This is a genomic window from Pseudomonas sp. E6002 (assembly GCF_013385565.1).
Taxonomy (GTDB): domain Bacteria; phylum Pseudomonadota; class Gammaproteobacteria; order Pseudomonadales; family Pseudomonadaceae; genus Aquipseudomonas.
Genome location: NZ_JACAPT010000027.1, coordinates 1 through 113,618 on the forward strand (window position 1 = coordinate 1; position 113,618 = coordinate 113,618).

A 113,618-nucleotide genomic window follows, 5' to 3' on the forward strand; every position below is an offset into this window, starting at 1 on the left:
TGTAAGAGCGAAACCATAGGCCGCCGTTACCTAAATAACGGATATGTACTCTCAACTCACGCCGGAAACCGCAACGGCAAAGCAGCCTGAAGCAACGCCGCCGGATCCCGATAACGCGCCCCAAAGTGGTCCCCCGGCAACCGCGCCCGCCCAGCCCCAAACAACCGCTCCCGCAACGTCTCCCCCTCGTTGTACCGCTCACGAAACCGCCCCCGACGACGCAACTCCGGCACCACCAATTCAATAAAGTCCCGCGCCGTCTCAAACGACAAATACTGCCTCAGGTTAATCCCGTCGATCCCATCCTCATCCAGCCATTTCTCAATCGCGTCCGCCACCACCGTCGGCGTACCCGCGACAAAAAACCGCTCGCGATTAAACCCACCCAGTTGCGCCAATACCGCCCCAACAGTGGAGTCCGCCTTGTACCGACTCAAACTCTCCCACCCCTTGACCTGCCGACTCACCAGATCACTGATCAACGTATCCCGCGGATACGCCGTCAAATCAATCGCCGACTGCCCGTGAGCCAGCGACGCCTCGACACTCACCAACTTGCGATAACTGTCGAGCTTGGCACTCACCTCCTCATCGGTCCGCCCAACGATCACCCCCGCCATCACAATAAACTTCAACCCCGCCGGATCGCGATCATGCTCAACTGCCTTCTGCCGCATCGCCTGGATATTCGCCCGCACCGCCGGCGCATCATTACCACCGGTAAACACCACTTCGGCATGCCGCCCGGCAAACTCGATCCCGGCCGGTGACCCCGTAGCCTGAAACAACACCGGCGTACGCTGCCGCGAAGGCTGGCACAAGTGTGGGCCGGCAACCTTGAAGTGTTCCCCCACGTGGTTGATATAGCGCACCTTGTCCGGATCGGTGTAGATCCGACGCTCACGGTCGACAATCACCGCGTCATCGTCCCAGGAGCCTTCCCAAAGCTTGTACAGCACGTCGAGGTATTCATCGGCGATCTCGTAGCGGTGATCGTGAACCACCTCAGTGTCATGCCCGAAGTTGCGCGCCGCATTCGGCAGGTACGAGGTGACAATGTTCCAGCCCACCCGCCCCTTGGTCAGGTGATCGAGGGTACTCATGCGCCGCGCAAAGGCGAACGGCGGTTCGTAGGTAGTGGAAAAGGTCGCGCCGAAACCCAGGTTCTTGGTCACCCCGGCCATCGCCGGAATCACCAGCAGCGGGTCGTTGCTGGGAATCTGCATGCCCTCACGCAGCGAGGTCTCGGGGCCGTCGCGAAAGCGGTCATAGGTGCCAATCACATCGGCCAGGAACACGCCATCAAAGGTGCCGTATTCCAGCAGCTGCGCCAGCTCGGTCCAATAGTCCAGGTCGTTGAAACGGTGCCGGTTGTTGTCCGGGTGCACCCACAAACCATGGACGATGTGGCTGACGCAGTTCATTTCAAACAAATTCACGTGCAGTTGCTTGGGCACCAGGAGCACTCCTTTCGTAGATACGTTTTCCAATACGTCAGATCGCTACATTCAGGTAGAACGGGATCGGCGTGTAGTCGGTTTCAAGGGTCGGGATCGCATCGATCAGCGCGCGGGTATAGGCATGGGCCGGACGGTCGAACACCGCGCGTACCGAGCCGGACTCCACCACTTCACCGGCCTTCATCACCAGCACACGCTCGCTGACGTGGTTGATCACGCCGAGGTCATGGGAAATGAACAGGCAGGCCAGGCCGAGGCGGCGCTTGAGGTCGTCGAGCAATTCGAGAGTCTGTGCCTGTACCGACACGTCGAGCGCCGACACCGGTTCATCGCAGATCAGGATCTGCGGCTCGGACGCCAACGCTCGGGCAATCGCGATGCGCTGGCGCTGGCCACCGGAAAGTTCGATCGGCCGGCGCGACAAGGCGCTGGCATCAAGGCGTACCAGTTCCAGCAGTTCCAGGGCACGGTCGCGCCGGGCATGACGCGGTACGCCAGCCACCACCAGCGCTTCGAACAGCACACGCTGCACGGTGTAGCGTGGGTCGAAGGAGCTGAGCGGGTCCTGGAACACCACTTGCACCGCACGCCGGGCTTCGCGTTTTTGCCTGGCGTCGAGGTCGGACCAGCGCTGGCCATTGATCCACACCTCGCCGGCATCGGCGGTTTCCAGGCCGAGTATCAGCCGGGTCAAGGTGGTCTTGCCGCAACCCGATTCGCCCACCACCCCCAGCGTCTCGCCGCGACGCAGCTGTAGCGACACCTGGTTCAGCACCGTGCGGGTTTTGCCGTCGGGGCCGACAAAGGTTTTGGACAGATCGCGTGCTTCAAGCAGTATTTCGCCCTGGGGCGCCGGCTCGGGCTCCACCGCCGTGAGCAGTCGGCGTGTGGGCTGGAAGTGCACGGCCTTGGCGGCCCGCAGCAGCAGTTGGGTATACGGATGACGCGGGTCTTGCAGGACCTGTTCGGTGCTGCCCTCCTCCACGATCACCCCGTGGCGCATCACGGCCACGCGATCGGCCAGGCGCGAGACCACCGACAGGTCGTGGCTGACCATCAGCAGTGCATTGTCTTCACCGCGCAGGCTCTCCAGCAGGGCGATGACCTGGGCCTGCACCGTGGCATCCAGTGCCGTGGTGGGTTCATCGGCAATGATCAGCCGCGGATTGCAGGCAATAGCCGAGGCGATCAGCGCCCGCTGGCGCAAGCCGCCGGAAAGTTGCCAGGGGTATTGGCTGGCGCGCAGTTCCGGTTCCGGCACACCGACATCCCGCAGCAGTTCCAGCACCCGCAGGCGGCGCGCTTCCAGGCCCAATGCGGTGTGCAGGTGCAACGGTTCTTCGATCTCGGCACCGACGCGGCGCAGCGGGTCCAGCGCGCCCAACGCGTCCTGCATCACAAAGCCGATGCTCGCGCCGCGCAGTTGCTGCCAGGCCCGCTCGTTGAGCTGGCGCAGGTCGACGCCCTGGAAGGCCAGCTTGGCAGCCTGGACATGGGCGTCCTTGCCGGTGAGGCCAGCCAGGGTGCGGGCGGTGACGCTTTTTCCGGACCCCGACTCCCCCACCAGCGCGAGGCATTCACCCCGGCTCAACTGCAGACTGACACCGTGCAACACTGGCTCGGCCTGGCCGAAACGTACTGTCAGGTCGCGGATATCGACCAGCGGACCGAGGGTATGGATGTTCATCGTCATAGAGGCTTTCCTTCGCTGCGGCGCAAGAGTTCGCGGCCGATGGCACTGATGGAGACAACGGTCAGGGTGATGATCAGGGCGGGCCAGGCCACCAGCCACGGCGCGTTGGCCAGGAAGCTGCGCCCGATGGACATCATCCCGCCCCACTCCGGCGCAGGCGGCGGTGCGCCGAAGCCGAGGAAACTCAAGGCGGCACCGGCAGTGATCGCGCCGCCGATGCCGATGGTGGCGAGGATCAACACGGGCTTGAACGCATTGGGCAGGATGTGCCGCAGCACCACCGCCAGCTGCGATTGGCCGAGGGTGACGGCGGATTCGACATAGCCGGCATTACGTACGCTGAGGGTTTGCGCCCGCACCAGGCGCGCATAACGCGGCACACCGGCAATGCCTATCGCGAGAATCAGATTGGCCGTGCCCTGGCCGAAAAACGTGATGATCACCAGCGCCAGCAACAGGTCGGGAAACGACAGCAACACGTCGATCCCGCGCATCAAGGCGCCGTCCAGCCAACGCGGACCGAGCCCGGCGATCAACCCGAGCAAGGTGCCCCAGGCCAGGCCCAGCGCCGTAGCTGCGAGGCCCATGAACAGCGACGAACGCACGCCATAAATCAAGCGGCTGAGCACATCGCGCCCGTTCTCATCAGTGCCCAGCCAATGCACATTGCTCGGCGCCTGGAACGCCATGCGCGCCGACGCCTCCAGCGGGTCATACGGGGCCAGCCATTGCGGAACAACGGCGGCCAACAGCAACAGCCCGACAAATACCCCGGCGAGCAACAGACCCGGCCGCAGTTGGGTAAACTCGACAAGACGCAACGGGCGATTGCCGATCAACGTTTCAATGGTTTGCGTCATGCCAGGCTCCTGGTGCTAGGGCGCGGGGTTGGGAATGCGCTGGTGGATAGCCTGGACCTGCGCCTTGATCTCGTCGCCGAGCGTCACGTCCAGCGCGCCGAGGTTGTCGCGCAATTGCGCCAGGCTGGTTTGCCCGGTCAGTGCGCTGGTGACGAAGGGTTTGTCGATGATGAAGGCCAGGGCCAGTTGGGCCGGGGTGAGGCCATGTTGCCGGGCAATCTCCACGTAGCCGGTGATGGCCTCCTGGGCCGAGGCACTGTCGTAGCGATTGAAAGTGCGGTACACCGCCGACAGCCGCGAGCCCTCGGGCCGTGCGCCGCCGAGGTACTTGCCGGTGAGCGCACCGAAGGCCAGCGGCGAGTACGCCAGCAGCCCGACGCCTTCGCGATGGGTGAACTCCGAGAGGCCGCCTTCGTACAGGCGGTTAAGCAGGCTGTAGGGGTTTTGCACGCTGGCAATGCGCGGCAGGCCGAGGCGTTCGCTTTGCTTGAGAAACTCGGCGACGCCCCACGGGGTTTCATTGGAAACCCCGATGTGGCGCACCTTGCCAGCCTTGACCTGATCGGCGAGCACCGCCAGGGTTTCCTCGATGGCGACGCTCTGGGTGTCTGCCTGATACGGGTATTCGCGCTGGCCGAAGATGTTGGTGGTGCGGTCGGGCCAGTGCAGTTGGTACAGGTCGAGGTAGTCGGTGTTCAGGCGTTTGAGGCTGCCGTCGAGGGCTTCGACGATGTTGCGCCGGTCGTGGCGGCTGAGGCCGTCGCGGATGTGCTGCTGGCTGCTGGGGTCACGGGCCGGGCCGGCGATTTTGCTGGCCAGGATCACCTCGTCACGTCGACCACTGGCCGCCAGCCAGCTGCCGATGTAACGCTCGGTGGTGCGCCAGGTTTCAGCCTTGGTGGGCGTGGGGTACATCTCGGCGGTGTCGATGAAATTGATACCTTCGGCCAGTGCCAGGTCGATCTGTTGATGGGCATCGTTTTCGGTGTTCTGGTGGCCCCAAGTCATGGTGCCGAGGCCCAGCACGCTGACTTGGATGTCGCTGTTGCCCAGTTGGCGGTAACGCATGGGTGATCCTTTTTTCTTCAAGGGTTGATGGCTCATACCGCACTCGCTTCGTCGCGGGCGGCCTGCTGCTCGGCGTCGGCGGCTTGCAGGCTGCGCCAGGCGGCGTTCGGGGTGACGTCATTGAGGTAGTAGTTGCCCAGTGCCCGTTCGCGAAAGATCGCCGGGTTGTGGGAGGCCAGGGTTCGTGCGTTGCGCCAATGCCGGTCGAAGCGGCGCGACTCGCTGGTGGCGGAGGCGCCGCCGACTTCGAACAGCAGCGTGGTGGCTTCCAGTACCTGTTCCAGCACGATCTGTTGCGCCTGAAAAGCGCGAATCTCGGCCTCGTTGTAATGCTGTTCGGTTGCGTGCCCGCCCTGCTCCGCTTCGTGCACGTCCTGCAGCACCTCGGCGACGGCCAGCACCTGGGTGCGTGCGGCATAGGCCAGGCTCGACAAGCGGCCAATCACGCGCTGCACCAGCGGGTCATCCTTGGGGCTCGATTGCCCCGGCACACCAAACGCGCGGGTGCGGCCCTTGACGAACTCGGTGGCGTCACGCAGCACGGCGTTGGCGATGCCGGCCAGGGTCGCCAGGTGGAACAGCTGGTAGAAAGCGCTCAGGTAGGACTCGGCGCGCAGTTCGTCTTTCTTGAAGCGCCGCACAATATGCTGCTCCGGTACGTTCACCGCCTTGAAGCGGGTAGTGCCGCTGCCGGTGAGTCGCTGGCCAAAGCCGTCCCAGTCATCTTCGACGGTGACACCCGGCGCGTCGGTGCGTACCGCCAGGCTGACAAAATCTTCGCCATCCAGGGCCACGGCCGCGATCCAGTTGGCGTACAGCGTGCCGGTGCAGTAGTACTTCTCGCCGTCCAGCTGCCAGCCGGAGTCGACTGCGCTGAGGGTCACCGAGTTGCGGGTGGTGTCGGTGCGCTCGGCCATGGCGGCGCCCCACAACTCGCCGTCGACGACTTTGGCGAACCAGTAATCCTGGGAAGCGCTGTCGCGGCTGGAAAGCCGGCCTTCGACGAAACCGAAATGCGCGCGCACGATCTGCGGCAAGTTTGAATCGGCCTCTCCCAGTTCAATCAACAGGCGAAACAGCTGCGGCAGGCTTGCACCCAGGCCGCCCAAGGCCTGCGGCACACGCAGTGCGCCAAAGCCGGCCTCGCGCAGCCAAGCCACCGCGTCATGGGCCAGCTCGCGTTGCTGCTCGCGGGCGACGGCGGTGTCGGCTATCCGGGCAAATACGTCAGCGAAACGCTGGTGCAAGTCGGCATAACTCACTTCAGCGGGGATCGAAGCACTCATGGTTTTTCCTTCTTCAAAGGCACTCACGCTTGGTTGGCCCGAGGGTCAATCCAGCGGTTGATCAAATCGACGGCCAGGTTCACCAGCACATAGACGGTGGCGGCCAGCAAGGTCACGCCCAGCACCACCGGCACGTCTTTGTTGCTGGTGGCATCGAGCATCAAGCGCCCGATGCCCTGGCGTGCAAACAGCAATTCCACCACCACCGCGCCGCCCAGCAAGCTGGCGAACACGAACCCGGCCAGGGTCACCAACGGCACCAGCGCATGGCGCAAGGCATGACGCAGGCGCACAGCGGTTTCGGACAAGCCACGGGCACGGGCCATGGCAATAAAGGGTTGTTCGAGGGTGTCTTCCAGGGACTGGCGCAGCAGCTGGGTCAGCACTGCCGCTACCGGCAACGCCAGCGCGATCGAGGGCAGGATCAATGAGCGCCAGCCAACGGAACCGGAGGGCGGCAACCAGTGCCAATGAAACGAAAACACCAGCAACAACAGCATCCCGATCACAAACGAAGGTGCTGAAGACAGCACCAGCTCGCTGCCTGAAACGGCTGAACGCACCCAACGCGAACGGTTGGCGGTGAGGATCGCGCACACCAGGGCCAATACCACCGCCAGCAACGCCGCGCTCAGGGACAGTTGAATGGTTGCACCGATCTGCTCGGCAATCGCCTGCTGCACCGGGATGCGCAAGCGATAGGACTCGCCCAGGTCGCCATGGGCCAGGCGCACCAGGTAATTGCCGTATTGCACTATCAGGGGTTGGTCCAGGCCGTACTCGGCACGTACCCGGGCCAGCAGCTCCGGGGTGGGCATCGAATCCGGCCCGCCGAGGATTGCCAGCGCCGTGTCACCGCCGCTGAAATTGACCGCGAGGAACGTCAGCGTCGCCGCGCCCCACAGCACGCCAATGCCCGCCAGCAGGCGCCAGGCGATGGATTTGAACAGGCTCATGGTTGCCCCCGGTCCAGCCAGATGCTGGTGAAGAACGGTACGTTGTGGGAGGTATCGAAAATCACCCCCTGGACCTGCCGGCCATACGCGGTGAGCACCTGGCTTTCCACCGAAGGCACCGCCGGGACGGTTTCGGTCAGGCGCTTTTGCGCCTCGCCATAGAGCGCCTGCAATTGCACCGGGTCGCGGGATTGGCGGGCGGCGCTGAGCACGCGGTCCAGTTCGGCATCACGGAAGCGCCCGACGTTCTGGCCGATGATCTTGTCGGTGCTGATGGCCTGGCTGTGATAGAGCACGAACAGGCCATCGGGTGTGTTGGTGTGCCAGTAACCGCCCGCCAGCGCCTGGAACTTCCCGGCGTAGCGTTTCTCGGTCACGCGGGTCAGCGGCAGCATTTCGATGGGCATCTCGAAGCCGACTTTTTTCAGGTCGGCCTGGATGGCCACCGAAACGCTGGCGGGAAACGCCGGGTTGTCATAGGACAGCATCGTTGCATTCAGGCGCTGCCCGTCCTTGGTTCGATAGCCCTGGGCATCGCGCCCGGTCCAGCCGGCCTCGTCCAGCAGCGCATTGGCGGCTTTAACGTCGTAGGCCAGGGCGTCGTTGTTGGGTTGATAAAACCGGGTGTTGGCCGCCAGGAAATCCGCCTTGGCGATGTATTCGCCGAAGCCGGAAATCCACGCCAACCCTTCGCGGTCAATGGCCTTGGCCACTGCGCGACGCACCCGTACATCGTCGAACGGTGGCTGCTCGACGTTGAAGGTCATGCTGCGGCTCGGGTTTCCCTTGCGAATCCGGCTGCGCATCACCAGGTCGGGGTTGGCGCGGATGGCGGCGGCATTCTGGGCCGGTGCATCAAGCGCGAAATCCGACTGGCCGGACTCTAGCGCCGTGAAGCGGATCATGGCTTCGGGGACGTAGCTCAGTTCGATACGGTCCAGGTAGGCCTCGCCCGCGTGGCGCGTCACCGGTGGCGCCCAGTTATAGCCGGGGCGCTTGATGAACACCGCGCCCTGGTCACGGGTGTAGCTCTGCAACGTAAACGGCCCGCTGCCGATGGGGTGCTCGGCGATGGTCTTCGGCGCCTCGCGAATCTGCCTGGGGGAGATCATGCTCAGCCAGGACTGCGCCAGCACATCCAGGAAAGGCGTATAGGGTTCGCGCAAATGGGCTTCGAAGGTGTAGTCGTCGATGACCTTGCCATCCAGGTACGGCGCGATATAGGCCGCGGCCAGTGGGGACTTGGTCGCCGGGTCGCGCATGTGGTCCAGGTTGGTTTGCAGCGCCTGGGCATTGAATTTCTCGCCGTCGCTGAAGGTCACGTCGTCGCGCAGGTGAAAGGTGTAGGTCTTGCCGTCGTCGGAGATGTCCCAGGAGCGAGCCAGCCACGGGCTGATATTGCCCTGCTCGTCCTGGTACACCAGGCAATCGAAGAGAATCCGGCCCATCCACTGGATGTTGCCGTTAGACAGTGCGTGAACATCGAAACTGCCGGCGTCGGAGGCGGCTGAGACGCGCAAAGTTCCGCCACTGCGCCCCGGTGACGACTCATGGAAGTCCGTCGCCGAATAAGTCACTACACCGTTGGTGACCGTGCCATCAGCCGCAGACGTTTCATGTTTCGGTGCCGCAGCCGGTGAGCAGGCATTGACTGCCAGGCACAGTGAAATAACCGCCGAAAGTTTCAGGATGGTTGTCAATGACACTTCCTTAGAGGAACTCGATGAACACTGAAAGTTTGCAATTACGGGATGTAATGCAGTGAGCATGCCAGTCTTCAAGAAACGCCATATTGACCATGAAACCGGCGCAAAACCCTTGTAAAACGGGGCAAACACTGCCAAACACTTATATGGTTATACCCGTTATACACCCCGAGATTGTTGGTAGCCTTACACACTGCTTATCAACTGTTGCGTTCGCGACAGCTGCGGTAATCCCAGGCATTAAAGTTGACTGTTGAGAATCAAACACCGATTCAAAACAAAGTATCCCGCAGAACACTTAACCTTAACTAAGCGCCCGTATTCCTTGGCCAATAGTCTTGGCATAGAAACTGCTCAGAGCGAAACAGGCATGACTATTCGAATAGAAAGCTGGGGCTCTTTTATCTATTCACAAGGAACACGCTTAATGGATCCAATCTTTCGGGGAGAGTTGCAAAAGTTGACACTTGCCGTGCGGCAAGCAACTTGGCTGGCGATGGTGGGGCTGGGCTCAGCCCTGGTTTTTTCCGCCAGTGTGCAGGCAGATGATGAGGTCACACCGACGACCGGAACACGGCTAAAGACGGTGACAGTAGAGGCACAAAAAATCACGCCCGTTGAGGCAGCCAAAAGTCAGCTGTCCGAAGTGCCAGGCGGCACCAGCGTGGTCGACAGCGAACAGGTGGCCAAGGGACGCACCGCCACCTTGCAGGACACCCTCGCCTATCAGCCGGGCGTGTTCGTGCAGTCCACCGGCGGCAACGACGCGGCCAAGATCTCCATTCGTGGCTCGGGCGCCAACACCTCGCCGGGGTATTTCCGTGAGGGCATCAAGTTCCTGTTCGACGGCCTGCCGATCACCGGCCCGGGCGGCACACCCTACGAATTCCTCAACGGCTCGGGGGTGAACTACACCGAAATCCTGCGGGGGGCCAACGCCTTCCAGTACGGCGCACTGAGTCTTGGCGGCGCCATCAACTTCGTCAACCAGACCGGCTACACCGCACCCGGCCTGCGGGTGCGGGCGGAAACCGGGAGCTACGGCTACAACAAGCAAAGCCTGAGCGTCGGCGGCGTCGAGGGTGCGTTCGATTACTACCTGAATGCCGACAACTACCGCAGCGACGGCTACCGCGACTACAGCCTGTCGAAGAGCCAGGGCGTGGTGGCCAACTTTGGCTACCGCTTCAGCCCGCAACTCGAAACCCGGGTGATGCTGCGTTACCGCGACGAGTTCCACAACGACCCGAGCGCCACCACCCTGGATGCGGTCAAGCACCATTCCGACCGTGCCAGTGCCACCGCCGAAAGCAGCGGCGCCGGCAGCCGTCGCCCCGGCAGCGTATGGCTGGGCAGCAAGACCACCTACACCTTTGAGGACGACGCCACCCTGTCGGTGGGTTTCGTCTACTACCAGTACGCCCACAACAACAGCCCGAACAGCCCGAGCAACCCCAGCTACTGGGACTGGCATGACCTGAGCGCGGTGATCAACTACGACCGCCGCGACACCCTGTTCGGCCACGAAAGCCGCTCCAGCCTGGCCTTCACCTCCACCGAGCACCTCAAGGGCCAGGTCGACTCCACCTTCGCCAACAAACAGACGCGCAAGTTCGTCGACTACAGCTCCTCGTTCGATCACGTGTTCTCCGTGGGCAACGACCTGGAACTGGTGGACGGCCTGTGGCTGACCAGTGGCGTCTCGGCGATCAACGTGCGCCGCCATGCCGACGTCAAGGAAGCCCTGGTGGCCAACACCACCACCTACCCGAGCGATGTGACCTACGACAACTGGAGCCTGGCACCGCGAGTGGGCGTGCGTTACGAGTTCAACCCACAACTGCAAGTGTTTGCCAACGTCAGCCGCTCCGTCGATCCACCGGCGTCCTGGGAATACTCCGGCTCCGGGCCGACCACGCCGTACGTACGGCCGCTGGTGGAACAGAAAGCCAATACCGTGGAAGTCGGGATCAAGGGTTCATCGGGCATCTTCGACGGCAGCCTGGCGCTCTACCGCTCGTGGGTGAAAAATGAATTGCTAAACGTGCAGATCATCCCGGCCACCTCCACGGCTGCTGCGGTCACCGGTGCATTCAACGCCACGCCGACGATCCACCAAGGGATCGAGGCCGGCTTGAATACACGCCTGTGGGAAAACACCTCGGGTGAAAAAATCACCCTGCGCCAAGTGTATACCTATAACGACTTCTACTACCGCCACGACCCGACCTTCGGCGACAACCAACTGCCGGGGATTCCGAAGCATATCTATCAGGGCGAAGTGCAGTATCAGCACCCAGCGGGCTTCTATACCGGGGTGAATGTGCAATCGGCTTCGCGTACGGCGGTGGACTATGCGAACAGCTTCTATGCGCCCTCCTACACAATCTTCGGGGCGAACGTGGGGTATGAAACGCCGAGCAAGGACTGGAAGGTGTCGCTGGATTTGAAGAACCTGACCAATCAGAAATACGTGACGGCGGTGCAGCCGTTGTATGACGCGAAGGGGCAGGATACGGCGTCGTTGTATCCAGGGGATGGGATTGGGGCTTATGTGGCGGTGGAAATGCGCTATTGAGTCAGCGCATAACCTTAGCTGTCGATGTTCTTATTCCTCACGCCCGGCGATGGGTAAATTGTTAGCCACGTATCTCATTGAGGAAGTGGCTAATGTCTGAGTCTCGATCCGAGCCTGTGGTGTGGATTGCCGGTGTGGGTGCCGTGGCCGGCCTGGGAGCGGCGCTGGCGCGACGCTTCGCGCGGGAGGGTTTGCAGGTGGCAGTCAGCGGCAGGAGCCCGGACAAGTTGCAGGCTGTGGTCGAGGGCATCCGTGCGCTCGGCGGGGAGGCGGTGGCTATCGTGGCGGACTCGGGAATCGAGTCCGAGGTGATCGCCGCCAGCCAGCAGATCAGCCAGTTGGGCCCCCTCAAGGCCGCGATCTTCAATGTCGGCAACTCCGTCGCAGCGCCGACCCTGGAGTTGAGCGCGCAGCTGTTCGAGCAGACCTGGCGGGCATCGACCCTGGGTGGCTTCCTGTTTGCCCGCGAGGCCACCCGCTTGCTGCTCGCCAGTGGTGGCGGCAGCCTGTTGTTCACCGGGGCTACCGCTTCATTGCGAGGCAAGCCACCGTTCGCCGCCTTTGCTGCCGCGAAGGCGGGCTTGCGCTCACTGAGCCAGTCATTTGCCCGCGAGTTCGGCCCACAAAACGTGCACGTCGCCCATGTGGTCATCGATGGCGCCATCGACGGTGAGCGCGTGCAAAGCCGGGCCCCGGATTACCTGGCGCGACTGGGGGAAGACGGTGCGCTGAAACTCGAAGACATCGCCGACGCCTATTGGTACCTGCACACCCAACCGCGCAGCGCCTGGACCCAGGAACTGGACCTGCGGCCCTTCAAGGAACCCTTCTGAAAACCGCCTCACGGCTGGAGGATTGTTCATGGGAACTCATCAGACTCATCTCGCCCCGCCATCGGTCATCGGCGAACTCAACTACCTGCTGGACACCGGCGAGCGGCCGGTGAACTACACCTTCCCGCAGCCAGACGGCACACCCAAGCGCAGCGGCGTGCTGGACCCGACTCAGGTGAGTATTCATAACGCACGGTTGCTCGACGAACCGGCTTATCTGGATCGCAACGGTTTCGAAAGGATCGACCACACCAGCTCGGTGCCTGACCTGGAAAACGATGATCAGGTCCGTGAACACTACTATCCGGAAACCGAAGCCTTGCTCAAGCAACAGACCGGTGCGGTGAAAGTGGTGATCTTCGACCACACCATCCGGGTAGACGAGCACGGACGCGAGGACCGCGGGCTGCGTGAGCCGGTGCGGTACGTGCATAACGACCAGACCGAGCGCTCGGCGATTCGCAGGGTACGTGATCATTTGCCTGCGGATGAGGCTGAACAGCGGCTGCTGGAACGGTTTGCGATTATTAACGTCTGGCGGCCGATTGGTGCGCCGGTCCTGAGCACCCCACTCGCCCTGTGCGATGCGCAAAGCATGGCCGAGAGCGACTTGCTGCCCAGCGACCTGGTGTATCGGGACAAGGTTGGCGAGACTTTTTCGGTCAAGGCCAATCCCGCACATCGCTGGTATTACTACCCGCAGTTGCGGCCGGATGAAGTGCTGCTGTTGAAGATCCATGACTCGCGTAGCGATGTTGCAAGGCGCAGCGCACATACGGCGTTTGATGACCCGACTACGCCGGTGGATGCACCGCCAAGGAGGAGTATCGAGGTGCGGGCGTTGGTGTTTTTTGGGAATGCAGGGAAATAAAAAAGGCCGCGAGATAAATCTCGCGGCCTTTTTAAATTATATGGTCGGGACGGAGTGATTCGAACACTCGACCCCTAGCACCCCATGCTAGTGCGCTACCGGACTGCGCTACGCCCCGACTAGGCGTGTTACTGGGTTCGCTTCGCAACGAAGCGATCAGGAATATACCGCAAGCTTTTGAAATGTGGAAGTATTTTAAAAGCCGGAATTACTTCTTCAAAACCACCAGCACATCTTCGAGTTCGGAGATCATCTGGCGGATCATTTGCTTGTATTGGGTGGTGTCGTCTTTGGCTTCATCACCGGACATACGCTGGCGCGCGCCGCTGATGGTGAACCCCTGGTCGTACAGCAACGCACGGATCTGTCGGATCATCAGCACATCCTGGCGCTGATAATACCGACGGTTCCCGGTGCGTTTGACGGGGTTGAGTTGAGGAAACTCCTGCTCCCAATAGCGCAGCACGTGCGGCTTTACCGCACAGAGCTCGCTGACTTCACCAATGGTGAAGTAGCGTTTGCCTGGGATGACGGGCAGTTCGTCGTTATGACTTGGTTCCAGCATAAGCCTCAACTCGGGCCTTCAACTTCTGCCCTGGACGAAAGGTGACCACACGGCGAGCCGTGATCGGGATTTCTTCTCCCGTTTTTGGATTGCGGCCAGGCCGCTGGCGTTTGTCCCGCAGGTCAAAATTGCCGAAACCGGACAATTTGACCTGTTCGTTGTCTTCAAGTGCGTGCCTGATTTCTTCAAAGAACAGCTCGACCAATTCCTTGGCCTCGCGCTTGTTCAGGCCCAGCTCTTCATACAGACGTTCCGCCATCTCAGCTTTCGTCAAAGCCCCCATACGTCACTTCCTTAACGTGGCGTTCAACCTTTGTTCGAGCGAGGTGAGGATATTTTGCGTCGTCGTATTCACCTCATCGTCATTAAGAGTGCGCGATGGATGCTGCCAGGTCAAGCCAACTGCAAGGCTTTTTCTATGCGGATCAATGCCTTTACCCTGATAGACGTCAAATAGCCTGAGGTCTGTCAGCCATTCCCCTGCATTTTCACGGATTACGTCCAGAACAGCACTGGCCGCAACACCTTGATCGGCAATCAGCGCCAGATCACGTCGTACTTCAGGGAAACGCGACAACTCGCTGAATTTAGGCATTTTGCCCGAGGCCACTTCAGCCAAGACTAGCTCAAAAACGAAGACTGGACGGTCCAGCCCCAAGGTTTTCGACAGTTCGGGGTGAATCGCGCCAACGAAGCCCACCAGGCGACCTTCACGTTCGATACGGGCGGTCTGGCCCGGGTGCAACGCCGGGTGTTTGCCAGGGGTGAAAGTGAAGGCATCCAGCGCACCGGCAAAGCCCAGCACCGCTTCCACATCGGCCTTGACGTCGAAGAAGTCGACAGTGTCGCGACCTTGTGCCCAGCCTTCCGGCAGACGGCTGCCGCAAACCACGCCAGCCAGCATCGGCTCTTGCTTCAGGCCATCCAGCTGACCGACGAAACGCAGGCCGCTTTCAAACATGCGCACGCGGTCTTGCTGACGGTTCAGGTTGTGGGACAGCGCCTTCACCAGACCCGGCCACAGCGACGAGCGCATGGCGGCCATGTCGTTGGAGATCGGGTTAGCCAGCAACAGCGGCTCGACACCCGGGTTGAACAGTTCGAATTGCTTTGGATCGATGAAGCTGTAGGTCACCGCTTCCTGATAACCACGGGCAACCAGCAGGCGACGCAGTTCCGGCAGGTGTGCACGGGCTTCGGCTTTCGGCTGCGGCGCCAGGCGCGCTTGCGGGTAACGAACCGGCAGGCGGTTGTAGCCGTACAGGCGGGCCAGTTCTTCGATCAGGTCGACTTCCAGGCTGATATCGAAGCGATGGCTTGGCACTTCTACGTGCCACTGCCCTGCTTCACCGGCCGAGATGCCGAGGCCGAGTGCCGACAGCAGGCGCTCGATTTCAACCGGCTCGATCACCAGGCCGAGCATTTGCTCAACGGCCTTGGCGCGCAGGATGATCGGTGCAACCGACGGCAGGTGCTGTTCGCTGACGGTTTCGATGATCGGGCCGGCTTCGCCGCCAGTGATTTCCAGCAGCAGGCCAGTGGCGCGCTCCATGGCTTCACGGGCCAGCTGCCAGTCCACGCCACGCTCGTAGCGGTGCGAGGCGTCGGTGTGCAGGCCATAGGAACGGGCCTTGCCAGCGATGGCGATCTGATCGAAGAAAGCGCTTTCGAGAAAGATGTCGCGAGTGGTTGCGGACACGCCACTGTGCTCACCCCCCATCACGCCGGCAATCGCCAGGGCGCGGGAATGGTCAGCGATCACCAGGGTGTCGGCACGCAGGCTAACTTCCTGGCCGTCGAGCAGTACCAGCTTCTCGCCTTCTTCGGCCATGCGCACGCGGATGCCGCCGTTGATTTCGGCGAGATCGAAGGCGTGCAGCGGTTGGCCCAGTTCCAGCATCACGTAGTTGGTGATGTCGACGGCAGCGTCGATGCTGCGCACTTCGGAACGGCGCAGGCGCTCAACCATCCACAGCGGGGTTGGCTTGGACAGGTCGACGTTACGGATCACGCGACCCAGGTAACGTGGGCAGGCATTGGGGGCGAGCACTTCGATCGAACGCACTTCGTCGTGCACGGCAGGTACCGCTGCAACCACCGGGCGGGTCACGTTCGCGGCGTACAGTGCGCCGACTTCACGCGCCAGGCCCGCCAGCGACAGGCAGTCGCCACGGTTCGGGGTCAGGTCGACCTCGATGCTGGCGTCTTCCAGTTCCAGATAGACACGGATGTCCTGGCCCACTGGCGCATCGGCAGGCAGTTCCATCAGGCCATCGTTGCCTTCACCGACCTGCAGTTCCGCCTGGGAGCACAGCATGCCGTTGGACTCAACGCCACGCAGCTTGGCCTTCTTGATCTTGAAGTCGCCTGGCAGCTCGGCACCGATCATGGCGAACGGGATTTTCAGGCCCGGGCGCACGTTTGGCGCTCCGCACACGACCTGGAAGGTTTCCGCGCCGTTGCTGACCTGGCACACACGCAACTTGTCAGCGTCCGGGTGTTGCTCGGTGCTCAGCACCTCACCCACAACCACACCACTGAAAACACCGGCGGCCGGCGTAACGCTATCGACCTCAAGGCCGGCCATCGACAGACGAGCAACCAGCTCGTCGCGACTTACCTGCGGGCTTACCCAGCCACGCAGCCATTGTTCACTGAATTTCATCCTGCTCTCCTAAAGATCCGTTACGACTAGCGAAATTGCGCGAGGAACCGCAAGTCGTTGTCGAAGAACAGACGCAAGTCGTTCACGCCGTAACGCAGCATGGCCAGACGCTCAACGCCCATGCCGAAGGCAAAGCCCGAGAATTCTTCCGGGTCGATCCCGGACATGCGCAGTACGTTGGGGTGAACCATGCCGCAACCCATCACTTCCAGCCAGCCGGTCTGTTTGCAGACGCGGCAGCCTTTACCGCTGCACATCACGCATTCCATATCGACTTCAGCGGATGGCTCGGTGAACGGGAAGAATGAAGGACGGAAACGTACCGCCAGCTCCTTCTCGAAGAACACCCGCAGGAATTCTTCGATGGTGCCTTTGAGGTCGGCGAAGTTGATGTCGCGATCAACCAGCAGGCCTTCGACCTGGTGGAACATCGGCGAGTGGGTGATATCGGAGTCGCTGCGATACACACGGCCTGGGCAGACGATGCGGATCGGCGGCTTCTGCGATTCCATGGTGCGGACCTGTACCGGCGAGGTATGGGTGCGCAGCAGCATGTTCGCGTTGAAATAGAAGGTGTCATGCATCGACCGGGCCGGGTGGTGGCCTGGGATGTTGAGCGCCTCGAAGTTGTGATAGTCGTCTTCGACCTCAGGGCCTTCGGCAATGCCGTAGCCGATGTGGGTGAAGAACTGCTCGATACGTTCCAGAGTCCGGGTAATCGGATGCAGGCCGCCCGAGGTCTGGCCACGGCCAGGCAGGGTCACGTCAATGGATTCGGCGGCGAGCTTGGCCGCAAGATCAGCCTCCTCGAGCGACGCCTTGCGCGCATTGAGAACCTCTGTAACACGCTCCTTGGCCACGTTGATCAGCGCACCGACTTGCGGACGCTCTTCAGCCGGCAAATTCCCCAGGGTCTTCATCACCTGAGTCAATTCACCCTTTTTGCCAAGGTAGTGAACCCGGATTTGCTCCAGGGCATTGATATCTTCTGCGCTTTGCACAGCCTCTAGTGCTTGAGAGACCAGCGCATCCAGGTTTTCCATGTACAGACTCCAGATACAAAATAGGGGAAGAGCTTGAAGGCTCTTCCCCTATTTAAGACGTTTAACACCGTGGGCCGCGGAAGCGACCCAGGGTGACTGTCGGGGGTACTTAAGCCAAGGTGGCTTTAGCTTTCTCGACAATCGCAGCAAACGCCGCTTTTTCGTTCACTGCCAGATCAGCCAGAACCTTACGGTCGATCTCGATGGACGCTTTTTTCAGGCCAGCGATGAAACGGCTGTAGGACAGACCGTTAACACGTGCACCAGCGTTGATACGAGCGATCCACAGAGCGCGGAACTGACGTTTTTTCTGACGACGGTCACGGTAGGCGTATTGGCCAGCCTTGATAACCGCTTGCTTGGCAACACGGAATACGCGTGAACGCGCGCCGTAGTAGCCTTTAGCAAGTTTCAGAATTTTCTTGTGGCGCTTACGCGCCATGACGCCACGCTTTACACGAGCCATGAGTTACTTCCTCTATTCTTGACTAAAATTAACGAAGGCGCAGCATGCGCTCGACTTTTGCCACGTCAGACGGATGCAGCAAGCTGCTACCGCGCAGTTGACGCTTACGCTTGGTCGACATTTTAGTCAGGATGTGGCTCTTGAAAGCGTGCTTGTGCTTGATACCGTTAGCAGTTTTCAGAAACCGCTTAGCAGCACCACTTTTAGTTTTCATCTTTGGCATGTTCGGTACTCCGCATTCAGTTGATAAACATAATCAGAAGGCCTGCCGTGCCCTATTGATTACTTCTTCTTTTTCGGGGCGATGACCATAATAAGCTGGCGTCCTTCCATCTTAGGATGCTGTTCGACCGAACCGTACTCGAGCAGGTCAGCTTCAACCCGCTTGAGGAGTTCCATCCCCAGCTCCTGGTGGGCCATCTCACGGCCGCGGAATCGCAAGGATACCTTGGCCCTGTCCCCATCACTCAGGAAACGTACCAGGTTGCGCAGTTTTACCTGGTAATCCCCTTCCTCCGTCCCTGGACGAAACTTGATTTCTTTTACTTGAATCTGCTTCTGGTTCTTCTTCGCCGCGGCAATCTGCTTCTTCTTCTCGAAGATCGACTTGCCGTAGTCCATCACCCGGCAAACGGGTGGGATTGCGTCGGCGGAGATTTCCACCAGGTCCAATTTGGACTCTTCAGCAATACGAAGCGCTTCATCAATCGAGACGATGCCAATCTGCTCGCCGTCAGCGCCAATTAACCGAACCTCGCGTGCCGAGATATTCTCGTTGATCGGGGCTTTCGGTGCAGCTCGTTTATCTTGTCTCATTTCACGCTTAATAATAATTACTCCGAATCTGGGCGACCACGCCGGGAAACCGCTTGCGCGAGGAACTCAGCGAACTGGGCGACGGGCATCGAGCCCAGGTCAGCACCTTCACGAGTACGCACAGCGACAGTCTGCATCTCGACTTCCCGATCTCCGATAACCAAAAGATAGGGAACCTTGAGCAAAGTATGCTCGCGGATTTTAAAGCCGATCTTTTCATTTCTCAAGTCGGACTTGGCACGAAATCCGCTTTCATTGAGAGTTTTTTCAACTTCAGCGGCAAAATCTGCCTGTTTATCAGTGATATTCATGATCACTGCCTGGGTCGGAGCCAGCCACGCAGGGAATGCACCCTCGTAGTGCTCGATCAGGATCCCGACGAACCGTTCGAACGAGCCGAGGATCGCCCGGTGCAGCATAACCGGGTGTTTACGGCTGTTGTCTTCGGAGACGTATTCGGCTCCCAGACGGATCGGCAGGTTAAAATCGAGCTGCAGGGTACCACACTGCCAGACGCGACCAAGGCAATCTTTCAGCGAGAACTCGATCTTCGGACCGTAGAACGCGCCCTCGCCCGGCTGCAAGTCGTACGCAAGCCCCGCACTGTCCAGCGCTGCGGCCAGTGCAGCTTCGGCTCGGTCCCACAGCTCGTCGGAACCGACGCGTTTTTCCGGACGAGTGGACAGCTTCATCTCGACTTCGGTGAAACCGAAATCGCGGTACACGTCCATGGTCAGCTTGATGAACGCAGCGGATTCGGCCTGCATCTGCTCTTCGGTGCAGAAGATGTGGGCGTCATCCTGAGTGAAGCCGCGCACGCGCATGATGCCGTGCAGTGCACCCGATGGCTCGTTACGGTGGCAGGCACCGAACTCGGCCAGGCGCATCGGCAACTCGCGGTAGCTCTTCAGGCCCTGGTTGAACACCTGTACGTGGCACGGGCAGTTCATCGGCTTGATGGCGTAGTCGCGGTTTTCCGACTGGGTGGTGAACATGTTGTCGGCGTAGTTGGCCCAGTGCCCGGATTTCTCCCACAGGCTGCGGTCAACGACTTGCGGCGTCTTGATCTCCAGGTAGCCGTTGTCGCGCTGAACCTTGCGCATGTACTGCTCGAGCACCTGGTACAGGGTCCAGCCGTTCGGGTGCCAGAACACCATGCCCGGCGCTTCTTCCTGGAGGTGGAACAGGTTCAGGCGCTTGCCGATCTTGCGATGGTCGCGTTTTTCGGCTTCTTCGATGCGCTGGATGTAGGCCGCCAGCTGCTTCTTGTCAGCCCAGGCAGTGCCGTAGATCCGCTGCAGTTGTTCGTTCTTCGCGTCACCGCGCCAGTAGGCACCGGACAGCTTGGTCAGCTTGAACGACTTGAGGAAGCGTGTGTTCGGCACATGCGGGCCACGGCACATGTCGACATATTCTTCGTGGTAATACAGGCCCATGGCCTGCTCGTCCGGCATGTCTTCCACCAGGCGCAGCTTGTAGTCTTCGCCGCGGGCAGTGAACACGTCGATCACTTCGGCACGCGGAGTGACTTTCTTGATGACGTCGTAATCTTTTTCGATCAGCGCGTGCATGCGCTGCTCGATAGCCGCCAGGTCGTCCGGGGTGAAAGGACGCTCGTAGGCGATGTCGTAATAGAAGCCTTCGTCGATGACCGGGCCGATGACCATCTTCGCGGTTGGGTACAGCTGCTTGACCGCATGGCCAATCAGGTGCGCGCAAGAGTGGCGAATGATCTCCAGCCCCTCTTGATCCTTGGGCGTGATGATTTGCAGGCTGGCATCGCCGGTGATCAGGTCGCTGGCGTCGACCAGCTTGCCGTCGACCTTGCCGGCCACGGTGGCCTTGGCCAGGCCGGCACCAATGGATGCGGCGACCTCGGCTACGGAAACCGAATGATCGAATGAACGTTGACTGCCGTCGGGAAGAGTAATAGTTGGCATGGCGCCTCCTCTCCTAGTGGTGACCCCTACCAAAGGTCACGTGGGTTGGGATGAGCCAGTACAAGATCCAATACCAGGCCGTTCAGTGATGAACGCCTGCCTTACAGCGGCAGGAGCCTTTCGGCCAACCGATAATCGAACCAGAGTGACTGGAGTTAAACAAAAAAAGACCTTGGCAAGGCGGCATAGGGCGCGCCGGAAAATAGCCAAGCGAAAGATGCTAGCACAGATGAACGGTCATGGCGCCGAAGCCGCTTCAGGAAACGAAAATTCCCGGCTTTTAAGGGCAAAAGTGAACTTGAACTGTACGGCAACCCTCAAACACACCGAGAATCGCCGTTCGTCCACGACTCCAGGAGCATTTGATTATGCGTTTTACCTCGACTTTCGCCCTTGCTGCATCCCTGACCCTCATGTCCCTGGGTGCGCACGCCGCAGCCCCGTCGAACTGGCCTGCCGGTGCGCGGGACAGCTTCATCAAGGATTGCAGCGCAGCCGCCCAGCAAAGTGTTGATGCCAAAACCGCCAAAGACCACTGTGAATGTGGCGCGGACAAAATCAATGCCGAATTGAGCAGTGCCGAAATCAAGGAACTCATGACCAACCAGAACGCAGATCCTGCGCTCAAGACCAAAGCTGTGACGGCTATTTCGTCCTGCAAAGTCGTGAAGAAAAAGTAATTTTTACACCCTGCCAGACCGGCTGAAGGACCAGAAATCGCCATGAAAACTGCCATTTCTCACAAATTACGCAGCTTTTACGGCTTTTTTTAACAGCTGATATTTCGCCTGAAAGCCCCGTAGATCGGGGCTTTCAGCCAACCAAGGCATGAAACACAACGCGATTGATTAGCAAACAATGCCTTGGGGGGGCTCCCAAGCCGAACATTTCGACTATGATAGCTCGGTGTGCCCAGTTGGCCTGAGCAGCACAGCACTACTGAAAATATATGTTTCTTGGAGATACACCATGTCTAATCGCCAAACCGGCACCGTTAAATGGTTCAACGATGAAAAAGGCTTCGGCTTCATCACTCCTCAAGGTGGCGGTGACGACCTGTTCGTACACTTCAAAGCTATCGAAAGCGACGGTTTCAAAAGCCTGAAAGAAGGCCAAACCGTTTCCTTCGTGGCTGAGAAAGGCCAAAAGGGTATGCAAGCTGCACAGGTTCGCCCAGAGTAATTCTGCGCCGAACTAAAAAAACCCCGTCCATGTGACGGGGTTTTTTATGGCCTGGAGAAAAGCGCTGGAGCAATCAGCCGCAATTGACCCGATTGATCACAAGGTTGTCATCGGTATTGAGGTTCAGGCGATCGGAGCGGTATTCCAGCGTAACCATGTCATCTGGCTTGAGAATGCGTGCGTTCTGCGCTCCGGCGCGGCTACGGGCCTGTTCCAGCAATTGTGGCGAAGCTTTCTGGCCGATTGCGAACTCGGCAGCCTTCGCCTCACAGCGGCTATGACCAGCATCGGTCACGGCAGTGTCTTTGGCTGGCTCAGAGGTACCCGGGGTGCTGCAACCCGACAAGGCGAGCGCAGCCAACAAAGTACCGAATGATGCGAGCTTCCAAGGCATGAAGCCTCCTTTGAGAAAAAATGGACAGAGATCGTGCGACCGTAGTTTGGCCGATTGGTTTCAGAATTGTCACAATTGGCTGTGGGCCAGTCTGCCTGAGTCGACACCGGGCGCTGGCGAATCAATCGTCACCAGATATGAACGCACTCAGTAGATGTCGATGTAATCAAACGGCGGGGTTGGCCAGTTCTGCTTGAGCGCGTTGAAAATCTGCATCACCCACACCTCGTCGCTGGCTGCGACGTTGCCGACATATCCCGAACCCGCCGCCCAGGTCTCCAGGCGGAACAGAAGGCCGTCGATATCGACGCCACCCACCACGCCCGAAGAAATGTAGGCAATGCCGGCCTTGGTAACGCGCAATTGGGTGTGAACGTTGTCACTGGCGGACGCAAGCAGCTGCCGCACAGCGTCCAGCGTCAGGTTCTCGGTGTTGTTCAAGTCGATCTGCACGCGGTTTGTCCTGGCAATTAAACAGGCGGACAGTGTCGCACAGCCCTCCCCTCATGCCTAAGTAGCAGTGCCAAACACGGCGCAAAATGGTTAACTCCCTACGCAGAACGCACTAACCGCCTTTCAGCCTCGCGAGACACCCATGACCATCGTCACGATCCACGCCGACATCAAAGCCAAGTGGCCCCACGGGCAAAGCTCCTACAGCCCGGGCAGCCCGGAGGAGTTGGCAATCATCGGTATCGACCTGCTGGTCAAGGAACTGGGCACACAGGCCGCGCAGGCATTCATCGGCCAGGTATTCGAGAAATACCCGGCCGATCACATGGGGGCGCCAGACCCCGAGCGCGAATAAGACCCGGCCGACGAACGTCGACCGGCAGGCTGTTTACTTCAGGCGACCAAGGCGTTCGGTCAGCAGATCGAAGAAGCCCTGGGCATCGCCATTTTCAACCCAGAACGCGTTCTTCGGTTGTTTCAGGCCATCGTACCAGTCGACGATGGTCTGGCCGAAGGTCGGGCCTTCACGGCTGTCCACCACCACGTTGACCTCACGGCCGCTGAACAGCGCAGGCTTGAGCAGGTAGGCAATGACGGTAGCGTCATGCACCGGGCCGCCCGGGATGCCGTAGTGCTCCATGTCGCCCTTGACGTATTCATTGAGAATATCGCCCACCACCTTGCTCGCGTTGTTGTTCAGCGCAGCGATTTGCTTCAGGCGTGCGTCGCTGGTCAGGACCTTGTGGGTCACGTCCAACGGCAGGTAGGTCAGCTTGACGCCGCTCTTGAGCACGATCTCGGCCGCGATCGGGTCGGCGAACAGGTTGAACTCGGCCACCGGCGTGATATTGCCGCCGTTGAAGTGCGCGCCGCCCATCACCACCACTTCCTTGATGCCTTGAGTGATCTCCGGCGCCTGGGTCAATGCCAGCGCCAGGTTGGTCTGCGGACCGAGCATGGCGATGGTGATGCTGTGGGGCTTGGCGGTGCTGAGGGTCTTGATCAGGTAATCAACGGCATTGCCTTCGGCCAGGCCTTTTTTCGGCTCATGCACGGTGACGCCGGAGATACCTTCCTTGCCATGGATGTTTTCAGCGTAGATCGGCGTGCGCAGCATCGGTTTCGGTGCACCGGCATATACCGGGATGTCCTCGCGCCCTGCCCATTCGCGGGCCAGGCGTGCGTTGCGGGAGGTCTTGTCGAGGCGCACGTTACCGGCAACGGTGGTCAGCGCGCGGATCTGCAGTTCATCGGGCGAAGCCATGGCGAACAGCAAGGCAACCACGTCGTCGGCACCGGGATCGGTGTCGATGATCAGGTCGATTTTTTCCGCCGCGTGGGCGCTTGCAGCAGTTAGCACGGACAAAAGCAGCACACTCCGGAACAGGTGTCGCAGGGTTTGGGTACCACGTTGCATGACGCACTCCTTGTCGTTGGGGAATTCTAGAACGTTACGCCGGAAACCAGCGCGATATTGCAGTAGGGCTGGCACTCGCCGGTGCGCACCACCGCCCTCGCCTTGCGGCTGAGCTGCTTGAACTCTTCATGGCTGACCAGGCGGCGCTCGCCGAGGGCGGCCTGTTCGGCCAGGGTATTGAGATCCGCCAGGGCCGGCGGTTGCTTGAGCAGGATTTCTTCCGCGAGCACGTGGCTTTCCACCTGCATCTCGCTGAGGACGATGCGCAAGGTACTGACGAAATCCGGAATGCCTTTGGTCAGCGCCAGGTCGATCAGCTCGACACCCGGCGGCACCGGCAAGCCGGCATCACCGATCACCAGAATGTCGCCATGGCCAAGGGATGCGATCACCCGCGACAGCGCGATATTGAGCAAGGGAGTCTTTTTCATGAGGGCACAAAACCTTGGACGTCATGCAATGTGGGAATAGAGGGTTGCGCACCCGCGCGGGTCACGGACAGCGCGGCGGCTACCTGGCCGAAACGAATGGCCTCGGCCTCGCTCCTGCCGTTGGCCAGCGCGGCTGCGAAACCGCCGACGAAGGTGTCACCGGCAGCCGTGGTATCGACCGCCTTGACCTTGGGCGCGACCAGGTGCTCGAAGCCTTGGCCATCGGCAAACAACGCGCCTTCGGAGCCGAGGGTAATGATCACTTTGCCAGCACCGGCCTTGATCAGGCGTGACGCGGCGGCCTTGGCGCTGTCCAGCGAGTCGACCACCACGCCGCTCAAGGCCGAGGCTTCGCTTTCATTGGGAATCAGGTAGTCGATGGCGGCGTACCAATCCTCGGGCAGCGGACCACTGGCCGGCGCCGGGTTCAGGATCACCGTCTTGCCCAGCTCGCGACCGCGCTTGAGGGCATGGCCGACAGTCTCCATCGGCGTCTCAAGCTGGCAGACGATCACGTCGGCAGCCTGCAGCACGCTGTCAACTGTCTGCAGTCTGGCCGGGGTCAGCTCGCCGTTGCTGCCGGCAACGATGACGATCGCATTCTGGCTGCTGTCATCCACCACGATCAGCGCCACGCCGCTGGAACCGTCGACGGTGCTGACGGCCTGGCAATCAATGCCCTCCACCAGCAACGCGTCGCGCAATTGCGCGCCATAGGCATCGGTACCCACGCAGCCGACCATGGCGACCTCAGCCCCGAGGCGCGCCGAAGCGACCGCCTGGTTCGCGCCCTTGCCGCCGGGAACGGTGGAGAACGATTGGCCGATCAGAGTTTCACCGGCGCGGGGCAGCCGGCTGGCCCGGGTGACCAGGTCCATGTTCAGGCTGCCTATTACCACTACTTTTGCTGGCATACATCAATACTCATCAATTCGGTTCAGCGGTATTGGGCAAACACACCGGCCAACGGCGCCGTCGACTCGCGCAGGACAATACTCGGCGTCACGATGCGCTGATCGATCGGCAATTGGGGTGTCGCAATTCGTCGCAGTAAAAGCTCGGCCGCCATCTCTCCCAACTGCAGGATCGACTGGCCCACGGTGGTCAGCGCCGGGTACACGTACTGGCTCATCTGGATATCATCAAACCCGATCACCGACAGCTCACCGGGCACCCGGATATTACGTTCGGCAGCGGCGCGCAAGACGCCGAAGCCAATCATGTCGTTGCCGGCAAAAATCGCGCTGGGGGGATTTTCCGCCAGCAATTGCGCCGCGGCCGCATAACCACCGGTACTGGTGAAATCACTTTCCAGCACACGGCCGGCCGGCACTTCGAGCCCCGCCTCGGCCAAGGCGCGGTAGTAGCCCGCCATCCGCATTTGCGCCACGCGGGTATGACTCGGGCCACCAATGCAGGCAATGTCGCGATGCCCCAGATCGAGCAAGTGCCGGGTCGCCAGGTAAGCGCCCTGTTCATGGTCGATGCGCACCAGGTCGACATCGATCCCGTCCAGTGCACGGTCGACGATGACCATCGGCGTGCGCACCGCCTTGAGGCCTGTCGCCAGGCCGCTGTCGTCGCCGCCCACCGAGGTCACGATCAAGCCGTCGATGCGTTTTTCCAGCAGCACCCTCAGGTAGCTGCGCTGCTTTTCGGCATTATCGTCGGAGTTGCAGAGGATCACGCAATAGCCGTTACGCTCGCAGTAATCCTCGATGCCCCGGGCCAGTTCCGCAAAATACGGGTTGAGGCTGTTGGGCACCAACAGGCCGATGGTGGCTGTGGTCTTGGCCTTCAGCGAGCGCGCGACCGCACTGGGCACATAGTCGAGCTGCTTGATGGCCGCCTCGACCTTGATCCGTACCGGCTCGCTGACCGGGCGCGTCTTGTTCACCACATGAGACACCGTGGTGTAGGAAATCCCCGCCAGCGCGGCCACATCCTTGATCGTTGCCATGGCTCAGGCTCGCCGACTGGCGCGCTGGCTGCGGTAAGTATCGAGCACCACCGCGATCACGATCACGGCACCGGTGATGATACGTTTGGTCGGCTCGGTGGCGCCAATCTGCGCCAGCCCTGCCGCCAGTACCGAGATGATCAGCACGCCGAAGAAGGTACTGATGACCGAGCCACGCCCGCCCATCAGGCTGGTACCACCGATCACTACCGCAGCGATCACTTGCAGCTCCAGGCCGGAACCGGCGTTGGGATCGGCCGCTTCCAGGCGCGAAATCTGGAACAGCGCCGCCACACCCGCCAGCAGGCCCATCAGGCTGAACACCAGGATCTTGTAGGGCTTGGGATTGATACCCGCCAGGCGCACGGCCTCTTCGTTGGTGCCAATGCCGATCAGGTAGCGACCGAACACGGTACGGGTCAGCACCAGCTGCGCGGCGATGATCACCAGCAACGCGATGATGAACGAAGGTGAAATGCCGAAGGCCACCGGGTTGGACAGCCAGGCAAACGAATCACCGATGTATGCGGTACGCGAGCCGGTCATCTGGTACGCCACGCCGCGCGCCATTTCCAGCACGCCGAGGGACACGATGAACGACGGGATCCGCCAGGCCACTGTGATCGAACCGGTAATGGTCCCGGCCAACGCGGCGCAGCCCATGCCCAGCACGGCTGCCGGCAACACACTCCAGCCCCAGCCGAGAATCGCCACGCTGACGGCCGATGCGGCCAGGGCCAGCACGGAGCCTACCGACAGATCGATGCCGCCGATGATCAGCACGAAGGTCATGCCGACTGCCAACACCATCAGGTCGGGAATCTGGTTGGCCAGGGTGCTGAAGGTGTCGTACGAGAGGAAGTGGTCGCTCAGGAACGAGAACAGCGCAATCATCGCCAGCAAGGCGCCGGCCAGGCCCAGGTAGGTGCCCAGGCCATAGAAGTTGCCGCCACGTTTTGCGGGGGAGGAAGTGGTTTTCATGGGGTATTCCTAGGCGCTGCGTCGTTGAGCAGCGCATCACGTTTCTGATAGCCGGCAAAAGCAGCGGCAAGCAATTCGTCCTGGGTCCAGCTGTCGCGCTCGAAGGTCTCGATCAGGCGCCCGGCGGAAAGTACGCCGATGCGGTCGCAGATCAGCATCAACTCACGCAGGTCGCTGGACACCACCACCAGCGCCTTGCCCTGGCGGGTCAGGTCGCCGAGCAACGCATAGATATCGAATTTGGCGCCGACGTCGATGCCTCGGGTCGGTTCATCGAACAGCATCACCGCGCAATCGCGCTCCAGCCAGCGGCCAATCACCACCTTCTGCTGGTTGCCACCCGACAGCTCGGACACCAGCTGCGCCGGACTGGAACTGCGGATACGCATGGCGTCGACCTGCCGCTTGGCCAAGGCCGTTTCGTCACGACTGTTCACCAGGCCACCGCTGGACACCTTCGGCATGTTGCCCAAGGCGATGTTGGCGCCGATGGATTGGGTCAGCAGCAAGCCTTCGCCCTTGCGGTCTTCGGTGATCAGGGCGATGCCATGGCCAACCGCATCGACGGGCGAGCGAATGCTGACGACTTGCGCCGGTGTGCCCAGGGCCACGGTGCCGCTGTCGGCCAGGTCGGCGCCGAAGATCAGGCGCAGCAACTCCGTACGGCCCGCACCGATCAGGCCGGAGATGCCGTAGATTTCGCCGGCACGCACTTCAAACGACACGTCGCGGACCTTGTCCGAGCGGGTCAGGCCTTTTACCGTCAACAGCGGCGCGCCGATGGTGCGCGGGCCCAGGTCGATTTTCTCGCCCAGTTCGCGGCCCACCATCAGCGTGACCAGTTGCTCACTGTTGTAGTTGGCCATCGGCTCGACACACACCAGCTTGCCGTCGCGCAGCACCGCAATGCGCTGGGCAACCCGGGCCAGTTCTTCGAGCCGGTGGGAAATATAGATAATCGCCACGCCCCGGGCCTGCAGGCGGGTGATTTGTTCGAACAGCATCTCGACTTCACGGGCGGTCAGCATCGCTGTGGGTTCGTCGAGGATCAGTACGTGGCAATCGCCAATCAGGTTGCGGGCGATCTCGACCATCTGTTGGTGGCCGATGCCGAGGCTGCCGACCAGGGTGTCCGGGTCGATAGCGTCCAGGCCGACCTGGGCCATGGCTTCAATGGCGGCCTTGCGCAGTTGCTTGCGGCTGATCCAGCCACCGTGGCTGGGCAGGTTATCGAGGAACAGGTTTTCAGCGACCGTCAGGGTTGGCAGCAGGTTAAGCTCCTGCATGACCATGCGGATGCCCTGCTCTTCAGCCTGGGTCCGGCTACCTGGCGTGTAGGCCTGGCCATTGAACTGCATCTGGCCGTCGGTCGGGGTGACCAGCCCGCCGATGATTTTCGACAGGGTGCTTTTCCCCGCGCCATTCTCACCGGTAAGCGCCAACACTTCCCCACGATTGAGCGTCAGGGTGATGTCGGACAGAACCGGTTGGGCATAGGTCTTGCCGATACCGCTGACCGAGAGGACAGCGTTCGGTGCGGAAGATGACATAGGAACGTCTCCAGGCGTCCGCTCGGGTGAGCGGACGCTGTTTTGTGCTGCCGGGGAATTACTTCTTGAGGATGAGTTCGACCGGGGTTTCGATCATGCCATCCACGGCATCGACTTTTTCACCCTTGACCAGCTTCAGAGCGTTCTGGATACCGAAAACGGCTTGCTGGGCAGCAGCCTGGTCGGCGGTGGCCAGGACACGGCCGTCCTGCAGCATCGGCTTGATGGCCTCGATGTTGTCGTAGCCTACGACCAGCACCTTGCCAGCCTTGCCGGCGCCACGTACGGCGGATACTGCGCCCAGTGCCATGTTGTCGTTACCGGCCAGCAGCGCCTTGATGTTCGGGTTTGCCTGGAGCATGGCAGCGGCAATCGCGTTGCCCTTGTCGATTTCCCACTCACCGGATTGGGTGGAGACGATCTTCATGCCGGCGGCATCCATCGCGTCCTTGAAGCCAGCGGTACGCTGCTGGGCGTTGGTGGTGGTGGACACACCTTCGATGATGCCAACCTGGTCACCCTTGGTGAGATGCTTGGCCAGTTCTTCACCGACCAGGCGCGCGCCCTTGCGGTTGTCTGGACCTACGAACGGGATATCAAGGTTTTTGCTTTTCAGTACATCCACATCAAGACGGTTGTCGATGTTGACGATCTTGATGCCTTTGTCGGAGGCCTTTTTCAGCACGGTGACCAGGGCTTTCGAGTCGGCGGGAGCAATGACGATCGCGTCAACCTTGGACAGGATCATCTGATTGACGATATCGATCTGCGCACTGGTATCGGTTTCGTTCTTGATCCCGTTGGTGATCATGTCGAAGTCGGCGGCGTGGGCTTTCTGGTATTCCTTGGCACCGTCCTGCATGGTGACGAAGAATTCGTTGGCGAGGGATTTCATGACCAGGCCGACCTTGGGTTTGGCGGCGGTCTCGGCAGCAAATGCAGAGGAAAGAGGCAGGGCAGCGGATGCGGCAGCAAGCACAGCGACAGCAAGAAGACGTCCAGCAAATGGCAGCTTCATGGGTTCACTCCGATCTTATGATTATTGTGAGCAACGCTTGCACCGAAGAACGCTTCGGCAGCCAACCCACCCGGGCGGCTGATACGAGCTTTCACGACACTCGAGGAGCACCCCGTGAAACATCTCGCAAACGTTTGCGTTAGGTCAAACTATGAGAAGCTTGTCGAGATTTGTCAACGGGAGAAAACAGCCTTTTGATGAATCCGCTTTACGCCCTGCCCTCGAAGCTATCCGGTACCCCCTTTAAACATCCGCGTTGCTGGATCGTTCTCTGAAACGACAGGTCGCGGCGTGCCTCCTGCGTTTAAAACCAAACTTTTCCGTCATCCTTTTCGGACAACCGAACACCCGCGCACCGCTTTGTTCGGAAAGCCGGACAGAAGACCAAGCCATTTACTTACAAATCAAACAAATATAGATATAAATCAATAGGTTAAATTCTATTGCCAAACAAAATCCCGCTGGTACAAATCCTGCTCTTACTCAGCACCTCGTGGCGTTCAGAACCGCCCGGGTGTTTCTAGATGAACCTGCATCAGCACTCATCAAAACTAGAGAGAAGAATAATGAAATCTGCGTTGAAAACTTTCGTACCGGGCGCGTTAGCCCTCCTGCTGTTGTTCCCCGTTGCCGCTCAGGCAAAAGAAGCTGAAACCCAGCAAAAACTGTCCAACGTGGTGATCCTTGCCACCGGCGGCACCATCGCCGGCGCCGGCGCCAGCGCGGCCAACAGTGCGACCTACCAGGCCGCCAAGGTCGGCATCGAACAATTGATCGCCGGTGTTCCTGAGCTTAGCCAGATCGCCAATGTCCGCGGCGAACAAGTATTGCAAATTGCCTCCGAAAGCATCACCAACGAAAACCTCCTGCAACTGGGTCGTCGTGTCGCTGAACTGGCCGACAGCAAGGACGTCGACGGCATCGTGATCACCCACGGTACCGACACCCTGGAGGAGACTGCCTACTTCCTCAACCTGGTGGAAAAGACCGACAAGCCAATCGTCGTGGTCGGCTCGATGCGCCCAGGCACCGCCATGTCGGCTGATGGCATGCTCAACCTGTACAACGCCGTTGCCGTCGCCGGCAGCAAGGACGCCCGCGGCAAAGGCGTACTGGTGACCATGAACGACGAGATCCAGTCGGGTCGCGACGTCAGCAAGATGATCAACATCAAGACTGAAGCGTTCAAGAGCCCATGGGGCCCGCTGGGCATGGTGGTAGAAGGCAAATCCTACTGGTTCCGCCTGCCAGCCAAGCGTCACACCATGAACTCGGAATTCGACATCAAGACCATCAAAAGCCTGCCGGACGTCGAAATCGCCTATTCCTATGGCAACGTAAGCGACACCGCCTACAAGGCCCTGGCCCAGGCCGGCGCGAAAGCCATCATCCATGCCGGTACCGGCAATGGTTCGGTGTCGTCCAAGGTGGTGCCTGCCCTGCAGGAACTGCGCAAGCAAGGCGTACAGATCATTCGCTCTTCCCACGTGAATGCCGGTGGTTTCGTTCTGCGTAACGCCGAACAACCAGACGACAAATACGACTGGGTAGTTGCCCATGACCTGAACCCGCAGAAAGCCCGCATCCTGGCCATGGTCGCCCTGACCAAGACCCAGGACAGCAAGGAACTGCAACGGATGTTCTGGGAATATTGATCGCTCCCGGGCCCGGCCGGCAACGGTTGGGCCATCCCGCTCGTGGCGTACCGCGAGCGGGCCTGATTTCCCCCGCTTTATCCCCCGCGCAAAAAACCTTTGAAAAACAAAGCGTTCCTACACCAAATCGGCAAAACCACTGTCAGAAGAACTTCTTGAATTTTAAGCAGTTGCGAAATTGCCCACAGTTAAATACTGTATGCACGTACAGCCTAATAAGGAATACTCCGTGGCAAAGCCCTCTTCCGCAGCACCAACACCTCCTGATGCCTACCAACGACTGGCCGTTCGTGTGCAGAAAATCATCAACTCCACCAATGCCCAAAAAAACAAGGCGGCGTTGATCTTCCGTTTGCCGGAGGAACCGGAAGACGAGTGGGCACGACTACTGGAGGAAATCGCAGAAAACGACAACGTCACCCTCGCCTATCGCGATGACGGTGGCGTGCAGATTTTCTGGGTTGTGCCGAAGGAAGATTGAGTCAATGAGTGTCCGTTTTATCAGTGTGTTGTTCGTGTTTTTTGCTGTCACCGCTCACGCCCAAGCCCCCAGGACGTTCAGCGAAGCCAAGAAAATCGCCTGGAAACTGTATGAACCGCAATCCACGGAGTTCTATTGCGGCTGCAAATACAACGGCAACCGGGTAGACCTGAAAGCCTGCGGCTATATCCCGCGCAAAAACGCCAACCGGGCGGCACGTATTGAATGGGAACACATTGTTCCGGCCTGGCAGATCGGCCATCAGCGCCAGTGCTGGCAGGATGGCGGGCGCAAGAACTGCACCCGCAAGGACGCGGTCTACAAGCGGGCCGAAGCCGACCTGCACAACCTGGTGCCGAGCATCGGCGAGGTGAATGGCGACCGAAACAATTTCAGTTTTGGCTGGCTGCCGGTACAAAGCGGCCAATATGGATCATGCCTGACCCAGGTGGACTTCAAGGCCAAGAAGGTCATGCCCCGCCCTTCCATTCGCGGCATGATCGCCCGAACGTATTTCTATATGAGCAAGCAGTATGGCCTGCGCCTGTCGAAACAGGATCGCCAGCTGTATGAAGCCTGGAACAAGACCTACCCGGTACAGCCCTGGGAACGCCAGCGCAATCAAACCGTGGCGTGCGTGATGGGGCGCGGCAATGAATTTGTCGGCCCGGTGAACTTGAAAGCCTGCGGCTGAACGAAAAAAGCGGGAGCGCCATGGCCTCCCGCTTGTCGACTCTTTACTGCGCAACCTTGTGTTCGATGACCTCGGACACCGTGTCATTCTTCTTCGCAGTGGCCAGTTTCTCGGTCAACTGCGCTTGTTTCGCCTCGGCCTCGGCCCTGGTGCTGAATGGGCCCAGCAGCACCTGGTCCTTACCGTCTTCCTTCGCCAGATAGAAACTGAAACCGTGTTCCAGCAACCACGCGGTCAGGTCAGTCATCGCCTGCAGCTTGTGATCCGGCGGCCCCACCCATACATCCCACTCTTGAGAGGCGATCGCGCCGACCGCAGGTTGCGCCTGGGCGGGCGCCTCGGCAACGGCAGGCCTGGCCTTGGGGGCGTCGACACTTTTACCTTCACCGCAACCGGCCAATGCCAACACCGCAATTGCCATCGCTACTTTACGCACTACCCTGCTCCTTAGAGGATCAAAGAGGCGACTTTATCATTCACTGTCTATTCTGGCCGTCATAAACGTTGGCTTAAACAATGCGAATGATGTATCGCAGACCTGTATGATGGCGGCATGGGAATTAATGCCGCCTCTATGCGTCCTAAAAGAGGCAGCCACAGGGAAGCGCTTCGCAGTAAGCTACACACATCCGACATCTGCCCTGTCTGAAACATGTGTCCTTCAAAGCAATCAAGGAGAAGTCCATGCTGATACTCACCCGCAAAGTCGGTGAAAGCATAAACATCGGTGATGACATCACGATCACCATCCTGGGCGTTAGCGGCCAGCAAGTAAGAATCGGCATCAATGCTCCAAAGGACGTTGCCGTGCATCGCGAGGAGATCTACCAACGTATCCAGGCGGGCCTGACGGCTCCGGATAAAAACCAGACACCTTGAAGCGCCTCCAGTAGCCAGCCCTTTCGTTCACTGTAACGGCTGGCGAAAACCTCTTTCAGCCTGCTCGCGGCTTCCCGCGGCCAGCGCGCCCTATTCCCTTGTTCCAGCGTCAGGCCAGCGTCATCCCAGGCCGACACCGCGTGCCATGCCACTCGCTGCAATCATCATCAGCACCAGCAGTAACGCCTGCACATGGCTGATGCGCGCAAAAAGACCTGCCTGGTGCAAATCGAGGCGCGTGCCACGCGCCAACGCGATGCGCCATTTGATAAAGCGAATCATCGGCGCGAGCTCCAGTAACAAAATTAATACAAGCAGCGTCATCTTCACGTGAAACAACGGCTGGTGCAGGTAATAATCACTGCCCTTTTCGTAGCCGCCGAAGGCCCGCAGGCCACCGGTTACCAATAACACCAGGGCACTGATTCCCCAGATGTTGTCCGCGATCAATACGCGGCGCAGGGTGGATGGGTCACTATCAGATACACCGCGCAATGCCTTGCCACGCGCAAGCACGGCCGACAAAGCCATGGCGAATGCCAGTAAATGGACTGCTGCAAGAAACCACTGAACCAACATAAGGCGTACTCCCTTTTGTATGACACATGGCAGGAACACTTCTCAGTAATAGTCGCTGGCTGCGTTCAACGCATGAAACAGCCTGCAAACAAAGGGAACTTGTGGAGTTTTCCAGGGCCGAATCTCGTGACAAATCCCCTACAGTCTGCAGCGCGCCAAGGAGCACGTTGATGAGGCGTACCGTTAAACAGCCTTACTTATCCAAGTCTTGGTTGATTGTCACGCTGATCAGCGTGGCGTTTGTGGCGCTGGAGTATGGCCTCAAGTTCGAAATCGAAGGCTCCTCCGACAAAGCCTACTCATGGCTGGACCTGACGCTGTTCCTGAGCGCGTACTTGTTTTTCTTCTGCCTCAAGCCCATTCAGGTCGCCGTCCATCGCAGACTGTGCCGGCGCGCGCCTCACAGTGATCGCCGCAAAGCCTCATCCTGACGGCTTTGGGTTTCATCTTGAAGCTCGTTGCCCCAGCGCGGTGTATCCCGCAAGCGGGTTGAAACCGTCGCCGCAGTTGCTATCAGATCGCCGGTATTTACAGCTGCGCGACACAACCTATGCTTGGGCATGCACGGTCGGTGAAAGGTTGTAGCGCTGATGGACACACTGAGTAAAAGCGAAATCGAATCAGCACTGGCAGCGCGCCTGCCGAGCTACAAAATCGTCTGCACCCTGCATGCCGATGGCACGCTTTCCGCGATTCTCAGCGGCCCGGAAGCTGATCACTTTGCGGTGACCGGCATCGTCCGCGCACACCATCGAGGGCCGGAGGCGATTGCCAGGCTTGCCAGCGAAATCCTCAAGGAAATGGTCTTGTCCCGCCAGGGGCTCAAGGGCAACCGCCTGCAGACGCTGACTGGAAACAGCTCCAACGTTGAACCGCCCCTTTACGAAGAAGGCCGATCCGGGTAACCGGGTCGGCCTTTTTTTACGCCAGGCTCTGTAGTTGCAACAGCCCGGCTTCGTCCCGCTGAACCTCTAGACGCTCATACCCGTCAATCGAAGGATGCGCGGTGACCATGGGCACAAGGTGGGTCGACGTCACCACCATCACATCGGCCCCCGCCGCCTCGCCGGCGCGAATCCCGACGCTGGCATCCTCAAACACCAGGCAGTCCTGTACCGGTACTCCCAGCCGTTGCGCACCGAGCACATAACAGGCCGGATCCGGCTTGCCGCTGGCGACATCCTCCGCGGTGACCAGCACCGCCGGCGGGTTGATCCCGGCCGCCTGCATACGGCGCAGAGCCAGTGCCTTGGGGGCAGACGTAACCAGCGCCCATTGATCGCCGGGCAATGCGTTGAGGAATTCCACCGCGCCCGCAATCGCCACCACCCCTTCCACATCCTCAAGTTCAGCCTCGGTAATCCACTGCGCCTCAGCCTGCGCGTCCACACCGGGCAACGCCTGGCGGGTGATGGTATCGATGGCCCGGGCACCATGGATGGTCTTCAGAAAGGCCTCGACATCCAGCCCATGGCGTTCAGCCCAGGTGGCCCATACGCGCTCGGCGGCGGCAATGGAGTTCAGGAGTGTGCCATCCATATCGAACAGAAAGGCGCGGTAACGGTGGGCGAATACAGCTGAATCGCGGGTGGACACTGCTCGGCTTCCTCTTGCTTTCGTCACCCGGTCTTGGGCGCTGACGAACCACTTGCCTGGTGCAATCTACGGATCGGCCCAAACGCTGTAAACCTTCCCGTGGTTTGTATCGGACTGTATGGGAACCCCGCCTGGATACGCGAACCCGCATTTCGCCACGCCTGGGCACACATGGCAGATACACCCCGGCGATTAACTACGACCACCAGCCAATCCGGCTGACTCACGCGTAGGAGCCTCATCATGTTCAATCTCTCGAAAACTTCGTCCCTGGTACTCGGCCTGACTGTCATCGCGGGCCTCGGGCTGTCATCCATGGCGTCGGCCGACACCCACGCTGGCGCGGTCAAAGACCAGCCATCCCACCTGCTCGCCGAGGGCGGCGCAGATCGCCTGCACGAACGCGGCCTGGCGGAAGGCGGCGCTGAACGCCTGCAAGCAGCCCGTACTGTCTGATGGGTCACCGTCCAACCAGGGCAGCCTTCCGGCTGCCCATTGCATTACAAACTTGTCATCAAGCTGTCAGTGTTGCCCGCACCCTCACTTCATACAGTGAAGTCGTCAGTCACCCACAGCGGGTGACCCAACTTCCCACTGAAAATGAAGCGAGCCCGCCCATGAAACCTGCAAGCAAACTCTGCCTGATCGCCGCCAGCCTGTTGATGCTGGGGACCGGCGCCGCCGTGGCCGGCCCGATTGCACCGGTGAAAGCCAATAACGTAGTGCTGGTACACGGCTCCTGGGCCGACGGTTCCAGCTGGTCCGAAGTGATTAACCGCCTGCAGGCCGCCGGCTTGCATGTAACCGCCGTGCAAAACCCGCTGACCTCGGTGGCGGATGACGTCGCTGCCACCAATCGCGTACTCGATCAACAGGACGGCCCTACCGTGCTGGTCGGCCATTCCTACGCCGGCACCGTGGTCAGCGACGCCGGGGTCAACCCCAAGGTCAGCTCCCTGGTATACGTCGCCGCCCGCGCTCCGGACGCCAACGAAGACTTCGTCGCCCTGTCCGCCAAGTACCCAAGCACACCCGTGCGGGCCGGTGTGGTGGAGCACGACGGTTACCTGACCCTGAACCAGGACGCCTTCCTCAAGTACTTTGCCGCCGACGTACCCCACGCCAAGGCCATGGAGCTGTACGCCGTGCAACAACCGATCGCCAAGACCCTGTTCAGCGGTCGCACCGTCAACGCCGCGTGGCACACCAAGCCGTCCTGGTATGCGGTGTCCAGCAATGACCAGACCATCAACCCGGACCTGGAACGCTTTCTCGCCAAGCGCATGAACGCCACCACCATCGAGGTGCCATCGAGCCACTTGTCCCTGGTTTCCCACGCCAAGGAAATCACCGACCTGATCCTCGAAGCGTCCGGCCGCCAGCCTTAAGCCCTTCATTACGATCTTGTCATCATCCTGTTGGCTGGCTGTTTGTGTCGCCTGGTTACTGTGAACTCACTGCCGGATACCGGCAGCCAACCCTTAAAGAGAGATACCGCCATGAAACTGTTTATCCTCGGCTTTGCTGCCCTCCTCGCCACCGGCTCGGCCTTTGCCGATACCACCGCCACCACCTCGGTGATCCATGACACCCCCGGCTTCTTCATGCACATGGACGTGGCCAAAGTACTGTCGAGCACCGATACCTACGGCCAGTGCGGCATTGTCCCTGCGCGCCTCGACTACCTCGACAGCCAGGGCCGCGAACACGTGCTGGACTATCAAGTACAGGGCATCGGCTGCCCCAATGACAATTGATCGGGCTACACTTGCGCCACGCAAGAACTGCACATCACCAGGGCGAATCCCATGAATATCCTCGTAGTCGAAGACGAGCCCAAGGCGGGCAACTACCTGCTTAACGGCCTGCAGGAACTGGGTTACTCCGTGAGCCTTGCCCGCGATGGCGTGGACGGTTTGCACCAGGCCCTGGAAACCCCGTTCGACGTGATCGTGCTGGACGTGATGATGCCGAAGATGGACGGCTGGGAAGTGCTGCGTCGCCTGCGCAAGGAAGCCGACACGCCGGTGCTGTTCCTGACCGCCCGGGACGATATTGCCGACCGCATCAAGGGCCTGGAACTGGGCGCCGACGATTACCTGATCAAGCCGTTTTCCTTCGCCGAACTGGTGGCGCGCCTGCGCACCCTGACCCGGCGCGGGCCAAGCCGTGAAGAAGAACACTTGCAGATCGCCGACCTGCAGATCGACGTGCTCAAGCGCCGCGTCAGCCGTGGCGGCGTGCGCATCACCCTGACCAACAAGGAGTTCGCCTTGTTGCACTTGTTCGCCACCCATCAGGACCAGGTACTCTCGCGCTCGTTGATTGCCTCAAGGGTGTGGGACATGAATTTCGACAGCGACACCAATGTGGTCGACGTGGCCGTGCGCCGCCTGCGCCTGAAAATCGACGACCCGTTCCAGCTCAAGCTGATCCATAGCGTGCGCGGCATCGGCTATCGCTTCGATACGCAACCATGAGCAAACCCCGGCATTACTCCCTGACGCTGCGCCTGGCGCTGATCTTCGCCCTGCTGGCGTTCGCCCTGCTGGCAACCCTCGGCGTGGCGCTGTACCGCGACCTTGAGCGCGAACTGATCCACCGCGACGACGCTGCGCTGATCTACCGCGTCGACCAACTGCGCAACCTGCTGAACGACAGCAACACCCTGGACCTGATCAAGACCAAGCCCGAACTGTTCCAGAACATGCTGGGCAACCGCGAATCGGTACTGAGCATCGCCGCACCCGGGCAGAAACCGCTGCTGGAAGTGAACCCCGGCAACATCGACATGCCCGACGTTGCACCGGTGCCCCGGGACCACGCCCTGGAATTCGCCGACGTGCAGCATTTACCCGGCGTCAATGGCGTCCCCTTCTCCACCCTCGCCGCCACCATCGATTCAGGCGACCTGGGCAGCCTGCAAGTCACTACCGGGCGGTTGATGACCGAGCGCACCGCAGTGCTCGCCAGCTACCGGCTGAGTGTCTATATCCTCGCCAGCATCGCGGCATTGGTACTGGCGGTGGTCGGTTACCTGATGGTGCATCGCGGCCTGCTGCCATTGCGGCGCCTGGCCGTGCATGCCCAGGGCATCGGCGTCGGCAACCTCGCCGCGCGCCTCGACAGCCACGGCGCCCCCAAAGAACTGCTGCCGATGATTGATTCGTTCAACACCATGCTCGAACGCCTGGCCAAGGGTTTTGTGCAACTGGGCCAGGTCTCCACCGACATGGCCCACGAACTGCGCACGCCGATCAATAACTTGCTCGGGGAAACCCAGGTGGCGCTGCAGCAACACCGTAGCATCGAGGCCTACCAGCAACTGCTGGCCTCCAACGTCGAAGAACTCGAACGCCTGGCGCGCATGCTCGACAACATGCTGTTCCTGGCCCGCACCGACCCGGCCAGTGCACTGCGCCAGCGCCAGGAACTGGACGCGGCCGATGAAGTGGAACGCATGGCCGACTACTTCGAAGGCCTGGCGGGCGATGTCGACATCAGCATCCTCGCCCAGGGCGCCGGTGTGATCTGGGCCGAGCCGATGCTGCTGCGCCGTGCCCTGGCCAACCTGTGCGCCAACGCCATCAAATATGGTGCGCCCGCCTCTGAACTGCTGATCCAGGCCACACCCTGCGCCGAAGGCATCAACCTGACAGTGACCAACCACGGCGCGACCATCCCGGCGGAGCACTTGCCCAGGTTGTTCGAGCGGTTTTATCGCGTGGATGAATCACGGGAGCGTTCGGCGCATTCCAATGGATTGGGGCTGTCGATTGTCGCGACCATCATGCAGTTGCATAACGGCCGATACAGCGTGAGCAGCGAGAACGGTGTGACATGCTTTGCGTTGTTTTTCCCGGGACGCGAAGCCGAAAACCTCAGCTGACTTGCCCACCCGTTTCAGTGATATCCACCAGGGTATTCCAGGCCGTCAGCAGCGCAATCCGCAAGCCCTCGACCTGCATCGGCAACGCCATCGAGGCCGGCTCGGGTATTCGGCCCACCACCTGCTCGGGCAGCCACGGCACATGGATGAAACCGCTGCGTACCCCTGACCCGGCGAGCGCGTGCTGCAACAGATAGAACACCTGGTTGCACACGAAAGTGCCGGCGGTTTGCGACACGCTGGCCCCAATGCCGGCCTCGCGCACGGCCCTCACCATGGCCTTGCTCGGCAAGGTGCCGAAGTAGGCCGCAGGGCCGCCGGGCAGCACTTCCGTGTCGACAGGTTGCTCACCCAGGTTGTCCGGAATCCGCGCGTCGTTGAGGTTGATCGCGACCCGCTCGATGGAAATATCACTGCGCCCGGGGCCCAGCCCGACAGCAATGACCATCTGCGGGCGGTGTTCGGCCAACAGCTGAGCCAGGCGCTCGCCCGCCGTGGCAAAGGCACAGGGTAACTGCCGCGCGACAATCCGCACATCAGCGCCCAGCTGCACACCCTCCAACAGGCGTACCGCCTCCCAGGACGGGTTGACAAGGTCTTGGTCAAACGGTTCGAAACCCGTCAGCAATACAGTGCGCATTACAGCCTCACATCAGCAGGTAGAGCAGGACAATATTGACCACCAGCATCATCAACGCGGTCGGCATCTGTGCCTTGATGACCGCGTTTTTATCCGGCAGCTCCAGCAACGCTGCCGGGACAATATTGAAGTTGGCCGCCATGGGTGTCATCAGCGTACCGCAGTAACCGGAGAACATGCCGATGGCAGCCATCACCGCCGGGTTGCCGCCGTAGATGCCTACCAGCACCGGTACGCCAACGCCGCCGGTCATCACCGGGAAGGCGGCAAAGCCATTGCCCATGATCACGGTAAACAGTGCCATGCCCAACACATACACCATCACCGCTACCAGCTTGTAATCCAGGTTGATATAGGTGGTGGTGATGTGCGCCACCGCTGTGCCCACGCCCGCTTCGTTGAACAACAGCCCGAGCATCGCCAGCATCTGCGGCAGCACCATCGCCCAGCCCAGCGCTTCGGTGAGGCGCCGGGATTCGCGAAGGGCTTGCACCGGGGTGTCCCGCGTCAGCCAGCAGGCCAGCGCCAGTGCAATCAGGCAGCCGATACCCAGGGAAACAAAGGTGGTGTTCTTCGGGTCCAGCAGCGGCACGCCGCCGATCTCGGTGTGTTTGAGCAATACCGAGCCGATCACCGTGGTCAACGGAATGGCCAATGCCGGGATAAACAATTTATGCCCCAGGCGACCAGCGCTGGCCCGTGCGGCCTTGTCATGCAACTGGGCATGCGCGCCGCGGCCTACGCCTCCCAGGCCCGCGATGAGTGCCATCACCACCACGCCCACGCCGACCACCACCGAGGGCAGGCGCTCCCCCACCAGGAACGGAATGGCAAACAGCAGCCAGAACAACGAACTCGACCAGCGCCTGGGGTGGGTGCGATCCATCAGGATCATCCCGGCGGTGATCACCAGCAGAACGCCGGCCAGCCAGTACAGGTATTGAATGGAAATGATCATTGCGCCGCCTCCGCTGTGTTGGCCGGCAACAGCTCTCGGGTCAGCATTCGGTCAAAGCGGTGCAACCGGATGGCGTGAATGATGAAGGCGCAGATCGCCGTCGGGATGCCCCAGACCGCAATGTGCAGAGGCTCGACATCAATCCCCGAACCCAACAGGAAGGTGTGCATCAACGCAATCGCACCAAAGGCGACGAAGATATCCTCGCCAAAAAACAGCCCTACGTTGTCGGTCGCGGCACACATGGCCAGGACCTTGTGGCGAAGCTTGTCGGGGAGTTTGCCATAGCGTTTTTCCGCCGCGCCTTCCGCCATCGGCGCCAGCAACGGGCGCACCATCTGCGGATGCCCGCCCAGGCTCGTCAGGCCCATGGCCGCTGTGGATTCACGCACAAACAGATAGATGATCAGCAAGCGCCCAACCGTGGCCCGCTCAAAGCGCGCGATCCAGTTTTGTGCATGCAGGCGCAAGCCATGGCGCTCCAGCAAGCCGATGACAGCCAGGGGCAACAACAGGATCAATTGCAAGGCGCGAGTCTGGAGGAAGCCGTCGCCCATGGTGGCGAGGATCTTTTCCAGTGGAAAGTGGGCGGCAAACCCGGTGGCAATCGCTGCCGCCGTGACGACCAGCAGTGGATTGAAGCGCAACACAAAGCCGACCACGATGACGAGTACGCCAATCAGCGGCCATAGGTTCACAACAGTTTGCATGGTGGTGAGATCCTTAAGTGCGCGCTGCGGCGCCAGTAAAGCAGGTAGTGAACAAAGGGTTCACTGCAAGAAAACGGCGTGCAGCCCGGCTCGATTTTTTATTGTTGACCTGGAAGGTCGAGCGTCAGTGGCCGCATCTTTGCTGCTTGGGGAGGGAGGTGTCCAACAAGAAAAATTGTTGCTGCAATCCAATAAAGTTTGTGGGTGTTTGAAGCGTTAGAGGGCATTTGTCGGCCCGTTTGAAGAGAAGGCCCAGGCGCAGAACGTGCTCAGGTACTTGAAGTCCGATAAAGGGCTGGACGGCTTGGTCACGTGGCGGTCGGTGACCCGCTAGCCCTCAGCCCAGGTGCTTCTGGAAAAAGTGGCGCGTGTGTCCTGGCGGGTACTCGGCAATATGCCCGAACTCGCTGAAACCCAGCTTCCGGTAGAACCCGGGCGCCTGGAAGCTGAAGGTGTCCAGCCAGATCCCCGCACACCCTTTCTCCCGTGCCAGCTGCTCAGCCGCGTGCATCAGCCGCGAGCCCATGCCTTGAGTGCGCATTGACTCAGGCACGCTCAACAGCTCAATGAACATCCAGCCATAGGAAATTTTCCCGTACAGGCCGCCCACCACTTCCTGGCTGGCGGGATCACGCAGTAACAGCCCAAACGTTTCGAACGGGTTCTCGCCGCATTGGCTGATGTTGTATGCCCTCAGCGGCTGAAGGATGGCCTGGCGCTCTTGCTCCGTAACTTCAAAAGACAACTCTATCGCTGATGCCATCTCAATCTTCCTGATGTGAATGCCCAATTCTGCGGACACTACAGCGATAGCCACCTGTCGCATACAGGACAGTCTTTGCGCCCTCAGCTACACACAGGTCGCAACCGCCCGCGGGCATGCACTTCACCGCCAGTACTCTTGGAGCACCACCCGGGAGATTTCCAATGACTCTACGCGCTTGCTTGGCCGCTCTATTGGTACTGACCGCCTCCACCGCCTTTGGCGCTCCCCGCTACGATCACCTCTATGCGTTCGGCGATAGCTACTCCGATAACGGTGCGGGTGAACGCTTCACCAAGACCCTGGCCACTCTGAAGGTCAAGGATGCCCAGGAACTACCCGGCTCGTTGTACTGGAAGGGCCGCTGGAGCAATGGCCCGACTGCCGTCGAGAACCTGGCCCACGCCTTGAAAACACCCTTGACCGACTACGCAGTGGGCGGCGCCAAGAGTGGCAATGGCAACTACTACGCCTGGATGGAGCCCGCCCGCGACACCGGCGTTTCAGGCCAGATCGCTGACTACCTGAAGTCCGCCAAGGCACATAAAGCCGACCCGAAGGCGCTGTATTTCATTTTCATCTCGGCCAACGACTTTTTTGAATGGGCCGACTTCTCGCACCCCGAGTCGGTTGCCGTACTCAGCCAGAACAGCGTGGCAAATATTCAGAAAGCCACCGAGACACTGATTACAGCGGGCGCAAAACACGTGATGGTAGTGGGCACCACGGATTTGAGTCATGTGCCAGCCGTGGTGCAGGGCAATCAAGTCGAGAACGCGAAAAACTACCAGCAGGTACTGGAACAAAAACTGCCGGTTGTGCTGAGCACATTGGCTAAGGCGCATCAGGTCAGCATCAGCTACTTCGACCACGTGGCGTTCAGCGACAAGCTGCGCGCAGCTCCCCAGGTGGCGGGGTTGAAAGACCTGGATATGCCCTGCCAACACACCTATCCGGACGTGAAGCCGATGTGTGAAAACCCGGATGCGCATTACTACTGGGATGAATGGCATCCGACGCGCAAGGTGCATGCGCTGGCAGCACAGGCGATGCTTGAAACGTTGAAGGCCGGCCAGTGATTACCCAGGTGACGCCGTCCTACTGAGTCAAGGCGAACACCCACCGATAACCGCTTCTCTTCTGAACGAATCGGGAGAGCCCCCGGTGCTTTTGTCGGTGACATCCACCACGCAGCCACTCACCGGCACGGACTGGACGACTTGATAAGTCGCACCAACGGCAGGGATAAAACTGACCAGGTTTGCGCAACTGCGAAGAGCGTTGGCGCCCTCCTTGTTGGCGCCACCGCTGCTCATGACATTCACGTAGATCCAATTAGACATCACCGCACACTGGTCGCCTGCCGATACTGGCGCGGCGTAAACCCGGTCAACGCCTTGAACTGCCGGGTAAACGCACTGTGGTCGGTATACCCGCACTGCAACGCCACCTCAGTGATCGGCAGCTCGGTATGCAGCAGCCGGTGCGCATGTTCCAGGCGTACCTTCTGGATCATCTGGCGCGGTGTCAGGTGGAACACGCGCTTGCAGTAGCGCTCCAGCTGCGCCACGGAAATCCCGGCGATCCGCGTCAGCTCACCCAACGTGACCCGCCGATTGAAATGCGCCCGGATGTACTCGTCCACCGCCGCCAGCCGTTGATAGGCCGGGTGGGTTTCGCTGGCGGTTTGCAGGTCGACCGAGATGCCCGCCAGGCCGATGATTGCAGCGTCGCGGCTGTACAGCGGCCATTTGTGGGTCAGGCACCAACCCGGCTCGCGGGTACCGTAGAGGTGCAGTTCCAACTGGTCTTCGAGGACAAATCCCTGCTCCAGCACCCGCCGATCCTGCTCGGTATAGCCGGGCCCCAACTGCGCGGGAAATACCTCGGCGCTGGTTTTTCCCAACAGCGGTTGCAAGTCCTTCAAGCCGCACCGCTGCACCAGGGTGCGGTTGGCCAATACGTAGCGCGCCTGCACGTCCTTGATAAAGATCGCGGCATTGGGAATCACGTCCAGCATCGGCAACAGCAACCCCACGCCGGCCAGTAATTCTTCGATGGTCTGTGGACGATTCGACTCGCTCCCTTGGCATAGGGTCGCGAACGCGCTCTGCATCATGACGCTCTCTCCTGCATTTTACGGACAGGCCAGGCGCCCGGCGGGCGGTGCCTGGCGAGCAGATTGCCGCATGGCGGTGGCCCTGTCGAGCACTCGCAATTGTGCTGATTTCGTCATCGCAGCCTGCGCAAAACATCAATCGCGGCGCCGTTGATGGGTTCACTGTATGGCCACTGCATGCCTACCCAATAACCCACAAGAAGGCGCCGCCATGTCAGCCCAAGGCAAGTTCAAGAAACAGCTTTCATTGATCGACCTCACCTTTATCGGACTGGGAGCGATCTTCGGTTCGGGCTGGCTGTTCGCGGCCAGTCACGTCTCCGCCATCGCCGGGCCGGCGGGGATTTTTTCCTGGTTGCTGGGCGGCTTCGCCGTGTTGCTGCTGGGCATTGTGTACTGCGAACTGGGGGCGGCATTGCCCCGCGCCGGCGGCGTGGTGCGCTACCCGGTTTATTCCCACGGCCCGCTGCTGGGCTACCTGATGGGCTTTATCACGCTGATCGCGTTTTCAAGCCTGGTGGCAATTGAAGTGGTCGCCTCACGCCAATACGCCGCGGCGTGGTTTCCCGAGTTGACGCAGGCGGGTTCCAGCAACCCCACCGTCCTCGGCTGGTTCGTGCAGTTTGCGCTGCTCTCGCTGTTTTTCGCCCTCAACTACCGCAGCGTGAAGACCTTCGCCATGGCCAATAACCTGGTCAGCGTGTTCAAGTTCATCGTGCCGCTGCTGGTGATCGGCGTGCTGTTCACCTTTTTCAAGCCGGAGAATTTCCACGCCCAGGGCTTCGCGCCGTTCGGCCTGTCGGGGATTGAAATGGCCGTGTCTGCCGGCGGGGTGATTTTCGCCTACCTGGGTCTGACGCCGATCATCTCGGTGGCCAGCGAAGTGAAGAACCCGCAACGCACCATTCCAATTGCACTGATCCTGTCGGTGCTGCTCTCCACTGCAATCTACGTGCTGTTGCAGACCGCTTTCCTCGGCGGCATTCCCACCGAAATGCTCGCCAACGGCTGGGCCGGCGTCGCCAAGGAACTGGCCCTGCCGTACCGCGACATCGCGCTCGCCCTGGGCGTGGGCTGGCTGGCGTACCTGGTGGTCGCCGATGCCGTGATCTCCCCCAGCGGCTGCGGCAATATCTACATGAACGCCACGCCACGGGTGATCTACGGCTGGGCGCAAACCGGAACCTTCTTCAAGATCTTCACCCGCATCGACGAAAAGTCCGGCATCCCGCGCCCGGCGCTGTGGCTGACCTTTGGCCTGTCGGTGTTCTGGACCCTGCCCTTCCCGTCGTGGGAAGCGCTGATCAACGTGGTGTCCGCCGCGCTGGTGTTGAGCTACGCCGTGGCGCCGGTATCCGTGGCCGCCCTGCGCCGCAATGCACCTGATCTGCCGCGCCCGTTCCGGGTCAAGTGGATGGGCCTGCTCGGCCCGCTGTCGTTCATCATCGCCGCGCTGATCGTCTACTGGTCCGGCTGGAGCACCGTGTCGTGGCTGCTCGGCCTGCAAATCCTGATGTTCGTGGTGTACCTGCTGTGCGGGCGCTTTGTGCCGACCCTGCACCTGAGCCTGGGCCGCCAGGTTCGCTCCTCCGCCTGGCTGATCGGCTTCTACGCCGTGACCATCATCCTGTCGAAGCTCGGCAGCTTCGGTGGCCTGGGCATCCTCGGCCATCCCTTCGACACCGTGGTCGTCGCCGCTTGCGCGCTGGGGATTTATTACTGGGGCGCGGCCACCGGCGTGCCGGCGCACCTGGTTCGCCTGGAAACCGAAGACGACGAAAGCGAAGCCCCTGAGCCCGATATCGGCCGGGCACAGCTGGCTTCCTGAGCCTCAGCCAACCACTGGATGGATTGTTCTATGAAACGAGTGCACATCATTGATTCCCACACCGGCGGCGAGCCCACGCGCCTGGTGATGACGGGGTTTCCCACGCTGGCCGGCGAGACCATGGTCGACAAACTCGACGACCTGCGCACCCGGCATGACCAATGGCGCAGGGCGTGCCTGCTGGAGCCCCGTGGCAACGATGTTCTGGTGGGCGCACTGTATTGCGCGCCGGTCTCGGCCGATGCCACCTGCGGCGTGATTTTCTTCAATAACGCCGGCTACCTCGGCATGTGCGGCCACGGCACCATCGGCCTGGTTGCCTCGTTGCACCACTTGGGGCAGATCGCGCCGGGGGTGCACAAGATCGACACGCCGGTCGGCCCGGTGAGCGCCACGTTGCACGCCGACGGCGCGGTCACGCTGCGCAATGTGCCCGCCTATCGCTATCGCCAGCATGTCTCGGTGCAAGTGCCTGGACATGGCTTGGTCTACGGCGATATCGCCTGGGGCGGCAATTGGTTCTTCCTGGTTTCCGATCATGGCCAAGCGCTGGAAATGGACAACGTCGAAGCCCTGACCGACTACACCTGGACAATGCTCAAGGCCCTCGAAGCCCAGGGCATCCACGGCGAAGACGGTGCCCTGATCGACCATATCGAACTGTTCGCCGACGACCCCCAGGCCGACAGCCGCAACTTTGTCATGTGCCCAGGCAAGGCCTACGACCGCTCGCCCTGCGGCACCGGGACCAGCGCCAAGCTCGCATGCCTGGCGGCCGACGGGAAACTCGCCGCCGGTGAGCCGTGGATACAAGCCAGCATCACCGGCAGCCAATTCGAAGGCAGCTATGAATGGGAGGGCGAACGTGTGCGCCCTTCCATCACCGGCCGCGCCTACATGACCGCCGACAGCACCTTGCTGATCGACGAACAGGACCCCTTCGCGTGGGGCATCTGAACCGCCCCCGCCCCTTCAATCAAACTGGAGCTGAAACAATGAATACCACTATCTTCACCGGTTGCATCCCTGCATTGATGACGCCGTGCACCGCCCAGCGCAAACCGGACTTTGACGCACTGGTCGCCAAGGGCCGCGAACTGATCGATATCGGCATGAGCGCGGTGGTGTACTGCGGCTCCATGGGCGACTGGCCGTTGCTGACCGAGGCCGAGCGCCAGGAAGGCGTGGCGCGCCTGGTGGCCGCCGGTGTGCCGACCATCGTCGGCACCGGCGCGGTCAACAGCCGTGAAGCCGTGGCCCATGCAGCGCACGCGGCGAAGGTCGGCGCCCATGGTTTGATGGTCATCCCGCGGGTGCTGTCCCGTGGCGCATCGGCGACGGCGCAAAAAGATCACTTTGCAGCCATCCTCAAGGCGGCGCCAAACCTGCCGGCGGTGATCTACAACAGCCCTTACTACGGCTTCGCCACCCGCGCCGACCTGTTCTTCGAACTGCGTCGCGAGTACCCGAACCTGATCGGCTTCAAGGAATTCGGCGGTGCTGCAGACCTGCGCTACGCGGCCGAACACATCACCTCCAAGGACGATGACGTGACCTTGATGGTCGGCGTGGATACCCAAGTGGTGCACGGCTTCGTCAACTGCAACGCCACCGGCGCAATCACCGGCATCGGCAATGCACTGCCACGGGAAGTCCTGCAACTGGTGGCCTTGAGCAAGAAAGCCGCCAAGGGCGACGCCACTGCACGTCGCCAGGCGCGGGAGTTGGAGTCGGCGCTGGCGGTGCTGTCGTCCTTCGACGAAGGCTGCGACCTGGTGCTGTTCTACAAACATCTGATGGTGCTCAACGGCGACAAGGAATACACCCTGCACTTCAACGAGACCGATGCCCTCAGCGATGCCCAGCGTCGTTATGCAGAGAACCAGTACGCGCTGTTCCGCCAGTGGTACGCCAACTGGTCGGCCGAGCAGAACGTCGCTTAACACTATTCAAGGCAGCAAAAATCAAATGTGGGAGCTGTCGAGCTCCGGCGAGGCTGCGATGGGATCACTGCGGTGTACCTGCCAGACCGCAGCGCCTGCATCGCGGCCTCGCTGGGGCTCGACAGCTCCCACAGTGGATTCTCTTCGCCAAGCCAATCTTTACTTTCCAGGACTACGCCATGACTCTGACGGGCACCATGCTGATTGGTCAGCACTCCATTCCAGGCAGCCGCGAGGCCATCCGGGCGATCAATCCTGCCACCAACCTTGCGCTGGAACCCGCCTACGCCGGCGGCACCGCCGAACATGTCGAACACGCCTGTGCGTTGGCCTGGAGCGCCTTCGATAGCTATCGCGAAACGCCGTTGGCCGCTCGCGCCGAATTCCTTGAAACCATCGCCAACGAAATCGAAGCCCTGGGCGATGAACTGATTGAACGGGCGATGGCCGAGACCGGCCTGCCCCGCCCACGCATCCAGGGCGAACGCGGGCGCACCTGCCAGCAATTGCGCACCTTTGCCCGCACCGTGCGCGCGGGTGAATGGCTGGATGTGCGGGTGGATACTGCACAACCGGACCGCCAGCCGCTGCCTCGCTCGGACCTGCGTCAACGCCACGTACCGCTGGGGCCGGTGGCCGTGTTCGGCGCGAGCAATTTTCCGCTGGCATTCTCGGTGGCGGGCGGTGATACAGCGTCGGCACTGGCGGCCGGTTGCCCGGTGATCGTGAAGGCACACGGCGCGCATCCTGGCACCAGCGAACTGGTGGGCCGCGCGGTGGCCCGGGCCGTTCAGCAATGTGGCCTGCCTGAGGGTGTGTTTTCGCTGTTGTATGGCTCGGGCCGCGAGGTCGGTATCGCGCTGGTCTGCGATCCGCGCATCAAGGCCGTGGGTTTCACCGGCTCGCGCAGCGGCGGTATTGCCTTGTGCCAGGCGGCCCAGGCGCGCCCCGAGCCGATCCCGGTGTATGCAGAGATGAGCTCGATCAATCCGGTCTACCTGTTTCCCGCTGCGTTGAGCGCACGCGGTGAAGCATTGGCACAAGGTTTTGTCGCGTCCCTGACCCAGGGTGCCGGCCAGTTCTGCACCAACCCCGGGCTGGTGATTGCCGTTGCAGGGCAAGCGCTGGACCACTTCGTCGGCACGGCTGCCAACCTGCTTCAACACAGCACTGCCCAGACCATGCTGACACCGGGGATCTTCAAGGCTTACGAAGACGGCGTCAGCGCCCTGACCCGGCATGCTCAGCTCGCAGGTACCGGTCTGCCGGCAGAAGGGCCGAACCAGGGCCAGGCCCATTTGTTCGTGACCCAGGCCCGGGACTTTCTCGCCAATCACAGCCTGCAAGCCGAGATATTCGGCGCCACGTCATTGATCGTGCAATGTGCCAACGTCGATGAGGTCCGCCAGGTCAGCGAACACCTGGAGGGCCAACTGACCGCAACCCTGCATCTGGATGACGACGACCTGGCAACTGCCCGCGCGCTGCTGCCGACCCTGGAACGCAAGGCCGGCCGCCTGCTGGTCAACGGCTGGCCGACCGGCGTTGAAGTGTGTGATGCGATGGTGCACGGCGGACCATTCCCGGCCACCTCGGACTCACGCATCACCTCGGTGGGCACCGCCGCGATCCTGCGATTCCTGCGGCCGGTGTGCTACCAGGATTTCCCGGATAGCTTGCTGCCGACGGCCCTGCAACACGGCAACCCATTGCTGCTGCGGCGCTTGCTCGACGGTCAGAGGGAAGCCTAGAACATGTCCGATAACGTCATGCCAGACGTCGCCGTAGTGGGCGCCGGCATCATCGGCGTCGCCTGCGCGCTGCAACTGGCGCGCCAGGGCCGGCGGGTGGTCATCATCGATCAGCAGGAACCCGGCCACGGCGCCTCGTTCGGCAATGCCGGCCACCTGGCGACCGAGCAAGTGTTCCCCATCGCGGATGCGTCGATCCTGACGCGTTTGCCCGCCATGCTCATGGACCCGATGGGCCCGCTGCGCCTGGACTGGAAATACCTGCCGCGTGCACTGCCTTGGTTTACCCGGCTGCTGCTGAACCTGCGCCCGGCGCCCTTCCAGCGCACCGTCGCCGGGATCCGCGCGCTCAATGAAGGCAGCCTGGGCGCCTGGCACCGGCTGCTGGGCAGCATCGAGCGCCCGCACCTGATGCGCGAAGACGGCTCGTTGCTGGTCTTCGAGCGCGCCGAGTCGCGACAGGCCATTGATGCATTGCAGGCACGCATGAGTCAGCAGGAAGTGCCGGTGGACCACTGGCACGCCAGCGGGGTGCAGGACGCGGCGCCACAACTCAGCAAAGGGATTCAGGGCGGGTTGTTCTTTCCTCGCACCGGGCATTTTCTCGATCCCTATGGGGTGGTTTGCGAGCTGATGGAAGCGGCCAAAGCCAGCGGGGTGCAATTTCTCAAGCGCCAGGTCGTGGGCGGGAAGCTGGACGAGCACGGTGTTTCATTGCGGACCGACCAAGGCACCGTGGCCGCGCGCCAGGTGTTGATCGCATGCGGTGCGCACTCAGCCAGCCTGACCGGCGCACTGACTGGCAAAAAGGTCCCGCTGGATACAGAGCGCGGCTATCACCTGATGTTGCCCCATGAGCATGGACGGTTGCCGTTTGCGGTCACGTCATTGGAGCGCAAGTTCATCATGACGCCCATGGACGGCGGATTGCGGCTGGCAGGTACCGTGGAGTTCGCCGGCCTTGATCGCCCACCGAACATGGAACGCGCGTGGCAGTTGCATCGACTGAGCCAGGGGCTGTTTCGTCGTGACTTGAGTGCCGAGGACGCGACGCCGTGGATGGGGTTTCGCCCTTCCCTGCCGGACTCGCTGCCGATTATCGACAAGGTGTGCGAGGGCAAGGTGCTGCTTGCCTTTGGGCATCAGCATCTGGGCCTGACGCAGGCTGCGGTGACGGCGGAGTTGATTGCACGGCTGGCATCGCCTGCGGCCGCGTCCAACGGGCTGCCGGCGCTTGAGCCCTACCGGCTGGATCGTTTCTGAGATCATCGGAAACGTCTTGCTACTGTTTCGCACTTTCGGCGATACAAGGCAGGTCATTATCGTGCATGACCTTACGGTTACGCTCCGTTGAGAACCTGCCTTGAACAACCACACCTGTATGCAGCCCCGTCCATCGATGCGCAGAACGCTCCGAAGCGTTGCTTGTGGCATGCTCGCCCTATTGCTCTGCACGACAGCCCTGGCAGAACCGGGCATGCCGCTTGGCCAGAAGTCATTCGAAGCGTATCGCGCCGCTACCTTGCAATGGCTGCGGGACCATCGTGACTTCCAGGGCACCGACAAGGATGCCGAACTCAACTGGAACGCCCCGCAGGAATGGCGCCCGGCTGGTGCCCCCAAGCGCGGGATCATTCTCGTGCATGGCCTGGGTGACTCACCCTGGTCTTTCCACGATATCGGCAGCGCACTGGCCGCCCGCGGCTTTCTGGTCAGGACCGTGCTGCTGCCCGGCCACGGCACGCAACCGGCCGACATGCTGCAGGTACGCATGGAAGACTGGCGCCGGGTGGTGGACGAACAGGCTGCGATCCTTCGCGCAGAGGTAGGAGAAATCTACCTCGGCGGCTTTTCCACCGGCGCCAACCTGGTACTCGACTACGCCTACAAACACGACGACGTCGCGGGGCTGCTGCTGTTCTCTCCCGCGTTCCAGTCCAGCATGACCTACGACTGGCTGACACCCCTGATCAGTTGGGCGCGCCCCTGGCTGCTGGCGCCAGACGCCAGCCGGCCACAACAGAGCCTGGTGCGCTACATGACAGTGCCCACCAACGGTTTTGCCCAGTTCTACCGCAGCAGCCGGCTAGCCCGCCAGGACCTGGAGCGGCGCCCCTATGACAAGCCGGTGTTCATTGCCGTCGCAGCCCACGACTCAGTACTCGATACGCACTACGTGCTGGAGACCTTCCAGCAACGCTTCAGCAACCCCCATAGCCGCCTCGCCTGGTACGGCACATTGCCAGAGAGCGCCTGGGATACCCGCCGTGTAAAAGCGCGTACCGACTACCTGCCGGAGTTGCGGATCAGCCAGTTCTCCCACATGGGGTTGCTGTTCTCACCCGACAACGCTCTGTATGGCGAACAGGGCAGCCTGCGGTTTTGCTGGAACGGCCAGACGGACGACGCAACCCGCGCCTGCGAACAGGGGGCCGACGTGTGGTATTCGGACTGGGGCTACCGTGAGCCGGGCAAGATGCACGCGCGGTTGACGTTCAATCCGTATTTCACCTGGCAGCTTGGGGTGATTGACGAGGTCCTGGGCAAGCAGGACCTGGCGAGTCATTAAACGGCAAATCCGGTAAACCGCGTTTATCCCGCGACGCCCAGGATCGGCAGCGCCAGGTACAACTTGATCACGATCGCATTGGTGATATCGATGAAAAAGGCGCCCACCATCGGCACCACCAGAAATGCAATCTGCGATGGCCCGAAACGCTGGGTCACCGCCTGCATGTTCGCAATGGCAGTTGGCGTGGCACCGAGCCCGAAACCGCAGTGCCCCGCCGCCAGGACCGCCGCGTCATAGTTGCTCCCCATCACCCGGAACGTCACGAAAATCGCAAACAGCGCCATCATCAACGCCTGCGCAGCCAGCAGGATGAAAATCGGCAGGGCCAGCGCGGCGAGGTCCCAGAGCTTGAGCGACATCAATGCAATCGCCAGGAACAACGACAGGCTGACATTCCCTAGCACCGAGACTTCGCGCTCGAATACCTGGTGCCAGCCGAGCGCCGACAGGCCATTACGCAACACCACACCGACAAACAAGACACACACAAACGTCGGCAGCTCAAAGGCCGTGCCCTGGATAAAACCGCTGAGGAACGTGCCCACTTGCAGGCTGATGGCGAGCAGCGCCAGGGTCTCGATAAACGAGAAGGAGGTGATCATGCGCTCTTGATTCGGCTGCTCGAATCCTTTTGGCCCTAGCGGTTGTACCGGCGCCAGGGCGGGCGTCTGGACGCGCTTGATCAGCAGGCGAGCGACCGGGCCGCCAATCAGGCCGCCGAGCACCAGGCCAAAGGTCGCGGAAGCAATGGCCAGTTCGGACGCCGACGCCACGCCATACTTCTCGCTGAACACCGCGCCCCAGGCCGCGCCGGTCCCGTGCCCACCCGACAGCGTAATGGAGCCCGCCAACAACCCCATCAACGGATCGAGCCCCAGCGCCTTGGCCAGCGCAATCCCCATCGCGTTCTGGACCACCAGGAGCGCCGTCACCACCAGCAGGAAAATCCCCAGCACCCGCCCGCCTTTCTTCAGGCTGGCGAAATCCGCATTCAAACCAATGGTGGCAAAGAAAGCCAACATCAGTGGCGTCTGCAGCGACGAATCAAACCGGACCTCAATGCCAGCGAGCATACGCAGGACCAGGAGCAGCACCGCCACCACTAAACCGCCGGCCACCGGCTCCGGAATATTGTAAGTGCGCAGGAAACCGATTCGAGCGACCAGCCCGCGCCCAAGTAAAAGCACCAGGGAGGCGGCGACCAGCGTTGAATAGAAGTCGAGTTGAAGCATGGGGCAGCTCTCTGTAGTTATTTATGACGAATCGGGGCAGGCCTATCGATCCTTCGGAACAACACAGGAAGAGTAGTAGTACGACGCCATCTTTAACCTCGGAAAAGTCCTAACGTTGCCGAACGGAATCCCCAGGACGTTCAGGCGAAAGACTTGCGAAGCGCAATCTGAAGGGGCACGACGAGAAAATCGAGTGCATGACAATGGCTGCAGAACTGCGTCTGGACGGGCGCTTTACAGGTTCCGCGGCATCCTGCCGACTCAGCGCCCATTCGAATCTGCCCTACCTGGCCGTGCTTCTGTGTTGGCCAATGATTACCAAGGGACAATTGCGGCCGCTCTGTTGCTGGGCGTCGCAACGGCGCTGGCCGCGAACCTATACCCTGGGAATAAATATTTCCAATAAAAAAGCCCGCTCAATGCGGGCTTTTTTTCCATGATTATCCGGAAAAAGGTATGGGTTCAACCATATAGCAATCAACGCAGTCTGAAGTGATGACGTTATCCAGGATCAGAGGGGATTCGGTCGCAGGTCGAAGGAACCCCGTACGAATGGATGCGGTATAGACCCCAACGTTTACTGTATTGAGGCGAGCCCTTGCGTTAATCGACACACAATCAATGCTGTAATTCATCCCCATCCCCAAGCCGCAATTTTCACCACCTGAATTAATCACGCGGGTAGAGTCCTGCCCCTCGATGACGACACCCCAGGCGGTCTGTTCAGGATCGACACCTGGCTCTGTAGCCGTGCAATAACTATCAAGAATGGTGTTGTACTCACCACCGTTGTCCAGCAGCAGCATGCAGCGCCCAGTCCAGTCGACCGACGTGATGTTCTCGATCACACAGTGTTGTGCGTAGTGCAGATGCAGCCCTACCGCAGCGTCCCCGGTGAATTCAAGGTTGCGGATGTACACGTTTTTAATCGGGTCACATAAAGCCACGATTGCGCCCTGGGGATGATCACGTTTGATTACGCGATTAACAATCAATGAGTTAGCCAGCACATAAATAACCTGGCGAACCTCCAGCGGGCCGTCGAGTGGCATCGGGTAGGTTGCAAAATCGGTTGAAGCATCCGAGATGACGATCCAGGAACCGTTTGTGTACGGAGTGGTATCAGCCACGGAGATTTCGGTCGTATTGACGTAGGCCGGCGCGGTCAGATAACTGCCCGGGCGAACATTACCCTGGTAGTCGATGGCGGCATAACTCGGATCTGTTGGGTCCAGCGGGTTACGACCGATCCCTGAAACGTCGATAGTGACCTTATCGATCCCTGGTGCTGGCTCGATGATCTGCCCACTGTAGGGCCAATTGTCATCACGGTTTAGCAGGACTGTTGTCCCGATTGGGCAGTCAGTGCCATTGATTTGAATCCAGCGGTATCCGGCCTTCATCACCGACTGGAGTTGAGGACCGTTATCCGCAGAGGGATCCGGCGTAAAAACATAAGGGGTATCGCTGTAAATTGACATATGACTTCTCCTGATTTCCCATGGCCATTTTTTGGCGAAACAACTGTACATGCATACAGCTAAAAATTCTACGAAAGCAGCACCCTCTAGCTATTGCCCACCGACGCCGACATACGCATCACGCGTATCGGGCGCGTGATCTACGTTGTGGCGTTCAGGGAGGCTCATGGGAGACGGGAAAAGAAGACGCCGAAGCACGCTCGAAAGAAGCACAACGGGATAAATCGACAAGCCAGGAAGGGACGCCGAATTGTCATTTTGAGGAGGTAGGTTGCAAAGGCTTCGCAAATCGCAACAAAAAAGGGCGCACCTTTCGGTGAGCCCTTCCAGACCGCCCAGCAAAGCGGATTCTGTTTGGTCGGCGCGATAGGACTCGAGCCAGCGCCCCCCACCATTTGAAGGTGATCCCGAGAAATCTGCAACCGATTGATCCATAGGGGAAAATTCGCCCTTTGAAAGGCTACGAATTTCCCGTTTAACCTTATAAAAATCATTAACTTAGCGTTGTCTATTCCTACAGTAATCAACCATTCACAGTGTCCTGCCGAACCTAGCAACTCGAAATCCTCTCACTACACCGAAACACGTCTACAATTTCAGCAATTCGAACGGATCTTCGATTACCGCGATACAAAGGAACCATCATGCCACTTATCAATTTTCGAACACGTTTCGCGCTTTCGGCAAGCTTGCCATGACAAGTTAACTATTCTGGCGCGCAGATGGGCGGCATGACGCTGCCTCAAAAGGCGCTCAAGACAATAAAGAATGCATGAAGTGTGCTTTTTTAAGTTTTGTTACTACAGGGATAGTCGAACATGCTTTTATTTTTATCATCTGTTTTACTGTGCATTCCACTAAGAATATTCGTGCCTGCTCTTGGCGTTGAAATTGCCCCATCTGACTTGCTATGCCTACTTATCCTCCCTTACATACTAATCATTCACCACAAGATAAATAAGTGGCTTCTGCTCAGCATAATTTTCTCTTTCATCTCACTTATATACATACAATTATTTATCCAGCCGGGAAACATCGCCAGATCTATTTTCTCCATAGCGTTTTTCTTCAAGCCATACCTGGTCTATTTGCTGGGTAGAAACATTGGAGAGTCAAGCATTCACCCTGACAGGTTCAACAAGACATTAATCTATCTACTCACGGCAACCGCGCTTGCAGCAACGGTTGACGCGATTTTCATGAAGGGCCACGTTACTATATTTACTGAATTTGAGCGTATCCCAGGCGAAGTCATTTACGGCGCCGTCTTCGACCCTACATTTTTCGGCATGAAATTTCATGGTAGCAATGGAATAAATGGAATAGCTGTATTTTTTTCGACGGCATTCATGATTTGTCTAGCGCTAGGCGTAATCATGAAACCCAAAAAAAGCATACGGATTATTTCGTACACTGGAATGTTGTGCAGCTTAATACTCGTCCTAGGCAGTGGATCTAGACAAGCTGCATTTGGTTTAATCGTTAGTTGCTTATGTTGCTTCTTCGCGGGAAAAATGACAGTCGGCAGGATATTTAGAGCTGCTCTATACATCACGCTTGCCATCGTTACATCTGCAACCATAATAGCGATTTTTTCAGACTACTTTATTGAATTATTCGCCAAAATACTTTTGATGACAGACAACATCTACTCTGGAAATTGGGATGGGGTTTCATCAGGAAGATTAGGCCTGTACATGATAATTATTGATGACTTAATAAGCAGCCCGATATTTGGTACTGGCTTTGGTGGCTATGGGCTTTTTAACTCTGAGCTTGGCTACTTCGATAACGATGTGAGCACATCAGGTTATACGCCACACAATCAATATTTAGGTGCCATTTGGAAAATGGGAGGTCTTGCTGGATTGTTCTATCTGATATTCCTGTGGAGCATCGTAAAACCTTTCTTCAAAATCCCTCAAAGCGATGAATTTCAAAAGAGATTTTACATTGCAATGATGGCAATGGTTATACCATTCTTTACTGTATTCAATGTATTTCAAGATGGTCTTTCTTCCCCATCTACAGGCCCTATATTTCTGCTGATACTGGGTTTCTACTGGCGACGCGCATTCAACTTAAGCTCAAAAAATAATTCAACAATGCCTGCCCAACCTCACGCTGCACTCCATCCGTTAAATTAAAATAAAAGCATAAGCTGTACTATGCGAACGTATAGTCTTTTTAGAGCGCCTCGCGAGAAGTTATGACTGCCAGTCTTAGGCAGCCTTCGTGTCGGGGGAAATAGAAAGCCATTCAGGGGTTATTTTTTGAGAGAAGAAGGCCAAGACTCGGCCTTCTTCGCACTACCTCTTAAATGACATTAAAACATTGAGAGGCGAACAAACTCATAACACAGCTAGAGCTTATGATAAACCCCGCTTGCTAAAGATAAAGCAATCAACGTTCTCTGGACTCTCGTATGTGTCAAGAATTAGAGGACGTTCCGTTCTCGGCCGGATATAACCACTTCGGATAGAGTGAGTATATACGCCGACATTTACATTATTCCTGCGGGCTCTTGCATCGACAGCTACGCTATCAATACAGTAATTCATTGCACTGCCATTACCGCAAAATTCACCGCCGCTATTCACCATCCGGGATGAATCCTGACCTTCCATGACTACACCCCAGGCATTTTGTGTTGGCCCACCACCAGCCTCTGTCCCGGTACAGTAGCAATCAATGACTGAGTTATTGCTACCGCCGTTATCAATGAGAACAAGCGACCGCCCAGTCCAGTTAACAGAGGTAATATCTTGAATAGTACAATGCTGGCCGTAGTGAATATGAACTCCGACAGCAGAGTTCCCAGTGAACTCCAGGCCTCGAATTATAACGTTACGAATCGGCACGCACGTAGCAACAATGGCTCCATCCGGATGTCCTTTTTTGAGAACATTGTTGATCACCAGCGACCCGCTGAATACTCGAATAACCTGCCGAACTTCCATAGGACCATCAAGTGGAAGCGGCTGCTTATGGAAGTCTGTTGAAGCATCGGAAATTACAATCCAGTCCCCAGCTACATATTTTGTCGGATCATCGACAAAAATTTCATTCTGATTCAGAAAAGCTTCCCGCGTTAAAAAACTTGCAGGCCGGACCTTCCCTTGATAATCAAACGCTGCATAGCTCGGATCGGTAGGTACTTCCGGATTTCGACCAATTCCGCTTGAGTCAATAAGCACCTTCTCGATGCCTGGTGCGGGCTCAATGACCAGACCGTGAACCGGGGTTAGGTCGGCCTTATTCAAGGGCACGGTAGTCTTGATCGGGCATACGTCGCGGTTAATTTGAATCCAGCGATATCCGGCTTGAATAATTGATCTGAGCTGAGGCCCATTGTCGAGCGTGGCGCTTGGCGTGAATACATATGGTGTCGCGTAGTACATAGACATTACTTCTCCTGATTAGTGGCTATCCTTAACCACTCGATATACTGTACATACATACAGCACAAAATCAAAGCAAAGCAGCCATATTTTTGTTTCGAGATTTCTCTGGCGTACGCCTGACAAGCCCGCAGCGCGATCACGACGCTCCCCCATTCGTGGGTGATGGCGATAATTCGTTGAGCATGCGCTGAGTAACGTTTGGCTCTACGGACTGCATGAAATCCTGTTGTCGCTCAGGCAGAAGCGCCGCCCTCAAGATCCCGTTGACCCGCTCTGCCAAAGCATTTTGGTAGCAGTCATAGCCGCCCGTCATGGAACACCGGATGCCGTGTTTCGCGTGCTGTTCCTGGTACATTCCCAAGCGATACTGGCCGGCTCTGTCCGAGTGATGAACCAGTGGCTGCGCGGTTTGAGCCTGATTCACGGCTCGACGTAACCTGCACTACCGACTCGGTGTGCAGACTTTCATGGACCTGGTAACCACGACCTTTCGCGAAAAAGCATCCGTCACAAGTCTCAGATAGGCCACACCTTCCTGAACGGGCAGTTAGGTGATGTCAGCTACCCGGATTTTTTCCGGACCGATTGGAACAACCTGATCAGGACCCGGTTTAAGTAGGTTCGGATGGCGCAGAAAGCGATGATGACTGTCGGTCGTCTTGTGCTACGCCCGCTCGCGGACCACGCCTTCGGTGCAGGATCGAAAACAGCCGATCTCGCCCCACTTGCAGTTCAAGTTGAGGCTGGCAACGCAGCAAGTGGTGCAGCTTTCGGGTACCCAAACGCGGCCGACGCTGACTTTTTTGTTGAACGAAGTCGGCAACTTTCTGATCCAGAACCAGACGAGTTGCATCGGTGCGATTGCGTTTGCAGTAAGCCTGTCGGCTTATCCCCAAGCACTGGCAAGCCCTGCTGATGCTCAGGTTCTGGATTGGTTTATGCGCGAGGAATTGCCGGGACGCTTTTTTACGACAGAGAGACCGTAGGCGTTTTTCAAGACATCCACGACCGCCTCGAAAAACTGCGCTTTCTGATTGGAAAACGCCAGCTGTTCTTCAAGCATCTTTGATGCGTTGCCATGGCGTTAGTGGTCGGTTTCTGTCGGGCACAGACCCCATCCCGGCGAGCCAATCTATGTGCCGGGGCTCCACTCTTGCCGACCACGCTTGCGTAACCACGTCAGAACGGTGGTTTTGCCTTGAATCCGGTAGCGCTCTTGAGCCTCCTTTACAGCCCAGCTCGCCGTTTCGACTTCGTCGACGACCGACAATTTAAAGGTCAGCGTGTAGTCTCGATGACTACGCCTTTTTCCTGCCTCCGTTACGCCCTCCTGGAAATAGATTAGAAGGTGTAGACCTCATTCAGGACGAAACACAGGCAACAAAAAAGGGCCCACCTTTCGGTGAGCCCTTCTAGACCGCCCAGCAGAGCGGATTTTGTTTGGTAGGCGCGATTGGACTCGAACCAACGACCCCCACCATGTCAAGGTGGTGCTCTAACCAACTGAGCTACGTGCCTGCTGTGAGGCGGCATTCTACGGAATTCCCGAGGGGTGTCAACACCTTTTTTGCAGCTAAGCCTATGAATATGCGAATTTTTTATTTGTGGCCAGCACAACGGTATTTTCCGGCGGCTGGCAGCGGATTTTCAACTCAGGTAGGATCGGCGCACTCGTAAAAAATATAAAACAGAGGTTCCAGGATGGCGAACACCCCCTACCCCCAGTCGTATTACGCCGCGTCTGCGAATGCGGTACCTCCTCGCCCAGAGCTGCAAGGTGAAGTCGAAACCGATGTGTGCGTGATTGGCGCCGGTTATACCGGCCTGTCCAGTGCGCTGTTCCTGCTGGAAAACGGCTTTCGCGTGACAGTGCTGGAAGCTGCCAAGGTAGGCTTTGGCGCGTCGGGCCGCAATGGTGGGCAGATCGTCAACAGCTACAGCCGTGATATCGATGTGATCGAGCGCAGTGTCGGCCCCCAGCAGGCGAAATTACTCGGCGATATGGCATTTGAAGGCGGCAGGATCATTCGGGAGCGGGTGGCCAAGTATCAGATCCAGTGCGATCTGAAGGACGGCGGTGTGTTCGCGGCACTGAACAGCAAGCACATGGGCCACCTGGAGTCGCAGAAGCGCCTGTGGGAGCGCTACGGCCACACCCAGCTGGAGTTGCTGGACGAGCGGCGCATTCGCGAGGTGGTAGCCTGTGACAACTATGTGGGCGGCCTGCTCGACATGAGCGGCGGGCACATTCACCCGCTGAACCTGGCGCTGGGCGAGGCGGCAGCCGTGGAGTCCCTGGGCGGCACGATTTATGAGCAGTCGGCGGCGACTCGCATCGAGCGCGGCGCCAATCCGGTAGTGCATACGGCGCACGGCAAGGTCAGGGCCAAGTTCATTATTGTCGCGGGCAACGCCTATCTGGGGAACCTGGTTCCGGAACTGGCGGCCAAGTCGATGCCGTGTGGTACGCAGGTGATTACCACCGCGCCACTGGGCGATGAACTGGCGAAGACGCTGCTGCCGCAGGATTACTGCGTCGAGGACTGCAATTACCTGCTGGACTACTACCGCCTGACGAGCGACAAGCGCCTGATCTTCGGCGGTGGCGTGGTGTACGGCGCGCGTGACCCGGCGAATATCGAGGCGATCATCCGGCCGAAGATGCTCAAGGCCTTCCCGCAACTCAAGGACGTGAAGATCGACTACGCCTGGACCGGCAATTTCCTGCTGACCTTGTCGCGCCTGCCGCAGGTCGGTCGCCTGGGGGATAACATCTACTACTCCCAGGGCTGTAGCGGCCATGGCGTGACGTATACCCACTTGGCGGGCAAGGTACTGGCGGAAGCGCTGAGGGGCCAGGCAGAACGTTTTGATGCGTTTGCCGGCCTGCCGCACTACCCCTTCCCCGGCGGACAACTGTTGCGCACGCCGTTTGCGGCGCTGGGGGCCTGGTATTACGGGTTGCGGGACAAGCTGGGATTCTGACCCCGGACCACGGGGCTGGCTTGCCGGCCCCTGTACTTGCCGCGCCGGCACCCAATCGCAGACACAAAAAACCCCGGTCTTTCGACCAGGGTCTTTGCTATCGATCCAACCAAGCCAGCGGCTTGCTTTGGCGTCTCAGGGCGTTCAGTGGGCCCTGGAACAGATATGGCGCAGCGGACGGGACTCGAACCCGCGACCCCCGGCGTGACAGGCCGGTATTCTAACCGACTGAACTACCGCTGCGTATCGCTCAGACTGCTGAAGTGTCACCTTCAACCGCCTTCAAACATCTGACTGACCAACCTTGGCTGTTCAATCTCAAATCTGAAACATCAGACCTGGAAAATATGGCGCAGCGGACGGGACTCGAACCCGCGACCCCCGGCGTGACAGGCCGGTATTCTAACCGACTGAACTACCGCTGCGCGTCGGTGCAACCTTTAACGTTGCGTCTTGCCCTAGGGCAAAACTCTCAAGAAGTGGTGGGTGATGACGGGATCGAACCGCCGACCCTCTGCTTGTAAGGCAGATGCTCTCCCAGCTGAGCTAATCACCCTTTGCTTCGTTGAGGCCGCGAAATTTACGCAGGTAGCGGACCTAAGTCAATAGCCTGCTTGAAGTTTTTCTGAAAAAGACAAAATGGCTTCAGGACCGCGACCCGCCCTACTCGGTGTAAATCATCTTCTTGCTCATGCCGCCGTCGACGACGAACTCTTGCCCGGTGACAAACCCGGCATTGCGCGACAGCAACCACGCCACCATCGCCGCTACGTCTTCCACAGTGCCTACCCTGCCCGCCGGGTGCTGGGCGTGATCCGCATCCGTCAGCGGCTCGGCACGGCGTGCAGCCGGGTCACGGGCATCGATCCAGCCCGGGCTGACGGCATTGACCCGTACTTCCGGCCCGAGGCTGATAGCCAACGCGTGGGTCAGGGCCAGCAAACCGCCCTTGCTCGCCGCATAGGCTTCGGTGTCCGGTTCCGACTGGCGTGCCCGGGTCGACGCCAGGTTGACGATGGCGCCGCCGTGGGCCCGCAGGTAGGGCGCACAGTGCTTGGCCAGCAACATGGGACCACTGAGGTTCACCGCCAGTACACGATTCCAGTAAGCCAGGTCGAGACTTTCCAGGGTGATGTTGCGCGGGTCGGCCACGGCGGCATTGCACACCAGCGCATCCAGGCGCCCGAACTGGCCAAGTACCTCGGCCACGCCCTGGGCAACCTGCCGCTCATCGGCCACGTCCATGGTAATAAACCAGGCGTTGTCGCCGAGCACCTTGGACACCTTGGAACCGCGCTCACGGTCCAGGTCCGTCAATACCACCTGCCAGCCTTCGCTGATCAACCAGGCGGCAATCCCCAGGCCGATGCCCCGCGCCGCGCCGGTCACCAGCGCGACCCGCCCGTTACTGGCGCTCGCCGCCTCCATGGACCACTCGATCACAGGGCAGCCAACCCACGGGCCAGGTCGGCCTGCAGGTCAGCGACGTCTTCCAGGCCCACGGCAATGCGGATCAGGCTGTCACGAATCCCGGCAGCTTCACGCTCCTGCGGCGCCAGGCGACCGTGAGAGGTGGTGCTTGGGTGAGTAATAGTGGTCTTGCTGTCACCCAGGTTGGCGGTGATGGAGATCAGGCGAGTCGCATCGATAAAGCGCCAGGCGCCCTCTTTGCCGCCCTTGACCTCGAAACTCACCACGGCGCCGAAACCACGTTGCTGGCGCTGGGCCAACTCGTGTTGCGGGTGGCTCTTGAGGCCGGCGTAGTGGACTTTCTCGATGCCGTCCTGCTGCTCCAGCCACTCGGCCAGGGCCTGGGCGTTGGCACAATGGGCCTTCATCCGCAGGCTCAAGGTCTCCAGGCCTTTAAGGAAGATCCAGGCGTTGAACGGGCTCAGGGTCGGGCCGGCGGTGCGCAAGAAGCCCACCACTTCCTTCATCTGCTCGCTGCGGCCGGCAACCACGCCACCCATGCAACGGCCCTGGCCGTCGATGAACTTGGTGGCCGAGTGCACAACGATGTCTGCGCCCAGCTTCAGCGGCTGCTGCAATGCAGGGGTGCAGAAGCAGTTGTCGACGATCAGCATCGCGCCCTTGGCGTGAGCCACTTCGGACAATGCGGCAATGTCCACCAGCTCGGCCAATGGATTGGACGGCGACTCGACGAACAGCAATTTGGTGTTGGCCTTGATGGCCGCGTCCCAGCCGGACAGGTCCGCCAGCGGCACGTAGTCGACTTCAATACCAAAACGCTTGAAGTACTTTTCGAACAGGCTGATGGTCGAACCAAACACGCTGCGCGATACCAGGACGTGGTCGCCGGCACTGCACAGGCTCATGACTACCGCGAGAATCGCGGCCATGCCCGTGGCAGTGGCGACAGCCTGCTCGGCGCCTTCCAGCGCGGCGATACGCTCTTCGAACGCGCGCACGGTCGGGTTGGTGTAACGCGAATAAACGTTGCCCGGCACTTCACCGGCAAAACGCGCAGCGGCGTCGGCCGCAGTGCGGAACACATAGCTGGAGGTAAAGAACATCGGGTCACCGTGCTCACCTTCCGGGGTGCGGTGCTGGCCGGCGCGCACAGCCAGGGTATCGAAAGCTACGCCATCGAGGTCGCTGTCCAAGCGACCGGCATCCCATTCCTGACTCATGCTCTACTCCTCAACTCGAATGCTTTATCAAAGATACAAAACCGGCCCCTCAGGGCCGGTGTCTACTCAGTTGTTGTACAGGTCGATGATCGCGCTGACCGCCTGGGTCTTGATCTTCGAGGAATCGTTACGGGCCTGCTCGATCTTGTTCAGGTAGGCCTCGTCGACATCGCCGGTGACGTACTTGCCGTCGAACACCGCGCAATCGAACTCCTCGATCTTGATCTTGCCACCACCGACGGCTTCGATCAGATCCGGCAGGTCCTGGTAGATCAGCCAGTCGGCGCCGATCAGGTCCGCAACGTCCTGGGTCGAACGGTTGTGGGCGATCAGTTCGTGGGCGCTCGGCATGTCGATGCCGTACACGTTCGGGTAACGCACGGCAGGCGCGGCGGAACAGAAGTAAACGTTCTTCGCACCGGCTTCGCGGGCCATCTGGATGATCTGCTTGCAGGTGGTGCCGCGTACGATGGAGTCATCCACCAGCATCACGTTCTTGCCGCGGAACTCCAGCTCGATCGCGTTGAGCTTCTGGCGCACCGACTTCTTGCGCGCAGCCTGGCCAGGCATGATGAAGGTACGGCCGATGTAACGGTTCTTGACGAAGCCTTCGCGGAATTTCACGCCCAGGTGGTTCGCCAACTCCAGCGCAGCGGTGCGGCTGGTGTCCGGGATCGGGATCACCACGTCGATGTCGTGATCCGGGCGCTCGCGCAGGATCTTGTCCGCCAGCTTCTCGCCCATACGCAGGCGCGCCTTGTACACCGAAACACCGTCGATGATCGAATCCGGACGCGCCAGGTAGACGTGTTCGAAGATGCACGGGGTGAGTTTCGGGTTCAGTGCGCACTGACGGGTGTGCAGCTTGCCGTCTTCAGTGATGTAGACCGCTTCGCCCGGCGCCAGGTCGCGAATCAGGGTAAAGCCCAGCACGTCCAGGGACACGCTTTCGGAAGCGATCATGTACTCGACGCCTTCGTCGGTGTGACGCTGGCCGAACACGATCGGGCGGATGCCGTGGGGGTCGCGGAAACCGACGATACCGTAGCCGGTCACCATCGCCACTACCGCATAGCCACCGACGCAGCGGTTGTGCACGTCAGTCACGGCAGCGAACACGTCTTCTTCGGTCGGCTGCAGCTTGCCGCGCTGGGCCAGCTCGTGGGCGAACACGTTCAGCAGTACTTCGGAGTCCGAGTTGGTGTTGACGTGGCGCAGGTCAGATTCGTAAATCTCCTTGGCCAGTTGTTCAACGTTGGTCAGGTTGCCGTTGTGCGCCAGGGTGATGCCATAGGGCGAGTTGACGTAGAACGGCTGGGCTTCGGCCGAGGTCGAGCTGCCCGCTGTCGGGTAGCGCACGTGGCCAATGCCCATGTGCCCGACCAGGCGCTGCATGTGGCGCTGATGGAACACGTCACGCACCAGACCATTGTCCTTGCGCAGGAATAACCGGCCGTCGTGGCTGGTCACAATACCGGCAGCATCCTGGCCGCGGTGCTGGAGGACGGTTAGCGCGTCATACAGCGCCTGATTCACGTTCGACTTACCGACGATACCGACGATGCCACACATGCGACGCAACCCCTACTTAATGAATCTTGACTGAACACAACTTACTGAGGCGTTTTGGCCGGCAAGAGGTGTTCCTTGAACGGAAGATCAGCGGGTACGCTGATCCCGCTGGCCAGCCACTGACTGCTCCACCCCAAAATGAGGTTTTTGGACCAATCTGCAACCAATAGAAATTTTGGCACGAGTACCGACTCCTGCCACCACGAATCCTGCTGTACCGGCCCCAGGCTCAACAGCCCGACCGCCACGACCACCAGCAAGCCGCCACGCGCGGCGCCGAAGGCCATGCCGAGAAATCGATCGGTCCCGGAGAGGCCGGTGACGCGTATCAATTCGCCGATAAGATAATTGACCATTGCCCCCACCAACAACGTGGCGATGAACATGATGGCGCAGCCCGCGATGACGCGAGCCGAAGGTGTCTCGATGTATCCGGCCAGGTAGACAGACAATGAACCGCCGAACATCCAGGCTACAACTCCTGCGATGATCCATGTCAGCAGCGACAATGCTTCTTTGACGAAGCCGCGGCTCAGACTGATCAAAGCGGAGATGGCGACGATTGCAACGATCGCCCAATCAACCCAGGTAAATGGCACAGTTCAGCCTACAGACGGATAAGGCGGCGCATTTTAGCAGAGCGCTGGGCTATCGGTAAGCTGTGATTGGCAGTGCATTTGAAATCAATGAGTTATAGGGGAAACCGGCCTGTTGCGGCACACCCAAAACACTTGTGGGAGCGGGCGTGCTCGCGAAGGCGGTGGGGCAGCCAATAAATCTGCTGACTGATACACCGCTTCGCGAGCAAGCCCGCTCCCACATTGACCGCATTCCAGCTTGAATCCTTGCAGCCTCAGCCTTTTTCGGGCTGGAAGCGAACCACAAAACCCTTGAGGTTCTGCTGGCGATCCAACAGGTCCCGCAGGCGATCGGCTTCAGCCCGCTCGATCAGCGGCCCGATGAATACCCGGTTCTTGCCATCGGCGCTGCGGATATAGGCGTTGTAACCCTGGGTGCGCAGCTTCTTCTGCAACGCATCAGCACTTTCGCGGTTAGCCAGGCTGGCCAGCTGGATCGACCAACTGATCGGCAAGCCATTCGGGTCAATACGGCTCTGGCCCACGTCCGGCTTGCCTGGTGCCGCAGGTTGCGGGGCCACAGGTTTTGGCGCTGGCGCCGGCGCCGCAGGCTTCGCAGCAACTGCAGGAGCAGCAGGCGCAGGCTTAACCACCGGCACGCTCGGCTGCACCGGCATCGACGGCGCTTGCTGTGCAGCCACTTCGTCATCGGTCGGCACCGGCTCTTCTTCCGGCAGCGCTTGCGGCTCGGGAACCACCACCGGCTCAACCTGAACCTGAGGCACCGCAGGCGCCTGGGGCGCAGCTGGCGCTTCAACGGTCACTTGGCGCTGCTCATCCTGACGGGAAAACAGCATCGGCAGGAAAATCACCGCCAACGCCACCAGGACCAGGGCTCCAACCATTCGCTGCTTGTATGCGCTATCCAGTAATGCCATGTGCAGCTTCCTCCGTGGAGCGCCGGGCCAACCATTCGAGCGCCTCGGCAACACAATAAAATGATCCGAACAACAGAATCTCATCCTCAGGCGTCGCAACCGCGCACTGGGCTTCCAGGGCGGCTGTCACGCTTGCATGGGACGTCACGGACGCGCCAAGGTTCTGCAAGGCAACCTGCAACTCGATGGCAGGACGACTGCGGGACGTATCCAGCGGTGCAACCGCCCAGACCTGGACGTCGCCCAGCAAGGGTGCAACCACGCCGTCCAGGTCCTTGTCGGACAACAACCCGAACACCGCGAGGCGGCGACCGGCGGGCGGCGTGCGTGCCAGGCGCCTGGCCAGGTATTCAGCGGCGTGAGGGTTATGCCCCACGTCCAGCAGCAGGTTCAGGCGCTTGCCCTCCCAGTCGAACGTGCGCCGGTCAAGGCGCCCCACCACGCGAGTAGCCTGCAACGTAGCGGCAATCTGCTCGGCATGCCAGGGCAAATCCAGCAACAGGTAGGCTTGCAGCGCGAGCGCGGCGTTTTCCATCGGCAGGTTCAGCAGTGGCAAGTCGCGCAACTCGACGGTTTGACCGCGCGCGTCAAGCCCGCGCCATTGCCAGAATTGGTCGTCAATCTCGAGATTGAAATCACGCCCGCGCAGGAAGAACGGGCAATCCAGCTCGCGCACCTTGTCCAGCAAGGTATGCGGCGGGTCCAGGTCGCCGCACAGTGCAGGCTTGCCCTGGCGGAAGATCCCGGCTTTTTCATAGGCCACGGACTCACGGGTGTTACCCAGGTAGTCCGCATGGTCGACGCCAATACTGGTAATCAGCGCCAGGTCGGCATCCACCACGTTGACCGTGTCCAGACGCCCGCCCAGGCCGACTTCCAGCACCACTACATCCAGCTGCGCACGCTCGAACAGCCAGAACGCCGCCAGGGTGCCCATCTCGAAATAGGTCAGGGAAATCTCGCCACGCCCGGCATCAAGTGCGGCGAAGGCTTCGCAGAGTTGCTCGTCAGTGGCTTCGACGCCATTGAGCTGCACCCGCTCGTTGTAGCGCAGCAGGTGCGGCGAGTTGTACACGCCGACCTTCAGGCCCTGGGCTTGCAGCAAGGCCGCGACAAAGGCGCAGGTAGAGCCCTTGCCGTTGGTGCCGGTCACCGTGATCACACGCGGCGCCGGCCGGCCCAACCCGAGGCGGGCCGCTACCTGTTGCGAGCGCTCCAGGCCCATGTCGATGGCTGACGGATGCAACTGCTCAAGGTAGGCGAGCCATTCGCCCAGGGTACGTTGGGTCATATGTTTGCAGGCACCGGTGGCACGACAATCGGCTCGATTTTAGGCGCGACGTACACAGGTGTCGGCAGGCCCATCATTTGCGCCAGCAGGCTACCCAGGCGCGGACGCAGTTCGCCGCGCGGAATGATCAGGTCGATCGCGCCGTGCTCCAGCAGGAACTCGCTGCGCTGGAAACCTTCCGGCAGTTTTTCGCGAACGGTCTGCTCGATAACACGCGGGCCGGCAAAGCCGATCAGCGCCTTCGGCTCACCGACGATCACGTCACCCAGCATCGCCAGGCTGGCGGACACACCGCCGTAGACCGGGTCGGTCAGCACGGAGATGAACGGAATACCTTCTTCGCGCAGACGCGCCAGTACCGCGGAGGTCTTGGCCATTTGCATCAGGGAGATCAGTGCTTCCTGCATCCGCGCACCACCGGAGGCGGCGAAGCAGATCATCGGGCAACGGTTTTCCAGCGCGTAGTTGGCGGCACGTACGAAACGCTCACCGACGATGGCGCCCATCGAGCCGCCCATGAAGGAGAATTCGAAGGCCGAAACCACCACCGGCATGCCCAGCAGCTTGCCGCTGACGGAAATCAGCGCGTCCTTTTCACCGGTCTGCTTCTGGGCCGCGGTCAGGCGGTCCTTGTACTTCTTGCCGTCGCGGAACTTCAAACGGTCAACCGGCTCCAGGTCAGCGCCCAGTTCGGAGCGACCATCGGCGTCGAGGAAAATATCAATGCGGGCGCGGGCGCCGATACGCATGTGGTGATTGCACTTGGGGCAAACGTCCAGGGTCTTTTCCAGCTCCGGGCGGTACAGCACCGCGTCGCAGGATGGGCACTTGTGCCAAAGACCTTCAGGAACCGAGCTTTTCTTCACCTCGGAACGCATGATCGAAGGGATCAGTTTGTCTACTAACCAGTTGCTCATGCTTTCTTTCTCCAGTACCGGTGGCTTGAACACAGCCCCGCGTATGCCCTTGAGCTAAATTCATATGTGGCGATGACACAAACTGGACGGGGTCAGACGTTCGACCAGCCATTTCCTGCCTGTGCCCTCAGCCTTCCAGACAACCTGCCGTGCAGGGTTGCCACTTCATTTCCGGGCCTCCCACAGGCGGCGCCGGGCTGTTTTACACAGTGGTAGTTATGGACGGCGGCAGACTGCCAGCCGTCACATCGTCCCGCTGCTGTCGCGCACGGCCTGCATGAATGCGCGAATCCTTGCGTGATCCTTGATGCCCTTGCCCTGCTCTACCCCGCCGCTGACGTCCACGGCATACGGCCGAACCTGCTGGATGGCACTGGCCACGTTGTCCGGATTCAGGCCGCCCGCGAGGATAATCGGCTTGCTCAACCCCTCGGGAATCAACGACCAGTCAAACGCCTCGCCCGTACCACCGGGAACGCCTTCGACGTAGGTGTCGAGAAGAATCCCGCGAGCCCCGGCATAGGCAGAGCATGCCGCAGCAATATCATCCCCGGCCTTGACCCGCAGCGCCTTGATGTACGGGCGCTGGTAGCTCTCGCACTCGTCCGGGCTCTCATCGCCATGGAACTGCAGCATGTCCAGTTGCACGGCGTCGAGGGTTTCATTGAGCTCGCAGCGGCTGGCGTTGACGAACAACCCCACGGTGGTCACGAACGGCGGCAACGCGGCGATGATCGCCCGCGCCTGCAACACATTCACCGCCCGCGGGCTTTTGGCATAAAACACGAAACCGATGGCATCGCCCCCCGCCTCGACCGCCGCCAACGCGTCTTCTATGCGGGTAATCCCGCAAATCTTGCTGCGAACGGCAGACATGTCGATGAAACCTCAGGGCGTGTCCGGGAAAGTCCCGGATGGTAACAAATGCTTTTGAGGGCGTCAGCCGCCAAGTTCGCTGAAACCTGTGAGGAAGTGTGGCCCGATGAATCGCTGGGGCAATTCGAACTCGTCGCGGTACTCCACATCCACCAGGTACAGGCCGAACGGATGCGCCGTGACGCCGCCGGTACGGCGAATCCGGCTTTCCAGGACTTCCCTGGCCCATTCCACCGGGCGTTCGCCGGTACCGATGGTCATCAGCACCCCGGCGATATTGCGCACCATATGGTGCAGGAACGCGCCGGCGCGGATATCCAGCACGATCATCTTGCCGTGGCGCGTCACCCGCAGGTGGTGGACTTCCTTGATCGGCGACTTGGCCTGGCACTGCCCGGCACGGAACGCGCTGAAATCGTGGATACCTACAAGATGCTGGGCCGCCTCGGCCATGCGCTCGGCGTCCAGCGGGCGGTGGTTCCAGGTGATTTCTTCGTTGAGATGGGCCGGGCGGATCTGATCGTTGTAGATCACATAGCGATAACGCCGGGCGATGGCCTTGAAGCGCGCGTGAAAGTCCGCCGGCATTACCTTGGCCCAACTGACGCTGACGTCGTGGGGCAAGTTGATATTGGCGCCCATCACCCATGCCTTCATCGAGCGCTCGGCCTGAGTGTCAAAGTGCACCACTTGCCCGCAAGCGTGCACGCCGGCATCGGTCCGCCCGGCGCACATCAGCGACACCGGTGAGTCGGCGACTTTCGACAGGGCCTTCTCCAGGGTTTCCTGCACCGTCGGCACACCGGAGGCCTGGCGTTGCCAGCCACGATAGCGCGAGCCTTTGTATTCCACGCCCAGGGCGATTCTGAAAAAGCCTGCGGCCGCCATTTCGGCGGCCGCGTTATCTATATTTGCCAAGAACTGAGAGCCTGATGAGTTGCGCAAAGGCGGCCATTATAAGGCCGTGCGCCTGGGACGCCATGGGTTTGGTGCCTGGATGGCAAAACGGCAGCCCGAAGGCTGCCGTTGTATTTACCGCGCGTATCAAGCCAGCCGGCTGAGCATTTCCTTGGCCTCGCCCTTCTGACCGTCATCGCCTTCCTTGAGCACCTCGCCAAGAATGTCCCGCGCACCGTCGGCATCGCCCATGTCGATGTAGGCCTGCGCCAGGTCGAGCTTGGTGGCCACTTCGTCGGTACCGGAGAGGAAGTCGAATTCCGGCTCATCGCCACCCAACGCCGCGTCGTCGGCGGTGAAGGACGGTTCGATTGGCGGATGTTCCAGGCTTCGCGACAGGCGATCCAGCTCGGCGTTGACATCATCAAGCTCCGACGCAAACGCGTCCGGCTTGGCCGCTGTGGGCGCCTCGGGCTCGTCGGCCAGGGACAGGTCGAAATCCTCCGGCAGGTCGAGGTCGTCCAGGTCGGCCGGCGTCAGTGTCGGCGGCTCTACCGGCGGCAGGTCCTTCATCTGGTCTTCAAGGCCGGAGAGGAAGTCGTCGTCTGACTGGGCCGACGAGGGTGGATCGAGTTGCAGGTCCAGGTCGAAATCCGAGAGGTCTTCCGCACTGGCCTTGGCCTCGGTCTGCTGTTGCAGCACCGATTCAAAGCTCAGGTCGTCGTCCGACGTCGGGCGGACCACGGCTGGCGAAGCAGCCTCCAGATCGTCCAGGCTCAGGTCGAAGTCTGTGTCAAACGCGTCCGGCGCAGGCTCAGGTGCAGGCGGTGCCGGGTCGTCCTTGAGCAGGTCCTTGACGTATTGGGCGTCGAGAGCGGCAGCGGCAACGGCAGCGCTGACGCCTGCTGCGAACACGGCCATGGCCGGGAAGCGGCTTTTCAGTTGTTCGACCTGGGCATGGTTGTCGCCATTGGCGACCAACTGGCGCTCCTGGGTGACAAACCCGTCCTTGTTGCCCTGCAAGCCGTGGACTTCCATCAGCTTGAGACGCAGGTCACTGCGGGCGGGCTCTTGCTTGATTGCATCTTCCAGCACTTCCGCAGCCTGGTTCAGGTGGCCACGGTCGATATGCGACTGGGCTTGCGCCAGGGCGTCAGTCGGACGCTGCGCAGCAACAGGCGCGACCACCGGCGCAATCACCGGGGCAACCACCGCCGCCGGGGCTGGAGCTGGAGCTGGAGCTGGAGCTGGAGCCAGCTTGACGTTCGGCGGCGGTACATCAAGGCCTTCGAAACTGTCAGATGGCAGATCGTGATCAATGTTCGGCGCAAATTCCGGCTCTTCAGCCAGGGCCCGCGCCATGCGCAGGTGCTTTTCTTCTTCAAGCCGCGCATTGCGATGACGGGCCCACAGCAGCAGAAGCAACAGCACCAGCAAACCCGCTGCGCCGCCGATCACCCCCAGCACGATCGGGTTGGTCAGCAGGTCATTGAATTTACCTTCAGTGCTGGCAGGCGCCGCATCCGGCTTGACCGGGGTCTCGACCGGCGCAGCCGCGGGGGTTGCTGCCGGAGCTGCCGCTGCCGGCGCCGCCGGTTGTGCAGCCAGCTCGGCCGGCATCGCCGCCGTTGCAGCAGGCTGCGCCGCAGCGCCAGCCGGGGTCTGCAACTTGGCCAGCTGGTTGTTCTTGAGCTCGATCAGCCGCTGCAGCTTGTCCAGCTGACTTTGCAGGTCAGCCATGCGGCTTTTCAGTTCTTCATTCTCGCGACGGGTCGAATCCAGGCTTTCCTGGGTCACCGCCAGCTTGTTGTTCAAGGCCCGGCTGTCGCCCGCCGCGCCCTTCCCGCCCTTCCTGGCCGCTTCGGCCGAGACCAGGCTCAAATTGTCCTTGGTATTGGTCTGCGACGGTGCATTACCCGCCTGGGTACGCTTGGTCGCATCCAGCTGCGCCTTGCCGGCGAGCTGATTGCCGCCACGGCGGCCCTCGCGCCACGCCGCGTTTTGCGCCGTCACTTCAGCAATCGCCTCGGGCTGCGGCAGGCTGGTGCTTTGCCCCGAATCCGGCAGGCGCAGGACCTGGCCGGTTTTCATGCGGTTGATGTTGCCGTCGATAAAGGCGTCAGGGTTCAGCGCCTGAATGGCCAGCATGGTCTGCTGCACCGAGGCGCCATTGCGGTTTTTCGCGGCGATTTCCCACAAGGTGTCACGGGAAGTCGTGGTGTGTTCCTTGGCCTTGGTGACTGCCGGAGCCGTCGTCGCGGGCGCACTCAAGCGTGGCGCGGGTGCAGGTGCACCGGCGGCCGGGGTCGACTGGTCGAACTTGGCCGGGTCCAGCAGCACGCTGTAGTCGCGCATCAGGCGGCCGTTGGGCCATTGCACCTGCAGCAGGAAACGCACGTAGGAATCCGGCAGCGGCTTGCTGGAGGTGACACGCACCACACTGCGGCCGTTGGGATTGACCACCGGGGTAAAGGTCAGGTCGTTCAGGAACGCCTGGCGATCGACGCCCGCATCCACAAAGGCCTGGGACGACGCGAGGCTGGGGGTGATCTCGGAGGCGGTCAGGCCACCGACATCGAGCAACTCGATTTCCACCGACAGCGGCTGGTTCAGCTTCGACTTGAGGGTCATCTCCCCAAGCTGCAGTGCTTGCGCCATACCGGAGGACAGCGCCGAGGCGGCCGCTATTGCTAACACCAGTTTGCGAACTTGAACCATAGCCTCATCCTTTTTGAACACTCCCCGGCCGGCGAGAAGGTGGGTAACCGCTGCCATTAGGCATGGCGAGCCGATAGGTCACCGACGCGCAATTTTTCCAGCTTGGGGCCAAGCATAGCGCTTGGCTAGAATCAATCTACAAATTGCCGCCAAGTATCTTTTACACAAGGCCTTTTATCAACAACTGCGCCAGCTGTACGGCGTTCAGTGCCGCCCCTTTGCGTACGTTATCTGACGCCAGCCACATATTTAGTTCCGCGGGGTCATCAACACCGGCACGAACCCGGCCCACGTAGACCACGTCCTGACCGACCGCATCGCCCACAGCCGTGGGGTAATCGCCCTCTTCCACCAACTCGACACCCGGTGCCGAGTCCAGGGCACGGTTGACGGCAGCGAGATCCACCGCTGCCCCCAATTGCAGTGACACAGTCAGGCTATCGCCAAAAAACACCGGGGCTTGAACGCAAGTGACGGAAATCTTTAGCAAAGGCATTTCCAGCACGGCGCGCAATTCGTGCACCAGGCGTTTTTCCAGGGCGGTGTGGCCTTGCGCGTCAGGCTTGCCGACCTGGGCCAGCAGGTTAAAGGCCATTTGCCGGTCGAAGAACTTCGGCTCCAGCGGGCGCACATTCAACAACTCGGCGGTCTGCCGGGCGAGTTCGCTGACAGCCTCACGGCCCTGGGCGGAAACGGCGAGGTTGGCGGTGACGTTGACGCGCTGAATGTCCAGCAAGCCGCGCAGTGGCGCCAGCACCACGGCCAGGGCAGTGGCCGACGGGCTTGGGCTGCTGACCTGATAAGGTTTTTTCAGGCCATCGAGGATCTGCGCGTTGGCTTCCGGCACTACCTGCGGCGCCTGATCGGCCGGCAAGGCGCCGGACAAGTCGATCAGGGTGCAGCCCGCAGCGGTGGCGCGCGGGGCAAAACTCAAGGTGACCGCAGGGCCGGCGGCGAAGAACACCAGTTGGACTTTGCTGAAATCGAATTCATCGACTTCCCGCACCCGCACGTTCTTGCCACGAAACGGCACCGAATGCCCGGCCGACTCGCTGCTGGCCAACAGGTGCAGGCTGCCTACCGGGAAGTCCTGCTCTTCGAGGATCTGCACCAGGGTTTCGCCAACGGTGCCGGTGGCGCCGATCACGGCAATATCAAAGGTCTGGGTCATGGGGGCTGCCTCGGGCATTGCGGGGGGAGCGGCACTTTACCGGGTGGCTGGGGGTGAGGCAATTAACCTGGGGGTTGTGGTGTGGCTGATGGCCTCTTCGCGAGCAAGCCCGCTCCCACATTCGAGCGAGTTTCTTCAGTTGAAATGCGATCAAATGTGGGAGCGGGCTTGCTCGCGAAGAGGCCCGAGCGCGCAATAAAAAACCCGCGCCTGTCACCAGAACGCGGGTTTCTTATTACCAGCAGCGATTACCGCTCCAGCAAGATCCGCAGCATGCGACGCAACGGCTCAGCCGCGCCCCACAGCAGTTGGTCGCCGACGGTGAACGCACCCAGGTACTGCGTCCCCATGTTCAGCTTGCGCAGACGGCCAACCGGCACATTCAGGGTACCGGTCACCTTGTTCGGGCTCAGTTCCTGGATGCTGATATCACGGTTGTTCGGCACCAGCTTGACCCAAGGGTTGTGCTGGCTGATCAGCCCTTCGATATCGGCGATCGGCACGTCTTTGTTCAGCTTGATGGTCAACGCCTGGCTGTGGCAACGCATGGCGCCGATGCGCACGCAGATACCGTCCACCGGGATCGGGCTCTTGAAGCGACCGAGGATCTTGTTGGTCTCGGCCTGGGCCTTCCACTCTTCACGGCTCTGGCCGTTAGGCAGTTCCTTGTCGATCCACGGGATCAGGCTGCCGGCCAATGGCACACCGAAGTTCTCGGTCGGGTAGGCCTCGCTGCGCATGGCCTCGGCCACACGGCGGTCGATGTCGAGGATCGCGCTGGCCGGGTCAGCCAGTTGATCGGCGACAGCGGCGTGGGTCGCGCCCATCTGCTTGATCAGTTCACGCATGTTCTGCGCGCCGGCACCGGAGGCCGCCTGATAGGTCATGGCGCTCATCCACTCCACCAGGCCGGCTTCGAACAAGCCGCCCAGGCCCATCAGCATCAGGCTGACGGTGCAGTTGCCGCCGATGTAGTTCCTGGTGCCCGCGTCCAGTTGCTGGTCGATCACCTTGCGGTTGACCGGGTCCAGCACGATCACCGCGTCATCCTGCATGCGCAGGCTGGAAGCGGCGTCGATCCAGTAACCCTGCCAGCCGGCTTCGCGCAGCTTGGGGAAGACTTCGCTGGTGTAGTCGCCACCCTGGCAGGTCAGAATGACGTCGAGGGTCTTCAGTTCTTCAATGTTGTAGGCGTCCTTGAGCGGAGCAATGTCCTTGCCCACGGACGGCCCTTGACCACCGACATTGGAGGTGGTGAAAAACACCGGCTCAATAAGATCGAAATCCTGCTCTTCCAGCATCCGCTGCATGAGCACGGAACCGACCATACCGCGCCAACCGATCAGACCTACACGTTTCATCGCAACTACACCTTGTTCAAAAGTGGGCCGCCTTGCAGCAACATCTGCAAGCGGGCCCGAGAGATTACAGATTCCGCAGCGCGGCGACTACTGCGTCGCCCATTTCTTGCGTACCGACCTTGGTGCAACCCTGGGACCAGATGTCGCCAGTGCGCAGGCCCTGGTCGAGCACCAGGCTCACGGCCTGCTCGATGGCATCCGCGGCGTCGGTCAGGTTGAAGCTGTAACGCAGCATCATCGACACCGACAAAATGGTCGCCAACGGGTTGGCAATGCCCTGCCCGGCGATGTCCGGCGCCGAACCGTGGCACGGCTCGTACATGCCCTTGTTGTTGGCATCCAGGGAGGCCGACGGCAGCATGCCGATGGAACCGGTAAGCATCGAGGCCTGGTCGGACAGGATGTCGCCGAACAGGTTGTCGGTGACGATCACGTCGAACTGCTTCGGTGCACGCACCAGCTGCATGGCGGCGTTATCGACGTACATGTGGCTCAGCTCGACGTCCGGGTAGTCCTTGGCGACTTCTTCGACGATTTCACGCCACAGCTGGCTGGACGCCAATACGTTGGCCTTGTCCACCGAGCAGACCTTCTTGCCACGCACACGGGCCATGTCGAAACCGACACGGGCGATACGGCGGATTTCACTCTCGCTGTACGGCAGGGTGTCGTAGGCCTGACGCTCGCCATTCTCCAACTCGCGCACGCCCCGTGGCGAGCCGAAGTAGATACCGCCGGTCAGTTCGCGGACGATCAGGATGTCCAGGCCCGCGACGATTTCCGGCTTGAGGCTGGAAGCGTCCGCCAGTTGCGGGTAAAGGATCGCCGGGCGCAGGTTGCCGAACAGGCCCAGTTGCGCACGGATCTTCAGCAGGCCGCGCTCAGGGCGGATGTCACGCTCGATCTTGTCCCACTTCGGGCCACCCACGGCGCCCAGCAGCACGGCGTCGGCTGCGCGGGCACGCTCCAGGGTTTCGTCGGCCAGAGGCACGCCGTGCTTGTCGATGGCCGCGCCGCCGATCACGTCGTGGCTCAGTTCGAAGCCCAGGCTGTACTTGGCGTTAGCCACTTCCAGCACCTTGACCGCTTCGGCCATGATTTCCGGACCAATGCCGTCGCCAGGGAGAATCAGAATCTGCTTGCTCATGGGTTCCTCATTTCATCAAGCGACCCGCCCGTGGGCAGGTCGGGAAAAATTAATCAGCGTTCGGCCCACACCACCAGCACGTCGGTGCTGAAGGTGCCGTCGGCTTGAATCTCGAAATAATCACGCACTTCCTGGCCCATTGCCTTTTGCAGCTCCAGGATCGCGGCACGCAATACCTCTGGGGTGCGCATGCGCTCGACCCACGAGGTGTATTCCAGGCGCAGGCGCTGGCGGCTGCTGTTGCGCACATGCAAACCGGCTTCGCTGAGCTGGCGCATCCACTCGCCGGCGGAATAGTCACGCACGTGGCTGGTGTCGCGCAGCACTTCGACGGTTTGCAGGTAAGTGTCCAACAGCGGGCTGCCCGGTGACAAGACGTCCACGAAAGCGGCCACGCCACCCGGTTTGAGCACCCGGCGCACTTCACGCAGGGCCAGGCCCAGGTCGCTCCAATGGTGCGCCGAGTAGCGGCTGAACACGAAGTCGAATTCGCCATCGGCAAACGGCAGGCGCTCGGCGGCGCCGTGCACGGTGCGGATGTTGTCCAGGCCACGGTCCACGGCAGCGGCGGCCACCACGTCAAGCATCTGTTGGGACAGGTCGTACGCCACCACTTCTTTAACCAACGGTGCCACGTTGAAACTCACGTGACCGGCGCCGCAACCCAGGTCCAGCAGTCGTGCAGCGCCCTGCCCGGCCAGTTCGGCCTGGAGCAGCGCGAACTCGGTGCCTTGAGCATGTACTGCGCTGCTCAGGTAGGCCGAGGCCTGTTCGCCGAATTGTTTTTGCACGACTTGGGTGTGGGCGGTGCTGGTCATGATGATGTCCCTGGTTTTTGTGTTGCTGTTGCTGGCCCTTTCGCGAGCAAGCCCGCTCCCACATTCGACCGAGTTCCTTCAGTTGAAATGCAATCAAATGTGGGAGCGGGCTTGCTCGCGAAGGGGCCAGTCCGGTCTACATGGAATCAAGCGTCACGAAACAACCAAGGCTGGCTGGCCCGGTGTTTGGTTTCAAACGCTGCAATCGCATCGCCGTCCTGCAAGGTCAGGCCGATATCGTCCAGGCCATTGATCAGGCAGTGCTTGCGGAAGGCGTCCACTTCAAAGTGATACACCTTGCCGTCCGGACGGGTCACGGTCTGCGCCGCCAGGTCGATGGTCAACTGGTAGCCCACATCGGCTTCCACCTGCTGGAACAACTCATCCACTTCGGCATCGCTCAAGATGATCGGCAGCAAGCCGTTCTTGAAGCTGTTGTTGAAGAAGATGTCGGCGTAGCTCGGCGCGATGATGCTGCGAAAGCCATATTCTTCCAGGGCCCACGGCGCGTGCTCACGGCTGGAGCCGCAACCGAAGTTTTCCCGGGCGAGCAACACGCTGGCACCCTGGTAACGCTCGGCGTTGAGTACAAAGTCCTTGTTCAGCGGGCGCTTGGAGTTGTCCTGGTAGGCGTAGCCCACGTCCAGGTAGCGCCACTCGTCGAACAGGTTCGGGCCAAAACCGGTGCGCTTGATCGATTTCAAGAACTGCTTGGGAATGATCTGGTCGGTGTCCACGTTGGCACGGTCCAACGGCGCGACTAAACCGGTGTGTTGAGTAAAAGCTTTCATCGGGTATTCCTCAGATCAATTCGCGAACGTCGATGAAACGACCGTTGACGGCAGCCGCAGCAGCCATGGCCGGGCTGACGAGATGGGTACGGCCACCGGCGCCCTGACGCCCTTCGAAGTTACGGTTGGAGGTGGACGCGCAATGCTCGCCCGACTCCAAACGGTCCGGGTTCATCGCCAGGCACATCGAGCAACCCGGCTCGCGCCATTCAAAACCGGCTTCGAGGAAGATCTTGTCGAGGCCTTCGGCTTCAGCCTGGGCCTTGACCAGGCCCGAACCTGGCACCACGATCGCCTGCTTGATGGTAGAGGCGACTTTGCGGCCCTTGGCGATCACCGCCGCAGCGCGCAAATCCTCGATCCGCGAGTTGGTGCAGGAGCCGATGAATACGCGATCCAGCTGGATGTCGGTAATCGCCTGATTGGCTTTCAAGCCCATGTACTTCAAGGCGCGCTCAATGGAACCACGCTTGACCAGGTCGGTTTCCTTGGCCGGGTCCGGCACGTTCTGGTCAACGGCCAACACCATTTCCGGCGAGGTGCCCCAGCTGACTTGCGGCTTGATCTGGGCGGCATCGAGGGTAACCACGGTGTCGAACACCGCATCGGCGTCGGAAACCAGGTCTTTCCAGGCTTCGACAGCGGCGTCCCAATCGGCACCGCTCGGTGCGAATGGGCGACCCTTGACGTAGGCAATGGTCTTTTCGTCCGCCGCCACCATGCCCACGCGGGCACCGGCTTCGATGGACATGTTGCAGATGGTCATGCGGCCTTCGATGGACAGGTCGCGAATCGCGCTGCCGGCGAATTCGATGGCGTGGCCGTTACCGCCGGCGGTGCCGATCTTGCCGATCACGGCGAGGACGATGTCCTTGGCAGTGACGCCGAAAGGCAACTCACCTTCCACCGACACCAACATGTTCTTCATTTTCTTGGCGACGAGGCACTGGGTGGCGAATACATGTTCCACCTCGGAGGTACCAATACCGTGGGCCAGGGCGCCAAACGCACCGTGGGTAGAGGTGTGGGAGTCGCCGCAAACCACGGTCATGCCGGGCAAGGTAGCGCCCTGCTCCGGGCCGATCACGTGAACGATGCCCTGGCGCACGTCATTCATCTTGAATTCGGTGATGCCATATTCGTCGCAGTAATCATCGAGGGTCTGCACCTGGAGGCGCGACACGGTGTCGACGATGGCGTCGATCCCGCCTTTACGCTCCGGTGTGGTCGGCACGTTGTGGTCCGGGGTGGCGATGATCGAGTCGACGCGCCAAGGCTTGCGCCCGGCCAGTCGCAGGCCTTCGAACGCTTGGGGCGAGGTCACTTCATGGATGATGTGACGGTCGATGTAGATCAGCGACGACCCATCATCGCGCCGTTTCACTTCATGGGAATCCCAAAGCTTGTCGTAAAGCGTTTTGCCGGCCATCACGCGGTCCTCATCAGGTGTTTCTATGCCCCGGGCCTTGAACGATTCAATAACCCTTTGGCTTGTGAGGCTGATGGTATGGCGCTACATTAAATAACTCAAATTCATATTTTTTATGCTTTGGATTACCAACTGGAATAGCACAATGGACCTGGCCAACCTCAATGCCTTTATCGCCATCGCCGAGACCGGCAGCTTCTCCGGTGCCGGTGAACGCCTGCACCTGACCCAACCGGCCATCAGCAAGCGCATCGCCGGCCTGGAGCAACAATTAAAGGTGCGCCTGTTCGACCGGCTGGGGCGTGAAGTCGGCCTCACCGAAGCCGGACGGGCGCTGCTGCCCCGGGCGTATCAGATTCTCAATGTACTGGACGACACCCGCCGCGCCCTGACCAACCTCACCGGCGAAGTCAGCGGGCGCCTGACGCTGGCCACCAGCCATCACATCGGCCTGCACCGCTTGCCACCGGTCCTGCGCACGTTCACCCGGGAATACCCGAATGTCGCGCTGGACATTCAGTTTCTCGATTCGGAAGTGGCCTACGAAGAAATCCTCCATGGCCGCGCCGAAGTGGCCGTGATCACCCTGGCGCCGGAACCCCACACGCTGGTGCGGGCCACCCCGGTGTGGGACGACCCACTGGATTTCGTGGTGGCGCCGGAACACAGCCTGATCAGCAACGGCAGCGTCAGCCTGGCGGACATCGCCCGGCACCCGGCGGTGTTTCCCGGCGGCAACACCTTTACCCACCATATCGTGCAGCGGCTGTTCGAGGCCCAGGGCCTGACGCCAAACATCGCCATGAGCACCAACTACCTGGAAACCATCAAGATGATGGTCTCCATTGGCCTTGCCTGGAGCGTGTTGCCGCGCACCATGCTCGATGACCAGGTAGCACGCATCGCTTTGCCGGGCATACAGCTCAGTCGCCAGCTAGGCTATATCGTGCACACCGAAAGGACGCTGTCGAACGCTGCGCGGGCTTTCATGAGCCTATTGGATGCACAGGTCGATCTGCCAGGGAATCAGGCTTGAATCGCCGTGGCCCGTAGACCGTGGAACCCGCGCCGAACGCCCATCGAGCCAAGGCCCTTTGATAATGCGCAACCCCGTCGATACCGTGCCACCCCTGCCCCGCATCTACGCCCTGGACCCACAGGAGGCGGAGCAAAGCTGGGACAGCGCGCCGCAACTGCTGGCGGCGCTCAACGCTGCCCGGCTGGGCGCCTGGAGCTGGGAAATCGATACCGGCCGGATCAGCTGGTCCCGAGGCACTCAGGCCCTGTTCGGCTTCGACCCGCGCCAGCCGCTGCCTGAAGACCTGGAGTACCTGGACCTGCTGGCCCCCGAGGACCGCGCCAAGGTGGTCCGGGCCTTTCATGCGGTGCTGGCCGGCGAACCCGCTGTCCAGGCCATGCACCACCGTATCCAATGGCCCGATGGCAGCCTGCACTGGCTGGAAATCAACGGCAGCCTGCTACCGGACAAGGCCGGGCGTCGGCGAATGATCGGGGTGATCCGCGAAATCACCCACCAGCGCGAGCGCGAACACGCCCTCAGCCATTCGGAAAAGCGCTTCGCCACCCTGTTCCATTTGTGCCCGCTGATGGTCCTGCTGACCCGCCAGGCGGACGGCCTGATCAGCGAAGCCAACCAGTATTTCGAAAGCCTGTTCGGCTGGCCGTTGGCCGATGCCATTGGCCGCAGCACATTGGAGCTGGGCCTCTGGGTACACCCGGAACAACGCGCGCATCTGGTCAAGGCCACCCAGCGCAAAGGCGCCCCCATCACCATGGAAGTGCAGTTTCGCGCCAGCAACGGGCAGGTCCACGATGGCACCCTCAGCGCCCAGAAAGTCGAGCTGGACGGCGAGGACTACCTGATCAGCACCTTCCTCGACACCACCGAGCGCAAGAATGCCGAGCAGGCCCTCAAGGACAGCCAGGAACGCCTGGACCTGGCCCTGGACTCGGCGCAACTGGGCACCTGGGACTGGCACATCCCCAGCGGCATGCTCTATGGCTCGGCCCGCGCCGCCCAACTGCACGGGCTGGAACCCCAACCGTTCCACGAATCCTTCGAGGCCTTCTTTGAAGGCATGCCCCAGGAAGAGCGCGAGAGCATGCGTAACGCCTACCGCACCCTGCGCGAAGGCCCGGCGGGCAACTACCAACTGACCTACCGCGTGCAACTGGAAGACGGCAGTTCGCGCTACCTGGAAAGCCGCGCCCGCCTGTATCGCGATGACACGGGCGTACCGTTGCGAATGGCCGGGACCCTGCTCGACATCACCGACCAGGTTGAACGTGAGCAGCGCCTGATCGCATCCGAAGAAAAATTCGCCAGCCTGTTCCTCGCCAGCCCCGACCCAATCTGCGTGACGCGCCTGGAGACCGGCCAGTTTATCGAGATCAACCCGGCCTTCACCCAGACCTTCGGCTGGACCGCCGCCGAGGTGCTCAACAACAACGCCGAGCAGATCGGCTTGTGGGAGGAGTCCAGCCAACGCCTGCAGCGCATCGAGCAGGTGATCCGCGAACAATCCCTGAGCAACGTGGCAATCACCGTTCATCACAAGAACGGCCAGACCCTGAACTGTGTGATATCCAGCCGCCTGATCCAGGTCAGCGACCAACCCTGCATCGTCACCACCCTGCGGGACATCACCCAACAACAACGCTCGGAAGCGGCGCTCAAGGCCAGCGAAGAGAAGTTCGCCAAGGCCTTTCATTCCAGCCCCGATGCGGTGTCGATCACCGAGCGCGATACCGGGCGCTACGTGGAGGTCAATGACGGTTTCTGCCGCCTCACCGGCTACCGCGCCGAAGAAGCGATCGGCCTGACGCTGTACCAGATCGGCATCTGGGCCGATGAAAACCAGCGCGCGGCGTTATTGGCCGAGTTGCAGATCAAGGGCCGCATTCATCACCTGGAAATGCTCTGGCACAACAAGCGCGGTGAAGTGCTGGCGGTTGAAGTGTCGGTGGAGCCCATCACCCTCAATGAAACCCCCTGCCTGTTGCTGACCGCCCGGGACGTCAGCCTGCTGAAAAACGCCCAGGCGCAGATTCGCCACCTGGCCTATCACGACCCGCTGACCAACCTGCCCAACCGCGCCCTGTTGATGGACCGCCTGAGCCAGCAGATCGCCCTGCTCAAGCGCCACAACCTGCGGGGCGCCCTGCTGTTTCTTGACCTGGACCACTTCAAGCACATCAACGATTCCCTCGGCCACCCGGTCGGCGACACGGTGCTGAAGATCGTCACTGCACGCCTTGAAGCCAGTGTGCGCATGGAAGACACCGTGGCACGCCTGGGCGGCGATGAGTTTGTGGTGCTGCTCAGCGGCCTGGAAGGCACGCGCCCGCAAGTCAGCACTCAGGTCCAGGAGCTGGCCGATACCCTGCGCGAACTGTTATCCGAACCGATGTTCCTGGATGGCCACCGCCTGCAAGTCACCCCGAGCATCGGCGTGGCGCTGATCCCCGATCACGGCTCAACCCCGGCAGATTTGCTCAAGCGCGCCGACATCGCCCTGTACCGGGCCAAGGATTCAGGGCGCAACACCATCCAGATGTTCCACAACAGCATGCAGAAAACCGCCAGCGAGCGGCTGCGCATGGAAACCGACCTGCGCCTGGCCCTGGCCCGCGGCGAGTTCAGCGTGCATTACCAACCCCAGGTGGATGCGCGCGGCAACACCATCGTCGGCGCCGAGGCCCTGGTGCGCTGGCAACATCCGCAGTTGGGCGCACAGTCCCCGACGGAATTCATCAAGGTCCTGGAAGACAGCGGCCTGATCCTTGAAGTGGGCACCTGGATCCTCGACGAAGCCTGCAGCACCTTCGCGCAGTTGATTGCCGAGGGGCTGGTAGACCCGCTGAACTTCAGCCTGTGCGTCAACATCAGCCCGCGGCAGTTTCGCCAGAATGATTTTGTCGAACGGGTAGAACGCAGCCTGCGCACCCACCACCTGCCTTATACCCTGCTGAAGCTGGAAATCACCGAAGGCATCGTGATCCAGAATCTGGACGACACCATCAGCAAAATGCGCCGCCTGAAAAAGCTCGGCGTGAGTTTTGCGATGGATGATTTCGGCACCGGCTATTCGTCGCTGACCTACCTCAAGCGCCTGCCGGTGGATGCGCTGAAGATCGACCAGTCGTTTGTGCGCGACGCCACCCATGACCCCAACGATGCGGAGATCATCCGTGCCATTGTGGCCATGGCGCGCAGCTTGAACCTGGACGTCATTGCCGAAGGAGTGGAAACCCCTGAGCAACTGGCGTTTTTGCAGGGGCTTGGGTGTCATTTGTATCAGGGGTATCTGCACAGTCGGCCCTTGCCGGTGGAAGGGTTCAGGCAGGTACTGAAGCGAATGCCCCAGGCCACTTCATCGGAATAAGTTGCACCGGATTTTCCTGATGGGCAGCTGCTTTTTGAGCCTGTAGGTTCAGGTGCTTTCCATTTTCGGACACACCTACCATGCAGGATGCAAAGCACTCCCCGGCGCTGCTAGGCGGCGCCTCGAGATAACCGGCGCCAGGGTTGATGGACACCATGGGAGCAGACAGGGCATACAGCCAATGCTGTTGAATTTCATCCATGACCAGGAGGTTCCAGAGTCGATGAGAGTAGCCGAGGCCAACTACCTATGCGGACACAGATTGCAAGGCATATGCAGCCGGCCACCATCGACTTGTCCTTTCTGCGCGCAGAAAAAAGACCACGAGATCTCGTGGCCTGTGTTTCTCAAACTCTGCACCTTTAAACCTAAACCAGCGTTAGCGCGGTGCCCTCTTCATCCATCCAGCTTGATGATTTCAGTGGGTGTTTATACCCGTAATCATCAAAAGCCCCATCAACGACGACAACAGAATGCATGAAGTTCGCCAACGTGCCGGTTGCACCATCTGCCAGCGCCTGGACGCTGCTGCTTCGGGTAAAGGCGAACAAACCCAGACGCCGCAGTGCATCACCAGGGGTCTCGCCATCATTGAGCGTGCTCATCGCCGCTTCAAAGCTCTCGCCGGCACGAAACTCGTGGTTCTCCATTTGCGCCCGCTTGGCGCTGACGGCGTACAGGAAATTCGCATCCTTGAGCAGGCCGGCGTCGGTGCCTTTGAAATTCGAGTGTTCCCGGGCTGTTTTCAGTTCTGCATGGGTCAAGCTGACCTTGCTGGAATCGCGCATCGTCACGGTATAACCGTCGCGGGTCTCGGTGATGTTTTTATAGATGCCCCGGGGACTTTGCCCATACTTCATCATCGCCGCCTTGATCGCCGATACCGTGACACAGTTCCCCTCGACACCTTGATAGAATCCACTCCAGATATCCCCAGGCCTGACCCCGACCGGTACATTGGAAATAGGTGGGGGCCGCGTGCTTGAACCAACGGACACTCCGTCCGGTACCTCCTCGGCGAGCATGTAGCCATAAGATTTGACGATAGATGGCTTGTCACCATTGCTGTGCTGCAGGCCATCCAGTACCAAGGCACTCGAATAGCCAAAAGTACTGACCACCCCCACCGCGCCCTGCTCCTGCATCTTGGCGGGTGGCACGATGCGCAAGAAGCCAGTCATGCCCAAGCCCTTCAACACGCGGTATTCCGTATCGCCTTTGAGCGTGTTCGATAAAACCTTTTCAAACGATGCCCCAGGCTCCTGGTCACCGCGGGTCATCTGCTTGCGCTTCGTGTACGCCGCCAGCATGAAGTTGGCCTGCTTCACCGCGTCGGGGTTGTTCCCAGCGAATCGCGAGGCCGTGGTCGCTTGCTGCAACTCTTGCCGGGAAAAATGCAGTTCGAAACCGTCCTTCATCGTGATGTTATAACCGTCTCCCGCCGGGGTGACTTTCTCGAACATATCCGTGGCGTCTGGACCAAACCTCATCATCATCATTTTTATGACGCAGGCATGGCTGCTGCCATCAACAACCTCACCGAATCCTCGCTCGGCCGCGTTAAATCCGCTGAGAATGTCAATGGGCTTGCGGCCACGCCGGGTGGACGGCGTATCGACGTGGGGAACATCGACCGGAGCAACCGGCACATCCCGCTTGACCGGCTTAGCCGTTTGCCCCTCCTTGTCCAGCACGTAGACGTAGGGACGGTCGGGGCGATATTGACGGTCAAACCGATGCGCCACCCCATCCCGAATCAGCGCGGCACCGAAGTTATGCGCCTCCATGACGCCGACAGAGTTCTTGCCGACGAGTTGCTCCGAAGGGATCTGCTGCATAAAACGGCCCATGCCCATGCCCTTGAGCAGGTTCGATGCAGTCTCACCCTGTAAGGACGTGGTCAAGGCCGCGTTAAAGCTGCTGCTGATACGGCTGTCGGAACTGGACAATTGTTTGCGCTTGACGAAGACAGCCAATGCGAAATTCGCGTTTTCCACTGTACTGGCATCACCACCGACAAATCTCGACGCTGAGGCAGTGCCATGCACTTCATGATCGGAAACATGCAACTTATAACCGTCTTTCAGCGTAACGTCATACCCCGAGCCAACGCGCTTTACTTCATCAAATAGATCAGCGCGCGCAGGACCGAAGGTCGATATCATCATCTGGATAACAGCAGAATGGCTGCTCGTATCAAAATGCTCACCGAACTGTCGCTCGGTAGAATTCAAAGTACTTACACTGTCGACGGATTTATTTTCGCCCCCGTATACACGCGCCGGATGATGGACCGCCGTACTCATTGCATAACCCGTATTCATCGTAATCATGGAGCACTCCTTTAAAGGGCGAACACACAATAGCCCGTGGTAAACGCTGCCACCTGCACGTTGCGTTCAGGCATAAAAAGAAAGTGCATGAACACGGCATACAGTATTTTCTGCACGCGATGAACTGCACTCAGTCAGATAATAAGTTCAACAAGATCTAGTTATAGATTTAACGTGTTGCGCAGCAACGATCATCTTCTTATTGTTTTATGGACGGCCCGTTAGCCAACCAATGCAATAGCCCGTCCAAACCGCGGTCTTCCCGCTTTAGTCCCATACATCTCCTCACACCCATCAACCACTGCTACAGAGTGCCTGCTCCTGTTGACCATACCGATCAATGATTTATCAGCAAACGCACTGACCGGAACTTCTTTCATATGCTGGCGCAAGCCCAGACGCTTGAAGCCTTCCCCGGGCCCCGTTTCGTCCTCACCGTCGTTGAGGCTGTTGATCGCGGATTGAAAGCTCCTGCCTGCAGTCCCGTCATTGTTTTCCAGCATCGCTCGCTTGGCGCTGACGGCAAATAGAAAGTGCGCATCCTTGAGCATGCCGGGATCGCGCATCGGGACAAACTTCGAGCCACGTCTGGCTTGGGCCAATTCATCCTTGCTCAAATCCAGCGCGTACCCGTCACGCATGACAATGTGATAGCCATCACCCTTGGCTTGAACAGACTTGAAGATATCGGTCGGGCTTTGACCGAACTTCGCCATCGCCGCCTTGATCGCCGAAATGGTCACGCAATTACCGTCAGGGCCCTGGCGAAAACCGTTCCATATATTTGCCGGCTTGGCGCCGTTGCGCTTATCGGACAGATCAGGAAGCGGCTGCTGTGTTGGATCCGGCAGGGGTGCATCCGGCTTGGGCAGCACTGCCGGCGGGGGTGCAGGCGTTACCTTGGTCGCCACTGTATTCGCCAGTTCCTTGCCCGCCAGCAGGCCTTGCAACTGTGTAAAAAACTGGGTGAACAGTTCGAGGAGCTTTGCTAACAGCGGGGTGTCGCTGGCTGTGTTCCCAACGGTACTTTGATCGTTATTACCGAACGATGAGAGAACCTGTTTATTAACGAATACCGGCTGCACGGGAACCGATCGTCCTGGTGTGTTGCCGGTTTGCGAATGTTGATAATAGTTTCTGACCGCGCCCGCATTATTGATTTCTGAACAAGACATATAACCATCCTTCATCAAGGGCCCCCCGACGTTTTTTATCGGGAGCGCCTTGTTGAAAAAAACTGAGGAAGTGGCCGACTTACCTGCTTATCCGGCGGCCGGGATTAAACCGCCAGTCGTTGTCGAACGCTCGACGCCTGCCGCTGGTTTCGAACTCAAAGAAATCCTCAGACGGCCCTGGCGAAGTGATGTCCGGCTCCGGCTTATCCGGCTTCGGAGCATCTGGTTTAGGCGCATCCGGCTTCGGTGGGACCGGAGCGTCTGGCTTCGGCGGGACCGGTGCATCGGGCTTCGGTGGGACTGGCACGTCTGCCTTCGGCGGAACCGGTGCATCGGGCTTCGGCGGAACCGGCACGTCTGGCTTCGGCGGGACCGGTGCATCGGGCTTCGGCGGAACCGGCACGTCGGCCTTCGGCGGAACCGGTGCATCGGGCTTAGGCGAAACCGGCACATCCGGCTTCGGCGGGACCGGTGCATCGGGCTTCGGCGGGACCGGCACGTCTGGCTTCGGCGGGACCGGTGCATCGGGCTTCGGCGGAACTGGCACGTCTGGCTTCGGCGGGACCGGCACGTCCGGCTTCGGCGGGACCGGTGCATCTGGCTTCGGCGGAACCGGCACGTCGGCCTTCGGCGGGACCGGTGCATCGGGCTTAGGCGGGACCGGCTTCGTTGCATCCGGGTGAGGACAATGGCAGTTCATCACTTGGACCGTGACGTTCACGTCGGAACTGCTCCGGGCGTTCGGCTGCACGTCCTTGCCCGATGCGGGGTCTGGCCTGCGGGGCTCTGGCAGGGGTTTAGGCGTTACCTTAACCTCGGAACTCGGGACCGCTGGATTGTTTGCTGGCTTGTCTTTCTGTACCGACACCTCAGGGTTGGGCCCGGACTTGTCCTTGAGTGCAGTGTTCAATACCGGCGAGTTGGTCTCGGCTTTGTCCTTGGCTACAGTGTTCGGCACTTGCGAGTCAGTCCCCGCCTTGTCCTTGGCCGCAGTGTCCGGCACATTCGATTTACTGTCCGCCTTATCCTTCACCGGAGTATCGCTACTCTTTTCGGGTTTAGGCAGCGGGCCAGCATCGGGTACCAACTTGGGCACCCCCCCCTGCCCGGACAGCATGTTCCGTATGGCCTTGAATGCATATTCAAACAACTCGAACAACTTCTCGAGTGCATCCTTGTTGAAGGTAACGGTTCCATCCGTCACCACGGCGGGATTGTTTTTCAATACTGTGCCGGGCGTATTCGCCCGGATTTCGCCGGCGCTCTTGTCGACAGACTTTGGCAGGTCTGCATTCTGCTGATTGAAGTCATTAGTCAAGCGAGGGAAATTATTGACCGACAAATTAGACATAAACAAATCCTTATTCAGTGATTGCCAAAACTCCTTCAGCGGTCTGCAAACAGACCGTCCAGGTTCTGGACTGGAAACAAACCCGAGTGCTGCACACTCCCTACTTTCGTGGGTGTTGCGAGCATCGGGTTCCGAAAATCGGCCTTCACATAAGGAAATCAAATGAAAATAGAGACTTTATCCTATGGACTTTCCGTAAAACATCATGCCTACCCGGTGGTCGCCGTGGGCAAAATGGATATATCAGGCAACAGTCAGCCGTTAAGGCAAATTGATGAAATCACTCACCCACGCCAGTCATTCATATCTGTGTTATTGCGCGCGCCCCTCATACTCCAACTAACAAAACTTAAAAATATGCGCCGCTGACACCGCAAGACTCTGTAGCAAACAAGAAACTTGCTCACATATATAAAGCAATCAAAAAGCTCTAGTCACGTGCCCACAAACACTCGCTGTTAACGATCCGTGGCCTTATTTCAAGCAAAAAAAAGGGCGCCCACGGCACCCTTTCCTACTGAATTGAAACGCTTATATATATGTACTCAATTTTGCAGCGCAACCGAATCAGGCACCCCCAACAATCGTCCTACCTGCTCCAGGTCGGTTTCCCGCCGCATCAGCGTAAATAGTTCAACTGCTTCGGGATAGTTGCGGGTCAGCATCGCCAGCCATTGCTTCAAGCGTCCCGGCGCCTGGCGCTCGGTCAATTGCTCAACGGATTGCCGCCAGAATTCCTGGAGCATGGGTTGCATCTGCGCCCAAGTCATCTCGACCACCTCTTCCCCGGCCCGCGCGGCAGCAATCTGCCGGGCCAGGTCGGGACGGGCCACCAGACCGCGACCGAGCATGATGTCTTCGACACCACTGATTTCGCGACACCGCCGCCAGTCTTCAACGCTCCAGATATCACCGTTGGCGAACACTGGCACCTTGACCACCTCTTGCACACGCGGGATCCACTCCCAGTGCGCCGGAGGTTTGTAGCCGTCAGCCTTGGTGCGGGCATGCACCACGATATGCGCTGCGCCGCCTTCGGCCAGGGCTGTGGCGCACACCAGGGCACCGTCGGGGCTGTCGAAGCCCAGGCGCATCTTGGCCGTGACGGGAATATGTGCCGGCACCGCACGCCGTACGTGTTCGACGATCTGGTTAAGCAGCTCCGGCTCCTTGAGCAGCACCGCACCGCCACGGGACTTGTTCACGGTCTTGGCCGGGCAACCGAAGTTGAGGTCAACCACCTGAGAGCCCAGCTCACACGCCAGGGCGGCGTTTTCCGCCAAACACACCGGGTCTGAACCGAGTAACTGCACACGCAGCGGCACGCCGGCAGCGGTCTTGGCACCGTGCAGCAACTCAGGGGCGAGTTTGTGGAAATAGGCAGGCGTCAGCAGGCGGTCGTTGACCCGGATGAACTCGGTCACGCACCAATCAATACCACCGACCCGGGTCAGCACGTCCCGCAGGATGTTGTCGACCAACCCCTCCATGGGCGCCAAAGCAATTTGCATGGAAAACACTCAACGAAAAACGTGGCGCAGTTTACTGGTTTCAGACGCTGGCAGGTAATCCGCCTTGCAGCGCAGGGCCATAACCCTCAAGAAATTCCGACGGCATGCGCTTGGGCTTGCCGCTGGACAGTTCGATGCAGACAAAGGTTGTTTGCGCTCGCAGCAAGGTAGCGCCATCACGCGGGCGTACCAGCTGGAAGCGTCGTGTCATTTTCAGGCGCTGGTCCCAGTCGACGATCCAGGTCGCCAACTGCAGCTCATCGCCCTCGTAACCGGCGGCGAGGTAATCGATCTCATGACGCACCACGGCCATCGCGCGATCCAGCCTGCGGTACTCGCTAAGGTCCAGCCCCAGGCGCTGGGAATGGCGCCAGGCGCAGCGTTCGAGCCAGGACACGTAAACGGCGTTGTTGGCGTGCCCCAGACCGTCGATGTCTTCGGCACCGACCTGCAGATCGATGATAAATGGCGTTGCCAAATCCCAGCCCATGGGGTGCTCCCGGTCGATTAATGTCGGCGGCGAGCAGTGTAACCCATGGCTCAGGCGGTTTGGCGCTCCGGCATGTGGCGGCCGGCCAGCAGCGCCAGCACGCCCTCGATCACACGCGGATCCGCCAGCACTTTCTGGTGCCCGCCCTGCTCCAGGCGCAGCAGGCGGCTGTCGAACCAGGCGTCATGGATGACCTGGCAAGCCTTGACCGAGACGAAGGTATCGTCTTCGGCATGCACGATCAGGCCCGGGATATTCATTTGATAGTGGGCGACATCGAGGTGCTTGAGGGGCATGCCCATCGTCAGCTCGACCTCCTGGATAAACGCCGAACGCGCTCGCGCCGGCAAACCGACCATGCCGGCAAAGCCGCGCAGTACGTCGAGAAACCGCGAGGGTGCGGCGATGCTGACCAACGCCTTGGTGCGCAAGCCCAACTGCACCGCCAACATCGCGCTGGCCCCACCCATGGAGTGACCGACAACCGCATGCAGCGGTGGCAGTTCGGCAGCCGCTTCCAGCATGGCACGGGCAAACAGCAGCACATGGGCTTCGCGCCCCGGCGAACGCCCGTGAGCCGGACCATCCAGCGCAACCACCGAATAACCCGCCTCCACCAATGCGCTGATCAGGCTGGCGAATTGCGTCGGGCGCCCTTCCCAGCCGTGCATCAACAGCACCGCAGGGCCCTGGCCCCACTTCAGCGCCGACAGGCCGAAACGCAAAGTGATGCGCTCGGACTGCGCCAGCAGCGGCAGCTCCCAATCACGGGGCGGCAAATCGCGAGGCGTCATGAACACCCGACGCATCTTGCTGGCCACCGTTTGCGGCGCCAGCCGGCCCAAGGTGCCATTGACGCCACGAATCCATTTCAACGTGCCCATCGCTCATCCCTCAGGCCAGAAGCCGTTCTTAACGCACTGCGGACTTGGCCGCACGCAATACACGATCCGATAACTCACCCGGGCCCAGGGCGCGGGCCAGCGACAAGCCACCGATCATCAGTGCCATGTCGGCCAGGGCCTTGTCGGTGTCTTCCGGGCTGGCGGCCAGCTGTGCTGCCATCAGTTCGCAGTGTTCGTTCAAGGCCTGGCGAAATTCGTCCGGCAGGCGGCTCATCTCGCCCACGGTGGACGGGATCGGGCACGCCTGGCTGGTGGAGTCACGGTGTTTACGCGACAGGTAGAACGCTGCGACCAGCGCGCGACGCTCTTCACCGGTCAGCGAGGAGTCCATGTCATCGACGGCGGCGCGACGCCGGGCCAGCAACTCGGTGAAGGCCTCCAGCATCAGTGCGTCCTTGCTTTCAAAGTGCGCGTAGAAACCGCCGACGGTAAGCCCCGCCGCGCCCATGACTTCGCCCACACTCGGCTCGGCCGGGCCGCGTTGTACCAGGGCGGCGCCGGCAGCTTGCAGAATGCGTTCACGGGTTTGCGCTTTTTTATCGTTCATCGTTGCCTCCGAATCTCATGCTTCGAATATTATTACCATAATAATATTTCGCAAGCCACAGGCATGACCATTGGTCAGAAGAACATTCAGGGAAAAAGGAAGGAGGATTGGCCAAACGCCAGACAAACAAAAGGGCCATTCAATAATTGAATGACCCTTAAAAATCCCGCAGAGCGGGTAATCGTGGCGTCCCCTAGGGGACTCGAACCCCTGTTACCGCCGTGAAAGGGCGGTGTCCTAGGCCACTAGACGAAGGGGACACAAACCTTCTGTACAACTGATCAGCGCTGAGAACTGATCGAATTCAAGGACGGTGTGGCCAGACCTTGAACCTGTAAATTGGTGGAGCTAAACGGGATCGAACCGTTGACCTCTTGCATGCCATGCAAGCGCTCTCCCAGCTGAGCTATAGCCCCGGATTTTTCGCCTCGCGGCGCAGCAGACCTTTCGAACTGCTTGTTGAAACTGGCGTCCCCTAGGGGACTCGAACCCCTGTTACCGCCGTGAAAGGGCGGTGTCCTAGGCCACTAGACGAAGGGGACACAAACCTTCTATACAACGTGATCAGGCTGAGTCTGATCGAATTCAAGGACGGTGTGGCCAGACCTTGAACCTGTAAATTGGTGGAGCTAAACGGGATCGAACCGTTGACCTCTTGCATGCCATGCAAGCGCTCTCCCAGCTGAGCTATAGCCCCTCGTCGGTGAGGACGGGGCGAATCTTAATGGCGTATTCGAAACGTGTCAAATTTATTTTCAACAATTTTCAAAATTTTTTGCCGAGATAACAATCACTTACCGAGCAAACCCCGGAAAACCGGGGTTTGGCCGTTACAACAGCGTGCTTAAGCGATAGCGCCCAGCAGCTTTTCCCATTCCTTGTTTTCTTTCTTCGACACACCACCAAGCAAATCAAGGGCTTGGCGCAGACGGAAGCGAGTCAGGTCCGGGCCCAGAATTTCCATCGCATCGAGCACCGACACCGAACTCGCCTGCCCGGTGATCGCGGCAAACATCAGCGGCATGGCATCGCGCAATTTCAGCTCCAGGGATTCAACCACCGCCTGGATAGTCGCGGTAATCGCATCCTTCTCCCACTGGCGCAGGCTTTCGAGCTTCCACAGGATCAACTGCATCAACTGGCGAACCTGGTCACCCGAGAGTTTCTTCGACTCAAACAGCTTCACGTCCGGGTTCACGCCACCGGCAAAGAAGAAACTCGCCAACGGTGCGACCTGGCTGAAGGTCTCCACCCTGCCCTGCACCAGCGGCGCGATCTTCATCATGTACTCGGGGTTCAACGCCCATTTCTGCACGCGGCTGGCGAACTCTTCCACCGGCAGGTCACGCAGCCACTGGCCGTTGAGCCACGAGAGTTTCTCGATGTCGAAGATCGGCCCACCCAGGGACACGCGGGACAGGTCGAAGTTATCGACCATTTCCTGCAACGAGAACTTCTCGCGCTCGTCCGGCATCGACCAGCCCATGCGGCCCAGGTAGTTGAGCATCGCTTCGGGCATGAAGCCCATGCGCTCGTAGAAGGTCACCGAGGTCGGGTTCTTGCGCTTGGACAGCTTGCTCTTGTCCGGGTTACGCAGCAGCGGCATGTAGCACAGCTGCGGTTGTTCCCAGCCGAAGTACTCGTACAGCAGGATCAGTTTCGGCGCCGATGGCAGCCACTCTTCGCCACGCAGTACGTGGGTGATGCCCATCAAGTGGTCGTCCACCACGTTGGCCAGGAAGTACGTCGGCAGGCCGTCGGTCTTCATCAGCACTTGCATGTCCATGCGGTCCCACGGGATCTCGACGTCACCGCGCAACATGTCCGGCACCACGCACACGCCTTCGCTCGGCACCTTCATGCGGATAACGTGCGGTTCGCCGGCAGCCAGGCGCCGGGCCACTTCTTCCTTCGACAGCAGCAGTGCGCGGCCGTCATAGCGCGGGGTTTCACCACGGGCCTGTTGCTCGGCACGCATCTGGTCCAGCTCTTCGGCGGTGCAGAAGCACGGGAAGGCGTGGCCCATGTCGACCAGTTGCTGGGTGTACTGCTTGTAGATGTCGCTGCGCTCGCTCTGGCGATACGGGCCGTGGGGGCCGCCGACGTCCGGGCCTTCAGCCCAGGTAATGCCCAACCAGCGCAGGGCATCGAAAATCTGCTGTTCCGACTCGCGCGTGGAGCGCAGTTGATCGGTGTCTTCGATCCGCAGGATGAATTCACCGCCATGCTGCTTGGCAAAGCAGTAGTTGAACAAGGCGATGTAAGCAGTACCTACGTGGGGATCCCCAGTAGGCGATGGCGCGATGCGCGTGCGGACGGTGGTCATGGCGGGTCTCGAATTGGCGATAAAACTGAAAATGAAACAAGGGGCGAATGGTAACAGCCCCAAGCCCTTGGGCTCCAGCGTGGGGAGGCGAACAAAGGGCATATGAGACAAGCTCCGGTCTCAAGTCTCGACATGGCTATTTGCCAGACCGTTCGCTGGCTATATTCCATTACCTTTTGTCGACGACATTATTGCCATGCCTGCCCCGCTCAAACGCCGCCTGTTTATCTTCCTGTTTATCGTGGTCCTGATCGCCGCGGGCTTTTTCGCCCAGTGGTTCTTCAAGGGCCGTTTTTATGAAAGCACCGACAACGCCTACGTCCAGGGCGAGATCACCCGGGTCTCCAGCCAACTGGGTGCGCGCATCGTCGAGGTGCTGGTGGGCGACAACGAGCACGTGGAAAAAGGCCAACTGCTGGTCAAGCTCGAAGGCGACGACTTCCACCTCGCCGTCGACCGCGCCAACGCCGCCCTGGCCATGCGCGAAGCCGAGCGCGTGCAGGCCCAGAGCAAACTGACCCAGCAAGCCAGCCTGATCGCCGCCGGTGCAGCCAAGGTCTCGTCCAGCCAGGCCACCCTCGGCCGCTCGCAGATCGACCTGAACCGCGCACAAACCCTGCGCAAACCCGGCTATGTCTCCGAAGAACGGGTCACCACCCTCGACGCCGACAACCACATCGCCCGCTCCCAGGTGACCATGGCCCAGGCCGACCTGCAGGGCCAGCGCCAGCAGGTCAACGCCCTGAACGCCGAGATCAAGCGCCTCGACGCGATGATCGCCAACGCCAGGACCGACCTGGCCCAGGCCGAACTGAACCTGACCCGCAGCGAAATCCACGCGCCCATCAGCGGCCTGATCGGCCAGCGTGCCGCGCGCAACGGTCAATACGTACAGGCCGGCGCCTACCTGCTGTCGATCGTCCCGGACCAGGACATCTGGGTGCAGGCCAACTTCAAGGAAACCCAGATCGGCCACATGCAACCCGGGCAAAAGGCCGAGCTGACATTCGACGCCTACAGCGATACTCCAATCGAAGGCCGCGTCGCCAACCTGTTCGGCGCCTCCGGCGCGCAATTCAGCCTGCTGCCGCCGGACAATGCCACGGGCAACTTCACCAAAGTCGTACAACGGATTCCGGTCAAACTGACCTTCGCCGCCGACAACCCGCTGCAAGGCAAAATCCGCCCGGGCATGTCGGTGACGGTCAAAGTGAACATCCAAGACCCGCACGATGGCCGGTGATCAACTGCTGCCGCCGGTAGGCGAACCGAGCCGGCGCGACTGGATCGCGGTCATGAGCGTGATGCTCGGCGCCTTCATGGCAGTGCTCGACATCCAGATCACCAACTCGTCCCTCAAGGACATTCAAGGCGCGCTGTCGGCCACCCTGGAAGAAGGTTCGTGGATTTCCACCTCCTACCTTGTGGCCGAAATCATCATGATCCCCCTCACCGCCTGGCTGGTGCAGCTGCTGTCGGCGCGTCGGCTGGCGGTGTGGGTCTCGGGCGGGTTCCTGATCGCCTCGCTGATGTGCTCCATGGCCTGGAGCCTGGAAAGCATGATCGTATTCCGCGCGCTGCAGGGTTTTACCGGCGGCGCGCTGATCCCCCTGGCGTTCACCCTCACGCTGATCAAGCTGCCCGAACATCACCGCGCCAAAGGCATGGCCATGTTCGCCATGACCGCCACCTTCGCCCCGTCCATCGGCCCGACCATTGGCGGCTGGCTCACGGAAAACTGGGGTTGGGAATACATCTTCTACATCAACATCCCACCGGGCCTGATCATGATCGCCGGGCTGCTGTACGGCCTGGAGAAAAAGGACTCCAACTGGGACTTGCTCAAAAGCACCGACTATCTCGGCATCCTAACCATGGCCGTAGGCCTTGGGTGTTTGCAGGTGTTTCTGGAAGAAGGCCATCGCAAGGATTGGCTGGAATCCAGCCTGATTGTCAGCCTGGGCACCGTCGCCCTGTTGAGCTTGATCACCTTTGTGATCGTGCAGATGTCCAAGCCCAACCCGCTGATCAACCTGCGGATCCTCGGCAATCGCAATTTCGGGCTATCGAGTATTTCGAGCCTGGGGATGGGCGTGGGGTTGTATGGCTCGATTTATCTGCTGCCGCTGTACCTGGCGCAGATCCAGAACTACAACGCCCTGCAAATCGGCGAAGTGATCATGTGGATGGGCGTTCCGCAGCTGTTCCTGATTCCGCTGGTGCCCAAGCTGATGAAGTACGTGTCGCCCAAGTGGCTGTGCACCCTGGGGTTCGGGCTGTTCGGGTTGGCGAGTTTTTCATCGGGGGTGCTGAACCCGGACTTTGCCGGCGACCAGTTCAACCGCATCCAGATCATCCGTGCGCTGGGGCAGCCGTTGATCATGGTGACAATTTCGTTGATTGCCACGGCATACATCATGCAGAAGGACGCGGGGTCGGCGTCGAGCCTGTTCAATATTTTGCGAAACCTGGGCGGGGCGATCGGGATTGCGTTGCTGGCGACGCTGCTGGATGCGCGCACCAAGACCTACTTTGATTACCTGCGTGAGGCGATTGTGCCGACCAATCCGCAGGTGGCAGAGCGCATGGCCAGGCTGACGGAGACGTTTGGGAGTGAGACGGCGGCGTTGGGCAAGTTGAGTGAGATAGCGCATCAGCAGGCGCAGATCATGGCCTACAACGATGCGTTTCACTTTGTGGGGTTGGCGTTGGGGATCAGTATGGTGGCGATCTTGTTGACCAAGGCGTTGCCGGCGGGGCTTAAGGCTGGGGAAGCCCACTGAAATAACCTGTGGCGAGGGAGCTTGTTGTGGCGAGGGAGCTTGCTGCCGCTGGAGTGCGGAGCGCTCCCAGAATTTTGGGGCCGCTTCGCAGCCCAGCGGGAGCAAGCTCCCTCGCCACAAAGAGCTTGAAGATCGTTCCCACGCTCTGCGTGGGAATGCCTCACTGGACGCTCCGCGTCCGCTCTTGGGACGCAGAGCGTCCCGGGCTGCTTTCCCACGCAGAGCGTGGGAACGATCATCAGACCGCCAGCAACCGCTCCCGCAACTTGCCGATCTCATCGCGCATCTGCGCCGCCGCTTCAAACTCCAGATCCCGCGCCAACTGGTACATCTTCTCTTCCAGCTGGCGAATACGCTTGGTGATCTCGCTCGGCGAACGCAATTCCGCTTCGTACTTGGCATTCTCCTCCGCAGCCTTGGCCATACCCTTGCGCTTCTTGCTGCGCGAACCCGGCACCGTTGCGCCTTCCATGATGTCGGCCACATCCTTGAACACACCCTTCGGCGTGATGCCATGCTCCAGGTTGTAGGCAATCTGCTTGTCGCGACGACGCTCGGTCTCGCCAATCGCCCGTTCCATGGAACCGGTAATCCGGTCCGCATACAGAATCGCCCGGCCATTCAGGTTGCGCGCCGCCCGGCCAATGGTCTGGATCAACGAACGCTCAGACCGCAGGAAGCCTTCCTTGTCCGCATCCAGAATCGCCACCAGGGACACTTCCGGCATATCCAGGCCTTCACGCAGCAGGTTGATCCCCACCAGCACATCGAACGCCCCCAGGCGCAGGTCGCGGATGATTTCCACGCGCTCCACGGTGTCGATGTCCGAGTGCAAATAACGCACGCGCACGCCGTGGTCGGCCAGGTAATCGGTCAAGTCTTCGGACATGCGCTTGGTCAGCGTGGTGACCAGCACCCGCTCTTCCAGGGCCACGCGCTTGGTGATCTCCGAGAGCAAGTCATCCACCTGGGTCAGCGCCGGGCGGATTTCGATTTGCGGGTCCACCAGGCCGGTCGGGCGCACCAGTTGCTCAATCACACGCCCGGCATGTTCGGCCTCGTAGTTACCCGGCGTGGCCGAGACAAAAATCGTCTGCGGGCTGATGCCTTCAAACTCGTCAAAACGCATCGGCCGGTTATCCAGCGCCGATGGCAGGCGGAAGCCGTATTCCACCAGGGTCTCTTTACGGGAACGGTCACCTTTGTACATCGCGCCCACCTGCGGCACGCTGACGTGGGACTCGTCGATCACCAGCAAGGCATCGTCCGGCAGGTAATCGAACAAGGTAGGTGGCGCCTGCCCGGACTCGCGGCCCGAGAGGTAGCGCGAGTAGTTTTCGATGCCGTTGCAGTAGCCCAGTTCTAGGATCATCTCCAGGTCGAAGCGGGTGCGCTGTTCCAGGCGCTGGGCTTCCACCAGCTTGTTGTTGGAACGCAGGTATTCCAGGCGCTCCACCAGCTCAGCCTTGATGCCCTCGATGGCGCCCATCAGGGTTTCGCGCGGGGTCACGTAGTGGCTTTTCGGGTAGAAGGTGAAGCGCGGCAGCTTGCGGATCACCTCGCCGGTCAACGGGTCGAAGGCCGACAGGCTCTCGACTTCATCGTCGAACAGCTCGATGCGGATCGCTTCCAGGTCGGATTCCGCCGGGTAGATGTCGATCACATCGCCGCGCACGCGGAAGCTCGCCCGGGCGAAATCTATGTCGTTGCGGGTGTATTGCAGGCTCGTCAGGCGACGCAACAGTTCGCGCTGGTCGAGTTTGTCGCCGCGGTCGACGTGCAGCACCATCTTCAAATAGGTTTCCGGGCTGCCCAGGCCGTAGATGCACGACACCGTGGTGACGATGATCGCGTCTTTACGTTCCAGCAGCGCCTTGGTCGCCGAGAGCCGCATCTGCTCGATGTGGTCGTTGATCGAGGCGTCTTTCTCGATAAAGGTGTCGGACGACGGCACGTAGGCTTCCGGCTGGTAGTAGTCGTAGTAGGAAACGAAGTACTCCACCGCGTTGTTCGGGAAGAACGCCTTGAACTCGCCATACAACTGCGCGGCCAGGGTCTTGTTCGGCGCCAGCACCAGGGTCGGGCGGTTCACCTGGGCGATCACGTTGGCGATGCTGAAAGTCTTGCCGGAGCCGGTCACCCCGAGCAAGGTCTGGTGCGCGAGGCCGGCCTCAATGCCTTCGACCATCAGGCGGATGGCTTCCGGTTGATCGCCGGCAGGCTCGAAACGGGTGACTAGCTGGAAATCCGACATAACGTACCTCTTGAGTCACCCCGGGGCCGGAAAAAGCAACGGGGACGAAAAAGACCGCGACCCGCGACTGTTCGGCGCAGGTTGCAGGAAAAAACCATGATAGCTGTAGAAGTGGAGGCGAATGTGACGGGTTTCAAGGCAATCGTCCTACATGCCGTTGGTCACCCATGTTGCAATAAGACTAACGGTCGGTAAATAAACCGAAAAACTTGGCCGAAAAGCCGTTTCGGCTGTCGCCGTGAGCAGTGATGGCCTCTATACTAGCTCCCCGTTTGTGCACCGCTCTAGTGCATTCGGCTGGAGCGCGACACGTCCCTCCACTCTCTATAGAGCTGCCGCAAAAATGAGCCTGTTCTCCGCTGTCGAAATGGCACCACGCGATCCAATCCTGGGCCTCAACGAAGCATTCAACGCCGATACCCGAACCACCAAGGTGAACCTTGGCGTGGGCGTTTACTGCAACGAGGAGGGGAAGATTCCACTCTTGCGTGCCGTTGCCGAAGCGGAAGCCATTCGCGTGGCGCAACACGCCGCCCGTGGCTACTTGCCGATCGACGGTATTGTCGCCTACGACCAGGCCGTGCAAAAGCTGCTGTTCGGCGCGCAATCGCCGCTGATCAGCTCCGGCCGCGTCATCACCGCCCAAGCGGTCGGCGGCACCGGCGCCCTGAAAATCGGCGCTGACTTCCTCAAGCAACTGCTGCCCAACGCCGTCGTCGCCATCAGCGACCCGAGCTGGGAAAACCACCAGGCGCTGTTCGAAAAAGCCGGCTTCCCGGTGCAAACCTATCGTTACTACGACGCCGCCACCCACGACGTAAACCGCGCCGGCCTGCTGGAAGACCTCAACGCCCTGCCGCCACAGTCCATCGTCGTGCTGCACGCCTGCTGCCACAACCCGACCGGCGTCGACCTGAGCCCGGCCGACTGGCAACAAGTGCTGGACGTGGTCAAGGCGAAAAACCTCGTGCCGTTCCTCGACATGGCCTACCAGGGCTTTGGCGACGGCATCGACGAAGACGCCGCTGCGGTGCGCCTGTTCGCCGAGTCGGGCCTGACCTTCTTTGTGTCCAGCTCGTTCTCCAAGTCGTTCTCGCTGTACGGCGAGCGCGTGGGCGCCCTGTCCATCGTCACCGACTCCAAGGAAGAAAGCGCGCGCATCCTGTCCCAGGTCAAGCGCGTGATCCGCACCAACTACTCCAACCCGCCGACCCACGGCGCGGCGATTGTGGCGGCGGTGCTGAACAACCCTGAGCTGCGTGCCCAGTGGGAAGCGGAACTGGCCGAAATGCGCCTGCGCATTCGCGGCATGCGCGAGCAGATGGTGGCTGACCTGGCCAAGGCGGCTCCGGGCCACGACTTCAGCTTCGTCGGTCGCCAGCGCGGGATGTTCTCCTACTCCGGCCTGAGCGTTGAACAAGTGACACGCCTGCGCAACGAGTTTGGTATCTACGCGCTGGATACCGGTCGTATCTGTGTGGCGGCGTTGAACCAGAAAAACATTGATGCAGTGACCAAGGCCATCGTTCAGGTGCTGTAAGCCTGTTGTGATGCAAAAAAAGGGGAAGCCGGTGGCTTCCCCTTTTTACTGCAACATTCTTTTGTGAACACCGAACCTGTGGCGAGGGGGCTTGTCCCCCGTTGGGCTGCGCAGCGGCCCCAAAAACCTGCCACCGTGAACTTTCTGAATGAATGCGGTGCCTGAATGGGGGCCGCTTCGCGCCCCAGCGGGAGCAAGCTCCCTCGCCACAGGGTGAGCAGATTGCTTCAATAGATGAGTGCATCCCCCCTAAAAATTCGCTGCTTTCAGTCCGCTGCCCCTAGACTGACAGCAAGACAGTCCCCTTCCTTGAGTAGCCTATGAGAAACGACGACCTGGACCTGCGTGCCGACCGCGACGAACTGGACCACTTCACCCCGCGCCCACCACCCGCCAAGCGCCAGAAAAGCCTGGTGCTGCAAGTCGCGCTCGGCGTATTCCTCGGTGGTTTGGCCTTATGGCTGGTGCAACTGGGCGCCGGCGCCCTGATGGCCAAGCTGGCCATGGGCACCTTCCAGTTCGGCGGCTGACAAAGATCAAATGTGGGGGCCGTCGAGCTTTAGCGAGGCCGCGATAGCGGTGGGTCAGGCACCCTCAATATCGACTGTGCCGACGCCTTCGCAGCCTCGCTGAAGCTCGACAGCTCCCACAGGGGATCTACTCCCGCCTTCAGTCCGCGCTCGTGTGGCTGGTTCAACTCGATCCAAGCAGTCCCCCTGCAATTTGGTGGCTGACAAAGATCAAATGTGGGAGCCGTCGAGCTTTAGCGAGGCCGCGATAGCGGTGGGTCAGGCACCCTCAATGTCGACTGTGCCGACGTCATCGCAGCCTCGCTGAAGCTCGACAGCTCCCACAAGGGATCTACTCCCGCCTTCAGTCCGCGCTCGTATGGTTGGTGCAACTCGTGCAAGCAGACACCTGCAATTTGGCGGCTGACAAAGATCAAATGTGGGGGCCGTCGAGCTTTAGCGAGGCCGCGATAGCGGTGGATCAGGCACCCTCAATATCGACTGTGCCGACGCCTTCGCAGCGTCGCTGAAGCTCGACAGCTCCCACAGGGGATCTACTCCCGCCTTCAGTCCGCGCTCGTATGGTTGGTGCAACTCGTGCAAGCAGACACCTGCAATTTGGCGGCTGACAAAGATCAAATGTGGGAGCCGTCGAGCTTTAGCGAGGCCGCGATAGCGGTGGGTCAGGCACCCTCAATATCGACTGTGCCGACGCCTTCGCAGCCTCGCTGAAGCTCGACAGCTCCCACAGGGGATCTACTCCCGCCTTCAGTCCGCGCTCGTGTGGCTGGTTCAACTCGATCCAAGCAGTCCCCCTGCAATTTGGCGGCTGACAAAGACCAAATGTGGGAGCCGTCGAGCTTCAGCGAGGCCGCGATAGCGGTGGGTCAGGCACCATAAATGTCGACTGTGCCGACGCCATCGCAGCCTCGCTGAAGCTCGACAGCTGCTACGGCTACGATGCCAGGGCCAGGCCACGCTCTTCCAGCAACTGCACAAAACTGTTCAGACTCTGCGACACCGTACCCCGGCGCCAGATCAGCCAGGTGTTCAGAATCCGGAACGTATCGGTCAGCGGCCACACACTCACCGCCGTAAACCCCGGCATGCTCTCCAGCATGCTCCGCGGCATCAGCGCCAACCCGGCACCGGCACTCACACACGCGAGCATCCCGTGGTAGGACTCCATCTCAAAGATCTTCCCCGGCACCGCGCCATCCTGTGAAAACCAGCGCTCGAAGTGATGCCGGTACGAACAGTTCGAACGAAACGTGTAGATGCTCTCCCCGCTCACATCCCGCCCCCGGGTGATCGGCGCGTGATGCAACGGCGCAATCACCACCATCTCCTCCTCGAACACCGCCACGCCCTCCAGCGTCGCGTGCAACACCGGCCCATCGACAAACGCCGCCGCCAGCCGCCCCGACAACACACCCTCGATCATCGTGCCGGACGGCCCGGTGGTCAGGTCCAGCTCGACCTTGGCGTGCTTCTGGTTATACGCCGCGAGCAACGCCGGGATACGCACCGCCGCCGTACTCTCCAGCGAGCCCAACGCAAACGCGCCCTGGGGCTCCTCCCCCGCCACCGTCGCCCGGGCCTCTTGCACCAGGTCGAGAATGCGCCGCGCATACCCGAGGAAATTCCACCCGGCTGGCGATAACCGCAGCCGGCTCTTCTCGCGAATAAACAAGTCCACGCCCAGGTCCTGCTCCAATTGCTTGATCCGCGTGGTCAGGTTCGACGGCACCCGATGGATCAACTGCGCGGCAGCGCTGATGCTGCCTTGCTCGGCAACGGCTTTGAAAATTTCCAGCTGGACCAGATCCAATTCATTCTCCAAACGTGAACGTATTGCTTAATATTATTCAGTTTCCGAAAAAGATACAGCCCCGTACGCTGGCCTCCATCCCATTCACTGCGCAGGACGGTGCCATGAACTCCATTTCCTCCCAGACCCACGCGTTGTCGATCAACCCCGCCAACGGTGAAACGGTCGCCAGCTACCCGTACGAAACCGAGGCGCAGCTGGATGCCGCCCTCACCCGCTCGATCAACGCCTTCCGCAACGGGCGCAATACCCCCGTCGCCCAGCGCGCCGAATTACTGCTGGCCCTGGCCAGCACCCTGCGCGACCAGGCCGAAGAAATGGCCCAGATGATCACCCTGGAAATGGGCAAACCCATCGCCCAGGCCCGTGGCGAAATCGAAAAATGCGCGCAACTCGCCGAGTGGTATGCCGCCCACGGCCCAGCCATGCTGGCCCCGGAAGCCACCCTGGTGGACAACGGCACCGCCCAGATCGAATACCGCCCGCTGGGCCCGATCCTCGCTGTAATGCCGTGGAACTTCCCGGTGTGGCAAGTGCTGCGCGGCGCGGTGCCAACCATGCTCAGCGGCAATACCTACGTGCTCAAGCACGCGCCTAACGTGATGGGCAGCGCGTACCTGATGAAACAAGCCTTCCAGCGCGCCGGCTTTGCCGATGGCCTGTTCGAAGTGATCAACGTCACCCAGGACGGCGTGTCCAAAGCCATCGCCGACCCGCGCATCGCCGCCGTGACCCTTACCGGCAGCGTGCGCGCCGGCATGGCCATCGGTTCCCAGGCCGGGGCCGCGCTGAAAAAATGCGTACTGGAGCTGGGCGGCTCCGACCCGTTCATTGTGCTCAACGACGCCAACCTCGACGAAGCCGTGCAAGCCGCCCTGATCGGCCGTTTCCAGAACTCCGGCCAGGTGTGCGCCGCCGCCAAGCGCCTGATCATCGAAGAAGGCGTGGTGGAAGCCTTCACCGCCAAATTCCTCGAAGCCAGCCGCAACCTGGTGATGGGCGACCCGACCGCCACCGAGACCTACATCGGGCCGATGGCCCGCTTCGACCTGCGGGACGAACTCGACGGCCAGGTCCAGGCCACCCTGGCCGAAGGCGCCACCCTTCTGCTGGGCGGCAACAAAGTCGAAGGCGCGGGCAACTATTACGCCCCCACCGTGCTGGCCAACGTCACCGACCAGATGACCTCGTTCAAACAGGAACTGTTCGGGCCGGTCGCCTCCATCATCACCGCCCGCGATGCGGACCACGCCGTGGCCCTCGCCAACGACAGTGAGTTCGGCCTGACCGCCAGTGTGTTCACCACCGACCCAGAGAAGGCACGCAGCATCGCCAACCAGCTGGAAACCGGCGGGATCTTTATCAACGCCTACAGCGTGTCCGATCCCCGGGTCTCGTTTGGTGGTGTGAAAAAGAGCGGCTTCGGGCGGGAGTTGTCGCACTTCGGTGTGCGGGAATTCTGCAACGCGCAGACCGTGTGGCTGAACCGCCGCTAAGGCAAGCGCTGCAAACGATGGCCCGCCCTGCGGGTCATCGTGCTGTCTGGTTCAGCACCGTCACGTACGCACCGAACATATCCGCCATGGCGTCCGCATAGGCGGTGATTTGCGCCTCGGTGCGCGGGCTTCCCGAGAATTCCTTCGCCACCGAACTGAAGGTGGTGGCGATCAAATCGCAGGCCAGGGCGCGGGTGGCTTCAGGCACCTGCGGCAGCAGTTCCAGCATGAACGCCTGGAAAATCTGTTGCCCTTCTGCGCGAACCTCATGGGCTTCGGGCGCATCACGGTACAGTGGCGCGGCGTCGCTCAGGGCGACGCGCATCTGCGCCTCCTCACATTCCGAACGAATAAACGCATGCACCAACGCCCGCAAGCGCTCAAGGGCCGGCTGGCTTACGTCCTGCAGAATGCGGCTGAGCATCTGCGAGGTTTGCTGCCACTCATCCGTCTGCAGCCGAAACAGGATGGCCGCCTTGTTGGGAAAGTACTGGTACACCGACCCCACGCTGACACCGGCCTTTTCCGCGACACGGGCGGTGGTGAAACGGCTGGCGCCTTCCTTGGCCAAAACCTGAATAGCCGCTTCGAGAATGGCCGTCACCAACCCGGTGGATCGCGCCTGTTTGGGCTCTTTGCGTGAGGAAATCTGCGAGGTCTGGCGATCGGTCATGGGGCCTTCCTGCTGCCGTTGGAATGCGAATAGCGAATGTGACGAATTGTTCGCATACTTTAAATGCGACGAATCATTCGCATACTAGCCCGGCGCCTCACGGCGCTCAACCTGCAGCAGGACATCCCCATGAATACGCTTACCTCGGCCCCGATGGCGGCCCTGATTGAACGGCTGTACACACAGGCCGATGCCGCCACCAGCCCCATCATCAACACAGTGACCCACGAAGAACGCGACCGCCTGATGCGCAGCAAGACCGACTACCTGGCACTCTACGGAATGCTGAAAGACCTGTGGTTGCCCGTCTCCCGCGACACCGGCACCCTGCTGTACATGCTCGCACGCAGCAGCAAAGCGCAGGCCATCGTCGAGTTCGGTACTTCGTTCGGCCTGTCCACCCTGCACCTGGCGGCCGCCCTGCGGGACAACGGCGGCGGCACGCTGATCAGCAGCGAGTTCGAGCCCTCGAAGATCGCTCTCGCCCGGCAACACCTGGAGCAAGGCGGCGTGAGCGACCTCGTGGAGATCCGCCAAGGCGATGCTCTGGTTACCCTGGCCACCGGCCTGCCCGACAGCGTCGACCTGCTGCTGCTCGACGGCGCCAAGGCGCTGTATGGCGACGTGTTGAACCTGGTGGAAAGCCGCCTCAAGCCCGGCGCGCTGATCATCGCCGACAACACCGACTACTGCCCCGACTACCTGGCCCGGGTGCGCTCGCCGGCAAACGGCTACCTGTCGGTGCCGATCGGTGACGACGTCGAGCTTTCCGTTCGCCTGGGCTGATGCCCGTCAGAGGATTCAACTCATGTCTGGATTGGTAAGCCCAGTGGTACTGAATTACTGCCCATCACCCTGGCGGTGTTTGTCGGGTTCCTGATCATCGGCATGCAACTGCCGGTGCTGCCGCTGCACCTGCACAACACCTTGGGCATGGACACGCTGGTGGTGGGCGTGGTGATCGGTGCGCAGTTTGCCGGGGCACTGTTGTCGCGGTCCTGGGCCGGCAATTTTGCCGATATGCGCGGCCCCAAGCGTGCCATGCTCGTGGGCATGCTGGTGGCGGCCAGCTCCGGCTTGATCTACCTCGCGTCCCTGGCGTTTGTGGCGTCGCCGGTGGTCTCGGTGTGGGTGTTGCTCGCCGGGCGCGTGGTGCTGGCGCTGGGGGAAAGCCTGATCGTGACCGGCTCGATGGGCTGGGGTGTCGGGTTGGTGGGGCCGCAAAATACCGGCAAGGTCATGGCCTGGATCGGCATCGCAATCTACGCCGCGTTTGCCCTGGGCGCGCCCCTCGGGGTGGCGGTGAATAGCCAGTGGGGGTTCAGCGGGATCGCCGTCGGGACCATGGTGATTCCGCTGCTGGCACTGGCCATCGTCGCCGGAGCGCAAGGCGTTGCGCCCACCAGCCTGCGGCGCACCTCGTTTTTCAAGGTGCTGCGCTCGGTGTGGGTACCGGGGTTGGGCCTGGCCTTTGCAAGCGTCGGGTTTGGCGTGATTACCGCGTTTATCGCGCTGCTGTTTGCCACCAAGGCCTGGAGCAATGCGTCATTGGCGTTTACCGCCTTTGGCCTGGCGTTCATCGGCGCGCGGATTTTCTTTGGGCACCTGCCCGACAAGATCGGCGGTGCCAAGGTCGCGCTGGTGTGCGTGATAATCGAAGCCGCCGGGCAGCTGTTGATCTGGGGCGCGGACAGTGCGTTGACTGCCTACCTGGGCGCGGCGCTGACCGGTTTCGGCTACTCCCTGGCGTTTCCCGGCTTTGGGGTGGAGGCGATAAAGCGCGCGCCGCCCCAATCCCGCAGCCTGGCGATGGGTGCGTATGTGGCGTTCCTGGATATTTCGCTGGGGGTCAGCACCCCGCTGATCGGCGCCTTGGCCGGCGTGGCCGGAGTGGCATCGGTGTACCTGGCGGGCGCAGTGGCCGTGGCGCTGTCGGTGATCGTGGCGCTGGCGTTGCTTTTCAAGGCGCCAGTGGCGGAGCGCGAGGTTTATACTTCGCCACCTCGCCCTTAACTCACATCACCCGAGATTCCCGATGAGCCTTTCCCTGCCCACAACCCCAGCGCGCAAGCCGGTCGCGCCATTGCTGGCGTTTGCCATCCTGCTGTTCGGCGCCGTCTTCCTGCAAAACAGCGTCGGCTCGCGCCAGGTGCTGTTGCTGGTGGTCGGCGCCGCACTGGGCCTGACGCTGTACCACGCGGCTTTCGGCTTCACCTCGGCCTGGCGAGTGTTCATCACCGACCGGCGTGGCGCGGGCTTGCGTGCGCAGATGGTGATGCTGGCGATTGCCGTGGTGCTGTTCTTCCCCGCGCTGGGGGCCGGCACCCTGTTCGGCCAACCCGTGGTCGGGCTGGTGGCGCCGGCCGGGGTTTCGGTGGTGTTCGGGGCATTCATCTTCGGCATCGGCATGCAACTGGGCGGCGGTTGTGCGTCCGGCACCCTGTTCACCGTGGGCGGTGGTAACGCGCGCATGCTGGTGACGCTGTTCTTCTTTATCTGTGGTTCGTTGATCGCGACTCACCACGTCGACTGGTGGTTCTCGCTGCCTTCGTTCCCGGCGGTTTCCATCGTCAAAAGCTTCGGCGTGGTGCCGGCCTTGCTGCTGAGCCTGGCCGTATTTGGCATCATCGCAGCAGTCACCGTGCGCCTGGAAAAAGGTCGTCACGGGCAACTCGAAGCCGGCGTCACCAGCGAACACCAGGGCCTGCGCCGCTTCCTGCGCGGGCCATGGCCATTGGTGTGGGGCGCGATTGGCCTGGCCCTGCTCAACTACGCCACCCTGGCACTGGCCGGGCGGCCATGGGGTATCACTTCGGCGTTCGCCCTGTGGGGCGCCAAGGTTGCCGGCGGGTTGGGCCTGGACGTAGGCAGCTGGGCGTTCTGGCAAATGCCGGGCAATGCCAAAGCGCTGGCGGCGCCGGTGTGGGAAGACGTTACCAGCGTAATGGACATCGGCATCATCCTCGGTGCGCTGTTAGCTGCGGGATTGGCCGGGCGTTTCGCTCCAAGCCTCAAAATTCCGGCACGCTCGCTGCTTGCCGCGGTGATCGGTGGGTTGCTGCTGGGTTATGGCTCGCGCCTGGCGTATGGCTGCAATATCGGCGCGTACTTCAGCGGGATTGCGTCGGGCAGCCTGCATGGCTGGGTGTGGTTGGTGGCGGCGTTTATCGGGAATAGCGTGGGCGTGCGGTTGCGGCCGTTCTTCTTTGCAGGTGAGCGTCCGCAGGTAGCGTTGAGCGGTTGCTGACTGATCGTTCCCACGCTCCGCGTGGGAATGCCGCCAGGGACGCTCTGCGTCCCGCTGTTGGTGACGCGGAGCGTCACGGGATGCATTCCCACGCGGAGCGTGGGAACGAGCAGCATCATCGGCTTTTTGAAATCACTCCGCTCATGTACTCGTTCAAATCGCGAAAGTCCTGAACCTTCCAGGTGAACGGAGACAGCTTCACACCGTTCTCCCGCAACGTTCTGGGAATCAGGTCGCCATTTGGACGAAGAATGACGGACGACACGATAACGCCCGGATAATCACTCAAGCGTTTTTTGAAAGTAGCCGTTGTCAGGTCAGGCGTAGGCGGATTGCTTTTATTCGCCAAGGGTCCCGTGCCTTTGATATCCGCGCCGTGGCACATGGCGCAGCGCTGCAGATAAATGTTTTTCCCGTTAGCGTTGTCCGCAAAGGACAGTGACGTTTGAACCAGCGATAAAATCCCCAGCGACGCGATGAACGACTTTCTTATTTTCATCTTTCCATGTGGCCTTGTTGTAAAAATCCAATATCAACCAACCGAGCGTAAACGACCCGTTATCCACTCGCGACTGTAAGCCAGCACGCGGCCCGACATCGCCGTCGGAAAATGAATAAACCCATGAGCCGCCTGCGGTAACAAAAACACCTCGGACCCCGCCCATCGCTCGGCCATCTGCAGCGTGTCGTCCAGCAACGGGTCCAGCTCCCCCACAAACATCAGCGCTGGCGGCAGCCCGGCTAGGTCGCCATACAACGGTGACAACGGCGGCTGCCGGCGCTGCTCGTCACTCAGGCCCGGCGTCAGCAAACGCAGCGCCTCCACCATGCCCGGCCCGTCCAGCAGCAGCGTTTCGCGTCCTGCCGTGCGCACGCTCGGCGTACCGGTCAAATCGTAGACGCCGTAATACAGCACCGCCCCGCTCACCCGCGCCAGCAATTCGGGCGATTGCTTCAGCGCCAGCAGCGTGGCCGCCGCCAGATGCCCACCGGCAGACTCGCCGACAACGATCACCGGCAGGCCGGCGAACTCCTCACAGTCCGCCAGCAACCAGCGCGCCGTGGCCAGGCAGTCTTCCAGAATCCCTTCGACCGGCGTATTCACCGCCAGCCGGTAATCCACCGACACCACCGCCACCTCGCACGCATTCACCATGGCCACGTTGAGGTCGTCATTCATCTGCGCATTGCCGATCACCCAGCCGCCGCCATGGATATCCAGCACCACGCCTTTGGCCTTGCCCTTCGGCCGGATGATGCGCACCGGCACCGAGCCCACCCGCCGGCTTTCAGCCTGCAGGCCATGCTTGAGCAACTTGTTGCCGGCCACCATCTGGCTGGAGCGCAACAGCGCCTGGATCACCCGGGGCGTCACGCGGTTGCGGATGCGAAAACGCGGCATCCAGGCGAGCTTCTGGTTAAAGCGCTGCATTTGCGCCAGTTCATGTTCTTCAGCAGGCCACAGTGTGTGAGTTCCCAATTCGATATTCCCTCTATCTCTAAAAGAGATGTTCACCTTGGCCAGTGTGCGTGGGCATCATGGCAATGATGTTTCCGCCCTCTGCCCACGCCGCCAGGCTCAGCGGTTATTGCGCAGGATGGAGAAATTCAACGCAGACGCAACGCTGAGCCACACCAGGTATGGGAACAGGATCAGCCCGGTGATCAAATCCAGCCGCACGGTCAGCAGCACCATGGCGGCCACTACCAGCCACAGCAGTGTGATGATCACCATCCCGGCGAAAATCCGGTGGGCGCCGAAGAACACGGGCGTCCACAAGGTGTTGAGCGCGATCTGCGCGGCCCATAGAGCCAGCACGATTTCGCTGCCGGGGATCAGAGTCAGGCGGTAGCCCCCCCAAGCCAGCAGCAGGTAGATGATGGTCCAGGCGACCGGGAACAACCAGTTGGGAGGGGTGAAGCTGGGTTTGACCAGGGTGGCGTACCAGTCGCCCGGTTTGAAGATGATGCCGGTGCTCGCAGCGGCACCGCAGGCCAGAAGAAAAATAAACAACGTCACCATAATCGGTCCTTAGCTGAGAGCAGCTGCCTGGAGATGAAAGCCTTGACGGCGGTTTCAGGGTTGGACGCCCCGCGCAGCAAAAAGTGTATTTTTCTTTGCTCCGTGCCCCGCCACAGATGCCCTAGCTGAACGCGATGTAAACAGGCTGCTGCTCCACCGCCGACTGCTCACAAGCACGGACCAGATCCCGTACACAATAAAGTCGCCAGCCCTTGCCCGCGCCCCACTTGGCAGCCACATCATCAAACGACGCCGCTTCATCCCGCGCGGCCCGCTCCCAATCATCGTGCCCGATATCGGCGATCAAGCGTGTTTGGTAGTCCTTCAAAAAGGGAAGCAAGCCCTGCGCATGATCAACCTCCAGCAGCACAACGTCAGCCGAGTCCAGTTGCTGCCTGGCCGCCTCGACCCAGTCCCGCGCCTGCAACGGCAGCGCGTCCAGCACCGCCTCAAAGGCCGATCCCGACTTGTCGCTGCCCTGAAACGAACCACACCCAATCTCGCCACCCGCCATGTCGCTCTCCTTGATAGTGATTCATACGCGCTGGGTTACTGCCGGCGACTACTTTTCCGGACAGGGATTGAACACTTCCGTCGCCGCCACCGCAGACACATACGGAATTTTCGTACCTGGAATGATCCCGACGGAGTAGGCATTTTTGCCGGTGTCACGCACATAGGTCTTGTCGGTGGTCAGATCGCCCGGCTGGTT

The 113,618-nt window shown here is 60.5% G+C and carries 104 protein-coding genes, 9 tRNA genes and 1 pseudogene (1 of these 114 running past the window's edge); 37 read left to right on the plus strand and 77 right to left on the minus strand.

The genetic code is table 11. The features are described 5' to 3' along the window. Positions 1–56 precede the first annotated feature (56 nt). The 7 genes from HX815_RS21360 to HX815_RS21390 are packed head-to-tail and all read right to left on the minus strand — an operon-like array spanning position 57 to position 9,023. Positions 57–1,457, minus strand: a complete 1,401-nt coding sequence (locus tag HX815_RS21360) for an LLM class flavin-dependent oxidoreductase (RefSeq protein ID WP_102368598.1) — start codon at positions 1,455–1,457, stop codon at positions 57–59. 37 nt (positions 1,458–1,494) lie between these two features. Then, positions 1,495–3,153 (minus strand): ABC transporter ATP-binding protein, encoded by a 1,659-nt coding sequence (locus HX815_RS21365; RefSeq protein ID WP_177028841.1) that lies wholly within the window; start codon positions 3,151–3,153, stop codon positions 1,495–1,497. Continuing rightward, positions 3,150–4,013, minus strand: coding sequence for an ABC transporter permease (locus HX815_RS21370; protein WP_177028842.1), 864 nt, complete (start codon positions 4,011–4,013; stop codon positions 3,150–3,152). Before HX815_RS21370 ends, HX815_RS21365 begins: the two co-directional genes overlap by 4 nt. Positions 4,014–4,028: 15 nt before the next feature. Then, the gene (locus HX815_RS21375; RefSeq protein WP_177028843.1) at positions 4,029–5,081 is read right to left on the minus strand and encodes an NADP(H)-dependent aldo-keto reductase; all 1,053 of its coding nucleotides are present in this window, start codon (positions 5,079–5,081) and stop codon (positions 4,029–4,031) included. Positions 5,082–5,113: 32 nt separating this feature from the next. Next, positions 5,114–6,367 carry an acyl-CoA dehydrogenase family protein gene (locus HX815_RS21380; RefSeq protein WP_177028844.1) on the minus strand — a complete coding sequence of 418 codons (1,254 nt, stop codon included), beginning with the start codon at positions 6,365–6,367 and terminating at the stop codon, positions 5,114–5,116. Between the two features lie 23 nt (positions 6,368–6,390). Further along, positions 6,391–7,323, minus strand: coding sequence for an ABC transporter permease (locus tag HX815_RS21385; RefSeq protein WP_008431773.1), 933 nt, complete (start codon positions 7,321–7,323; stop codon positions 6,391–6,393). Then, on the minus strand, positions 7,320–9,023 hold the full coding sequence (locus HX815_RS21390) for an ABC transporter substrate-binding protein (protein ID WP_177028845.1): 1,704 nt from the start codon (positions 9,021–9,023) through the stop codon (positions 7,320–7,322). The genes HX815_RS21385 and HX815_RS21390 overlap by 4 nt, the downstream gene beginning before the upstream one ends. Before the next feature lie 433 nt (positions 9,024–9,456). On the opposite strand from HX815_RS21390, the gene HX815_RS21395 reads away from it, so the two are divergent. The 3 genes from HX815_RS21395 (at position 9,457) to HX815_RS21405 (ending at position 13,311) form a co-directional block, all read left to right on the plus strand. Continuing rightward, positions 9,457–11,607, plus strand: coding sequence for a TonB-dependent receptor (locus HX815_RS21395; RefSeq protein WP_008431769.1), 2,151 nt, complete (start codon positions 9,457–9,459; stop codon positions 11,605–11,607). A gap of 92 nt (positions 11,608–11,699) precedes the next feature. Further along, positions 11,700–12,440: an SDR family NAD(P)-dependent oxidoreductase gene (locus tag HX815_RS21400; protein ID WP_008431768.1), complete on the plus strand. Its 741-nt coding sequence runs from the start codon at positions 11,700–11,702 to the stop codon at positions 12,438–12,440. 28 nt (positions 12,441–12,468) lie between these two features. Next, positions 12,469–13,311: a CmcJ/NvfI family oxidoreductase gene (locus HX815_RS21405; protein ID WP_177028846.1), complete on the plus strand. Its 843-nt coding sequence runs from the start codon at positions 12,469–12,471 to the stop codon at positions 13,309–13,311. 41 nt (positions 13,312–13,352) lie between these two features. Here HX815_RS21405 and HX815_RS21410 read toward each other — a convergent pair. The 9 genes from HX815_RS21410 to thrS all read right to left on the minus strand — a co-directional run bounded on the left by HX815_RS21410 (position 13,353) and on the right by thrS (position 20,806). Continuing rightward, positions 13,353–13,429: transfer RNA gene (locus HX815_RS21410), tRNA-Pro, on the minus strand. Positions 13,430–13,519: 90 nt separating this feature from the next. After that, positions 13,520–13,876 carry a MerR family transcriptional regulator gene (locus HX815_RS21415; RefSeq protein ID WP_003219935.1) on the minus strand — a complete coding sequence of 119 codons (357 nt, stop codon included), beginning with the start codon at positions 13,874–13,876 and terminating at the stop codon, positions 13,520–13,522. Further along, positions 13,857–14,159, minus strand: coding sequence for an integration host factor subunit alpha (ihfA, locus tag HX815_RS21420; RefSeq protein ID WP_002553164.1), 303 nt, complete (start codon positions 14,157–14,159; stop codon positions 13,857–13,859). The genes HX815_RS21415 and ihfA overlap by 20 nt, the downstream gene beginning before the upstream one ends. 3 nt (positions 14,160–14,162) lie before the next feature. Then, positions 14,163–16,541, minus strand: a complete 2,379-nt coding sequence (pheT, locus tag HX815_RS21425) for a phenylalanine--tRNA ligase subunit beta (protein WP_008438687.1) — start codon at positions 16,539–16,541, stop codon at positions 14,163–14,165. A 26-nt stretch (positions 16,542–16,567) separates the two neighbouring features. Then, positions 16,568–17,584, minus strand: a complete 1,017-nt coding sequence (gene pheS / locus HX815_RS21430; RefSeq protein WP_003219939.1) for a phenylalanine--tRNA ligase subunit alpha — start codon at positions 17,582–17,584, stop codon at positions 16,568–16,570. Between the two features lie 109 nt (positions 17,585–17,693). Beyond that, positions 17,694–18,050 carry a 50S ribosomal protein L20 gene (gene rplT, locus HX815_RS21435; protein WP_003219940.1) on the minus strand — a complete coding sequence of 119 codons (357 nt, stop codon included), beginning with the start codon at positions 18,048–18,050 and terminating at the stop codon, positions 17,694–17,696. Between the two features lie 28 nt (positions 18,051–18,078). Continuing rightward, complete coding sequence (gene rpmI / locus HX815_RS21440) at positions 18,079–18,273, minus strand: 50S ribosomal protein L35 (RefSeq protein ID WP_002553160.1); 195 nt, start codon at positions 18,271–18,273, stop codon at positions 18,079–18,081. A gap of 59 nt (positions 18,274–18,332) precedes the next feature. After that, on the minus strand, positions 18,333–18,884 hold the full coding sequence (infC, locus tag HX815_RS21445; RefSeq protein WP_169875357.1) for a translation initiation factor IF-3: 552 nt from the start codon (positions 18,882–18,884) through the stop codon (positions 18,333–18,335). After that, on the minus strand, positions 18,884–20,806 hold the full coding sequence (gene thrS / locus HX815_RS21450; protein WP_003219944.1) for a threonine--tRNA ligase: 1,923 nt from the start codon (positions 20,804–20,806) through the stop codon (positions 18,884–18,886). Before thrS ends, infC begins: the two co-directional genes overlap by 1 nt. Before the next feature lie 365 nt (positions 20,807–21,171). On the opposite strand from thrS, the gene HX815_RS21455 reads away from it, so the two are divergent. Next, positions 21,172–21,486, plus strand: a complete 315-nt coding sequence (locus HX815_RS21455; RefSeq protein WP_080673250.1) for a hypothetical protein — start codon at positions 21,172–21,174, stop codon at positions 21,484–21,486. Positions 21,487–21,775: 289 nt separating this feature from the next. Next, on the plus strand, positions 21,776–21,988 hold the full coding sequence (locus HX815_RS21460) for a cold-shock protein (protein WP_003179963.1): 213 nt from the start codon (positions 21,776–21,778) through the stop codon (positions 21,986–21,988). 73 nt (positions 21,989–22,061) lie between these two features. On the opposite strand, the gene HX815_RS21465 is transcribed toward HX815_RS21460, so the two are convergent. Further along, positions 22,062–22,382, minus strand: a complete 321-nt coding sequence (locus tag HX815_RS21465; RefSeq protein ID WP_008438688.1) for an I78 family peptidase inhibitor — start codon at positions 22,380–22,382, stop codon at positions 22,062–22,064. 147 nt (positions 22,383–22,529) lie between these two features. Continuing rightward, positions 22,530–22,835, minus strand: a complete 306-nt coding sequence (locus HX815_RS21470; RefSeq protein ID WP_087693964.1) for a hypothetical protein — start codon at positions 22,833–22,835, stop codon at positions 22,530–22,532. A gap of 142 nt (positions 22,836–22,977) precedes the next feature. On the opposite strand from HX815_RS21470, the gene HX815_RS21475 reads away from it, so the two are divergent. Then, the gene (locus HX815_RS21475; RefSeq protein ID WP_003219951.1) at positions 22,978–23,190 is read left to right on the plus strand and encodes a hypothetical protein; all 213 of its coding nucleotides are present in this window, start codon (positions 22,978–22,980) and stop codon (positions 23,188–23,190) included. A gap of 33 nt (positions 23,191–23,223) precedes the next feature. On the opposite strand, the gene HX815_RS21480 is transcribed toward HX815_RS21475, so the two are convergent. Genes HX815_RS21480 through HX815_RS21510 form a run of 7 tightly spaced genes read right to left on the minus strand, consistent with a single transcriptional unit; the run spans position 23,224 to position 30,192 of the window. Then, positions 23,224–24,252, minus strand: coding sequence for a nucleoside hydrolase (locus HX815_RS21480; RefSeq protein WP_003219953.1), 1,029 nt, complete (start codon positions 24,250–24,252; stop codon positions 23,224–23,226). Between the two features lie 26 nt (positions 24,253–24,278). After that, a complete protein-coding gene (gene rbsD / locus HX815_RS21485; protein WP_177028847.1) occupies positions 24,279–24,683 on the minus strand; it encodes a D-ribose pyranase in 405 nt (134 codons plus the stop codon). After that, positions 24,680–25,597: a ribokinase gene (gene rbsK, locus HX815_RS21490; protein WP_177028848.1), complete on the minus strand. Its 918-nt coding sequence runs from the start codon at positions 25,595–25,597 to the stop codon at positions 24,680–24,682. Before rbsK ends, rbsD begins: the two co-directional genes overlap by 4 nt. Positions 25,598–25,620: 23 nt before the next feature. Continuing rightward, positions 25,621–26,643: a LacI family DNA-binding transcriptional regulator gene (locus tag HX815_RS21495; protein WP_177028849.1), complete on the minus strand. Its 1,023-nt coding sequence runs from the start codon at positions 26,641–26,643 to the stop codon at positions 25,621–25,623. 3 nt (positions 26,644–26,646) lie between these two features. Beyond that, complete coding sequence (locus HX815_RS21500; protein ID WP_003219960.1) at positions 26,647–27,624, minus strand: ABC transporter permease; 978 nt, start codon at positions 27,622–27,624, stop codon at positions 26,647–26,649. Then, positions 27,621–29,174: a sugar ABC transporter ATP-binding protein gene (locus HX815_RS21505; RefSeq protein WP_008438693.1), complete on the minus strand. Its 1,554-nt coding sequence runs from the start codon at positions 29,172–29,174 to the stop codon at positions 27,621–27,623. Before HX815_RS21505 ends, HX815_RS21500 begins: the two co-directional genes overlap by 4 nt. Before the next feature lie 58 nt (positions 29,175–29,232). Then, entirely contained in the window at positions 29,233–30,192 is a 960-nt protein-coding gene (locus HX815_RS21510; protein WP_003219963.1) for a sugar ABC transporter substrate-binding protein, read from the minus strand. A 566-nt stretch (positions 30,193–30,758) separates the two neighbouring features. On the opposite strand from HX815_RS21510, the gene HX815_RS21515 reads away from it, so the two are divergent. The 3 genes from HX815_RS21515 (at position 30,759) to HX815_RS21525 (ending at position 33,022) form a co-directional block, all read left to right on the plus strand. Next, entirely contained in the window at positions 30,759–31,847 is a 1,089-nt protein-coding gene (locus HX815_RS21515) for an asparaginase (RefSeq protein ID WP_003219965.1), read from the plus strand. A 229-nt stretch (positions 31,848–32,076) separates the two neighbouring features. Continuing rightward, positions 32,077–32,328, plus strand: a complete 252-nt coding sequence (locus tag HX815_RS21520; protein WP_023659007.1) for a DUF1654 domain-containing protein — start codon at positions 32,077–32,079, stop codon at positions 32,326–32,328. Positions 32,329–32,332: 4 nt separating this feature from the next. After that, positions 32,333–33,022 carry an endonuclease gene (locus HX815_RS21525; protein WP_003219970.1) on the plus strand — a complete coding sequence of 230 codons (690 nt, stop codon included), beginning with the start codon at positions 32,333–32,335 and terminating at the stop codon, positions 33,020–33,022. A 43-nt stretch (positions 33,023–33,065) separates the two neighbouring features. On the opposite strand, the gene HX815_RS21530 is transcribed toward HX815_RS21525, so the two are convergent. Further along, a complete protein-coding gene (locus HX815_RS21530) occupies positions 33,066–33,443 on the minus strand; it encodes a hypothetical protein (protein ID WP_003219972.1) in 378 nt (125 codons plus the stop codon). 263 nt (positions 33,444–33,706) lie between these two features. Between HX815_RS21530 and csrA the strand changes: the two genes are divergently transcribed. After that, on the plus strand, positions 33,707–33,901 hold the full coding sequence (gene csrA / locus HX815_RS21535; protein WP_003192511.1) for a carbon storage regulator CsrA: 195 nt from the start codon (positions 33,707–33,709) through the stop codon (positions 33,899–33,901). A 120-nt stretch (positions 33,902–34,021) separates the two neighbouring features. Here csrA and HX815_RS21540 read toward each other — a convergent pair whose 3' ends face one another. After that, on the minus strand, positions 34,022–34,480 hold the full coding sequence (locus HX815_RS21540; protein WP_008438699.1) for a DUF2214 family protein: 459 nt from the start codon (positions 34,478–34,480) through the stop codon (positions 34,022–34,024). A gap of 170 nt (positions 34,481–34,650) precedes the next feature. Between HX815_RS21540 and HX815_RS21545 the strand changes: the two genes are divergently transcribed. Together HX815_RS21545 and HX815_RS21550 are read left to right on the plus strand one after the other, a co-directional pair. After that, complete coding sequence (locus tag HX815_RS21545) at positions 34,651–34,911, plus strand: hypothetical protein (protein ID WP_003219977.1); 261 nt, start codon at positions 34,651–34,653, stop codon at positions 34,909–34,911. A gap of 159 nt (positions 34,912–35,070) precedes the next feature. Next, entirely contained in the window at positions 35,071–35,385 is a 315-nt protein-coding gene (locus tag HX815_RS21550; protein ID WP_003219980.1) for a hypothetical protein, read from the plus strand. Positions 35,386–35,401: 16 nt separating this feature from the next. On the opposite strand, the gene HX815_RS21555 is transcribed toward HX815_RS21550, so the two are convergent. Beyond that, complete coding sequence (locus tag HX815_RS21555) at positions 35,402–36,076, minus strand: HAD-IA family hydrolase (protein WP_177028850.1); 675 nt, start codon at positions 36,074–36,076, stop codon at positions 35,402–35,404. Between the two features lie 243 nt (positions 36,077–36,319). Here HX815_RS21555 and HX815_RS21560 point away from each other — a divergent pair, with 243 nt between their 5' ends. The 5 genes from HX815_RS21560 (at position 36,320) to HX815_RS21580 (ending at position 39,965) form a co-directional block, all read left to right on the plus strand. Continuing rightward, entirely contained in the window at positions 36,320–36,532 is a 213-nt protein-coding gene (locus HX815_RS21560; protein ID WP_177028851.1) for a phage infection protein, read from the plus strand. A 161-nt stretch (positions 36,533–36,693) separates the two neighbouring features. After that, positions 36,694–37,464, plus strand: coding sequence for an alpha/beta fold hydrolase (locus HX815_RS21565; RefSeq protein WP_177021777.1), 771 nt, complete (start codon positions 36,694–36,696; stop codon positions 37,462–37,464). 111 nt (positions 37,465–37,575) lie between these two features. Then, positions 37,576–37,833: a DUF2790 domain-containing protein gene (locus HX815_RS21570; protein ID WP_003219985.1), complete on the plus strand. Its 258-nt coding sequence runs from the start codon at positions 37,576–37,578 to the stop codon at positions 37,831–37,833. Positions 37,834–37,884: 51 nt separating this feature from the next. Then, complete coding sequence (locus HX815_RS21575) at positions 37,885–38,556, plus strand: heavy metal response regulator transcription factor (RefSeq protein ID WP_003219986.1); 672 nt, start codon at positions 37,885–37,887, stop codon at positions 38,554–38,556. Then, the gene (locus HX815_RS21580; RefSeq protein WP_003219987.1) at positions 38,553–39,965 is read left to right on the plus strand and encodes a heavy metal sensor histidine kinase; all 1,413 of its coding nucleotides are present in this window, start codon (positions 38,553–38,555) and stop codon (positions 39,963–39,965) included. The genes HX815_RS21575 and HX815_RS21580 overlap by 4 nt, the downstream gene beginning before the upstream one ends. Here HX815_RS21580 and pcp read toward each other — a convergent pair. From pcp to HX815_RS21600, 4 genes are all read right to left on the minus strand, one after another. Continuing rightward, positions 39,958–40,605, minus strand: a complete 648-nt coding sequence (pcp, locus tag HX815_RS21585; RefSeq protein ID WP_008438704.1) for a pyroglutamyl-peptidase I — start codon at positions 40,603–40,605, stop codon at positions 39,958–39,960. The two genes, HX815_RS21580 and pcp, sit on opposite strands and share 8 nt — an antisense overlap. A 7-nt stretch (positions 40,606–40,612) precedes the next feature. Then, a complete protein-coding gene (locus HX815_RS21590) occupies positions 40,613–41,563 on the minus strand; it encodes a DUF979 domain-containing protein (RefSeq protein WP_102605117.1) in 951 nt (316 codons plus the stop codon). Further along, entirely contained in the window at positions 41,560–42,273 is a 714-nt protein-coding gene (locus HX815_RS21595; RefSeq protein ID WP_003219990.1) for a DUF969 domain-containing protein, read from the minus strand. The genes HX815_RS21590 and HX815_RS21595 overlap by 4 nt, the downstream gene beginning before the upstream one ends. A gap of 337 nt (positions 42,274–42,610) precedes the next feature. Continuing rightward, a complete protein-coding gene (locus HX815_RS21600) occupies positions 42,611–43,036 on the minus strand; it encodes a GNAT family N-acetyltransferase (protein WP_177028852.1) in 426 nt (141 codons plus the stop codon). A gap of 164 nt (positions 43,037–43,200) precedes the next feature. Here HX815_RS21600 and HX815_RS21605 point away from each other — a divergent pair, with 164 nt between their 5' ends. Beyond that, positions 43,201–44,115 carry an SGNH/GDSL hydrolase family protein gene (locus tag HX815_RS21605; protein ID WP_177028853.1) on the plus strand — a complete coding sequence of 305 codons (915 nt, stop codon included), beginning with the start codon at positions 43,201–43,203 and terminating at the stop codon, positions 44,113–44,115. Between the two features lie 263 nt (positions 44,116–44,378). On the opposite strand, the gene HX815_RS21610 is transcribed toward HX815_RS21605, so the two are convergent. Continuing rightward, entirely contained in the window at positions 44,379–45,155 is a 777-nt protein-coding gene (locus tag HX815_RS21610) for an AraC family transcriptional regulator (RefSeq protein ID WP_177028854.1), read from the minus strand. A 211-nt stretch (positions 45,156–45,366) separates the two neighbouring features. Between HX815_RS21610 and HX815_RS21615 the strand changes: the two genes are divergently transcribed. The 6 genes from HX815_RS21615 to HX815_RS21640 all read left to right on the plus strand — a co-directional run bounded on the left by HX815_RS21615 (position 45,367) and on the right by HX815_RS21640 (position 53,246). Next, a complete protein-coding gene (locus HX815_RS21615; RefSeq protein WP_102605124.1) occupies positions 45,367–46,983 on the plus strand; it encodes an APC family permease in 1,617 nt (538 codons plus the stop codon). 30 nt (positions 46,984–47,013) lie between these two features. Further along, a complete protein-coding gene (locus HX815_RS21620) occupies positions 47,014–47,940 on the plus strand; it encodes a 4-hydroxyproline epimerase (protein ID WP_177009387.1) in 927 nt (308 codons plus the stop codon). Positions 47,941–47,978: 38 nt separating this feature from the next. Next, positions 47,979–48,926, plus strand: coding sequence for a dihydrodipicolinate synthase family protein (locus HX815_RS21625; protein ID WP_087693960.1), 948 nt, complete (start codon positions 47,979–47,981; stop codon positions 48,924–48,926). A gap of 179 nt (positions 48,927–49,105) precedes the next feature. After that, positions 49,106–50,677: an aldehyde dehydrogenase (NADP(+)) gene (locus tag HX815_RS21630; protein WP_177028855.1), complete on the plus strand. Its 1,572-nt coding sequence runs from the start codon at positions 49,106–49,108 to the stop codon at positions 50,675–50,677. A gap of 3 nt (positions 50,678–50,680) precedes the next feature. Next, the gene (locus HX815_RS21635; RefSeq protein WP_177028856.1) at positions 50,681–51,940 is read left to right on the plus strand and encodes an FAD-binding oxidoreductase; all 1,260 of its coding nucleotides are present in this window, start codon (positions 50,681–50,683) and stop codon (positions 51,938–51,940) included. Positions 51,941–52,154: 214 nt separating this feature from the next. Further along, a complete protein-coding gene (locus HX815_RS21640) occupies positions 52,155–53,246 on the plus strand; it encodes a carboxylesterase (protein ID WP_250884727.1) in 1,092 nt (363 codons plus the stop codon). A gap of 23 nt (positions 53,247–53,269) precedes the next feature. Here the strand turns inward: HX815_RS21640 and gltS are convergent, their stop codons facing one another. Together gltS and HX815_RS21650 are read right to left on the minus strand one after the other, a co-directional pair. Further along, positions 53,270–54,481 (minus strand): sodium/glutamate symporter, encoded by a 1,212-nt coding sequence (gltS, locus tag HX815_RS21645; RefSeq protein ID WP_177028858.1) that lies wholly within the window; start codon positions 54,479–54,481, stop codon positions 53,270–53,272. A gap of 440 nt (positions 54,482–54,921) precedes the next feature. After that, on the minus strand, positions 54,922–55,962 hold the full coding sequence (locus HX815_RS21650; RefSeq protein WP_177009384.1) for a hypothetical protein: 1,041 nt from the start codon (positions 55,960–55,962) through the stop codon (positions 54,922–54,924). 869 nt (positions 55,963–56,831) lie between these two features. Here HX815_RS21650 and HX815_RS31995 point away from each other — a divergent pair. After that, positions 56,832–58,109: an O-antigen ligase family protein gene (locus HX815_RS31995; protein WP_177028859.1), complete on the plus strand. Its 1,278-nt coding sequence runs from the start codon at positions 56,832–56,834 to the stop codon at positions 58,107–58,109. 222 nt (positions 58,110–58,331) lie between these two features. Here the strand turns inward: HX815_RS31995 and HX815_RS21660 are convergent, their stop codons facing one another. The 3 genes and pseudogenes from HX815_RS21660 to HX815_RS21675 form a co-directional block, all read right to left on the minus strand. After that, on the minus strand, positions 58,332–59,369 hold the full coding sequence (locus tag HX815_RS21660; protein ID WP_177020880.1) for a right-handed parallel beta-helix repeat-containing protein: 1,038 nt from the start codon (positions 59,367–59,369) through the stop codon (positions 58,332–58,334). Between the two features lie 205 nt (positions 59,370–59,574). Beyond that, a pseudogene (locus HX815_RS31725) lies at positions 59,575–60,708 on the minus strand (IS3 family transposase); the annotation flags it as partial. Positions 60,709–60,807: 99 nt separating this feature from the next. Continuing rightward, positions 60,808–60,884, minus strand: a tRNA-Val gene (locus HX815_RS21675). 183 nt (positions 60,885–61,067) lie between these two features. On the opposite strand from HX815_RS21675, the gene HX815_RS21680 reads away from it, so the two are divergent. After that, complete coding sequence (locus tag HX815_RS21680; protein ID WP_003212689.1) at positions 61,068–62,351, plus strand: FAD-binding oxidoreductase; 1,284 nt, start codon at positions 61,068–61,070, stop codon at positions 62,349–62,351. 166 nt (positions 62,352–62,517) lie between these two features. Here the strand turns inward: HX815_RS21680 and HX815_RS21685 are convergent. From HX815_RS21685 to leuC, 19 genes are all read right to left on the minus strand, one after another. After that, positions 62,518–62,594 (minus strand) — tRNA-Asp (locus tag HX815_RS21685). A 105-nt stretch (positions 62,595–62,699) separates the two neighbouring features. After that, positions 62,700–62,776, minus strand: a tRNA-Asp gene (locus HX815_RS21690). A 55-nt stretch (positions 62,777–62,831) separates the two neighbouring features. Next, positions 62,832–62,907 (minus strand) — tRNA-Val (locus HX815_RS21695). A gap of 107 nt (positions 62,908–63,014) precedes the next feature. Next, positions 63,015–63,779, minus strand: coding sequence for an SDR family oxidoreductase (locus tag HX815_RS21700; RefSeq protein WP_003212687.1), 765 nt, complete (start codon positions 63,777–63,779; stop codon positions 63,015–63,017). A gap of 11 nt (positions 63,780–63,790) precedes the next feature. Next, positions 63,791–65,002 (minus strand): O-succinylhomoserine sulfhydrylase, encoded by a 1,212-nt coding sequence (locus tag HX815_RS21705; protein WP_008438742.1) that lies wholly within the window; start codon positions 65,000–65,002, stop codon positions 63,791–63,793. Positions 65,003–65,068: 66 nt separating this feature from the next. After that, the gene (gene purF, locus HX815_RS21710) at positions 65,069–66,574 is read right to left on the minus strand and encodes an amidophosphoribosyltransferase (protein WP_003212683.1); all 1,506 of its coding nucleotides are present in this window, start codon (positions 66,572–66,574) and stop codon (positions 65,069–65,071) included. Positions 66,575–66,615: 41 nt separating this feature from the next. Beyond that, entirely contained in the window at positions 66,616–67,173 is a 558-nt protein-coding gene (locus HX815_RS21715; RefSeq protein ID WP_003212681.1) for a CvpA family protein, read from the minus strand. 254 nt (positions 67,174–67,427) lie between these two features. After that, positions 67,428–68,090 carry an SPOR domain-containing protein gene (locus tag HX815_RS21720; protein ID WP_087693954.1) on the minus strand — a complete coding sequence of 221 codons (663 nt, stop codon included), beginning with the start codon at positions 68,088–68,090 and terminating at the stop codon, positions 67,428–67,430. Continuing rightward, the gene (folC, locus tag HX815_RS21725; protein WP_177028862.1) at positions 68,074–69,381 is read right to left on the minus strand and encodes a bifunctional tetrahydrofolate synthase/dihydrofolate synthase; all 1,308 of its coding nucleotides are present in this window, start codon (positions 69,379–69,381) and stop codon (positions 68,074–68,076) included. Before folC ends, HX815_RS21720 begins: the two co-directional genes overlap by 17 nt. Then, positions 69,378–70,298 carry an acetyl-CoA carboxylase, carboxyltransferase subunit beta gene (gene accD, locus HX815_RS21730; RefSeq protein ID WP_003212675.1) on the minus strand — a complete coding sequence of 307 codons (921 nt, stop codon included), beginning with the start codon at positions 70,296–70,298 and terminating at the stop codon, positions 69,378–69,380. The genes folC and accD overlap by 4 nt, the downstream gene beginning before the upstream one ends. Positions 70,299–70,541: 243 nt before the next feature. After that, positions 70,542–71,174, minus strand: a complete 633-nt coding sequence (locus tag HX815_RS21735) for a phosphoribosylanthranilate isomerase (RefSeq protein ID WP_177028863.1) — start codon at positions 71,172–71,174, stop codon at positions 70,542–70,544. A gap of 63 nt (positions 71,175–71,237) precedes the next feature. After that, the gene (truA, locus tag HX815_RS21740) at positions 71,238–72,062 is read right to left on the minus strand and encodes a tRNA pseudouridine(38-40) synthase TruA (RefSeq protein ID WP_003212671.1); all 825 of its coding nucleotides are present in this window, start codon (positions 72,060–72,062) and stop codon (positions 71,238–71,240) included. Between the two features lie 156 nt (positions 72,063–72,218). After that, on the minus strand, positions 72,219–74,789 hold the full coding sequence (locus HX815_RS21745; protein WP_177028864.1) for a FimV family protein: 2,571 nt from the start codon (positions 74,787–74,789) through the stop codon (positions 72,219–72,221). 160 nt (positions 74,790–74,949) lie between these two features. Further along, positions 74,950–75,960 (minus strand): aspartate-semialdehyde dehydrogenase, encoded by a 1,011-nt coding sequence (locus HX815_RS21750; RefSeq protein WP_003212668.1) that lies wholly within the window; start codon positions 75,958–75,960, stop codon positions 74,950–74,952. A gap of 248 nt (positions 75,961–76,208) precedes the next feature. Further along, positions 76,209–77,321 carry an aspartate-semialdehyde dehydrogenase gene (gene asd / locus HX815_RS21755; protein ID WP_003212667.1) on the minus strand — a complete coding sequence of 371 codons (1,113 nt, stop codon included), beginning with the start codon at positions 77,319–77,321 and terminating at the stop codon, positions 76,209–76,211. A 64-nt stretch (positions 77,322–77,385) separates the two neighbouring features. Further along, a complete protein-coding gene (leuB, locus tag HX815_RS21760) occupies positions 77,386–78,468 on the minus strand; it encodes a 3-isopropylmalate dehydrogenase (RefSeq protein ID WP_003212664.1) in 1,083 nt (360 codons plus the stop codon). Between the two features lie 53 nt (positions 78,469–78,521). Next, entirely contained in the window at positions 78,522–79,286 is a 765-nt protein-coding gene (locus HX815_RS21765) for a class I SAM-dependent methyltransferase (protein ID WP_003212662.1), read from the minus strand. Positions 79,287–79,432: 146 nt separating this feature from the next. Further along, positions 79,433–80,077, minus strand: a complete 645-nt coding sequence (leuD, locus tag HX815_RS21770; RefSeq protein WP_003212660.1) for a 3-isopropylmalate dehydratase small subunit — start codon at positions 80,075–80,077, stop codon at positions 79,433–79,435. A 10-nt stretch (positions 80,078–80,087) separates the two neighbouring features. Further along, complete coding sequence (leuC, locus tag HX815_RS21775) at positions 80,088–81,506, minus strand: 3-isopropylmalate dehydratase large subunit (RefSeq protein WP_003212658.1); 1,419 nt, start codon at positions 81,504–81,506, stop codon at positions 80,088–80,090. A 145-nt stretch (positions 81,507–81,651) separates the two neighbouring features. On the opposite strand from leuC, the gene HX815_RS21780 reads away from it, so the two are divergent. Together HX815_RS21780 and HX815_RS21785 are read left to right on the plus strand one after the other, a co-directional pair. Beyond that, positions 81,652–82,542, plus strand: coding sequence for a LysR family transcriptional regulator (locus HX815_RS21780; RefSeq protein WP_003212656.1), 891 nt, complete (start codon positions 81,652–81,654; stop codon positions 82,540–82,542). A gap of 64 nt (positions 82,543–82,606) precedes the next feature. Next, positions 82,607–85,912 carry a bifunctional diguanylate cyclase/phosphodiesterase gene (locus HX815_RS21785; protein WP_008438761.1) on the plus strand — a complete coding sequence of 1,102 codons (3,306 nt, stop codon included), beginning with the start codon at positions 82,607–82,609 and terminating at the stop codon, positions 85,910–85,912. Between the two features lie 368 nt (positions 85,913–86,280). On the opposite strand, the gene HX815_RS21790 is transcribed toward HX815_RS21785, so the two are convergent. The 3 genes from HX815_RS21790 to HX815_RS21800 form a co-directional block, all read right to left on the minus strand. Further along, positions 86,281–88,245 carry a hypothetical protein gene (locus tag HX815_RS21790; RefSeq protein WP_177028865.1) on the minus strand — a complete coding sequence of 655 codons (1,965 nt, stop codon included), beginning with the start codon at positions 88,243–88,245 and terminating at the stop codon, positions 86,281–86,283. Positions 88,246–88,466: 221 nt separating this feature from the next. Further along, on the minus strand, positions 88,467–89,420 hold the full coding sequence (locus HX815_RS21795; RefSeq protein WP_218168994.1) for a hypothetical protein: 954 nt from the start codon (positions 89,418–89,420) through the stop codon (positions 88,467–88,469). Positions 89,421–89,499: 79 nt separating this feature from the next. Further along, positions 89,500–90,771 (minus strand): adhesin, encoded by a 1,272-nt coding sequence (locus HX815_RS21800; protein WP_177028866.1) that lies wholly within the window; start codon positions 90,769–90,771, stop codon positions 89,500–89,502. A 162-nt stretch (positions 90,772–90,933) separates the two neighbouring features. On the opposite strand from HX815_RS21800, the gene HX815_RS21805 reads away from it, so the two are divergent. Further along, positions 90,934–91,140 (plus strand): hypothetical protein, encoded by a 207-nt coding sequence (locus HX815_RS21805; protein ID WP_134326072.1) that lies wholly within the window; start codon positions 90,934–90,936, stop codon positions 91,138–91,140. A gap of 176 nt (positions 91,141–91,316) precedes the next feature. Here HX815_RS21805 and HX815_RS21810 read toward each other — a convergent pair whose 3' ends face one another. From HX815_RS21810 to gltX, 9 genes are all read right to left on the minus strand, one after another. Beyond that, complete coding sequence (locus HX815_RS21810; protein ID WP_003214454.1) at positions 91,317–92,282, minus strand: tRNA-dihydrouridine synthase; 966 nt, start codon at positions 92,280–92,282, stop codon at positions 91,317–91,319. A 40-nt stretch (positions 92,283–92,322) separates the two neighbouring features. Continuing rightward, on the minus strand, positions 92,323–92,772 hold the full coding sequence (locus HX815_RS21815) for a thioesterase family protein (protein WP_177028867.1): 450 nt from the start codon (positions 92,770–92,772) through the stop codon (positions 92,323–92,325). 50 nt (positions 92,773–92,822) lie between these two features. Next, positions 92,823–93,656 carry an alpha/beta hydrolase gene (locus tag HX815_RS21820; RefSeq protein WP_177020870.1) on the minus strand — a complete coding sequence of 278 codons (834 nt, stop codon included), beginning with the start codon at positions 93,654–93,656 and terminating at the stop codon, positions 92,823–92,825. 28 nt (positions 93,657–93,684) lie between these two features. Beyond that, positions 93,685–94,224, minus strand: coding sequence for a TetR/AcrR family transcriptional regulator (locus tag HX815_RS21825; protein WP_003214462.1), 540 nt, complete (start codon positions 94,222–94,224; stop codon positions 93,685–93,687). A 184-nt stretch (positions 94,225–94,408) separates the two neighbouring features. Further along, a tRNA-Glu gene (locus HX815_RS21830) sits at positions 94,409–94,484 on the minus strand. Positions 94,485–94,564: 80 nt separating this feature from the next. Then, positions 94,565–94,640 (minus strand) — tRNA-Ala (locus tag HX815_RS21835). Between the two features lie 50 nt (positions 94,641–94,690). Then, positions 94,691–94,766, minus strand: a tRNA-Glu gene (locus tag HX815_RS21840). A 79-nt stretch (positions 94,767–94,845) separates the two neighbouring features. After that, a tRNA-Ala gene (locus HX815_RS21845) sits at positions 94,846–94,921 on the minus strand. Between the two features lie 147 nt (positions 94,922–95,068). Next, positions 95,069–96,550, minus strand: coding sequence for a glutamate--tRNA ligase (gene gltX / locus HX815_RS21850; RefSeq protein WP_177028868.1), 1,482 nt, complete (start codon positions 96,548–96,550; stop codon positions 95,069–95,071). A 196-nt stretch (positions 96,551–96,746) separates the two neighbouring features. On the opposite strand from gltX, the gene HX815_RS21855 reads away from it, so the two are divergent. Both HX815_RS21855 and HX815_RS21860 read left to right on the plus strand, forming a co-directional pair. Next, entirely contained in the window at positions 96,747–97,793 is a 1,047-nt protein-coding gene (locus HX815_RS21855) for an HlyD family secretion protein (protein WP_177028869.1), read from the plus strand. Further along, positions 97,783–99,333 (plus strand): MDR family MFS transporter, encoded by a 1,551-nt coding sequence (locus HX815_RS21860; protein WP_102368517.1) that lies wholly within the window; start codon positions 97,783–97,785, stop codon positions 99,331–99,333. The genes HX815_RS21855 and HX815_RS21860 overlap by 11 nt, the downstream gene beginning before the upstream one ends. A 238-nt stretch (positions 99,334–99,571) precedes the next feature. Here HX815_RS21860 and uvrB read toward each other — a convergent pair whose 3' ends face one another. Further along, positions 99,572–101,587: an excinuclease ABC subunit UvrB gene (gene uvrB / locus HX815_RS21865; protein ID WP_008438773.1), complete on the minus strand. Its 2,016-nt coding sequence runs from the start codon at positions 101,585–101,587 to the stop codon at positions 99,572–99,574. A gap of 343 nt (positions 101,588–101,930) precedes the next feature. Between uvrB and HX815_RS21870 the strand changes: the two genes are divergently transcribed. Together HX815_RS21870 and HX815_RS21875 are read left to right on the plus strand one after the other, a co-directional pair. Continuing rightward, on the plus strand, positions 101,931–103,127 hold the full coding sequence (locus HX815_RS21870) for an amino acid aminotransferase (protein ID WP_008438775.1): 1,197 nt from the start codon (positions 101,931–101,933) through the stop codon (positions 103,125–103,127). 320 nt (positions 103,128–103,447) lie between these two features. Then, the gene (locus HX815_RS21875) at positions 103,448–103,657 is read left to right on the plus strand and encodes a hypothetical protein (protein WP_017478782.1); all 210 of its coding nucleotides are present in this window, start codon (positions 103,448–103,450) and stop codon (positions 103,655–103,657) included. Positions 103,658–104,591: 934 nt separating this feature from the next. Here HX815_RS21875 and HX815_RS21880 read toward each other — a convergent pair. Beyond that, positions 104,592–105,467 carry a LysR family transcriptional regulator gene (locus tag HX815_RS21880; protein WP_003214475.1) on the minus strand — a complete coding sequence of 292 codons (876 nt, stop codon included), beginning with the start codon at positions 105,465–105,467 and terminating at the stop codon, positions 104,592–104,594. Positions 105,468–105,571: 104 nt separating this feature from the next. Here HX815_RS21880 and HX815_RS21885 point away from each other — a divergent pair, with 104 nt between their 5' ends. Then, positions 105,572–106,963, plus strand: a complete 1,392-nt coding sequence (locus HX815_RS21885) for an aldehyde dehydrogenase family protein (protein ID WP_102605761.1) — start codon at positions 105,572–105,574, stop codon at positions 106,961–106,963. A gap of 34 nt (positions 106,964–106,997) precedes the next feature. Here the strand turns inward: HX815_RS21885 and HX815_RS21890 are convergent, their stop codons facing one another. Beyond that, the gene (locus HX815_RS21890) at positions 106,998–107,636 is read right to left on the minus strand and encodes a TetR family transcriptional regulator (protein WP_087694346.1); all 639 of its coding nucleotides are present in this window, start codon (positions 107,634–107,636) and stop codon (positions 106,998–107,000) included. 129 nt (positions 107,637–107,765) lie between these two features. Here HX815_RS21890 and HX815_RS21895 point away from each other — a divergent pair, with 129 nt between their 5' ends. The 3 genes from HX815_RS21895 (at position 107,766) to HX815_RS21905 (ending at position 110,883) form a co-directional block, all read left to right on the plus strand. Further along, complete coding sequence (locus HX815_RS21895) at positions 107,766–108,422, plus strand: O-methyltransferase (protein ID WP_003214482.1); 657 nt, start codon at positions 107,766–107,768, stop codon at positions 108,420–108,422. A 102-nt stretch (positions 108,423–108,524) separates the two neighbouring features. After that, complete coding sequence (locus tag HX815_RS21900; RefSeq protein ID WP_256351168.1) at positions 108,525–109,649, plus strand: arabinose transporter; 1,125 nt, start codon at positions 108,525–108,527, stop codon at positions 109,647–109,649. A 22-nt stretch (positions 109,650–109,671) separates the two neighbouring features. Beyond that, positions 109,672–110,883 (plus strand): YeeE/YedE family protein, encoded by a 1,212-nt coding sequence (locus tag HX815_RS21905; RefSeq protein WP_177028870.1) that lies wholly within the window; start codon positions 109,672–109,674, stop codon positions 110,881–110,883. A gap of 115 nt (positions 110,884–110,998) precedes the next feature. On the opposite strand, the gene HX815_RS21910 is transcribed toward HX815_RS21905, so the two are convergent. From HX815_RS21910 to HX815_RS21930, 5 genes are all read right to left on the minus strand, one after another. Then, positions 110,999–111,382 (minus strand): cytochrome c, encoded by a 384-nt coding sequence (locus HX815_RS21910; RefSeq protein ID WP_134326064.1) that lies wholly within the window; start codon positions 111,380–111,382, stop codon positions 110,999–111,001. A 33-nt stretch (positions 111,383–111,415) separates the two neighbouring features. Next, on the minus strand, positions 111,416–112,315 hold the full coding sequence (locus HX815_RS21915) for an alpha/beta hydrolase (RefSeq protein ID WP_177028927.1): 900 nt from the start codon (positions 112,313–112,315) through the stop codon (positions 111,416–111,418). Between the two features lie 147 nt (positions 112,316–112,462). Continuing rightward, on the minus strand, positions 112,463–112,903 hold the full coding sequence (locus HX815_RS21920; protein ID WP_177028871.1) for a TspO/MBR family protein: 441 nt from the start codon (positions 112,901–112,903) through the stop codon (positions 112,463–112,465). 124 nt (positions 112,904–113,027) lie between these two features. Continuing rightward, positions 113,028–113,420, minus strand: coding sequence for a hypothetical protein (locus HX815_RS21925; protein WP_008438809.1), 393 nt, complete (start codon positions 113,418–113,420; stop codon positions 113,028–113,030). Between the two features lie 48 nt (positions 113,421–113,468). Next, a protein-coding gene (locus HX815_RS21930) for a hypothetical protein (protein WP_008438818.1) crosses the window boundary here: on the minus strand, positions 113,469–113,618 show its 3' end. It continues 450 nt past the right edge of the window; only the last 150 of its 600 coding nucleotides appear in the window; the start codon falls outside the window, past its right edge; it ends in the stop codon at positions 113,469–113,471.

What these genes read in the sequence shown, in the direction of transcription:
- folC (WP_177028862.1), bottom strand. Translation starts at nt 69,381, where the DNA reads ATGACCCAACGTACCCTGGGCGAATGGCTCGCCTACCTTGAGCAGTTG.
- asd (WP_003212667.1), bottom strand. Translation starts at nt 77,321, where the DNA reads ATGAAACGTGTAGGTCTGATCGGTTGGCGCGGTATGGTCGGTTCCGTG.
- HX815_RS21805 (WP_134326072.1), top strand. Translation starts at nt 90,934, where the DNA reads ATGAAAATAGAGACTTTATCCTATGGACTTTCCGTAAAACATCATGCC.
- HX815_RS21860 (WP_102368517.1), top strand. Translation starts at nt 97,783, where the DNA reads ATGGCCGGTGATCAACTGCTGCCGCCGGTAGGCGAACCGAGCCGGCGC.
- HX815_RS21505 (WP_008438693.1), bottom strand. Translation starts at nt 29,174, where the DNA reads ATGTCATCTTCCGCACCGAACGCTGTCCTCTCGGTCAGCGGTATCGGC.
- HX815_RS21395 (WP_008431769.1), top strand. Translation starts at nt 9,457, where the DNA reads ATGGATCCAATCTTTCGGGGAGAGTTGCAAAAGTTGACACTTGCCGTG.
- HX815_RS21480 (WP_003219953.1), bottom strand. Translation starts at nt 24,252, where the DNA reads ATGCAACGTGGTACCCAAACCCTGCGACACCTGTTCCGGAGTGTGCTG.
- HX815_RS21575 (WP_003219986.1), top strand. Translation starts at nt 37,885, where the DNA reads ATGAATATCCTCGTAGTCGAAGACGAGCCCAAGGCGGGCAACTACCTG.
- leuB (WP_003212664.1), bottom strand. Translation starts at nt 78,468, where the DNA reads ATGAGCAAGCAGATTCTGATTCTCCCTGGCGACGGCATTGGTCCGGAA.
- HX815_RS21380 (WP_177028844.1), bottom strand. Translation starts at nt 6,367, where the DNA reads ATGAGTGCTTCGATCCCCGCTGAAGTGAGTTATGCCGACTTGCACCAG.
- gltX (WP_177028868.1), bottom strand. Translation starts at nt 96,550, where the DNA reads ATGACCACCGTCCGCACGCGCATCGCGCCATCGCCTACTGGGGATCCC.
- HX815_RS21925 (WP_008438809.1), bottom strand. Translation starts at nt 113,420, where the DNA reads ATGGCGGGTGGCGAGATTGGGTGTGGTTCGTTTCAGGGCAGCGACAAG.
- pheT (WP_008438687.1), bottom strand. Translation starts at nt 16,541, where the DNA reads ATGAAATTCAGTGAACAATGGCTGCGTGGCTGGGTAAGCCCGCAGGTA.
- HX815_RS21625 (WP_087693960.1), top strand. Translation starts at nt 47,979, where the DNA reads ATGAATACCACTATCTTCACCGGTTGCATCCCTGCATTGATGACGCCG.
- HX815_RS21550 (WP_003219980.1), top strand. Translation starts at nt 35,071, where the DNA reads ATGGACACACTGAGTAAAAGCGAAATCGAATCAGCACTGGCAGCGCGC.
- HX815_RS21365 (WP_177028841.1), bottom strand. Translation starts at nt 3,153, where the DNA reads ATGACGATGAACATCCATACCCTCGGTCCGCTGGTCGATATCCGCGAC.
- HX815_RS21910 (WP_134326064.1), bottom strand. Translation starts at nt 111,382, where the DNA reads ATGAAAATAAGAAAGTCGTTCATCGCGTCGCTGGGGATTTTATCGCTG.
- pcp (WP_008438704.1), bottom strand. Translation starts at nt 40,605, where the DNA reads ATGCGCACTGTATTGCTGACGGGTTTCGAACCGTTTGACCAAGACCTT.
- HX815_RS21700 (WP_003212687.1), bottom strand. Translation starts at nt 63,779, where the DNA reads ATGGAGGCGGCGAGCGCCAGTAACGGGCGGGTCGCGCTGGTGACCGGC.
- HX815_RS21565 (WP_177021777.1), top strand. Translation starts at nt 36,694, where the DNA reads ATGAAACCTGCAAGCAAACTCTGCCTGATCGCCGCCAGCCTGTTGATG.
- HX815_RS21795 (WP_218168994.1), bottom strand. Translation starts at nt 89,420, where the DNA reads ATGTCTTGTTCAGAAATCAATAATGCGGGCGCGGTCAGAAACTATTAT.
- HX815_RS21405 (WP_177028846.1), top strand. Translation starts at nt 12,469, where the DNA reads ATGGGAACTCATCAGACTCATCTCGCCCCGCCATCGGTCATCGGCGAA.
- HX815_RS21545 (WP_003219977.1), top strand. Translation starts at nt 34,651, where the DNA reads ATGAGGCGTACCGTTAAACAGCCTTACTTATCCAAGTCTTGGTTGATT.
- HX815_RS21815 (WP_177028867.1), bottom strand. Translation starts at nt 92,772, where the DNA reads ATGGGCTGGGATTTGGCAACGCCATTTATCATCGATCTGCAGGTCGGT.
- HX815_RS21820 (WP_177020870.1), bottom strand. Translation starts at nt 93,656, where the DNA reads ATGGGCACGTTGAAATGGATTCGTGGCGTCAATGGCACCTTGGGCCGG.
- HX815_RS21735 (WP_177028863.1), bottom strand. Translation starts at nt 71,174, where the DNA reads ATGTCTGCCGTTCGCAGCAAGATTTGCGGGATTACCCGCATAGAAGAC.
- HX815_RS21640 (WP_250884727.1), top strand. Translation starts at nt 52,155, where the DNA reads ATGCCGCTTGGCCAGAAGTCATTCGAAGCGTATCGCGCCGCTACCTTG.
- HX815_RS21580 (WP_003219987.1), top strand. Translation starts at nt 38,553, where the DNA reads ATGAGCAAACCCCGGCATTACTCCCTGACGCTGCGCCTGGCGCTGATC.
- HX815_RS21610 (WP_177028854.1), bottom strand. Translation starts at nt 45,155, where the DNA reads ATGATGCAGAGCGCGTTCGCGACCCTATGCCAAGGGAGCGAGTCGAAT.
- HX815_RS21785 (WP_008438761.1), top strand. Translation starts at nt 82,607, where the DNA reads ATGCGCAACCCCGTCGATACCGTGCCACCCCTGCCCCGCATCTACGCC.
- HX815_RS21415 (WP_003219935.1), bottom strand. Translation starts at nt 13,876, where the DNA reads ATGCTGGAACCAAGTCATAACGACGAACTGCCCGTCATCCCAGGCAAA.
- HX815_RS21825 (WP_003214462.1), bottom strand. Translation starts at nt 94,224, where the DNA reads ATGAACGATAAAAAAGCGCAAACCCGTGAACGCATTCTGCAAGCTGCC.
- HX815_RS21660 (WP_177020880.1), bottom strand. Translation starts at nt 59,369, where the DNA reads ATGTCTATGTACTACGCGACACCATATGTATTCACGCCAAGCGCCACG.
- HX815_RS21500 (WP_003219960.1), bottom strand. Translation starts at nt 27,624, where the DNA reads ATGAAAACCACTTCCTCCCCCGCAAAACGTGGCGGCAACTTCTATGGC.
- HX815_RS21745 (WP_177028864.1), bottom strand. Translation starts at nt 74,789, where the DNA reads ATGGTTCAAGTTCGCAAACTGGTGTTAGCAATAGCGGCCGCCTCGGCG.
- HX815_RS21875 (WP_017478782.1), top strand. Translation starts at nt 103,448, where the DNA reads ATGAGAAACGACGACCTGGACCTGCGTGCCGACCGCGACGAACTGGAC.
- HX815_RS21705 (WP_008438742.1), bottom strand. Translation starts at nt 65,002, where the DNA reads ATGAGTCAGGAATGGGATGCCGGTCGCTTGGACAGCGACCTCGATGGC.
- HX815_RS21375 (WP_177028843.1), bottom strand. Translation starts at nt 5,081, where the DNA reads ATGCGTTACCGCCAACTGGGCAACAGCGACATCCAAGTCAGCGTGCTG.
- csrA (WP_003192511.1), top strand. Translation starts at nt 33,707, where the DNA reads ATGCTGATACTCACCCGCAAAGTCGGTGAAAGCATAAACATCGGTGAT.
- HX815_RS21905 (WP_177028870.1), top strand. Translation starts at nt 109,672, where the DNA reads ATGAGCCTTTCCCTGCCCACAACCCCAGCGCGCAAGCCGGTCGCGCCA.
- HX815_RS21895 (WP_003214482.1), top strand. Translation starts at nt 107,766, where the DNA reads ATGAATACGCTTACCTCGGCCCCGATGGCGGCCCTGATTGAACGGCTG.
- HX815_RS21525 (WP_003219970.1), top strand. Translation starts at nt 32,333, where the DNA reads ATGAGTGTCCGTTTTATCAGTGTGTTGTTCGTGTTTTTTGCTGTCACC.
- leuC (WP_003212658.1), bottom strand. Translation starts at nt 81,506, where the DNA reads ATGGCCGGCAAAACGCTTTACGACAAGCTTTGGGATTCCCATGAAGTG.
- HX815_RS21615 (WP_102605124.1), top strand. Translation starts at nt 45,367, where the DNA reads ATGTCAGCCCAAGGCAAGTTCAAGAAACAGCTTTCATTGATCGACCTC.
- rbsD (WP_177028847.1), bottom strand. Translation starts at nt 24,683, where the DNA reads ATGAAAAAGACTCCCTTGCTCAATATCGCGCTGTCGCGGGTGATCGCA.
- HX815_RS21495 (WP_177028849.1), bottom strand. Translation starts at nt 26,643, where the DNA reads ATGGCAACGATCAAGGATGTGGCCGCGCTGGCGGGGATTTCCTACACC.
- HX815_RS21680 (WP_003212689.1), top strand. Translation starts at nt 61,068, where the DNA reads ATGGCGAACACCCCCTACCCCCAGTCGTATTACGCCGCGTCTGCGAAT.
- HX815_RS21630 (WP_177028855.1), top strand. Translation starts at nt 49,106, where the DNA reads ATGACTCTGACGGGCACCATGCTGATTGGTCAGCACTCCATTCCAGGC.
- HX815_RS21855 (WP_177028869.1), top strand. Translation starts at nt 96,747, where the DNA reads ATGCCTGCCCCGCTCAAACGCCGCCTGTTTATCTTCCTGTTTATCGTG.
- HX815_RS21780 (WP_003212656.1), top strand. Translation starts at nt 81,652, where the DNA reads ATGGACCTGGCCAACCTCAATGCCTTTATCGCCATCGCCGAGACCGGC.
- HX815_RS21510 (WP_003219963.1), bottom strand. Translation starts at nt 30,192, where the DNA reads ATGAAGCTGCCATTTGCTGGACGTCTTCTTGCTGTCGCTGTGCTTGCT.
- HX815_RS21810 (WP_003214454.1), bottom strand. Translation starts at nt 92,282, where the DNA reads ATGCAAATTGCTTTGGCGCCCATGGAGGGGTTGGTCGACAACATCCTG.
- HX815_RS21635 (WP_177028856.1), top strand. Translation starts at nt 50,681, where the DNA reads ATGTCCGATAACGTCATGCCAGACGTCGCCGTAGTGGGCGCCGGCATC.
- HX815_RS21600 (WP_177028852.1), bottom strand. Translation starts at nt 43,036, where the DNA reads ATGGCATCAGCGATAGAGTTGTCTTTTGAAGTTACGGAGCAAGAGCGC.
- rbsK (WP_177028848.1), bottom strand. Translation starts at nt 25,597, where the DNA reads ATGCCAGCAAAAGTAGTGGTAATAGGCAGCCTGAACATGGACCTGGTC.
- thrS (WP_003219944.1), bottom strand. Translation starts at nt 20,806, where the DNA reads ATGCCAACTATTACTCTTCCCGACGGCAGTCAACGTTCATTCGATCAT.
- HX815_RS21750 (WP_003212668.1), bottom strand. Translation starts at nt 75,960, where the DNA reads ATGACCCAGACCTTTGATATTGCCGTGATCGGCGCCACCGGCACCGTT.
- gltS (WP_177028858.1), bottom strand. Translation starts at nt 54,481, where the DNA reads ATGCTTCAACTCGACTTCTATTCAACGCTGGTCGCCGCCTCCCTGGTG.
- HX815_RS21800 (WP_177028866.1), bottom strand. Translation starts at nt 90,771, where the DNA reads ATGTCTAATTTGTCGGTCAATAATTTCCCTCGCTTGACTAATGACTTC.
- ihfA (WP_002553164.1), bottom strand. Translation starts at nt 14,159, where the DNA reads ATGGGGGCTTTGACGAAAGCTGAGATGGCGGAACGTCTGTATGAAGAG.
- HX815_RS21530 (WP_003219972.1), bottom strand. Translation starts at nt 33,443, where the DNA reads ATGGCAATTGCGGTGTTGGCATTGGCCGGTTGCGGTGAAGGTAAAAGT.
- rpmI (WP_002553160.1), bottom strand. Translation starts at nt 18,273, where the DNA reads ATGCCAAAGATGAAAACTAAAAGTGGTGCTGCTAAGCGGTTTCTGAAA.
- HX815_RS21885 (WP_102605761.1), top strand. Translation starts at nt 105,572, where the DNA reads ATGAACTCCATTTCCTCCCAGACCCACGCGTTGTCGATCAACCCCGCC.
- pheS (WP_003219939.1), bottom strand. Translation starts at nt 17,584, where the DNA reads ATGGAAAACCTGGATGCGCTGGTCTCTCAAGCACTAGAGGCTGTGCAA.
- HX815_RS21570 (WP_003219985.1), top strand. Translation starts at nt 37,576, where the DNA reads ATGAAACTGTTTATCCTCGGCTTTGCTGCCCTCCTCGCCACCGGCTCG.
- HX815_RS21475 (WP_003219951.1), top strand. Translation starts at nt 22,978, where the DNA reads ATGACCATCGTCACGATCCACGCCGACATCAAAGCCAAGTGGCCCCAC.
- HX815_RS21915 (WP_177028927.1), bottom strand. Translation starts at nt 112,315, where the DNA reads ATGCAGCGCTTTAACCAGAAGCTCGCCTGGATGCCGCGTTTTCGCATC.
- HX815_RS21765 (WP_003212662.1), bottom strand. Translation starts at nt 79,286, where the DNA reads ATGACCAGCACCGCCCACACCCAAGTCGTGCAAAAACAATTCGGCGAA.
- accD (WP_003212675.1), bottom strand. Translation starts at nt 70,298, where the DNA reads ATGAGCAACTGGTTAGTAGACAAACTGATCCCTTCGATCATGCGTTCC.
- uvrB (WP_008438773.1), bottom strand. Translation starts at nt 101,587, where the DNA reads ATGTCGGATTTCCAGCTAGTCACCCGTTTCGAGCCTGCCGGCGATCAA.
- HX815_RS21460 (WP_003179963.1), top strand. Translation starts at nt 21,776, where the DNA reads ATGTCTAATCGCCAAACCGGCACCGTTAAATGGTTCAACGATGAAAAA.
- HX815_RS21590 (WP_102605117.1), bottom strand. Translation starts at nt 41,563, where the DNA reads ATGATCATTTCCATTCAATACCTGTACTGGCTGGCCGGCGTTCTGCTG.
- HX815_RS21790 (WP_177028865.1), bottom strand. Translation starts at nt 88,245, where the DNA reads ATGATTACGATGAATACGGGTTATGCAATGAGTACGGCGGTCCATCAT.
- HX815_RS21720 (WP_087693954.1), bottom strand. Translation starts at nt 68,090, where the DNA reads ATGGCATTACTGGATAGCGCATACAAGCAGCGAATGGTTGGAGCCCTG.
- HX815_RS21890 (WP_087694346.1), bottom strand. Translation starts at nt 107,636, where the DNA reads ATGACCGATCGCCAGACCTCGCAGATTTCCTCACGCAAAGAGCCCAAA.
- HX815_RS21900 (WP_256351168.1), top strand. Translation starts at nt 108,525, where the DNA reads ATGCAACTGCCGGTGCTGCCGCTGCACCTGCACAACACCTTGGGCATG.
- rplT (WP_003219940.1), bottom strand. Translation starts at nt 18,050, where the DNA reads ATGGCTCGTGTAAAGCGTGGCGTCATGGCGCGTAAGCGCCACAAGAAA.
- HX815_RS21560 (WP_177028851.1), top strand. Translation starts at nt 36,320, where the DNA reads ATGTTCAATCTCTCGAAAACTTCGTCCCTGGTACTCGGCCTGACTGTC.
- HX815_RS21620 (WP_177009387.1), top strand. Translation starts at nt 47,014, where the DNA reads ATGAAACGAGTGCACATCATTGATTCCCACACCGGCGGCGAGCCCACG.
- HX815_RS21400 (WP_008431768.1), top strand. Translation starts at nt 11,700, where the DNA reads ATGTCTGAGTCTCGATCCGAGCCTGTGGTGTGGATTGCCGGTGTGGGT.
- purF (WP_003212683.1), bottom strand. Translation starts at nt 66,574, where the DNA reads ATGTGTGGCATCGTCGGTATCGTCGGTAAGTCGAACGTGAATCAGGCG.
- HX815_RS21605 (WP_177028853.1), top strand. Translation starts at nt 43,201, where the DNA reads ATGACTCTACGCGCTTGCTTGGCCGCTCTATTGGTACTGACCGCCTCC.
- truA (WP_003212671.1), bottom strand. Translation starts at nt 72,062, where the DNA reads ATGGCGGCCGCAGGCTTTTTCAGAATCGCCCTGGGCGTGGAATACAAA.
- HX815_RS21870 (WP_008438775.1), top strand. Translation starts at nt 101,931, where the DNA reads ATGAGCCTGTTCTCCGCTGTCGAAATGGCACCACGCGATCCAATCCTG.
- HX815_RS21515 (WP_003219965.1), top strand. Translation starts at nt 30,759, where the DNA reads ATGAAATCTGCGTTGAAAACTTTCGTACCGGGCGCGTTAGCCCTCCTG.
- leuD (WP_003212660.1), bottom strand. Translation starts at nt 80,077, where the DNA reads ATGAAAGCTTTTACTCAACACACCGGTTTAGTCGCGCCGTTGGACCGT.
- HX815_RS21370 (WP_177028842.1), bottom strand. Translation starts at nt 4,013, where the DNA reads ATGACGCAAACCATTGAAACGTTGATCGGCAATCGCCCGTTGCGTCTT.
- HX815_RS21465 (WP_008438688.1), bottom strand. Translation starts at nt 22,382, where the DNA reads ATGCCTTGGAAGCTCGCATCATTCGGTACTTTGTTGGCTGCGCTCGCC.
- HX815_RS21595 (WP_003219990.1), bottom strand. Translation starts at nt 42,273, where the DNA reads ATGCAAACTGTTGTGAACCTATGGCCGCTGATTGGCGTACTCGTCATC.
- HX815_RS21540 (WP_008438699.1), bottom strand. Translation starts at nt 34,480, where the DNA reads ATGTTGGTTCAGTGGTTTCTTGCAGCAGTCCATTTACTGGCATTCGCC.
- HX815_RS21650 (WP_177009384.1), bottom strand. Translation starts at nt 55,962, where the DNA reads ATGTCAATTTACAGCGATACCCCTTATGTTTTTACGCCGGATCCCTCT.
- HX815_RS21385 (WP_008431773.1), bottom strand. Translation starts at nt 7,323, where the DNA reads ATGAGCCTGTTCAAATCCATCGCCTGGCGCCTGCTGGCGGGCATTGGC.